This is a genomic window from Nocardioides palaemonis (assembly GCF_018275325.1).
GTDB lineage: Bacteria > Actinomycetota > Actinomycetes > Propionibacteriales > Nocardioidaceae > Nocardioides > Nocardioides palaemonis.
Genome location: NZ_JAGVQR010000001.1, coordinates 1,459,878 through 1,573,249 on the forward strand (window position 1 = coordinate 1,459,878; position 113,372 = coordinate 1,573,249).

A 113,372-nucleotide genomic window follows, 5' to 3' on the forward strand; every position below is an offset into this window, starting at 1 on the left:
CGTTCCGCGCCGGCTTCATGGCGGCGCTCAGCTGGGGCCTGGGCCACGAGCGTGCCGCCCAGCTCGGCTGCCTGCTCGCCGTCTACGTCGTCGAGCAGGTCGGCACCCAGGAGTACGAGATCTCCCGCGAGGCCTTCCTCGCCCGCTGCGCGGCGACGTACGGCGAGGACGCGGTCGCCGACTTCGCGCCGCACCTGCAGACGATCAGGCCCTGACCGGGCCCCGGCCCGCCCCGACCCACCTCTGGGTATCTGGGGACGAAATGGTGGGTCTGGGACCCCGTCTGACCCACCAGAACGTCCCCAGGTACCCACGTCAGGAGCGGCGGCGGACGACGTAGCGCGGCACCCCGTCGTCGGTGACGTCCGCGCCGACGTAGTCCTGCCCCTTCATCCGGCACCAGGCCGGGACGTCGACCGCGGCGGCGGCGTCCATCGCCACCACGGCGATCAGCTCCCCGACCTCGACGTCGGCGAGGTGCCGGGCCAGCTCGATGACCGGCATCGGGCAGGGGAGGGCTGTGCAGTCCAGCTCCAGGGCGACGGCCTGCCCGTCGTACGGGAGGCTCACAGGCCGACCCGGGCCCGGATCGCGGCCACGACCCCGGGCAGGGTGTCGCAGAACGCGTCGACGTCGGCGCGGGTGGTGTCGCGCTGCAGCGACAGGCGCACGTTGCCGTGGGTGAGCACCCCCATCGCCTCGAGCACGTGGCTGGGGGTGAGGGTCGAGGCGGTGCAGGCCGAGCCGCTCGCGATCCCGAGGCCGCGGCGGTCGAGCTCGGTGACCAGGGCCTCGCCGTCGACGTAGAGGCAGGAGAACGTCACGAGGTGGGGGAGCCGACGCACCGGGTCGCCCACCACCTCGATGTCGGGAACCTCCGCGGCCACCCGGCGGCGTACGACGTCGACGAGCGCGTGCTGCCGTGCGTTGACCTCGTCCCGCTCGGCCACGACCGCCTGCAGCGCCGCTGCGGCGGCGAGGACGGCGGGGACGTTCTCGAACCCGGTGGACCGCTCGTCCACCCGGTCGTCGCCGGGGAAGGGGTTGCGCCAGCGGGCGCGCTTGCGGACCAGCAGCACGCCGACCCCGGCCGGCCCACCCCACTTGTGCGCCGAGCCCGCGGCGCTCGCCCAGCCGTCGGGGAGCGGGAGGCGCCCCATCGAGGCGCAGGCGTCGGTGAAGAGCGGCACGTCGTCGGGCAGGTCGAGCCGGTCGACGTCCTGGACCGTGCCCACCTCGTGGTTGGCGGTCTGGAGCGCGACGACACCGACGCCCGGGTCGGCCGCTCCCCGCACGAGCTCGTCGACGGGGACCCGTCCGTCGCCCGAGACCCCGACCTCCACGCCCCGCGCGCCCCAGGCCACGGCGTGCCGGACCGCGGAGTGCTCGACGGCCGGGTGCACGACGCCGTCCCCGCGCCGCGAGCCCCTCACCAGCCCCAGCAGTCCCAGGTGCACCGCGTGGGTGCCGCTCGGCGTGAAGGTCACCTCGTCGGGCCGCACCGCTAGCGCGTCGGCGGTCGCCTCGCGGGCGTTGTCGAGCAGCAGCCGCGCCTCGCGCCCGGGCCGGTGCAGCCGACGGGGGTCGGCCCAGCCGCGGTCGAGGGCGGCGAGGAACGCGTCGCGGGCGGCCGGGTGGAGCGGGGTCGACGACGCGCTGTCGAGGTCGGCGGGACCGGTCACCGACCGAACTCTGCCACGCGGCGCCCCGTGCAGAGGTACCGCTGGAGGAGGGCGGCCCGCCGGACGGCCGACACCCGACCCTGCCCGGCACGACCCGGCCCGTTGGGGCTACTCTTTGCCTGTCGAGAAGGACCGAGAGAGAGGCTCGTCAGTGGGTCTGCAAGTCCCCAAGCTCACAGCCGTGCCCCGGCGCGCGCTGAGGGTCGCGCTGCTGGGCGTGACGATGCTGGTCCTGGCCGGTTGCTCCGAGGCCGACCAGCACCAGATCCGCAACCTCGCGATGCCCGACCGCGCGAGCGCCCAGGGTCCCTACACCTACGAGCTCTGGAAGTGGGCATGGGTGGCCGCGATGGTCACCGGTGTCATCGTCTGGGGCCTCATCTTCTACGCCGTGGTGCGCTTCCGCCGCCGCAGCGACGACGAGGTGCCGCGCCAGACCCGCTACAACCTGCCGCTCGAGGTCTTCTACACGATCGCCCCGGTCCTGATGTGCGTGGTGTTCTTCTTCCACACCGTGCGCGTCCAGGACGAGGTCATCAAGATCGTCCCCGACCCCGACATGACCGTGGAGGTCACGGGCCAGCAGTGGTCCTGGACCTTCAACTACGGCGTCGGCGAGCAGGACACCAGCGCCACCGGCGAGCCGGAGAAGAACGGTGAGCCGGGCGACTTCGCCTACGACCAGTACGTCTACACCTCGGGCACCGGCCGGGACATCCCGACGCTGGTCCTGCCGGTCGACCAGACCATCCAGTTCAACCTCCACTCGCCCGACGTGATCCACGACTTCGGCGTCCCGGCCTTCCTCGTGAAGATGGACGTCATCCCGGGTCGCGTCAACAAGCTCCAGGTCACCCCGACCGTCGAGGGCACCTACAAGGGCAAGTGCTACGAGCTCTGCGGCGTCTCGCACTCGCGGATGCTCTTCAACGTCGAGGTGGTCAGCCAGGAGGAGTACGACTCCTACCTGAGCGACCTGGCCGCGGCCGGCAACAGCGCCGCGACGCCCGTCCTCGGCGGTACCTACGTCAACGACCAGGTCGGTCTCGAGACCGCATCGGAAGGAGCCCAGGAGTGAGCGCCGCCACCGCAGCCACCCACCAGGGCACGGTCAAGGAGAAGACCCTCGGCCAGCAGGTGGTGCGTCTCCTGACCACCACCGACCACAAGCTGATCGGCAAGATGTACCTGGTCACCTCGTTCGGCTGGTTCCTCGCCGCCGGTCTGATGGCCATGCTGATCCGGGCCGAGCTGGCCTACCCGGGCATGCAGGTCGTCAACGACCAGCTCTACAACCAGTTGTTCACGATGCACGGCACGATCATGCTGCTGCTGTTCGCGACGCCGCTGTTCTTCGGCTTCAGCAACGTGATCATGCCGCTGCAGATCGGTGCGCCCGACGTGGCGTTCCCGCGACTCAACATGTTCAGCTACTGGCTGTTCCTGTTCGGTGGCCTGATCGCCGGGTCCGGCTTCCTCACCCCGCAGGGCGCCGCCGACTTCGGCTGGTTCGCCTACACGCCGCTCTCCGACGCTGTCCGCAGCCCGGGCGTCGGCGGTGACCTCTGGATCATGGGCCTGTGGATGGCCGGTCTCGGCTCGATCCTGGGTGGCGTCAACTTCATCACCACCATCATCTGCATGCGTGCGCCCGGCATGACGATGTTCCGGATGCCGATCTTCGTCTGGAACACCCTCATCACCAGCATGCTCGTGATCATGGTCTTCCCGATCCTCGCGGGCGCCCTGCTCTCGCTGGAGGCCGACCGGATCCTCGGGGCGCACGTGTTCGACCCGTCGCACGGCGGACCGATCCTGTGGCAGCACCTGTTCTGGTTCTTCGGCCACCCGGAGGTCTACATCATCGCGCTGCCGTTCTTCGGCATCATCTCCGAGATCCTCCCGGTCTTCAGCCGCAAGCCGATCTTCGGCTACGTCGGCCTGGTGGCCGCGACGCTGGGCATCGCGATGCTGTCGGTCGCGGTGTGGGCCCACCACATGTTCGTCACCGGCGCGGTCGACCTGCCGTTCTTCTCCGGCATGACGTTCCTGATCGCGGTGCCGACCGGCGTGAAGTTCTTCAACTGGATCGGGACGATGTGGGGCGGCTCGCTGTCGTTCGACACCCCGATGCTGTGGTCGATCGGCTTCCTCACGACGTTCCTCTTCGGTGGTCTGACGGGTGTCATCCTGGCCAGCCCTCCGCTGGACTTCCACGTGTCCGACTCCTACTTCGTGGTGGCCCACTTCCACTACGTCGTGTTCGGCACGGTCGTGTTCGCGATGTTCGCCGGGTTCTACTTCTGGTGGCCGAAGATGACCGGCAAGATGCTCGACGAGCGTCTCGGCAAGGTCCACTTCTGGATCCTGTTCATCGGCTTCCACACCACGTTCCTCGTGCAGCACTGGCTCGGTGTCGAGGGCATGCCCCGTCGCTACGCCGACTACCTGCCCGGTGACGGGTTCACCACGCTCAACCAGATCTCCACGGTCGGGTCGTTCCTGCTCGGCGCCTCGATGCTGCCGTTCCTCTACAACGTCTACGTCTCCGCCAAGGGGCCGAAGGTCGAGGTGGACGACCCGTGGGGCTGGGGCCGCTCGCTGGAGTGGGCGACCAGCTCGCCGCCGCCGCGCCACAACTTCCACACGCTGCCGCGCATCCGCTCGGAGTCGCCGGCCTTCGACCTGCACCACCCCGAGGTCGCGCTGCGCGAGCTCGAGGAGCACGAGGCCGAGCGCAACGGCGACGTCGCCGACGCGCCCGACGTGGACGGTCGCGAGGAGATGCTGCGCGAGCGCGTCGAGGGCACCGACAACGAGGGAGACGAGCGATGAAGGCGGAAGCCTGGATCTTCGGGATCACCACGGTCTTCGTGGCCGTGGTCGCCCCGGTCTACTGGATGCTGGCGGAGGACCCCACCGGTACCTCGGCGCTGGTGATGACCGCCCTGCTGACGGCGATGATCACCCTCTACCTCGGCTTCCACGCCTCGAAGATGGACCCCCGTCCCGAGGACCGCAAGGAGGGCGAGATCGCCGACGGCGCCGGCGAGCTGGGCTTCTTCCCGCCCTACTCCTGGTGGCCGCTGTGGTGCGCGCTCGCCCTGAGCATCGTCGTCTACGGCACGGCGCTGGCCGCGTGGTGGCTCGTGATCATCGGCTTCGTCGTCGGTGCGATCGTGCTCTGCGGCTTCGTCTTCGAGTACTACCGCGGGGAGCACGCGCACTGAGTGTCGCGCCTCCTCGACTTCGGCAGAGCCCGTCCAGCACGTACGCTGGACGGGTTCTTCCGTATCACCTGTCTGTCTGTGCCTGTCCTGGGGGGTCCTGTCGCATGCGTCCTGCTGCGTCCTCGTCCGTGTCCGCGCCGCGGCTCTCGCGCCGACGCCGTACGGCTGCCGCCGCAGCCGCGGTGCTGTGCCTCGCCGCGCTCGCGGGCTGCACCGACCGGTCGGCCGGCAGCGCCGGTGACCCGCCGGGCGACCGGTCCGGCGCGGACACCGCAGCGGACACCGTGAAGGCGGAGCCGGTCCGGATCACCACCAGCTTCACCGACGCCGCGTCGGTGCCGATCGACGCCCCCGTCACGATCACCGCCAGCGGTGCGACCCTGGAGGGCGTCGAGGTCACCTCTGCGGAGGGCGACCTCGCCGGCAGCGTCGCCGGCGACACCTGGACCTCGTCGGCCGCCCTCGAGCCCGGCACGGACTACACGATCGCGGCGAAGGCCGCGCGACCGGACGGCTCCACCGTCCAGCGCTCGCGGACCTTCCACACCGTCGACCTGACCCTCGACCAGCAGACGTACCCGTCGATCGCGCCGCTGCAGGGCGAGACGGTCGGCGTCGGGATGCCCGTCATCGTCACCTTCGACCTCCCCGTGACCGACCACGCGACCTTCGAGAAGCACATGTCGGTCACCAGCACGCCCGCCCAGCAGGGCTCGTGGTACTGGCTGAACGACAAGGAGGTCCACTGGCGACCGCACACCTACTGGAAGGCGGGGACGGACGTCACGGTCGACGTCGACGTCAACAGCCTGCCGGCGGGCAACGGCATCTACGGCCAGGAGGACCGCGAGGTCAGCTTCACGGTGGGCGACGCGCACGTCTACAAGGTCAACGCGCAGACCCACCAGATGCAGGTCTTCAACAACGGCACCCTCCTGCGCACGCTCCCGATCACCACGGGCAAGCCCGGGTTCACCACCCGCTCCGGCACGAAGGTGATCATCGAGAAGTTCGAGCAGAAGCGGATGAACTCCGAGACGGTCGGGATCAACCGCAACAGCCCGGAGGCCTACGACATCGACGACGTGAAGTGGGCGATGCGGGTGACCTACTCCGGTGAGTTCATCCACGCCGCGCCCTGGTCGGTGGGCTCCCAGGGCCACGCCAACGTCTCCCACGGCTGCACCGGCATGTCGACCGCCGACGCCGGCTGGCTCTACGCGATGACCCGCCGCGGCGACGTCGTGGAGTACACCGGCACCGACCGCCAGATGACCCTCGAGAACGGCTACGGCGACTGGAACCTCTCCCGCGCCGACTGGAAGGCCGGCTCCGCCCTCTCCTGAGCCGGGGTCGCCGCCCCACGGTGGCGGCACCCGACATCTCGCGTACGCCAAGGTGGCGGCACCCGACACCCGCGTACGCCAGGGTGGCGGCACCCGACATCTCATCGGCTCCTTGTGATGTCGTCTGCCGCCATGGTGCGGTCGGTTGTGCCGGCTGCCGCCATGGTGGGGGACGGTCGCCGCGTGCCGTGAAGCGTCCACAGGGACGATACGACGTGGGTCGTCCACACGCTGCCGCGCAAGCGGTGGCAGTCTGTCCGGACGGCGGGCGACGCTCGCCGCATGCCACGACGCCCGCCCGGGGACCTGCCCACCGTTGCTGCGCTCCGCGGTCATCCGCGACTGCGGTCCTACGTCAGGGAGTCCTACGCCGTGCACCGCCGGACGGACCTCGGGACCGACCTGGCCGCGCAGCTGCACGCGTGGCAGCTGCTCATGACCGACGGTGGGTGCTTCACTGCCCTGACCAGCGCCGAGCTGCGCGGCTGGTGGTTGCCGCCGCTGCCTCAGGGCACCCCTGTCTTCATGGCCCTCGAGATCGATGATCCGCGGCCGATGCGAGCAGGGGTCCGCACCAGTCGTCACACGCGCGCGGTCGGCCGGGAGGAGATCGGTGGACTCCGGTGTGCGACGGCCGTGGAGACCCTCCTGGGGTGCGCGCGATGGCTCTGCCTGATCGACCTCGTGATCCTGGTCGACTGCGCGCTCCACCGAGGTGACTGCACGGTCGACGAGATCCGTGATGTCATCGCGCCGCGACGGCCGGGCGCTCGTGCGTTGGCGCACGCGCTCGCCCACGCGGATCGGCGGTCCGAGTCCGCGTACGAGACACTGCTGCGCCTCTTGCACGTCCTGTGCGGGATCGAGGTGGAGCCCCAGTTCATCGTCCTCGGCGCGCATGGCCACGAGATCGCTCGCGCAGACCTCAGGATCACCGGGACGACCGGTCTGCCGGAGTTCGACGGAGACGAGCACGAGAAGGGCCCCAGGAGGGTCAAGGACCGGAGGCGCGACCGTGCGCTGGAGAAGGCCGGATACGTCCGACGTGGCTACACCGCCGGCGACGTCCTCCGTCGCGGCGTCACCATCCTCGAGGACGCCGATCGATCGCTCGGCAGGCCACACGACCCGAGCAGGATCCGACCGTGGCACGAGCAGCTGCGGCGGTCGCTGTTCACCCCGTCCGGGACCGCCGACTACCTCGCACGCGCCGTGCCGACGCTGCCGGTGCGCCGCCGTCGGCCCAGCGACGACGACGCCACCTGACCCGGTCCGCGGTCCGGTGCCTCGTACGGCGGATGTCCCCGATCGTGTCCGGCTGCCCGTGACGGTGGCGGCACACAGCATTGGGTGATGGAAGGTGGCGGCAGACCGCATCGGATCGACGACGGCGGATGTCGTGTGCCGCCACCCTCGGGAGCGGAGTGACGTGTGCCGCCACCCTCGGGAGCGGGATGTCGGGTGCCGCCACCGTGGGGGAGGGGCGGACGCTCGGCGGGCGCAGGAACGACGAGGGCCCGCCGGGATGATCCCGGCGGGCCCTGCGGCGTGGTGCTACGCCGTGCTGGCTGCGATCAGTGGTCGCCGCCGCGCAGCGGCACGTCTCCCGTGTCGCGCAGGCGGTGGTCGTCGAACTGGTGACCGTCGACCGGGTGGTCGAGGCCGGCCTGCAGCTCGGCCTCGTGCTCGGCGTGGTGGTGCGCCTCCTCGAGCTCGGCGGCCGTGGGCTTCTGCACGTTGTGGACGTACATCCACCGCGACAGGCGGGCCCGCAGGCGCTCCGAGCGGGAGTTGGGCGCGGCCACGCCGGCCGCGTCGGTGTCGCCGTCGACCGTGTAGATCTCGTCGCGGTCGCGCGCGGTGAGCGTGTAGGCGGCCGTCTCGCTGATCGGCAGGTGACGCTCGGAGTACTGGCCCTCGGGCGAGCGGGTGATGATGCCCGTCTCGTAGCCGTGGAGCAGCTTCTCGTTGTCGTGGCGCTGCAGGGAGATGCACCAGCGTCGCGTGATCCAGAACGCCAGGAGCGGGCCGAGGAAGATCGCGACGCGCATGAAGTAGGTGATCTGGTTGATGCTGGCGTGCAGCTTGATGGCGATGATGTCGTTGCCGCCGGCCGCCCAAGCGAGACCGTAGAAGGTCATCAGGGCGACCATGACCGCGGTGCGCGTCGGCGCGTTGCGCGGGCGCTGCAGCAGGTGGTGGTCGCGCTTGTCACCGGTGATCCAGCCCTCGAGGAAGGGCAGGAGGATCAGGATGACGAGCATCAGCGGCGGCACGAGCAGGATCGGGATCAGCACGTTCCAGGAGATCGTGTAGCCGAAGACGACCGTCTCCATGTGGCTCGGCATGATCCGCAGCAGGCCGTCGGGCCAGCCCATGTACCAGTCGGGCTGCGAGCCCGCGGTCACCTTGGTCGGGTCGTACGGGCCGAACTTCCACACCGGGTTGATCGACATCAGGCCACCCATCAGGGCGATGATGCCGAAGACCATGAAGAAGAACCCGCCGGCCTTGGCGGCGTAGACCGGCAGCATCGGGAAGCCGACGACGTTCTGCTCGGTGCGACCGGGGCCGGGCCACTGCGTGTGCTTGTGGTAGACGAGCAGCAGCATGTGGGCGGCGATCAGCGCGAGCAGGATGCCCGGGATCAGCAGCACGTGGACGATGTAGAGGCGCGGGATGATCGACTCGCCGGGGAACTCGCCGCCGAAGAGCAGGAACGACATGTAGGTGCCGACGACGGGGGAGGCCTTCAGGAAGCCGTCCGCGGCGCGGACGCCGGTGCCGGAGAGCAGGTCGTCGGGCAGCGAGTAGCCGGTGAAGCCCTCGAGCGTGCCCAGGAGCAGCAGCACGCAGCCGATGACCCAGTTGAGCTCGCGGGGCTTGCGGTAGGCGCCGGTGAAGGCCACGCGCAGCAGGTGGACCATCATCGAGGCGATGAAGATCATCGCGGCCCAGTGGTGCATCTGGCGCATCAGCAGGCCGCCACGCACGTCGAAGGAGATGTGCAGCGTCGAGGCCATCGACTCCGACATCCCGATGCCGCGCAGCTGGTCGTAGGAGCCCTCGTAGGTGATGTGGCCCATCGACGGGTTGAACCACAGGGTCAGGAAGACGCCCGTGAGGAGGAGGACCACGAAGCTCCACAGGGCGATCTCGCCCAGCATGAAGGACCAGTGGTCGGGGAAGACCTTGCGCAGGTTCTTCTTCATCGCCGAGGCCAGGCCGAGGCGGTCGTCGGCCCAGGTGGCCAACGAGCCGGCCTTGCCGGGCTTGGACGTGGTCGCGGCGTCGGTGCGGTTGCTCGTCGCGACCTTGCTGGTGTCCAGCCTCGCGTCGGTGCTCACTGCTTCTCACGCTCCCAGTAGCTGGCCCCGATGGGCTCGTTGAAGTCGCTCTGTGCGACGAGGTAGCCCTCTTCGTCGACCGCCAGGGGCAGCTGCGGAAGGGGCCGGGCAGCCGGACCGAAGACGACCTTGGCGGAGTCCGCGAGGTCGAAGGTCGACTGGTGGCACGGGCACAGCACGTGGTGGGTGGTGCGCTCGTAGAGGGAGATCGGGCACCCGACGTGGGTGCAGATCTTGGAGTAGCAGATGATCCCGTCGACGGTCCACTTGTCACGGCCCTCGCCGTGGGTGATGTCCTCGGGGTTCATCCGGACGACGATGATCGCGCCCTTGGCCTTCTGGACCTGCTCCTCGGCTCCGTGGAGCTCGGGGTAGCCGTTCTCCTCGGTCGGGAACATCGCCTCGGGCGCGGCGTTGATCAGGTCGCCCATCTCGACCTCGCTGGCGAGGATCGGGGTGCCGACGACGTCGCGCACCAGGCGCATGCCCGGCTCCCAGATCGTGTGGGCCAACTTGTCGATGTCGAGGGTGTCGCCCGGCGCGAGGTCGCGCAGCAGGACGACGGCGGGCAGGCCGAGCACGCCGACGGCGCCCAGCATCGTGTTGCGGACCAGCGGGCGGCGGCCGATGCCGGCCTCGTCCAGGCCGGCGTTGAGGGCCTCGACGGTGGCGTCGCGGTCCTCCTGCGGGGAGGCGGCGGGGTGGCGCATCTCCACCATCTCCACGTCGGCCATCAGCTTGCGGGCGAGGTGGATGATGCCGACGCCGATCAGCAGCAGCGAGACGCCGAGCGTCACGCCGAGGGCCATCGTGGAGGCACCCATGCCGAGGAAGGTGTCCCAGTTGTCGCCGACCTCCAGGGAGAAGTACGCGACGACGAACAGGACGGCGCTGACCATCGCGAGGATGAACATCGCGGCGATCTGGCGCTCGGCGCGCTTCTCGGCCTTGGGGTCGACGTCGGTCGGACGCCAGGTGTGCTCCGGGAGGCCCGGGTCCGGGATCGGCTCGGCCTCGCGGTGGGCCGGCACGTGCGAGTCGTACGGCTCGGGGGTGTGGTCGTTGCTCACGCGTTCACCTTGCTCTTCTTGCTGCGCGTCGTGTGCGAGGCGATCCAGACGGCGCCGCCGATGAGGCCGCCGATGCCGACGACCCAGGCGAACAGGCCCTCGGAGACGGGGCCGAGGCCACCGAGCGTGAAGCCGGCGTACTCGGGCGTGTCCTGGATGCTGCCGAGGTAGGCGATGACGTCACGCTTCTCCTCGGGCGACAGGTTGCCGTTGCTGAAGTTCGGCATGTTCTGCGGGCCGGTCAGCAGCGCCTCGTAGATGTACTTGCCCTCGACCCCGTGGAGGGTGGGGGCGTAGCCGCCGCGCGGCATCGCGCCGCCGGCGCCGTTGAAGTTGTGGCACGCGGTGCAGTTGGTGAGGAAGATCTGGCCACCGCGGGTGATGGCCTCCTCGCGCTCCTCGTCCGACAGGCCCTCGATCGAGTAGTCCGACTCGTCCGGGATGTCCGGGCCGGGGCCGAGCGAGGCGACGTAGGCGGCCAGCGCGGCGACCTCGTCGTCGCTGAACGCGACCGGCTTGCGCGGCGCCTGGGCACCGGGGCTGGCCATCGGCATCCGGCCGGTGCCGACCTGGAAGTCGACGGCAGCGGCGCCCACGCCGACGAGCGACGGGCCGAGCTGGTAGCCGTCACGCACCGTGGGCACGCCCTCGCCGTTCTTGCCGTGGCAGAACGCGCAGCTGGTGAGGAACAGCTCCTTGCCCTGCGCGACCTGCTCGGTCTCGCTGGCCTGGTTCTGGGCCTGCGCGGGAGCAAGGGCGGTGTAGAGGGAGCCGCTGATCACCAGACCCAGCAGCAGCACGACGAGTCCCGCGAGCGGTCCCCGGCGGTGCCGGGAGAGGCGGCCTGCGGTTCGGTTCAGCAAACGCACTTTTGAGTCCTTGCCGGTTGCGACGGTGTTGGCTGTCGGGGGTGCTTACTTGATGACGTAGATCGTGAAGAACAGACCGATCCACACCACGTCGACGAAGTGCCAGTAGTAGGACACGACGATGGCGGTCACGGCCTGCTCGTGGGTGAAGCGGCGGGCCAGGTAGGTGCGGCCCAGCACGAACAGGAAGGCGATCAGGCCGCCGGTCACGTGCAGGCCGTGGAAGCCGGTCGTGAGGTAGAACATCGACCCGTAGGCCGAGCTCGGGATGGTGACGCCCTCGTGGATCAGCTCGGCGTACTCCAGGGCCTGGCCGCCGATGAAGATCGCACCCATGACGTAGGTCAGGATGAACCACTCGCGCAGGCCCCACTTGGTGAAGTTGAGCAGCCCGCCGGTGCGCCCGACCTGGCCGCGCTCGGCGGCGAAGACGCCCCACTGGCACGCGAAGGACGACGCGACGAGGATCGCGGTGTTGGCCGTCGAGAACGGCACGTTGAGCTTGTCGGTCTCCTGCGCCCACAGGTCGGGGCTGACCGCGCGGATCGTGAAGTACGCCGCGAACAGCGCGGCGAAGAACATCAGCTCGCTCGAGAGCCAGATGATCGTCCCGACGCTGACCATGCTGGGTCGGTCGTGGTGCCCGTGCAGGCGGGAGGCCGGAATCGTCGCAGTTGCTGTCGCCACGGAGACATTATGGCCGCTGGGCCGCAAGGAGGGCACCCCGACCCCCTGTGTATCTCCGTCATAAAGTTCACAGCGTGCTGCTCCCCCTCTCCGCCGACCTCGAGGTCCTCCCCAGATTCACGCTCGGGAGGGTGTTGACCGACTGGGGGATCGACCCGATCCCGTTCATCGTCGTCGTCTGGGGGACGGGCCTGTACGCGCTCGGCGTGGTCGTGCTGCACCGCCGCGGCGACCGCTGGCCGGTGGGACGCACCCTCGCCTTCGTCGGGCTGGGGATGGGGTCGTTCGCGCTCGCCACGCTGTCCGGGCTGGGCCGCTACGACACCACCCTCCTGAGCGTCCACATGGTCCAGCACATGGTGCTGTCGATGGTGGTGCCGCTCGCGCTGGCGCTCGGCGCCCCGATCACCCTCGCGCTGCGCACCCTGCCCGCCACCCCGCGCGGGTGGCTGCTGGCGGTGCTGCACTCCCGCGTCGCGAAGGTGCTGGCGTTCCCGCCGCTGGCGTTCGTGCTCTACGTCGCCTCGCCGTGGGCGCTCTACTTCAGCCCGTGGTACGACGCCAGCCTGGCCTCGTCCTACGTCCACCAGATGATGCACGTGCACCTCGTCCTGGTCGGGACGCTCTTCTTCTGGCCGCTGATGGGCATCGACCCGCTGCCCGGCCGGGTGGGCTACCCGTTCCGGGTGCTGCTCACCATCATGACGCTGCCCTTCCACGCCTTCCTGGGCGTCACGATCATGGGCCAGTCGACCCTGATCGGCGAGGAGCACTACCTCGCGCTGCGCGAGGGCCCGATGGCGTCCTGGCTGCCACCGGCGCTGGAGGACCAGCACCTGGCCGGCGGGATCCTGTGGGCCAGCGGTGACCTCGTCGGCGTGCTGTTCTTCGCGGTGCTGTTCACCCAGTGGGTGCGGTCGTCGATGAAGGAGGCGTCACGCGAGGACCGGCGCCTCGACCTCGCCGAGCGTCGCGGGGCGCGTACGCCCTGAGGCGGGGGATCGCGGCGAGCAGCGTGAGCGACCCGTTCCAGATGAACGGGGTGGCCACCACCATCGCGACCGGCAGCACCCAGACCCGGTCGGTGCGCGCGGCCCAGACGACCAGCAGGAGCGCGACCGGGAGGCGGTAGAGCGGACCCGGGATGAAGGCCCAGCCGGCGGCGCCGTCGGAGATCCGCGCCTGGTCGACGAGGAACCCGAGCCAGTCGCCCCAGAGGCCCGGCGCGAGGAGAGCGGAGACGGCCACCACCGCAGCCGTGGCGCCGAGCGCGCGTGCGAGCGCGCCCCACTCGCCGCGGGCGGCGAACCAGACCGGCCCCAGGCACGGCGTGATCTTGGTGAGCGCGACGAACGCCCACAGCTGGGGCAGGCGCATGCCGAGGGCCGCGACGATCGCCATCGGGACGAACACGTTGCCCGAGAGCACCTCCTGCGACCCGGCCACCCAGAGGGGCACCGCCAGCACCAAGGGCAACGGGCGCAGCAGCCAGGCAAGGCCCATCGCGTTGACCAGGACGAAGAAGCCCGCGAAGAACGGCCAGGTGGTGTGCGCGAGCGGCCAGACCGCCTGGGCGAAGGCCGGGCTGTAGAGGTAGTGGCCGGGGTCGCCGACGGAGCCGTCGTACATCTCGCCGCGCCAGGCGCCCCAGTAGGCCGCGGCGTCCCAGCCGGGTCCGGTGAGGTGGAGGTGGGCCGTCGTCTCGAACACGCCGACCACGGCCAGGAGGGTGCAGAGCGCCACCAGCGCCAGCCTCCTGAGCACGGTGATCTCCACCGTCCGGAGCCTAGGCGACCACGACGGCGCCGGCGGTGGATACGATGCATCCCGTGAGCGACTCCACGAAGACGTTGAAGGTCCTGGTCTACAGCGACGACGTCAACACCCGGCAGCAGGTGATCCTCGCGCTGGGGCGTCGTCCCCACCCCGACCTGCCCGAGGTCGAGTACGTCGAGGTCGCCACCGAGCCGGTGGTGCTGCAGAACATGGACCGCGGCGACATCGCCCTGGCGATCCTCGACGGCGAGGCCGTGCCCGCCGGCGGCATGGGCATCGCCAAGCAGCTCAAGGACGAGATCTACCAGTGCCCGCCGGTCGTGGTGCTCACCGGCCGCCCGCAGGACGCCTGGCTGGCCACCTGGTCGCGCGCCGAGGCCGCGGTCCCGCACCCGATCGACCCGATCCAGCTCGCCGAGCAGGTCGTCGGCCTGCTCCGCTCCTCGGTCCCGGCCACCACCTGAGCCGCCCGCCGCGGGTGCGCCCGCGGCCACTAGCCTGACGCCATGTCCCACACCTGGCCCGACGTCCTCTCCACGCTGGTCGCCGGGAGCGACCTGACGCAGGAGCAGGCCCGCTGGGCGATGGACGAGGTCTTCGCCGGCGCCGCCACACCCGTGCAGGTCGCCGGCCTGGTCGTCGCGCTGCGTGCCAAGGGCGAGACCGTCGAGGAGGTCTCCGGCATCGCGGCGGCGATGCTCGCCGCGGCGAACCCGATCTCGGTGCCCGGCCGGCTGCTCGACGTCGTCGGTACCGGTGGCGACCGGTCGATGTCGGTGAACATCTCCACCATGGCCGCGATCGTCGCTGCGGGCGCGGGCGCCCGGGTGGTCAAGCACGGCAACCGGTCCGCGTCGTCGAAGTCCGGCTCGGCCGACGTGCTCGAGGCCCTCGGCATCCGCCTCGACCTGGCACCCTCCCGGGTCGCGCAGGTGGCGGAGGAGGCGGGCATCACCTTCTGCTTCTCCGCCGCCTTCCACCCGGCGATGAGGCACGCCGCCGTCCCCCGTCGCGAGCTCGGCATCGCCACGACGTTCAACATCCTCGGTCCGCTCACCAACCCGGCGCGCCCCCAGGCGCAGGCGATCGGGTGCGCCGACGCCCGGATGGCTCCGGTGATGGCCGGCGTCCTCGCCGAGCGGGGTGTCGACGCGTGGGTGTTCCGCGGCGACGACGGGCTCGACGAGCTCACCACGACCACGACGTCGACCGTCTGGCAGGTCCACGGCGGACGCGTCGTCGAGACGACCCTCGACCCGGCCGACCTCGGGATCGCCCGGGCGACGACGGAGGACCTGCGCGGCGGCGACGCCGAGCACAACGCAGCCGTGGTGCGCCGCGTCCTCGACGGGGAGGTCGGTCCGGTGCGCGACGCCGTGGTCCTCAACGCGGGCGCCGCGCTCGCCGTCCACGAGCAGCCGGGCGTGGCAGTCGCGGACGCCCTGCCGGCCGGGCTCGCGCGAGCGGCCGAGGCGGTCGACTCGGGCGCGGCGCGCGACGCACTGGCCCGCTGGGTGGCGGCGAGCTCCGCCGGCGCCTGAGCGGGACCGAGCCGGTCAGTCCGCGTCGGGCGGGGTGAGCAGGACGTAGTCGTCGTCGCCCTCGACCTCGGTCCAGCCGAGCTGGTGGACGAGGGCGTAGCCGAGGGGGGTGTCCGGGTCGACGAAGCCGTAGTCGGCGTCGAGGTCGGCCACCGAGGTGTCCCACTCCGGCTCCAGCTTGGCGATGCGCAGGTTCCGCTCGAGCTCGTCCTCGGTGAACATGTCGACGTAGCCGTGCATCACCAGCTGCACCTGCGGGTGGCGCGACATCGTGTAGTGCCCGAGCTCCCAGTCGTTGAGGACCTTGGTGCCGGCGGGCATCGCGTCGAGCCGCTCGTCCACCCAGGCGGCGACCACGGGCTCGTCGTCGCGCTGGGCGGCGACGAGGGCCATCACGGCGCTGCCGAGCACGGCCGTCGCCGCGATGACGGCGACCTCGCGCCGCCCCGGGCGGCCGACGGACGGCACGAGGTTCTGCAGGGCCATCGCGAGCAGCGGGGCGAGCATGACGGCGGCGACGATCGTGGTGCGAAGCGTGTAGACACCCCAGGCCATCGCGAGGCCGAGCAGCATCAGGGTCGGCCAGTCCAGGGCGCCGCCGCGCAGGCGCACGACGAGCACGACGACGATCATCAGGCCGAGGATCAGCGAGTTGGGACTGGTGAGGTCCGGCGGGTCCCACTCGGTCAGCGCGCCGTTGCGCGAGCTCACGCCGGTGACGGAGTCGACCACGTGCAGCCCGATCGGCGTGGCGACCGTGACGAGGGTGGACAGCACCGGCACGGCGGCCAGGCGGAGGAGCACCCCGCGCTCGTGCTCGCGGGTCAGCGCCATGCCGACCACGGTGGCGACGCCGATCGTGATGCCGACGATCCACATGCCGTGGATCGGCACCCACACCCACGTCAGCGCGATCAGCCACCAGCGCGGGCGCGCGTCGCGGGCGGTCTCCAGCCAGGCGCCCATGACGACCGCGATGAGGACGTAGCTGACGACCTGGGGGCGCGCGGAGAAGCCCGGTGCGGCGGCGCCGACGGCCAGCGCGACGGCCAGCACCGTGGGCAGGGGAGCGGCGTGGCGGCGGCAGACCAGGTAGAGCACGACCGGGACGAGCAGGATGACGGTGCCGGTCAGCCACATCACCCCACCGATGCCGAGCCGGTCGTCGACCCAGGCCATCGCGACCTGGGAGGCCCACTGCGTGGGGTACCAGGTGGCGGTGTCGTAGACCCCGAGGTGGCCGGGGTGGGCCAGCGACCAGCCGTCGAGGAACTCCTGGCCGAGCCGCAGATGCAGCCAGGCGTCGGCGCCGACCGCCGGCACCTCCTGGAGGTTGACCAGCACGGCGAGAATCGCGGCGAGGCCGACCAGCGGCGCGACGCGCCGCACGACGTAGGTGATCACCGCGCGACGTCCAGGACCCAGGACTCGCCCTCGCGGCGGAAGCCGAGGCGGTCGTAGTACGCGCCGACCATCGTCGGCGGCGTGACCACCCGGCGCACGCCCCGGTCGGCGAGCAGGCCGCTGCGGCGCCACACGAACTCACCGGGGGAGAAGTCGCGGTAGCGCGGCGTGACGTAGTCGAGCAGCACGTGGGCGGTGTCGCCGTCCTCGCGGAGCAGGACGACGCCGACCGTCTCGTCGCCCTTCTGGACGAGGAACGCGTCCTGCGCGCCGCCGGGGTCGTGCACGAAGTCCGGGTTGAAGCGCAGGATGTCCTCCCCGTGGACCCGCAGCACGTGCCGGAGGTACTCGTCGGCCGGGCCGACCTCGAGCACCTCGAACGCCGTCTCGTCGTGCCGGTCGCGCAGCATGCCGACGATGAACCACAGGTTGATCGCCACCAGCACCACGTTCATCGCGACCATCGGCCACACCGCCAGCAGGGCGTTGAAGACGATGAGGATCACGCACGCGACCGCGTTGAGGACGCGCAGGCGCAGGACGCTCGCCTGGAGGAGCGAGTAGACCAGCAGGGCGCTCCCTCCCCAGCCGAGGAGGTCGAGCCAGTGGTCAGCGAGCCAGGTCACGGCGGGAGCCTACTTCCGCCGTGACCGGCTCGTCGGGCAGTGACGCGCGCGTCACTTGGTGATGTAGAGGGTGATCTTCTTCGACTTCGAGCCGAAGACCTGGGCGTTGCCGAGGTAGACGACCTGGAGCTTGTGCTTGCCCTTCTTGAGCTTCTTCAGCGTGATCGTCGCGGCGCCGTTCTTGTTGGGCGACAGCGTGATCTGGGCGATCTTCTTGCCCTTGTCGAGCACCTGCACGGCGCCGGTCGGCCCGGAGAGGTTGGGCACGCTCACGGTGATCCCGAGCTTGGCCTTCTTCTTGCGCGAGACGCGGTCGGCCTGGAGCGCGCCGGTCACCGTCGACTTCATCCGCGCGACCGACACCGCAGCGGTGGTGGTGGCACCCTCGCCGAAGCCCTGGGCGGAGGCGAAGACGGTCACCGACAGGTCCTTGCCGGCGTCCTCGGTCCGCAGGGTGTAGCCCGAGCCGGTCGCGTCCGGGATCGGTGCGCCCTGGCGCAGCCACTGGTAGCGGACCCGCGTGGCCCCGGGGGACCAGGCGCCGTTGGTGACCTGGAGCGAGCTGCCCACCTCGGCCGTGCCCGAGATCACCGGCTGCCCGACGTTCTGCAGCGCACCGCCGGCAGTCACCGAGACGGCGTTGCTGGTGGTCGTGCCGTCGGTGTAGGACGGCTTGCGGCCGGTGACCCGGAGCGAGACCACCCGCGTGTAGTCCTCGGTGGTGAGGGTGTACGTCGGGCCGTTGGCGTTGCCGATGGCGTTGCCGTCGCGCAGCCACTGGTAGCTCATCTGCACGTCCGGCCGGCTCCACGTCGGCGGGGTGCTGGTGAGCGTCTGGCCGACGGCCGATCCCAGCGGCGCCTGGATCTGGACCGGGGTCACGACCCTGACCGCGCCGTCCACCTCGAACCGACGCGCAGCGCTAGAGCCGATGCGGTTGCCGCGGGCGTCGTAGGCCGTGACGGTCCACGTGTAGGAGCCGGTCGGCATCGACTGGGTCGGCGTCCACGCCGTGGCGACCGTGCTCACGCCGCCGGGGTTGTACCCGACGCCGCCCACGGGGTCGACGTCGAAGACGTAGCGGGAGGCCTGCGCCGAGGAGCCGGCGGCGTACGGCGACCAGCTGAACGCCGTGCCCGTCGGGTCGACGACCGCGTTGTCGGCCGGGGACGCCAGCGTGATCGGGAGCGGGTCGACCCAGAACCGGCCCATGTCCGACCAGCGTCCGGGCTTGCCGCGGACGTCGGTGCGGCGCACGCGCCAGCGGTAGGCCTCCGACGAGGGGTTGAGTGGCTCGGTCCAGGCGAAGGCCGCCTGGCGCACCGTCTCGCCGAACACCCGGTTGGCGCCCGAGAGCGTGGTGTCGTCGTTCTTGTAGAGCTCGATGTCCCACGACGCGTCGAAGGTCTCGGCCGACCACTGGAACGTGACCGGGCCGGCGCTCAGGTGGCTGCCGAACGTGGGTCGGGCCAGGGCGTCGACCGTCTGTCGCTCGACCGGCGCCGCGACGGTGGGGTCGAGGTTCGGCGCGGGCGTGGCCTTGACGATCTTGCGGGTCTCGGACCACGACAGGCGGTTGTCGCGCGCGTCGATCGCCTGCACCCGCCACCAGAGGTCGCCCTCGGGGTAGGTGTTCTCGTAGGCCGTGTAGGTCGCCTGGTCGACCAGGCGGTCGTCGATGGCGTTCTGGTCGGTGATGGTCGCCGACTGGGCGACCTGGATCCGGTACCGCTTGCCCGACTGGTGGCTGGGCGTCGCGCCGCCGTACGGGGACAGCGTGGCCTGGTTGGTGTCGTAGTAGTCCTGCCACGCGAAGGTGACCTCGTCGGCGAACGACGCGCCGGCGGCGGGCTGGGTCAGCACGACCTCGGGGGAGACCTTCCGGAACGCGTTGGTCCCGACGTCCTCGGTACCGGCCGGGTCGGGCCCGCAGTTGACGAAGCGACTGATCCGCACGCAGGGGCGGATGAACCAGTAGTACGCAGGGCCGGACTCGTTGTCGTCGAACGCCGGGAGGTTGTCGGCGAAGGACGGCGTCCACCGGGAGTTCTGCGTCGACGTGTTCTGCGGGTCGAGCAGGAGGTTCGTGAAGTCGGGGTCCTCCGACAGGTAGATCATGTAGCCACCGGCGCCCGGGATCGAGTCCCAGTCGAGCACAGGGGTCGAGGGGAGGCCCTGGCAGACGGTCTGCTCGTCGGGCACCTTGTCGATGACCACCAGGCGGCGGTTGCACGTGTTGCCGGCATCGACGGCCTTGCCGTCGAGGGCGAGGCGCTGTCCGGTGACCTCGCCCTGGTCGGCGATCGTGAAGGTGCTCGTCGAACCCACGCCGAGGATCAGGCCGGTGCTGGCGCTGCGGGCCTCGACCCACCAGTCGTAGCTCCCGGGCGACAGGAAGAAGTCGTTCCAGTCCGTGACGGACGGGTACGTGATGTTGGTCGAGAGGACCTCGGTCTCGCTGGTGCCGAACACGTAGCCGGCCTGCCGCACCTTCAGCCGGTAGAAGACCGCGTTCTGGTCCGTCGACTGCCACGGCTGCCAGGACAGGGCCGGGAACCGCGACGTGATCTCGTCGTGGGAGTTCGCCAGGGGTTGCAGCGGCTGGGCGCCGGCGTCCGGAAGCGCCTCCGGGAGCGTGAACGTCCGGGTGGCGTAGACAGGGGCGGGAGAGAGCTTGCCGTCGGCGTCCTTCGCGGACACCTTCCAGACGAAGGTGTCGGGGAGCTTGTTGGGGTCAGCCTCGTCGGAGTCGGTGGGCAGCCGGTCCGTCGGGGTCCAGGACAGCGCCGTGGTCTCGATCGAGCGCTCGGCGCCGGTCGCGACGTTCGTGACGGTGACGCGATAGCGCTCGGCATCAACGCTCGGCTCCCACGCCATGGTGGGCACCGTGACGGTCGCACCGTCGGCCGGAGCGGTCAGCACGACGGCGCCGGAGTCGTAGACGAAGCGACCAGTGGCGGACACGTTGCTCTCGATGCCCGGCTCTCCGGTGTCGGGGGTGCCGTTGGGGCCGGGCTGGTCGTAGGCGAAGACCCGCCAGTAGACGAGGGATCCCTGGGCGGGCATGCACCCGTCGCCGCGGTAGCCCGGCGTGTAGGTCGTGCTCGCGGTGTAGCACTTGCTGAACGAACCGGGCGTGAAGTTGACGTCGGTCCCGACGTCGAGCCGGTAGCGGGTGGCGTGCTTGACCGGGCTCCACTGGAAGTAGAGGTCGTCGTCGACGGCAGGGGACGTGGCCACCGGCGGGTAGACGAGCGAGGGCGACATGGGCCACCGGCGCTGGAAGACGTTCGGGTCCGCCGGCCAGGGGGTGGGCTGTTCGGCCGCGTTGTAGGCGCGGACCTTCCAGAAGTAGTTGTTGTTGTCGTAGCTCGTCTGCGGGGAGTAGCGCGTGGAACTGACGATCCGCTTCTCGACCTGGTTGTTGAAGTCACGGTCGAGGGCGACCCAGATCTCGTACTGCTTCGCGCCCTTCACCGGGTCCCAGTCGAAGACGACGTCCTGGACGGTGCGGCTGGCCCGCACGCCGGTCGACGGGTCGGGGGCGCACACGAGCCCGGTGGCGCAGGCCGCCGACGTGACGGGCGGCAGCTGCGCGACGTCGTAGCGCACCCAGGACGACCAGTCGCTCTGCAGGTCGAAGTCGAAGCGCGCACGCACCCGGACGAAGAAGTCCTCGGTCCCGGCCCGCTCGCCGACGCCTTGGGGGTCGGGCCAGACGTAGGTCGTCGTGCGGATGTTGTCGCGCAGCGTGCCACCGACACCGTCACCCTCGGCGTCCATCTCCACCTGGTAGCTGGTGGCGCCGGCGACCGGCGACCACGAGATGACCGGCGGGGCGACGGGAGGGAGCACGGTGTTGCCGGGAGCCGTCACGGCCAGGTTCTGGGGGACGGCCGGGGGAGCGATGGTCACCTGGGAGGTGGCGAACGAGCTGCTTCCGGTCTGGTCGCTCGCCTGCACGCGCCAGTAGAGGGTGCCTGCCCGGAACGGACGCGTCGGGGTGTAGCTGGTGCCCGACGTCTCGTCGTTGAAGAGGATGTTCGCGAAGCTCGCGTCCTCCGAGCCCTGGACGCGGTAGCGGTCCGCGGTCGGGACCACGCCCCACGACAGCGTGGGGACGGGTGACCCGCTGGCGTTCAGGCCGCCGGGCGTCGCGGCGGCGGCCGTCGCCTGCGGAGTCGCGACGACCAGCGATCCTCCGAGCGCCAGGGCCACGGTGAGGACGAGTCTCCCGATGAGCGAACGTCGAGCAGGCACGGGCAAGGTCATGCGGATCCCCCAGAGTCGAAACGTGACACGGGCACGCTAGGGGCGGACCATCAGCCATGGCTCACGAATGACCCCGCATAGTCCGAAGTGACTACCAACCCTGGCCGATCGGTCCGGCGGCGGCGCGGAGCGGGACCGCGCTACGGTGACGCCATGATCACCGCCATCGTGTTCGTGAAGGCCGACGTCGCGCGCATCCCGGAGGTCGCGGAGGCGATCGCGGCGCTCGACGGGGTGAGCGAGGTCTACTCGGTCACCGGGCAGATCGACCTGATCGCGCTGGTGCGGGTGCGCGAGCACGAGGACGTGGCGTCCGTGGTCGCCGACCGGCTCAACAAGGTGCCGGGCGTGACGGAGACCGAGACCCACATCGCGTTCCGGACCTACTCGCGCCACGACCTGGAGTCGGCGTTCAGCATCGGGCTCGACTGAGGGGTCTCGAGACGGGCGCAGGGCGCCCTCCTCGACCAACGGGGGCCGCGCGGGGCGCCCTCCTCGACCAGCGGGGTGGGGCGCGGGGCGCCCTCCTCGACGAACGGGGGCCGCGCGGGGCGCCCTCCTCGACCATCGGGGTACGGCGCGGGTCAGCGCGCGGGTCGGTGGACCGGCGAGGGCAGCCGCTGCTCGTCGAACGGCGTGAGGGACAGGCGTGACTGGTTGACCGCGTCGTAGAGCGCGAGGTGCCGGGCCGCGCCCGCGACCGGGCACACCCAGTCGCCGTCGACGTCGACGAGGCGGATGCCGGGGGACTCGAGCCAGCGCAGGACCTTCTCGGTCTCCTCGGCGCTGGCGGCCGGGATGGGGCCTGGCGCGGTCGCGACGGTCTCCGCGCTCGCCCGCAGCTCGCGGACGAACTGGTGGGCATCGGCTCCGCGCGGGATCACCCCGGCGGCCGCCAGGCGCCCGAACCGGACGACGTGGACCGCCCAGTGCCCCGAGTCCTCCCGGCGCGCGGCCACCACCTCCGGGCACCGGGTGAGGGCGGAGAGCCGCTGCGTGCGGGCGGCGGCGCGGACGAAGGTGGCGAGCCGGTCGCGGTGGACGCCGGCCTCCTCGAAGCGCTCGTGGTCGGCGAGGGTCTGCATCCGCTCGTTGATCACCTCGACGACCCGGTCGGGTCGGCGCAGCAGCGTGTCGCGCAGCTGGCGGACCAGGACGGCGTAGGTCGCGGAGTCGACGGTGCCGTCACACGGGGAGAGGCAGCGGCCCATCTCCGCGAGCACGCACGGCGAGCCCGAGGGCACCGCCGGCATCCGGCCGCTGCACTGGCGCACCGGGAACGTGTCGTGCAGCGCCGCGAGGCACTTCTCGGCCGTCTTGCGCGAGGAGAACGGGCCGAGGTAGTCGGCATCGTCGTCGAGGACCCGGCGCACCAGCGAGAGCCGGGGCCAGGCCTCGCGGGTGAGCTTGACGAAGTGGACCTTCTCCGGGAAGCGGGAGCGTCGGTTGTAGCGCGGCTTGTGCTCGGCGATCAGCCGGAGCTCACGCACCTCGGCCTCGAGCGGGGTGGCGCACTCGATGCCGGTGACCGAGGTCGCGAGGCCGACCATCTCGCCCATCCGGGTCCGGGTCTCGGAGGCGGTGAAGTAGGTGCGCACGCGCGTGCGGAGGTCGCGCGAGGTGCCGATGTAGAGCACCCGGGACCGCTCGTCGCGGAAGAGGTAGACCCCCGGCGCGTGCGGCAGGCCCTCGGCGAGGTGGCGCTTGCGGCGCTGGGCCGTGGAGACGCGCGAGGAGAACGTCTGCAGCTCCTCGAGGGTGTGGACGCCGAGCCCGCCCAGGCGCTCCATCAGCCCGTGGAGGACGTCGACGGTCGCGCGCGCGTCGGAGAGCGCGCGGTGGTTGGGCGTGGTGCTCGCGTTGAACACCTTGGCCAGCGAGGAGAGCTTGCAGTTGGGGGCGTCGTCGCGGGTGATCACCCGACGCGCCAGCTTGGCCGTGTCGAGGACCTCGAAGCGCGGCCACGGGTGCCCCTGCTCGCGCGCGAAGTGCTGGAGGAACCCGACGTCGAAGGGCGCGTTGTGGGCGACCAGCACGCAGCCGGCGGCGAACTCGAGGAACGCGGGCAGGGCCGACTCGATGGGCGGCGCGTCGAGGACCATCGAGTTGGTGATCCCGGTCAGCACCGCGATGAACGCCGGGATCTCGGTGCCGGGGTCGACCAGGGTCTGGAACTCGCCGAGCACCTCGCCGCCGCGGACCTTGACCGCGCCGATCTCGGTGATCATCGACCCGGCCGCGGCCGAGCCGCCGGTCGTCTCGAGGTCGACGACGCAGAACGTGACGTCGCGCAGCGGACGGCCGAGCTCGTCGAACGTGCGCTGCGTCTCCCAGCGCGAACGCGGTCGTGCGGCGGTCTCGGTCGTGCCCATGGCGCCGACGGTAGACGTGGGATCCGACAGTGCCGTGGGGGACGCGCCCACTAGGCTTGCGGCGCCCGATCGAGACGACGACCAGGAGACACCGTGACCGACCAGACCGCCGACCTGCGCGTCCCCGCCGAGGGTGAGCGGTGGCGCTGTGCCGGTTGCGGCAACCTGACCCGCTTCGACGTCACCCGCACCCGACGCACCACCGAGTACTGGCACTTCGACCTCGCCGGTGACCACCGCGTCGAGGAGGAGGCCGTCCGCTCGGAGGTCGTCGAGTCGGTCGCGTGCCGCTGGTGCGGCCGCAGCGACGCCATCGAGGTCGTCGACCGCGCCTCCGCCGACACCGCGCACGACCCGGCCGCGGACTGACGGTGCCCACGTGACGGAGGTGGACCAGCTGCCCGAGCGGCTCCGGGTCCGGGTCGTGGCGCTGGTGGCGGCCGTGCTGCCCTCGGTCACGCCGCTCCCGCCGCAGCTGCGCAAGGTGGCCGGCTTCGCTCCCGCGCGACGGGCGCGCCTGGGCGGCCAGCCGATCCGGGACGCGCTCGCCGACGACGACTTCCGGCGCCACGCGGGCGTCCAGGTCGCGGCGGTGCCGGCGCGCGACGACGACCGGATCGACCTCGCCGCGCGCGCCTGGCTCGTCCGCGAGGACGGTTGGGAGGACGTCGTGGCGGCGGTCGCGGACGAGCTCGGGCACAGCGAGGACGCGGCCGAGGCGGGGTCCGCGGAGCTCGAGCGCCTCGAGGCCCGCGCCGCGGCGCTGCAGGCCGAGCTGGCCTCCGTGCGCGAGGACCACGCCAAGGCGCTGGAGGAGGCTCGGTCCGAGCACAAGGTGCTGCGGCAGCGCCTGGGCCGGGCCCGGGCCGACCTGCGGGCCGTCGAGGAGGAGCGCGACCACGCGGTCGCCGAGCGCGACCGGGCGGTCGCCGAGGCCGCCGCCGCGACCGCGCAGGCGGAGGCCGACGTCCGCCGCGCGCGCCAGCAGGCCGAGGACGCCGAGCGCGCGCTGACCACGGCGCGGCGTGAGGGACGTACGTCGCGCGACCAGGCCACCGTCCGCGCGCGCTACCTGCTCGACACGGTCCTCGAGGCGGCCGCGGGACTGCGGCGCGAGCTGGGCCTGCCGGCGGTGGAGGGTGCTCCCGGCGACGTCGTCGAGGCCGAGCTGTCCGGGGGAGCGGCGCCCACCTCGAGCGCGCCCGCGACGGCCGACACCCTCGAGCAGACGCTCTCGATGCCGCGCGCCCGGCTGCTGGTCGACGGCTACAACGTCAGCAAGCAGACGTGGGGCAGCGCCACCCTCGAGGCCCAGCGCAGCCGGCTGGTGACCGCCCTCGGGCCCCTGGTGGCACGGACCGGTGCCGAGACCACCGTCGTCTTCGACGCCGCGGCGTCGAGCGCCCGCACCGTCATGCCGGCGCCGCGGGGCGTGAAGGTCGCCTTCAGTCCCGAGGGGGTCATCGCCGACGACGTGATCCGCCAGCTGGTGGCCGCCGAGCCACGCGGTCGCGTCGTGGTCGTCGTCACCAGCGACCGGGCGCTCGCCGCCGACGTCACCCGTGAGGGCGCCCGGGTGGTCCCCTCGCCGGTCCTCGTGGGACTGCTGGGGTGAGCGGCCCCCGGACCCGGACGATCGCGGCGCTGGTGTCCTGGCGCTGGACCGCAATCGTCCTCGCCGGTGCCCTCGGGCTGCTGGCATCGCTCGTCCGGGTCGGCGGTGACTGGGACTGGCTGGTGGCGGTGGGGGACCACGTGCGCCGCACCGGAGAGGTCCCAGGCGCCGTGCCGTTCGCCGCCGCCGACACCGCCGGGTGGCACGACGTCCCTGTGCTCGCGCAGCTCGTCGCGTCGTGGTGGCACGGGCTCGGCGCGACCACCGCGGTGCTCGCCCACCTCGTCCTCGTCACGGTCGCACTGGTGGTGGCAGCGGGCGCCGCGCGGGCTCGAGGAGCCTCGGACGCGGCCGTCGCGTGGGCGCTGGTCGCGCTCGTCGCGGGCAGCCTCACCTCGCTGGGCCTGGTGCGCGCGCAGACGTTGTCCTTCGTCCCGTTCGCGCTCGTCCTCGCGATCCTCGCCCGCCAGCACGCGAGTCCGGACCGCCGGATCTGGTGGGTGGTCCCGGTCGTCGCGGTCTGGGGCAACCTGCACGGCGCCGCGCTGCTCGGGACGTGCGTCGTCGGCGCCTACCTCCTGGTCGACCGGCTCCGCCTCCGCCCCCTCGAGACGGTGGGCGTCGGGGTCTCGACCCTGCTGGCGCTGTGCGTGACCCCGCAGGGGTGGCACACCCCGACCTACTACCTCGAGGTGTTCGACAACGTCTCGGCGCAGCGCGGCGAGGGCCTGTGGGCCCGCCCCTCGCTGACCAGCCCGGTCGACCTGGTGATGCTGCTGGCGGCCCTCGCGCTCCTCGTCGCCGTCCTGCGCACCCGCCGTCCCGCGTGGGAGTACGTCGCGGTCGCCGGGCTGTGCCTCGCGACCGCCGACGCCGCCCGGCACGGCGTGTGGCTGCTGCTCCTGCTGACCGTCCTGGTCGCGCCCGACCGCTCCCGGACCGAGGACGCGCTCCCCGGAGTCGGTTCCCGTGCGGTCCTCGCGGGAGCACTGGCGGCGGTCGTGGCGCTGGTCGTGGCGCTGCCGGTGGCCGTAGTCCGCGGCGACGCCGTCCTCGGGGCCGACCCCGACGACGTCGCGGCGCTGGCCGCGGTCGCCGGGGACCGCGTCGTGCTCGCGCCGGCGCCCCTCTCCGAGGCGCTCGCCGTCGCGGGCGTCCGCCTGTGGGTCTCCAACCCGATCGACGCGTTCGCCCGCGACGACCAGGCGGCCTACCTCGACTTCCTCGAGGGACGCGACGGGGGCCGTCGCGCGATCCGGTCGTCGGACCTGGTCGTGACCCGTGGGGGCACCTCGCCCGACGACCTCGCCGCGTCGACCGACGGGCTCACGCCGGTGGACTGCCCGTCGGGGTGGTCCTGCTGGGTCGTCGACGACCCCGCGCCCGAGGCCTGAGCGGCCCGGTCGCGCAGGCGGGGCACCGCGGCGAGCACGGTGAGGGCGGCGGGTCCGGCGACGGGCGCGGCGAGCGCCATCGCCGCCGGCAGCGCCCAGCGCCGATCGGTGAGCGCACCCCAGACGAGCAGCGCGAGGGCGACGGGCAGCCGGAGTGCCAGCGGCCCGAAGGCCGCGGCGCCGACGACCTCGGTGCTCCGCTCGTGGCGGGTCAGGAAGTCGATCCAGTCGCCCCACGCGCCGGGAGCCACCGCGGCCGACACCGCGACCACCACGACGGTCCCCACGACGGACCAGGCGAGGCTGCGCCACTCCCGGCGCACCGCGTACCAGAGGGGTCCGAGGGCCGGCGTCAGCTTGGTCAGTGCCACGAAGGCCCACGCGGCCGCGGCACCGGGACGGGCGCCGGGACGGGCGGCGGCCACCACGACGAGCGCCATCAGCCAGAAGACGTTGCCGCTCAGGAGCTCGGGCGTGCAGCAGAGCACCAGCGGCACGGCGTAGCGCGGACCGAGCGGCCACAGCAGCCACACGAACGCCGCGAGCGCCGCGAGCGACCAGAGAGTCGCGAACACCGGCCACGGCAGCTGGGCGAGCGGCCACAGCGCCTGGACGAAGGCGGGGGAGTAGTTGTAGGCGTCGAGCTGGCCGGGCGCGAGGCGGTAGACCGCGTCGAGGGGTCCTTGCGCGGCCCGCCAGTAGGCGTGCGAGTCGATGCCGAACCTCATGTCGGTCATGACGTCGACGGCGAACGAGGTGAGCAGCAGCGCGTAGGCCCACACGACGACGAGGGGCAGCAGCCTGCGGGCCGTCGTCGAGGTGCTCACCTGCGGCACCCTATGCACGCCGCGTCACGGGCTGGCCGGTCGGGCGCGTCACGTGCGCGACACGCCGCGGCGCGACACGCCGGGACCCGCTGTCGGTGGGCCCTGCCACCTTTGCGGGCATGACGACACGGATCGATTGCGACACCTGCGTGGTGCGCGGACTGCACTGCCACGACTGCGTGGTGAGCGTCCTGCTCGGGCCGCCGCCCGAGCTGACGGTCGACGACGACGAGATGGCGGCGCTCGACGCGCTCGCCTCGGGCGGGCTGGTGCCGCCGCTGCGCCTGGTCGACCCCCGGAACGGGCCGGTCATCGAGTCGGCGTGAGGCCGGACGAGGGACGGAGGTCCCGAAGTGCGGAGAAGATTGGCGAGGCGCGGCACCGCCGTCTAGGCTGTCGCCCGACGTCCGTGACAGTGGGTCACCCGGCTCGCGCGGGCGTCGCGCCGAGTCGTCGCACCACGCCCCCGCACCACTGTGGTCGACGAGCCGGGGAACCACACTTCCCCCTGGGGTGAATCCCCTGCGAGGCGTGTCGCGCGAGCGGCACGAGGAGCAGGGGTAGGACAGTCGTGCCGAACCCGTCAGCTCACCCGGTAGGCGTACGACACCCGAGGAGTTCACCCGCTCGTGGCTCACCCCCGCAAGCGAGCTGGCGCGACCGCACTTGGTCTCACCGCGATCGCTGCCATCGCCTTCGTGCCTGCAACGCCCGCCCAGGCAGACCCCGACATCAAGACCGTCAAGGCTCGCGTCGACCGCCTCTACCACGAGGCCGAGGCCGCGCAGGAGCGGCTGCACGACGCCCGGCTCGACCTCGCCGACCTGCGCCAGGACCTCGCCGGCCTCAAGGCCGACCAGGCCCGGCAGGACGAGCGGCTCGACGCCGTGCGCGACCAGGTCTCCGACGCCGTCGTGCGCCAGCTCGAGGGTGAGGGCATCTCCACCGTCGGCCAGGTCGTCGTCTCCGAGGACCCGGGCTCGTTCCTCGACACCCTCTCCACGATGTCGTCGTTCAACGACCTGCAGTCCTCGCTGCTGTCCGACTACGACACCGAGCTGCAGGCCCTGGCGATCCGCCAGGAGGCCACCGACGACCGTGCCGACGAGATCGCCGACCTCACCGAGCAGCTGAGCTCGGAGAAGAGGACGGTCGACGACAAGCTGGCCGAGGCCAAGGACCTGCTCGCCGACCTCGAGGCGAAGGAGCGCGAGCGGCTGCTCGCCTCCCGCAGCGGGGTCTCCCGGATGCCGAGCTCGGTGCCCGCGTCGGGCCGCGCGGCCGCGGCCATCCAGTACGCGATGGCCCAGGTCGGGGACGCCTACGTCTACGGCGCGGCAGGCGAGAGCGCCTTCGACTGCAGCGGCCTGACCATGCGCGCCTGGGCCCAGGCCGGCGTGTCGCTGCCGCACTCGTCGTCGGCCCAGTACGGCTCCGGCCCGCACGTCGCCGCGAGCGACCTGCAGCCCGGCGACCTCGTCTTCTACTACAGCCCGATCAGCCACGTCGGCATGTACATCGGCAACGGCATGATCGTGCACGCCGCCAACCCCGGCGCGGGCGTCACGGTCTCGGGTCTCTACTCGATGCCGTACGTCGGCGCGGTCCGCCCTGGCTGACCTGCAGACCTCGAAGGCCGGCCGCCCACGCCTGTGGGTGGCCGGCCTTTCGTCGTGCGTGCTCCTGGCCGGTCTCGGGGCCGGTGCGGTGGTGCTCGGCCGAGACGGGCGCCACGACGTCCGCCCGGGGACGGTGGAGGCTCCCCGCGCCAGCCCGGCGGCGGCAGCGGCTGCGCTCGCCGACGTCGCGGCGGCCCTGCGCGACCGGGACACCGGTGCGCTCGTCGCGCTCGCGCCACCGGACGACGAGGCAGCACGCACCGCGCTCGAGGGTGTGGGACGCAACGTCCGCTCGCTCGCGGTCCGCGACGTCGCTGTGCGCTACGTCGACCAGGCCGGCACGGTGGCCGCCGACGGCTCCTGGACCGCGGTCGCCGAGGTGGACTGGCGCCTCGGCGACCAGGACGCCGCGACGTCGACGGCGGAGGTGCTGGTCGGCCTCGTGCCCGACGGGGCAGGCCTCGCCGTCTCCGGGTTCCTGGCGCCCGCGGGGGACCGGACGGCGCGGCTCCCGCTGTGGCTGCGCGGCCGGCTCTCCGTGGCCCGGTCCGGACGCGTCCTCGTGCTGGCCGACGGACCGCAGCGGGTGGCCGACACCGTCGCCCGTCGGGCCACCGTCGGCATCGGCGTGGTGCGGCGGGTGCTGCCGGACTGGACGGGCCCCGTCGTGGTCGAGGTGCCGGCGACGGCCGCCGACCTCGACGAGGCGCTCGGCGCCGCCCCCGGCACCTATGCCGGCATCGCGGCCGTGACCACCGCCGCCGGCAGCGGGACGGACGCGACAGCCCCGGTGCACGTCTTCGTCAACCCCGAGGTCACCTCGGGCCTGCGACGCGCCGGCGCCCAGGTCGTGATGAGCCACGAGCTGGTGCACGTGGCCACCGACGCGACCCGCACCCCGATGGAGACCTGGCTGCTGGAGGGCTTTGCCGACTGGGTCGCGCTGCGCGACGTGGACCTGCCGGACTCGACGACCCTGGGGCGTGCGATCCGCTCGGCGCGCGCCGACGGGGTGCCGGACCGGCTGCCGGCGGCGGCGGACTTCGACCCGCGGGCGAACGACCTCCAGGCACGCTACGAGCAGGCCTGGCTCGCGTGCCGCGTCGTGGCCGACGCGCTGGGGGAGCAGGGGCTCGTGCGGCTCTACGACGCCGCAGCAGGGGGCGAGCCGGTCGACCGGGCCCTGGCGCGCGCCGGGCTGCCGCTGCCGCGCCTCACCGCGCTCTGGCGCTCGGCGCTCGCCGACCTGGCCGGCTGATCCGGGCGGGTCTGCCGGCAGGCGGGTCGGCGGCGGGTCCGGGCAGCACGAAGGCCGGCACCGCGGGGCGGTGCCGGCCTGCGAGGGCGATCAGGTGGCTGGTGCTCAGACCTTGCTGCCAGCGCTGTTGAACAGGCTCTTGAGGTTGCCTCCGAGCAGGGTGACGGCGCCGATGATGACGATGGCGATCAGCGCGACCATCAGGCCGTACTCGACCGCGGTGGCGCCGCGCTCGTCGCGCCTGGCGCGGACGTCGTGGGCGAGCGCGATGAGCTGGACGTACAGGGTGTCGAGCATGCGGGGTCCTTCCGAGGACGGGTGGACGGGCGGACGGTGCGCGTGGACCGTCAGCGGCTGAAGACGCTGGCGGGGACCGAGAAGAGCGAGCTGGCCGAGCGGCCGAAGAGGGAGACGGCGCCGACGATCACCACGGCGATCAGGGCGACCATCAGGCCGTACTCGACGGCGGTGGCGCCGCGCTCGTCGTCGGTGCGCTCCGGCCGGGTGAGAGCCGCGGTCAGGTGGGCCGCGAGGTGGTGCAGGAACATGGGTTCACCTCTGGGGGGTGCCGGGTGGAATGCGAAGGGGCCGGCGCCGTGGAGACACGGCACCGGCCCCAGAGTCCGCAGGGATGCGGATCGGTCAGACGCTGCTGGCGGCGCTGTTGAAGAGGCTCTTCAGGTTGCCGCCCAGGAGGGTGACGGCGCCGATGATCACGATGGCGATCAGGGCGACCATCAGGCCGTACTCGACGGCGGTGGCGCCGCGCTCGTCGCGCTTGGCCTTGATGTCGTTGACGAGCATGATCGTCATGAACTGCAGCTTCTCAATCATGGTGTTCCCCTTGGAAGTAAGTCGTGTGCGATGAGTCCCGAGCCCACGAGGACCCGTCGGGGATTACTCTCCTCCGATCCGCGTCCCGTCGAATCGGGTGAACGGCCGCACCTGCGTAGTCCGTTGGGACTATCTGCGGACCACCCGCGGTGGCGCGGTGCCTGGGCCGTCCGGGGTCACCGGGTCAGGTGGCCCGACGCCACCCCGTCGAGCAGGCCCATCCGCATGGCTGTGACGAGTGCCTGGGCGCGGTTCGCGGCGCCCAGCTTCTGGTAGATGTGGGTGATGTGGGTCTTCGCGGTCGACTCGCTGAGGTAGAGCCGGCCGGCGATGTCGCTGGTGCCCAGGCCCTCGGCGAGGAGCCCGAGGACCTCCTCCTCGCGGCTGGAGAGACGGGGTGCCGCGGGCGCGGTCGCGCGCCGCATCATCGCCGCGCTGAGGCCGGCGCACAGGAACGTCCGGGGCGCGACGGCGGCGTGCTTGGCGGCGCTCACCACCTCGGACGACTTGCTGTCCTTGCCGACGAACGCCGACGCGCCGGCCTCCATCGCGGCGAAGATCTGGTCGTCGCCGGCGTGCATCGTGAGCACCACGACGCCCACCGTGTCGCTCTCGGCCCGCACCGCGCGGACGATCTCGAGCCCCTGGCCGTCCGGCAGCTGGAGGTCGGTCACCACGACGTCGGGGCGCAGGTCGCGGAACACCGCGAGCCCCTCGTGGACGCTGCCCGCCTGGCCGACGACGTGCATGGCGTCGTCGCGCTCGAACGCGCGCGCCAGTCCCTGTCGGATCAGCTCGTGGTCGTCGACCAGCATGACGGACGTGTTCATGGGCGGAGGCTCCCCTCTCGGGACGTGACTGCGTGGTGCTGGGTGGTCAGGTGGACGCGGGTGCCCCCGCCGTCGCGGTCGCCGACCTCGAGGGTGGCCCCGATGCCGGCCGCGCGCTCGGCCATGGTCTGCAGGCCCCAGTGGAGGTCGCGCGGCGCGGCGTTGCCGACGCCGTCGTCCTCGATGCACAGGTCGAGGGCCACACCGTCGGTGCGGAACGACACCCAGAGGTTCCGGGCGTCCGCGTGCCGCCGCACGTTGCTGATCGCCTCCTGCGCGATGCGCAGCAGCTCGCTCTCGGCGCGCGCGGACAGGGGCTTGCCGGCCTCGTCGAAGCTCAGGTGGACCTGCAGGTCCGTCCCGCTGCTCAGGTCACGCACGTGGTCGGCCAGGGCGCCGGACAGCCGGTGGTCGCTGAGCTGGTGGCGCAGGTCGAAGATCGAGTAGCGCAGCTCGCTGACGACGCGGGTGATCTCCTGGCGCAGCGAGGCCGCGAGCTCGCGGGTGAGCGGGTCGTCGGAGATCGACTCGATCTCGTCGACGACGTAGCCGAGGGCGACGATCTCCTGGGCGACCCCGTCGTGCATCTCGCGGGCGAGCCTGTTGCGCTCCTCCGACGTCGCCATCCGGCGGACCTCGTCGAAGAGCACCGCGGTGTCGATGCGCAGCGCGAAGTTGTCGGTCACCTCGGCGGCCTGCTCGGCGATCTCGTCGTTCCAGCGCAGCACGCCGGACAGGGCCACGAACCCGAGACCGCCGTCGGTGCCCTGGATGCCCAGCACCCGCACGCCCGGCGACCTCGCCTCCGCGCGCCTGCCGACCTGCTCGGCGAGGGAGCCGGCGTCACCGTAGGAGGAGACCTGCACCAGGCCCTCCGCAACGGATCCCGTGTAGACCGCGGACGCCGTGGCGCCCGTCCTGCGGCGCAGGTCCGTCTCGAGGTCGGCGGCGAGCTGGGCGGTGTCGAGGCCGACCTGGTGGCGCCGGGCGAGCCCGTGGAGCTGGGTGACGAGCTGGTGGGCGGCCCGGTACGGCGCCCGGCGCGCGTCCTCGTCACGGATCGAGCGCGACTGCCAGCTCGCCAGCAGGCCGGCGCCGAGCCCGGTCAGCACCCACGGGGCGGCGGCGATGAGCTCGGGCCGGGGGTCGGGGGTGGACGACCCGGCCACCGAGGCGAGCAGGCCGAGACCGCCCACGAACGCGGTGTTGACGACCGTCACGACGCCGTGCCGCACGCCGGCCACCACCGGCGGGACGGCGAGGTAGGCGTACAGCCCGGGCGAGGCACCGGCGCTCGCGAGCATGATCGCGGCCAGCAGCATCTCGGCCAGCGGCACCCACGCGGCGCGTGTCGTCGCACGCGACCAGTCGAGCACGGCGCTGCCGACGGCGACCACCGCCAGCGCCGCCAGCAGCGGCGCGGTGACGCCGGAGCGCCCGTCCGCCAGCACGATGCCCGAGGCGAGGGACAGGCCGAAGACGCGGATCGCCGTGGTCACCCGCCACGTGTAGAGCGACCCCCCGTAGGAGGGGGTCACGTCGGTGGCGCTGGAGCTGAACATCAGTCCCTATTTGAACGTGTCGGCGATCTGGATGGCGGCCGGACCCATGATCACGAGGAAGAGGCACGGGAGGATGAACAGCACGAGCGGGATCATCATCCGCACCGGCACCTGCTGGGCCTTCTCCTCGGCCCGCTGGCGGCGCTTCGTGCGCATCTCGCCGCTCTGGATCCGCAGGACCCGTCCGATCGGGATGCCGAGGCTGTCGGCCTGCACCATCGCCAGGCAGAAGGACTTCAGGTCGTCGAGCGACGTGCGCTCGGCCATCGCGCGCATCGCGTCGGTCCGGCCGACGCCGATGTTCATCTCCTGCAGCAGGCGGGCGAACTCCGCGGCCAGCGGGCCCTCGGTGTTGCGGGCCACGCGGTCGACCGCGGCGTCGAAGCCGAGGCCGGCCTCGACCGAGACCGTCAGGAGGTCGAGGGCGTCGGGCAGCGCGTTGCGCATCAGCTTCTCGCGCTTCTGCCCGGCGTTGTAGAGCAGCACGTTGGGCAGGACGTAGCCGAACGCGGCCACCAGCACCGTGGCGATCACGACCCGGGGGAACGGCCAGCCCATGCCGGCGATGTAGAGGAAGCCGAGGCCACCGAACGCGGCCAGGCCGAGGACCTTAAGGCCGATCAGCCGGTTCGCGTCCCAGCCGGGCGGGTTGCCGGCGACGTTGAGGCGGTACTCCAGCTTGTGGGCGGTGTCGGCGCGCACCAGCTTGCGGCCGGTCCCGACGAGCTGGTCGCCCAGCGGCCCGAGCACGCGCTCGGCGAAGGGCCGCTCGAGCTCGGTGCGCAGCATGTCGGGGGTGGTCTGGCTCATCGCCTGGATGGCGGCGATCGACCGGGCGACGCCGCGACGTTCCTTGCTGACCACGCCGATCATGGCCATGGACAGGACGAGTGCCGAGAAGATCAGCCCGGCTCCGATCCAGAGGATCACGTCACACCTCCACCGTGGCGAGCTTCGCCATCGCGAATGAACCAAGTCCCAGGAGGAACAGTGCCATGCCCAGGATGATGTAGCCCGGAACCGTCGTGTAGAGCAGGCGCACGTAGTCGGGGTTGGCGAACGTCATGTAGAAGAAGATCAGCGGCGGCAGGCCGGTCAGGATGTAGCCGGAGAGCCGTCCCTCGGCGCTGAGCGCCTTGACCTGGCGGCGCAGGTACTCGCGCTCGCGGAGCGTGTCGGCGACCGTGTGCAGGATCTCGGCCAGGTTGCCACCGACCTCGCGCTGGATGCGGATGGCCATGACGACCCAGCTGAAGTCGTCGCTCTCCATCCGCTCGCCGACGCCCTCGAGCGCCTCGGTGATGTCGACGCCGAGGCGCTGCTCGACGAGGGCGCGGCGCAGCTCGCCGGCCATCGGCTCGTGGCCCTCCTTGACGACGGTGTCGACCGCCTGGGGGAGCGACAGGCCGGCCTGGAGGCCGCCGGCCATCAGGCCGAGGGTCTGCGCGAGCTGGGCGTTGAACGCACTGAGGCGGCGACCGTGCTTGAACTTCAGGTAGAGCCACGGCAGCACCGCACCGAGGAGCAGGAACAGCAGGCTCATCCCCAGGCCGCCCATGAAGAAGCCGACCACCCCGGCCCCGAACGCGAAGCCGACGTGGACCAGCACCCACTCGGACGCGGTCAGCGGGGAGCCGGCGCCGGAGAGCCGCTGGGAGATGCGGGTCTCCATGTCCTGGGAGACGACGCGGTTGGCGATCGACACCGCCGAGCCCTTGAGGTCGCTCGAGGCCGACTTGCGCTGCTTCTTCGCGGCGGCGCCGGTGGTGCCGTTGAAGTACGCCTCGAGCTGCCGCACGGACTGCGACCGGTTGTCGCCGGCGCCGAGCAGCCCGATCGCGAGCAGCCCGAACATGCCGATCGCGAGCGCGCCGGCGCCGAGCAGCATGCCGGAGTCGCCGATCAGCGCCTTGCCGGAGGTGACGACGTCGGGGGCCTCGAAGCCGGGGCCGAGGGTGGCGAACGCGGTGTCGTGGTACTGGGTGCCGCCGGCGTCGACCACGACGTCGATGTTGGCGTCCTCGCCGCTGCCGTAGGGCGCCGTGAAGGTCACCAGCAGCTGCTGGTCGAGGGCCGCGGCCCGCTCGTTGAACACCGTCGTGAGGGCGGCGGGGTCGGCCGGGATGACCGAGCCGCCGGTCTCCGTGGCGACCGAGGCGAGCGCGTCGGCCGCCTCGCCCTGGACCAGCGAGACCACGTCGACGACCACGTCGGCGTTCGTGGCGTCGTTGGTGGCCACCTCGAGGGTCGTGGCGCTGCCGGTGTCGGCGCCGTCGGACAGCACGAGGAGGTTGCGCGAGCCCTCGCCGGTGAGGAGCTTCACGCCCTCCTCGATGCCGTCGTAGACACTGGTGCCGGGGGCGAGCGACAGCTTGCCGAGCGCCTCGCGGACGTCGCCGTGGTCGATGGTCGGCGCGACGGTCGTGGTGACCTTGCCGGCGAAGGCGACGAGACCGATGGCCACGTCGTCGGGTGCGCTGTCGAGGAAGGCGTTGATCGCGGTGGTCGCGGCATCGAACTTGCCCTGGCCGCGCATGCTCTTGCTCGCGTCGAGGACGATCACCGTGGACCGGTCGATGTCGCCGGCGTCGACGAGCTTGGCGGTGGACTCCACCGCGCCGCCGTTGAGCTCGACGTAGACCTGGTCCGGGTCCACCGTGGTGCCGTCGGGCACGCCGTCGGTCGACACCAGCAGGTTGACGGTGCCCCGGTCGGTCTCGACGTGGTCGATGGTGACCTCGTCGTCGGCCAGCGCGGGGGCGCCGGTCGCCAGCGCGAGCAGCGCCGCGGCGAGTGCGCCGGCCACGCCGCGGGTCGTTGGCCTCATCGGGTCCCGCCGACGGTGAACACGGCCGGGTTGAGGTGCACGCCGTGGTCGGCCAGCCGCTCGAGGAAGCGCGGTCGCAGGCCGGTCGACTCGAGGCCGCCCTTGAACTTGCCCTGCTCGTTCATGCCGGCGGCGTAGTCGAACAGGAACACGTCCTGGGTGGTGACGATGTCGCCCTCCATGCCGACGATCTCGGTGATCGCGGTGATCCGGCGGGTGCCGTCCTTGAGACGGGTCTGCTGGATGATCAGGTCGACCGCGCTGGCCACCTGCTCGCGGATCGCCCGCACCGGCAGGTCCATGCCCGCCATCAGCACCATGGTCTCCAGACGGGAGAGGGCGTCGCGGGGCGTGTTGGCGTGGAGCGTCGAGATCGAGCCGTCGTGGCCGGTGTTCATCGCCTGCAGCATGTCGAGGGCCGCGGCGTCACGGATCTCACCGACGACGACGCGGTCGGGGCGCATGCGGAGGGAGTTCTTCACCAGGTCGCGGATCGTGACCGCGCCCTTGCCCTCGATGTTCGGCGGGCGCGACTCCAGGCGCAGGACGTGGTCCTGGACGAGCCGGAGCTCGGCGGCGTCCTCGATGGTGACGATGCGCTCGTCGGAGGGGATGAAGGACGACAGCACGTTGAGGGTGGTCGTCTTTCCGGCGCCGGTGCCGCCGGACACGAGGATGTTCAGGCGACCGCGCACGCACGCCTCGAGCAGGTCGGCGGACGCACGGCTGAGCGTGCCGAAGCCGATCAGGTCCTCGACCGTGTAGGGGTCCTCGGAGAACTTGCGGATGGTGAGCTTCGACCCGTCGAGCGCCAGCGGCGGGATGATCGCGTTGACACGGCTGCCGTCGGGCAGGCGGGCGTCGACCATCGGGCTGGTCTCGTCGACGCGGCGACCGATCTTGCTGACGATCTTGTCGATGGTGCGCCGCAGGTGGGCCTCGTCGGCGAAGGTCGCGTCGACCTTGACCAGCTTGCCGCCGCGCTCGACGTAGATGTCCTCGAAGGTGTTGACCATGACCTCGGACAGGTCGGGGTCGCGCAGGAGCGGCTCCAGCGGTCCGTAGCCGAGGATGTCGTCGGCGATCTCCTGGGAGATCCGGGACTTGTCCGCGGACGACATCGGCATGTCGACCTCGGCCAGCGTGGTCTGCAGGGCGAGCCGCACCTGCTGCTCGAGGTCGGACTGGGTGAGGTGCGCGTCGTACAGCGTCGGGCCCAGGGTGCTGACCAGTCGTCCGTGGACGATCCGCTTGAGGTCCTTGTAGGGGTCGTGGCCGGCCCCCGTCCGGGCGGCGGCGCGTCGCCGGCCCGCCTCGGTGGAGGCCATGGCCTTGACCGGTGCGGTCCCGGGCGTCGGGGCGGCGGTGGGCGCGGCGCCGGCAGCGGGCGCACCGGCGGCGCCGTCAGAGGTGGGGGACTCGGCGGCGCGGTGGCGCGACGCCGCCGCGAGGCGATCGGTGAGACTCATGTCAGCCCTTCCTCATGCGGAGCCGGCCGCCCTTGCGGCCGGTGTCGGCGGCGGCCACGTCGGCCGACGCGTGCGCGGTCGCCAGCGTGCCGGCGAAAGCGACGAGCGCCTTGCTGTTCGGGTTGCCGGGGAAGGCGGTGACGAGGGCCTCCCCGCGGTTGACGGCCGCGAGCACCTCACGGCTCGAGACCATCGTGGCGTCTGCCTTGACCCCGAGCGTCGACTCGTACTCGGCCTGCGTGAGGCCCACCTTGGCGTCGGCCCGGTTCAGCACGAAGCGCCACGAGCTGCGCGAGAAGTTCAGCAGGTCGAGCGTGCTGGCGGCGAGCTTGAGGCCCTTGAGGGCCGGGATGTCCAGCGTGCCGACCAGGATGATCGAGTCCGAGCGGTCCAGCGCGGCGAGCGCCTGGTCGTCGAACACGCCCGAGGTGTCGACCACGACGTACTCGAACAGCGCCTTGAGGCCGTCGAGCATCTGGCCGATCTCCTCACCGGACGCCTGGTCCGGCGAGTCGAGCGTCACGGGCGCGGCGACCACGGACAGCCGGTCCGAGTGCGAGGTGAGCAGGGACTCGACGGCCCCCTGGTCGATCCCGCCGCGGAAGGCAACGAGGTCGTTGACGTTCCGGCTGGGCGACAGCTGGAGCATGATGGCGACGTCGCCGCTGTTGACGTCGAGGTCGACCAGGCAGACCCGGTGGCCCTTCTGCGACAGCGCGACGGCGGTGTTGACGGCGACCAGGCTCTTGCCGACCCCGCCCTTGGTGGAGAAGACGGTGAACAGCTGACCGGTCGGCGCCGCGGCGGCGGCCCGCTCGGCCTCGGCCTCGGCCACGAGGCGCGCCTTCGCCTCCTCGGCGGCCGCCTGCACCTCGCCGAGCATGGTCTGGCCGATGGCGCTGGCCACGGACCGGGCGCGCTGGACGGCGGTGGTGATGCCGGCGAGGTCCTTGCTCTGGACGACCTCGCGCATGCCGCTGCGCAGCGCCATGGCCAGCGCGTTCGCGTCGACGGTGTCACGCAGCAGGATCACGCCGAGGTCGGGGCGGTTGACGCGCGCCCACTCGGCGAACTCGGTGGCCTCGCCCGTGGTGATGCCGGGGCCGATGACGACCGCGAACTCGTGCGTCGCGCCCTGGACGTGGGAGTGCAGGTCGGCCACGCTGGCGACCGCGGTGGACCCGTGCAGCATCGCCTGCAGGATGGACCGCTGGCCGGCGTCGGTCTCCAGGATGGTGGTCATCGCGATCAGCCCGCGATCGCCGGGAGGCCGGGGACGACGATGGGAGCGTCCACGCCCTTCTCGTCGTTCACCGTGGTCTTCTCGCTCAGCAGCGCGAAGTTGAGGTCGCCGAAGCGGTCGGCCCAGATGAGCTTCTCGGTCTCCTTCTGGCTGAGCGCGAGGGTGAGGATCGTCTTGGGCACCTCCTCGATGGTCTGCGCGCCGGTCTGGTCGGTCACGGTCCGCGACGTGGTCGTCGTCTGGCCGACACCGATCACCGTCACGCGGGTGAGCAGCACCCGGGTGTAGGACTTCGGGTCGCTCACCGTGACGAACACCGCCACCTCGGAGCCGGGGTTGACGAAGCCGGCGACGCGCTCGGGGTCGGTCAGCTCGACCGACATCGCGAGCTTGTCGTCGGGGATGACCAGGCTCTGGGTGTCGCCGACGCTGCCGAACTTGTCGGCGATCAGCTGCTCGCCCGGGTAGATGTTCCCGGTCGCGACGAGCCCGGTGATGCTGGTGGAGGAGGAGAGGAAGCCCGGGACGAGGTCCTCGCGGCGCACCTGCTTCTTCTCGAACTTGCCGGACTCCTCGGCGGCGGCGACGGTCTCGCCGGCGCTGACGACGTCCTTGGCGACCAGGACCTCGACGAGCTCCTGGCCCTGGGTGGCCCGGTTGTCGATGCCCTGGACGTAGAGCACGATGAGCATCGTGCCGACGAGGGCCGTGACGATGGCCAGGGCGAGGATTACGGAACGACGCGCCATCAGGCATTCCTTCGAGGTCAGTTCCACGGGGGGTGGAAACGCTCAACAACGTGCCGGGTGGTGTGCCGACCGTCGAAGGTGGGGAGGTGCCGTCACCGTTCGGGGGTCCCGGAGGGCCCCGACGTCCCTCCGTGCACGGATGACCATAGGACCGGGTCAGAGGCGCGGAGGGCTAAGCCGCACAAACCACCCGAAGGTGGTCCGGGCATGGCCCGAAAGGACTAGTCCCGACTAGTCATGGTCTAGCCCGAGACCGGGGCCGGTGGGTCGGGATCAGGAGAGGTAGAGCGCCTCGATGTCGGCGCGCGCCTCGCGGACCACGACGTTGCGCTTGAGCTTGAGGCTCGGGGTGAGCTGCCCGCCCTCCTCGGTCCACTCGCCCTCGAGGATCGTGAACTTGCGGATCGACTCGGCCTTCGAGACCGCCTTGTTCGCCTCGTCGACCGCGTCCTGCACGGCGGCCACCACGTCGGGGTCGTCGACCAGGTCGGCGATCGTGCCGGTCTTGCCGTGCTGCTCCGCCCACGCGGGGAACGTCTCGCGGTCGAGGGTGACGAGGGCTCCGATGAACGGCTGCCCGTCGCCGACGACCAGGCACTGGTCGACGAGCGCGTGGGCGCGCAGCCGGTCCTCGAGCACGGCCGGCGCGACGTTCTTGCCGCCTGCGGTCACGAGGATCTCCTTCTTGCGGCCGGTGATCCGGACGAAGCCCTCGTCGTCGACCTCGCCGACGTCGCCGGTGTGGAACCAGCCGTCGGCGTCGATCGCCTCGTGGGTGGCGGCGTCGTTGCCCCAGTAGCCGGTGAAGACCTGGCCGCCGCGGAAGAGCAGCTCGCCGTCGTCGCCGACGCGGACGGCCGTGCCGGGGATCGGGCGGCCGACGGTGCCGATCTTCTGCGCGCCGGGGAGGTTGACCGCGAGCGCGGCGGTCGTCTCGGTGAGGCCGTAGCCCTCGAGCACGCTGAGGCCGATGCCGCGGTAGAAGTGACCCAGCCGGTCACCCAGCGGGGCGCCGCCCGACACCGCGTGGGCGCAGCGGCCACCGAGCGCCTGGCGCAGCTTGCCGTAGACGAGGCGGTCGAAGAGTGCGTGCTGCGCGCGCAGCCGCAGTGGGACCCGCGGGCCGTCCAGCGCGCGGGACCACGCGATCGCGACGTCGGCGGCGCGGTCGAAGATCGCTCCGCGACCGTCGGCGGTCGCCCGTTGCGAGGCGCTGTTGAAGACCTTCTCGAACACGCGGGGCACGGCGAGGATGAAGGTCGGACGGAACTCGCCGAGGTCGGTGACGAGGTTCTTGATGTCGGCGCTGTGGCCCAGCCGGGTGCGGCTCTTGACCGCGCCGATCTGGATGATCCGGGCGAAGACGTGCGCCAGGGGGAGGAACAGGAGGGTGGAGGAGTCCTCGGTGTCGAACAGGTCGGACAGCTCGTCGACGGCGACGCCCAGCTCGAACATGAAGTTGCCGTGGGTGAGCATGCAGCCCTTGGGTCGGCCGGTCGTCCCGCTGGTGTAGATCAGCGTCGCGAGGTCGTCGGGGGTGGCGGCGGTGCGCCGCTCCTCCAGGGCCTCGTCGGTGATGTCCGAGCCGAGGCGCCGGAGCACGTCGACGGCGTTGTCCTGGATCGACCACACGTGCTGCAGCTCCGGCATGTCGCCGGCCTCGCGGGCCTCGCGCACCCGGGCGAGGTGGTCGGGACCCTCGGCGACGACGGCACGCGCGCCGGAGTCGGAGAGGATCCAGCCGATCTGCTCCGCCGACGAGGTCTCGTAGATCGGCACGCCCACGGCACCCGCGAACCAGGTCGCGTAGTCGAGCAGGGTCCACTCGTAGCGGGTCTTGGACAGCAGTGCGACCCGGTCGCCGACCTCGACGCCGGCGGCGACGAGGCCCTTGGCGACCGCGCGCACCTCGTCGTGGAACTCGGCGGCGGTCACGTCGGTCCACTCCGCGCCCGAGCGCCGGCTGAACACGACGGCGTCGGGTGCCTGCGTGGCGTTGGCGACGACGTCGTCGGTGAGGTTCCCGGTGGTCGGGACGGAGATGGAGAGCGCCGCTGCGAACTCACGCACGGGGGAACCTCCCGGATCGGTGACGATGTGCGTAGCGCAGGCTATCGCCGCCTGTCGGGGCGACTGTGCGCCGGGAGGGGCCGCGCCCGTGGGCTAGGCTCCGGCCATGGCCGAACAGACCTCCTCGTCGATCACCATCGACGCCCCTCCGGCCGACGTCATGGCCGTCATCGCCGACTTCGAGTCCTACCCGGAGTGGGCCAAGGGCGTGCAGGTCGCGGAGGTCGTCGCCCCCGGCACGGCGGGTCGCGCCGACCAGGTCCACTTCGCCCTCGACGTCTCGCCGATCAAGGACGAGTACACCCTCGCCTACGACTGGCACGGCGACCGCGAGGTCACCTGGTCGCTGGTCGAGGGCAACATGCTGAAGATGCTCGACGGTGCCTACACCCTCGCGGACCGCGGCGACGGGTCGACCGAGGTGACCTACCGCCTCGCGCTCGACGTGAGCATCCCGCTGATCGGGATGCTCAAGCGCAAGGGCGAGAAGATCCTCATCGACACCGCGCTGAAGGGGCTCAAGAAGCGCGTCGAGTCGCTCTGACGGTCACGGTCCCGGTGCGGATCCTCCTCTTCACCGGCAAGGGCGGCGTCGGCAAGTCCACCCTGGCCGCGGCCGTCGCGTGCGCCAGCGCGGAGGCCGGCCGCCGGACCCTGGTGATGTCCACCGACGCGGCGCACTCGCTGGCCGACGCCCTCGACGCGCCCTCCGGCAGCGACCCGGTCGAGGTGGCGCCGCTGCTGTGGCTCCAGCACGTCGACGCGCAGCGGCGCTTCGAGCAGTCGTGGGGCGACGTCCAGCGCTACCTCCTGGACGTGATGGACGTCGCCGGCGTGGACCCGGTGGCCGCGGAGGAGCTCACGGTCCTCCCGGGCGCCGAGGAGGTGCTCGCGCTGCTGGAGGTGCGCGCGCAGGCCCGGTCGGGGGAGTGGGACGTGATCGTGGTCGACTGCGCGCCGACCGCCGAGACGCTGCGCCTGCTCGCCCTGCCGGAGGCCCTCGGGTGGTACGTCGACCGGGTGCTGCCCGTGGAGCGGCGCGTGGTGCGGGCCCTCAAGCCGGTCCTCAGCCGGGCCGCCGGGGTGCCGATGCCGGGCGACCCCGTCTTCGACGCCGTCCAGCGGCTGCACGCCGAGCTCGACGACGCCCGCGCCGTGCTGACCGGGCCCGGCGCCTCCGTCCGCCTGGTCCTCACCCCGGAGTCGGTCGTGCTCGCCGAGGCCCGGCGCGCCTACACCCACCTGTCCCTCTTCGGCTACGCCGTCGACGCCGCGGTGGTCAACCGCGTCTTCCCCGTCGACGGTGCGGACGAGTGGCGTACGACGTGGGTGGCGGCCCAGCGCCGCGTCCTCGCCGACGCCGCGGACTCCTTCGCCGGGCTCGACCTGCGCACGTCGGTCTACCGGGCGGTGGAGCCGGTCGGGCGGGCCGAGCTGCTCGCGCTGGCGCGCGACGTCTACGGCGACGCGGACCCGCTCGCCGGAGCCGGCGGTGCCCCGGTGATGTCCGTGCGCGAGGGCGCCGGGGGCCGGGTCCTGGCCCTCCCGGTGCCGCTGGCCGCCCAGGACGACGTCCGGCTCGCGCGCCGGGGGGACGAGCTGGTCGTCTCGGTCGCGTCGTATCGTCGCCTCCTGACGTTGCCCCCCGGGCTGGCGCGGCACCGGGTGGCGGGGGCGCGGGTGCGCGACGGGGAGCTCCAGGTCAGGTTCCTCGCTCCCGATCCCCGACCCGACAGACCCGACCGGCAGGAGACGACGTGAGCGAGGCGGGCGACGCCCACGAGGTGGGCTCCCTCGGCGAGGAGGCGGCCAAGCTGCTCGGGGCGCTGTCCGGGTGGGCGCGCGAGCACGCCGACGAGGCAGGCGAGGGCCTGGCCGGTCTGGCCGCGCAGGCGGTCGCGTCGGCTCGCGACCTCGACGAGCACCTGGCGACCGGGGCCGCGGAGTGCACCGTGTGCCCGGTCTGCCGCACCGTCCACGCGGTCCGCCAGCTCGGCCCCGAGGTCACCGGTCACCTGGCGGCGGCCGTCACCTCCCTGGCCCACGCCGCGAGCGCCCTGGTGGCCGCCCACGACACCGCGGGCGCCGCCGGCCGGAGCCGCGCCGGGCGCGACGACGTCGAGCACATCGACCTCGACGACCCCGACGGCACCGACGCCTGGCCGGCGGACGAGTGAGCCTGCCTGCCGCCGGCGTCGTGGTCGGTGTCGACATCGGGGGCACCAAGGTCCTGGCCGGCGTGGTCGAGCCCGATGGCCGGGTCGGCGCGACGGCGCGGCGTACCACCCCGGGCCGCCGGGTACGGACCGGCGAGGTCGAGGACGCGCTCGTGGCGGCCGTCCTCGACGCGACGGCCGACCGGCCGCTGGCCGCGGTCGGCGTGGCGGCCGCGGGCTTCGTCGACTCGGCGGGGGAGCGGGTCATGTTCGCCCCGCACCTGCCGTGGCAGGGCGAGCCCCTGCGCGACCTGCTGGAGCAGCGGCTGGGCTGCCCGGTCGCGCTCGACAATGACGCCAACTGCGCGGCCCGCGCGGAGGCGCACCACGGCGTGGCACGGGGGGCGTCGTCGGCCCTGATGATCACCATGGGCACCGGCATCGGTGGCGCGCTGCTGCTCGACGGCCGGGTGCTGCGCGGCGCGAACGGCATGGCGGGCGAGTTCGGCCACATGCAGGTCGTGCCGGAGGGTCGCTCCTGCGAGTGCGGCCGGCAGGGCTGCTGGGAGCAGTACTCCTCGGGCAACGCACTCGTGCGCGACGCCCGGGCGCTGATGGCCGAGCAGCCGTCGGTCCTCGCCGAGATGGCCGGCGTCCCCGAGGCGGTCACCGGCCCGATGGTGACCGCCGCGGCCGAGCAGGGCGACCTGGTCGCGCGTCGCGCGTTCGCGTCGGTCGGCGACTGGCTGGGCGTCGGCACCGCCAACCTGGTCGCCGCCCTCGACCCGGAGCTGGTGGTGGTCGGCGGCGGGGTGTCCGCGGCGGGGGACAGGCTGCTCGAGCCCGCCCGCGCGGCGCTGCGGCGCTCGCTGGTCGGGGGGAGCCACCGCACGGTCCCCGAGCTGGTGGCCGGGAGCCTCGGACCTCGGTCCGGGATGGTCGGTGCGGCGCTGCTCGCCGCTCAGGCCCTGCGGTAGTCCGGCACCAGCTCGAGCGCGAGCTGCTCGAGGAACAGCCCGACGTCGGTCACGATGCCGCGCCCGTGGCTCGACCCGCGGTCGGTCAGCTTGGTGACCGTGGCGGGGTTGATGTCGACGCACACCAGCGGGACGCTCGCCGGCAGGATGTTGCCGGTCGCGACCGAGTGGAGCTGGGTGGCCATCATCAGGCAGTAGCCGACGTCCTGGATCCGCGCACGCATCGCGCGCTGGCCCTCGAGCACGTCGGTGTGGACGTCCGGCAGGGGGCCGTCGTCGCGGACCGAGCCCACGAGGACGAAGTCCTTCCCGTGGGTGACCAGGGCGTGCATGATCCCGCTCGTCACGGTCCCGTCGGCGACCGCCCGGGCGATCGATCCCGCCTTGCGGACGGTGTTGAGCGCGCGGACGTGGTGCTCGTGGCCGTGCTCCACACCCTGCGACATGGTCAGGTCGACCCCCAGGCTGGTGCCGTAGATGGCCGACTCGATGTCGTGGGTGGCCAGCGCGTTGCCGGCGAACAGGGTGTCGACGAACCCGGCGCCGATGAGGGCCACGAGCGCCGGCACGGCACCCGTGTGCACCACGCCGGGCCCGGCGACCCAGAGCAGCCGCTTGCCGTCGGCACGGGTGCGGCGCATGCCGTCGGCCACCTGGCGCACGAGCACGGCCTGGGGCTTGTCGAGGACGTCGTCGTCGGCGCCGGCCGTGGGATCCAGCGCGCCGCCGGCCTCGGGCGTGGCGACCTGGATGCCCGAGGCACCCACCACCACCTCCATGCCGGCGCGGACGTCGGCCATCGGCAGGGTGCGTATGCGCACGGTGCCGTCGGCGGCGCGGAGCACCACGAGCCCGCAGTCCATCTCGGGGTTCTCCACCATGCGCCAGGCGCCGTCGAGGTGCACGCGGGTGTCGAGGTTGGTGGTGGAGTAGAAGCCGTCGGGCAGCACGCCGTCGCGCTCCGCGGGCGCGGTGGCGGCCTCGCCGGGGGAGAGCGGGTTCACGCCGCGCGTCTGCAGCCGCATCAGCAGTCGCTGGAGGGACGCGTCGTCCTCGGCCTGGACGGTGATCCGCGCGCGGCTGGGGTCGTCGGCCTCGTGGCCCACGTCGAACCGGTCGATGACGTAGTCGCCGCCGTAGTCACGGATGTCGTCGAGGATCCGCGACAGGATCCCGCTGTCCATCAGGTGTCCGGTGACCTCAACGGTCTCGCTCGTCCCCACCGGCGAGACCCTAGTTGGTCGATCGAACTCGCGTACGCGGGACACGAAGGATGGTTGACTCCTCGCCATGCCCGACCACGCCGCACCGCGCGACGACCTGTCCCCGGCGACGTCGCGGGTCGCGCTGCCGCGGGCCGCGGCAGCCGTCCTGGCCGCGACGTGCACCCTCCAGTACTCGTCGGTGCGGCCGACGGTCGTGATGCCCCTCGTCCTGCTGGTGCTGGTCGTGACCTGCCTGGGCTCCCTCGTCGGACGGCGCGGCGCCGAGCCGGTCCGCGAGGGCCTGGTCGTCGCGGTGGTGGCCGTCATCAGCGCCCTGGGCATCGGCGGGAACGCCTACCTGGCGGCGGACTCGGGAGTGCCGCCGTGGGCCGGCGCGGTCCTCGCCGCCCTCATGCTCGGTGCTGCGGCGCTGGCGGTGTGGGGCGGCCCGGCGTGGCGACGACGCGGCCTGTGGGTGCTGCTGGCGTCCTTCGCGGTGCTCGCCGGCGCCCGCATCCTGCTGGCCGAGGTGGAGATCGACGTCGCCGGGTTCCTGCGCGGTGGCCTCGACGCGTTCCTGCACGGCACGTCCCCCTACGCGATCACCATCGACAACCCCTACGGCCCGGTCGAGACCAACCTGTTCTACGGCCCGGGCGTGGTGCGCGACGGCGTCGTCCAGTACGGCTTCCCGTACCTGCCGGCGCCGCTGCTGCTCGACGTCCCGGCCCACCTCCTCCTCGGCGACCCGCGGTGGATGCACCTCGCGTGCCTGCTCCTCGCGGCGGCGGTCGCCTGGCACCTGGCCACCGACGTGCTCGGCCGGGTCACGGCCCTGGTGCTGGTGTGCGGCAGCACGTCGTCGACCGTGGTGATCGGCTACTGGGTCGAGCCGGTGATGATCGGGCTGCTCGCGCTGAGCGTGGTCGGCATCCGGTCCGGCCGGTCGTGGACGGCCGTGCCGCTCGGCCTGCTCTTCGCCTCGAAGCAGTACGCCGTGTCGTACCTGCCCGCGCTGCTCAGCGTGGCTCGGTCGGCCGGGTGGCGGACGGTGTTCCTGGCCGCCGCGATCGGGTCCGCGGTGCTCGTGCCGTTCGTGGTCTGGGACCTCCACGCCTTCGTCCGCTCGGCGGTCGAGCTCCAGTTCCGCCAGCCCTTCCGCGACGACGCGGTCTCGCTGCTGCCCGCACTCAAGCAGGCCCTCGGCGGGCTGCCCGAATGGGTGCTGTCGCTGTCACCAGTGCTCGGCCTGCTCACGTCCGCGGTCGTCGCGTGGCGCACCCGGCCCGGCGCCACGGCGGTGTCGGTCGGCATCGCGCTGAGCCTGCTGGTGACGGTGCTGACGTCGAAGTTCGGGTTCATGAACTACTACGCGTTCATCAGCGCCGCGTTCGTCCTCGCGGCGGTCTCGTGGTCCACCGACGACCCGGTGCTCGCCGCGACCGGCCCGGCGCACGACGGCGCTCAGACCCGGGAGCCGTCGTCCCAGGGGTCGCGCGGCGAGCGAGGCATCTCCCGCACGAGGTAGCCGAAGCCGCCCACGAACCAGGCCAGCAGCGCCCACCCGACGAGCGGGTTGACGTAGATCGAGAACAGGCCGATCACGAGGGCCAGCAGCGGTGCCACGAACACGCCGGACCAGGCCACCCCGCGCTGCCAGGTGCGGGGGCGGGGGAGCGGGGGCGCGGGAGGCGGGCGGAACCGGTCCACCTCGGCGACCTCGTGGAGGTCGTCGTGGGTGTCGTCCAGGTCGTCCGCCGGCGCCTCGGCGTGGTGGTCATCCGCGTCGTCCACGGGCTCCACGGCACGCTCCGGCGCAGGTCGCCGCGCGTCCTCGTCGGGCAGCACCGCCCGCTCGCCGTAGTTCTCGACGATCTCGCGCCACGCCTGCTCGGTGCGGCTGTCGTCGCCCGGGGTCGTCACGTGCGCCACGGTACCCGTGGACCCCTCGGATGCGGCAGACTCCCCGTCGTGAGGATCCCGTTCCGAGGCGCCCCGGAGGCGCCGCTCGACCCTGCCCTCGTCGCGCCGATGTCGGTGCCGGCCCGACCCGAGCTCACCGGCGGGCGCCGGGTCGGCGTGCTGGTCCAGCACGGCTTCACCGGCAACCCGTTCTCGGTGCGGCCGTGGGCCGAGGACCTGGCAGCTCGCGGCTACGCGGTCGAGATGCCGCTGCTGCCCGGCCACGGCACCCGCTGGCAGGACCTCAACCGGGTGGGGTGGGCCGACTGGGTCGCCACGGTGGAGGGGGCCTACGACAGGCTCGCGGCCGAGAACGACGCGGTGGTGGCCGTCGGGCTGTCGATGGGCGGCGCGCTGTGCCTGCGCCTCGCGGCCGACAAGGGCGACGGCCTGGCCGGCATCTGCCTGGTCAACCCCGCTGTCGACACCCTCCGCAAGGACGTCAAGGCGCTGCCGGTCCTCAAGCACGTCGTCCCGGCGTTCCCCGGCATCGCCAACGACATCAAGAAGCCCGGCGCCGACGAGCACGGCTACCCGATGACCCCGCTCAAGGCGGCCGCGTCGATGTTCGCCGGCTACGCCGAGCTGCGCCGCGACCTGCCGCGCATCACCGTCCCGGTGCTGTTCTTCCGCTCCGCGGAGGACCACGTCGTCGACATCTCCTCGTCGCGGGCGCTCAACGCCGGCCTGTCCTCGAAGGACTTCGAGGAGCGCGTCCTCGAGGACAGCTATCACGTCGCGACCCTCGACAACGACGCCCCGCGGATCTTCGCGGAGTCGGCGGACTTCATCGCGCGCGTTACGGCCGAGCGGAGCTAGAGTCGACCCGTGCTCTATTGGTTCCTGAAGTGGATCGCCCTCGGGCCCGTGCTGCGACTCGTCTTCCGGCCCAAGGCCTACGGGGTCGAGCACGTGCCGGCCGACGGACCGGCGATCCTGGCGAGCAACCACCTGTCCTACGCCGACTGGCTGTTCATGCCGCTCACCCTCAACCGGCGCGTCACCTTCGTCGCCAAGGCGGAGTACTTCACCACCCCCGGCGTCAAGGGCTGGTTCCAGAAGAAGTTCTTCACCGGCGCCGGGCAGGTGCCGATCGACCGCTCCGGGGCCAACGCGGCCGAGGGCGCGATGAAGTCGGCCATGAAGATCCTGGCCGAGGGCGACCTGTTCGGCATCTACCCCGAGGGGACCCGCTCGCACGACGGCCGGCTCTACCGCGGGAAGACCGGCGTCGCCCGCCTCGCGCTCGAGTCCGGCGCGCCGGTCATCCCGTGCGCCGTGGTCGGGACCGACGTGGTCGCTCCGACCGGCAAGGTCTACGGCACGTGGACGCGGCCGGTCGTGCGGTTCGGCAAGCCGCTCGACTTCTCCCGGTACGCCGGGATGGAGAACGACCGCTACATCCTGCGCTCGATCACCGACGAGATCATGTACGAGATCATGCGGCTCTCGGAGCAGGAGTACGTCGACCTCTACGCCACCAAGGCCAAGGAGCTCGCCAAGGAGCAGGCCAGGGAGCAGGCCAAGGAGCAGGCCAAGGAGCCGGAGCAGCCGAAGCAGAAGGCGTCCTGAGCACCCCGACGTCGTCGGCCGCGGCGCCGCGCGCCGACTCGGCCCTGGCGGTCGAGGACCGGCTCCACTCCGCCCTCGCAATCGTGCGGGTGGTGGTGACGGTCAACATGGTGGGCCTCAACGCCTACCGTCGCGACAACTTCGACCACCCGACCGTCGGGCTCCTGGTGGTGGTCGCCCTCGTCGCGTGGACCGGCGCCGCGATCTGGCTCTACCGCGACCGCACGCGGCGCCGGCCCGTCCTGCTGGTGGCCGACCTCACCGTCGTGCTGGCCGCGCTCGCGGTCACCCCGTGGGTGAAGTCCCCGGAGTTCAACGCGACGATCCCCGGCTTCTACGTGATGGGCGCCCTGTTCGCGTGGGCGATCCACTGGCACTGGCGCGGCGGGCTCGTGGCGGCGGCCCTCATCGCCGCGTTCGACCTGCTGCCCCGCTCGGACGTCGACCAGGGCAACTACGGCAACACCTTCCTCATCCTGATCGGTGGCCCGATCGTCGGGTTCATGTGCGAGTCGCTGCAGCGGATGGCGCGCGAGCGGGACGCCGCGGAGCGGGCGGCCGCCGCCGCCGAGGAGCGGACCCGGCTGGCGCGCGCGGTGCACGACGGCGTGCTCCAGGTCCTCGCGATGACCCAGCGGCGCGGCACCGCCGCAGGCGGCGAGTGGGCCGAGCTCGCCCGGCTGGCCGGCGAGCAGGAGCGCGGGCTGCGCTCCCTCATCCGCCAGCAGGACACCGTGCCGGACGCACCCGGCGGCCGCGTCGACCTCGCCGGCGCCCTCGAGGCGATGGCCACCGCGCACCCGGTCCGGGTCGACGTCGCCACGCCGGGGTCGGCGGTGCTCGTCGACGCCCGGGTGGCCGAGGAGACCGTGGCCGCGGTCCGCGCGTGCCTCGACAACGTCCTGGCCCACGCCGGGGCGGACGCGTCGGCGTGGGTGCTCGCGCAGGCCGGCCCCCACGAGGTCACCGTCTCGGTGCGCGACGACGGACCCGGGATCGCTGCCGGTCGCCTCGAGCAGGCCGCCGCGGACGGCCGCCTCGGCGTCGCCTCGTCGATCCGCGGCCGGATCGAGGACCTGGGTGGTGCCGCGCGGGTCGACAGCGGGTCGTGGGGGACCGAGTGGGAGCTGACCGTCCCGGTCGAGCCTCCCGCGTGACCGCTCAGCGCAGGACGGAGAGCACCGACGAGTAGTCGTCGGTCCACGTCACGGTCGGGGACGACGGCAGCGGCTCCCAGCGGTCGCGCGCCAGCAGGTCGTCGGCCACCGCGTCGGAGCGGGTCAGCACGACCCACTCGCTGCGCACCGCGCCCGGCCCCTCGCCGCCGGTGCCCATGACCGCGCGGAGGCCGAGGTCGCGCGCGTGTGCGGCCAAGACGGGGCGCAGGTCGAAGACGCGGTTGCTGATGTGGACCGCGAGCACGCCGTCGGGACGGACCCGGTCGAGGAAGACCTGCACGCCCTCGCGGGTCAGCACGTGCACCGGGATCGAGTCGGAGCTGAAGGCGTCGAGGGCCAGCAGGTCGTAGGAGGCCTCCGGCACCGCCGCGGCAGCCAGGCGGCCGTCGCCGACGACCACGTCGACCTGGGCCGTGGAGTCCGCGAGGTAGCCGAACCAGCGCGGGTCCCGCGCGATGTCGGCGACCACCGGGTCGATCTCGAAGAAGGTGACCCGGTCGACGTCGTAGGCGGCGATCGCCCCGGCGCCGAGCCCGACGACGCCGAGGTCCCGGGCGCCGCTCGCGGCCACGGCGTCGCCGAGGGGCCCGTCGGTCGCGTAGTAGGTCGTGGGCGTGCCGGCCCGACCGGCGTCGAGGAACTGGCTGCCGTGGACGGTCGTGCCGTGCAGCAACCGGTGGGTGCCGTCGACCTCCTGCACCCGGTAGCTGCCGTAGAAGGTGCGCTCGGTGAGCAGCGACGCGCGCTCCTCCACCACGACGACCGCGAGGGAGGCGAGCAGCAGGGTCACGGTCAGCGCCGCCGGTGCGCGCAGCGTCAGCCAGCCGGTGACGACCGCGAGCACCACCGAGCCGAGCAGGATCGCGGTCGTCGCGGCGTCGAACGTGTCCGGGAGCAGCAGGCCGAGCGTCGCGACGACGGCCACGCCGCCCACTGCGGCCGCGACCACGGCCAGGACGCGGCGGCGGGTCCAGGCGGGCGGCAGCACGCCCACGGCCAGCACCGGCAGGAGGGCGACGGTGAGGAGGTGCTCCCACGTGCCGTCGAACAGCAGGGGGGCGACCACGCCGTTGAGCAGCCCGCCGAGCGCGCCACCCACCGAGACGACGAGGTAGAACAGCGTGAGGTGCTCCGGCTCCGGGCGGCTCGCCGCGAGCCGCGCGTGGGCGGCGAAGCCCGCGAGCGCGACCGAGGCCACGTTGGCGACCACGACCAGCACGACGACCGGCGCGAGCCGTGAGCTGCCGAGGGCCGACGTGAGGCCGGTCGTCACCGCGACGCTCACGCAGGGCACGACCAGCCGCGCCGGCACGCTGCGCGCGGTGCGGGCGAAGGCCGCGACGAACGAGGCGAGGTAGGCGGCGAGCGGCAGCACCCAGAGCAGCGGGACCGCCGCGATGTCGGTCGACAGGTGGGCGGTCACCGAGAGCATCAGGCTGGAGGGCAGGAAGGCCCACAGGCACCAGCGCGCGAGCTGCCGGCGCGAGGGAGGAGCGGGGCGCGCCGCCGCGGGGGTGGTGCGCGTCCCGGGCGCGGGGCGGCGCACGGTCAGCGCGCAGCCCGCCATCAGGACGAGGAACCCGACGAACGCGACCGACCACCCCACCCGCTGCTGGGTCAGGGTCAGGTGGGGCTCGACGAGGAACGGGTAGGCGAGCAGCCCCGCGAAGCTGCCGAGGTTGCTGCCCGCGAAGAGGAAGTACGGGTCGTCCGACCGCGGGCCGCCCGACCAGGCGTACCACCGCTGCACGAGCGGGCCGGTGGCCGAGAGCACCGCGAACGGCAGGCCCACCAGCAGCAGGAGGGTGCGCAGCAGCCACAGCACGGGACTGCCGTCGGCCGCGGGCGCCGACTGGGCGGGCAGCGCGATCGGCAGCGCCAGCAGCGGCAGCGCGAGCAGGAGGAGGTGGGCGCGGGGCTGCCAGCGCGCACCGAGGCGCCGCGTCGAGACGTGGGCGTAGACGTAGCCGAGCAGCAGCAGCACCTGGAACAGCAGCGAGCTGGTGCTCCACACGGTCGCGGAGCCGCCGAAGGACGGCAGGACCAGCTTGGCGGCCAGCGGCTGCACCATGAACAGCAGGCCGGCACCCAGGAACGAGGTGGCGGCGAACAGCACGGCCACCGCAGGTCCCCGGCCGGGGACGGCACCGGCGACCGTCGTCGCGTCCCCGGTCCGTCGGTGGGCGGCCCGGTCCGTCGTCGTCTCAGTCACGCTCGTCCCCTCGTCGCGAGGAGCCTAGGGGCCGACGAGGCCCGGTGACCGCGCAACGGCACAACTCGTCCGGGTCGGCGGCGCTCGCTAGCGTGGCCGGGTGACGATCCACACCACCCATCCCTTCCTCGAGCCCGAGGGCGAGCGCGACCCCGTACGCCGGCTGCGCGGGCGGCTGGCCGGCACGGTGTCGCTCTGGACCGCCGGCACCGGCAGCGGCCGCGAGGGGCTCACCGTGTCGTCCTGGATGGTGGCGGGCGGCGAGCCCGGTCGCGTGCTGGGGCTGCTCGACCCCGACGCCGACCTCACCGAGGAGCTGGTGGACGGCGGCCGCGGGGTGCTGCAGGTGCTCGCCTGGGCGGACCGCGGCCTGGCCGAGGCGTTCGCGGGCACGGCGCCCGCGCCCGGCGGCCCCTGGCGGCTCGCCGCGTGGGTCGACACCGACCACGGACCGCGACTCGCGCACGCGCAGACCTGGGCGCTGCTCTCGGTGGAGTCCGTGGCCGAGGTGGGCTGGTCGCGCCTGGTGACCTGCCGGATCGACGAGGTGGTCGTCGGTGACGACGGCGACCCGCTCCTGCACCGGCGCGGCAGGTTCGTCCCGCCGGCCGCCGACGCGGACTAGGATCGTCGCGACGTCGAGGGACGGGGGTCCGCATGGTCAGCGTGATGGTGGTGGACGACCACCCGATGTGGCGCGACGCCGTGGAGCGCGACCTGCAGGCGGCGGGTCACGACGTGGTCGCGGTGGCCTCGAACGGCCGCGAGGCGATGGCGCGGTTCCCGGCCGCCGCCCCCCGCGTGGTCGTCCTCGACCTCCAGCTCCCCGACCACAGCGGGGTGCAGGTGACCAGCATGATGCTCGAGCACGACCCGAGCGCCCGGGTGCTCATCCTGTCCGCGAGCGGCGAGCAGGCCGACGTCCTCGACGCGATCAAGGCCGGCGCCACCGGCTACCTCGTGAAGTCGGCCTCGAGCGCCGAGCTGATCGACGCCGTCGTCCGGGTGTCCGAGGGCGACACCGTCTTCACCCCCGGCCTGGCCGGCCTGGTGCTGGGGGAGTTCCGCCGGATCGCAGACGGGCCGGCCGACGACCCGCGCGACCAGCTCACCGAGCGGGAGACCGAGATCCTCCGGATGGTCGCGACCGGCATGAGCTACAAGCAGATCGCGGCCCGACTCGTCCTCTCCCACCGCACGGTGCAGAACCACGTCCAGAACACCCTGCGCAAGCTCCAGATGAACAACCGCGTCCAGCTCACGCGCTGGGCGATCGAGCACGGCCTCGACGAGACCCCGGAGGACTGACCGTCCGCCCCGGCCGGTCGGTCACCCGGCCGCGCCGTCTCCGATCCCCGGCACGGTGAGCTGGGCCAGCACCCGGTCGCCCACGCCCTCGCCCTCGAGGTCGACGCGCCACATGTCGTCGCCGCGCGAGGACCCGCACGGCACGGGGTCCTGGTCGGGCGACGGGGTGCACGCGAGGGAGAGGACGCCCGGGGCGCGGACCACGCGGGTCTCGCGCTCGGGTCCCGGCGTCCAGCTCACGTCGAGCGCGGTCGCCAGGGCCAGGGCCCGGCCGGGCGCGGAGTCGCTGCCCTCCACCGCCCCGACGAGGCGGTAGCGGATGACGAGGGAGGTCGCGTCGTCCAGGGTGACCCGGGCGGGCCGGGCGGCCAGCCGCCCGGGTGCCGGCACCGTCTCGCCGTCGGCCTCGACGGTGAGGTCCGTCGCCGTCACGGTGCTCGCGTCCCCGACGTCGGGGACGGCGAGCGACACCGCGCGCAGCGGGGTGCGTGACGTGACCTCCTGGGTGACCACGATGTCGCCGCCCGGGCGCACCGTCGCCTCGACCCGCGAGCTGCCCGGGGGCACCGGCGTCGCGGTGGGGGCCGACCGGTCGTCCACGCGGGGAGCGGCCGCCTCGCGCCCGTCGTTCCCGTCGAGCAGGCGCACCGCGAGCAGCCCGCCTCCCACGACGACGGCGAGCAGGACCAGCAGGACGGCCGCGGTGCGGGTGCGCGACGGCGACGTCGGGTCCTCCTCCCACATGAGGGTGGCGCGGGTGCCTGCGGCCGACGCCGGGGCCGGCGCGGGGCCGGCCTCGGGCTCCGGTTCGGGGGCGGGCTCCGGCTCGGGCGCGGGTGCCGGCTCGGGGGCGGGTGCCGGCTCGGGTGCGGGCTCCGGCTCGGGTGGGACCGACTCCACGGCCGGCGCCGTCCGCGGGGCAGGCGGCAGCACGGTGGGCAGTCGGTTCTTGTACTGCTTCTTGCGGCTCACGGTGCCTCCGGCGGGCCGAGCGGTGCAGCGGTCAGGACGGCGAGGTTCTGGTAGCCGCCCCGCGAGGCGTCGTAGGGCGGCGCGCACGTGACCAGCACCAGCCGCCGCCTGCCCGAGGCGTCGAACAGCTCGGGGTGGTCCGTCAGCGGGCCCTGCGGGACGAGCGTGCGGGAGCGGACCTCGAAGACCTGGCGCAGCTCACCGGCGCGCAGCTCGACCCGCGCGCCACGGCCGACGGTGAGCAGCTCGGCGAAGGGGCCGAGGCCCTGGGTGGTGGAGTCCACGTGCGCGGCCAGCAGGGTGGCCCCGAACGGGTCGCCCACGCGGGAGCCACCGCGCCACCAGCCCGCGACCTCGATGTCGCGGGGGACCGCGAGCAGGCCGTCGGGCGTCGTGCCGACGACCCGGACGTCGACCGACCGCCCGCTCGGCAGCACGGCACGGTCGGGTGGCTGCGGGACCACCACGGACGGTGCGCGACGTGCGCGCCGCACCGGAGCCGGTTCGGTGGTCGGCCCGGGGGCGGGCGCCGTCGAGGTGCGTGCGGTCGGTGCTCCGGTGCGCTCGGGCGTGGGCAAGTCTCCCGCGCACCCCACGACCGTGGCGACCATGGTCCCGGCGAGCACCGGCAGCAGCGCGCGGGTCACCCGACCCGCGATCGGGACCACCGGGCCCGGCCCGCCGCGGCGGCGGCCGCGACCACGAGCAGCAACGCCACCGGCAGGAGCGGTCCCCGCCCGCCGTGCGCGGCCGGGGCCGCGAACGTGGTGACCGCGTCGCGCACCAGCCCGGCCGACCCGGTGTCGATCCGCGTCGGGACCACGCTGCCGTCGGGGGAGAGCTCCTCGGTGTGCGCGATGACGGCCATCGACCCGTCGCTCGGGTTGCCGTAGGCGTAGACCATCGACAGCGTCCCGGCGGCGACCGAGAGGTCGAGCGGACCCAGGATCGGGTCGCCACCGCTGCCGGACGGCAGCAGGGCCACCTCGATCGAGCCCTCCGGGACGTCGGCGTCGGCGAACTCGCCGTTGGCGATGTTGGTGAAGACCGTCTGCCCGTCGACCTGCACGTCGGCGGGCGGCACGGTCGCCGTGTGCGCGAGCAGCACGCGGGCCTTGCCCGGCCCGATCGCGCCGGTCGGTGCGTCGTAGGAGTGGACGACCGGGTCGCCGTCGACCTCGGCGGGCAGGTGCAGGACCACGTCGCTCGCCTCGCCGGCACCGACCTCGAGCGTCGAGTCGACCGTGAAGTCGGCACCCGTGAACGAGATGTCGTGGCGGCCCGGGGTCAGGCCCAGCGGCCCGACGATGTCGCCGACCGCGGCGTTGCGGGTGATCGGTCGACCGTCGACCGCGATCGCGACGCCGGCCCCCGGCACGGCCTGCACGACGGTGACCAGGGCGGGCGTGGGGGCCGCCGTGGCCGGCGCTGCCAGCGGCAGCAGGACGAGTGTGGCGGCCAGGGCTGCCGGGACCAGTCTGCGCATGTGGTGGATCCCCCCGTGAGCGACCCCCGGGCGGGGGCCACGTTCACCTGAACACCGGCCGGGGGCCGGCTCAACCCCGATATCGGGTACGTCGGAGGAGCCTGCACCCCTGGGGGTAGGTTGCGTGCGACGCGGACGGGTGGAGCAGACGGGCGGATCGGGGAGGAGGACGGCGTGGTCGACGCAGGACGCGTGGCGGACTACCTCGCCCGCATCGGGCTCACCGACGTGCCGGACCCCGACCTCGCCGGACTGCGGCAGGTCCATCGGGCGCACGTCGCCCGCATCCCCTACGACAACCTCTCCACGGTGCTGCGCCGGCCGGACCCCGCCGACGGGCCCGCCGCGGCTGCTCGCGCCGCCTCCGGTGGCCGCGTGGGCTACTGCTTCCAGCAGAACGGCGCGCTCGAGTGGCTCCTCACCCGGCTCGGGTTCTCCGTCAGCCGGCGCCACGGCCACGTGTGGTTCCGCGCCGAGGAACAGCTCGGCACGAGCCTGAACCACCTGGTCCTCGTGGTCTCCGGCCTGCCGGACGACGACAACCCGGGCGGCCACTGGTGGGCCGACGCCGGTCTGGGCGAGGGCTTCGCCGAGCCGCTCCCGCTGGTGCGCGGCGACCACCTCGTCGACGGCTGGTCCTTCGGCATCGGCGCCGGCTACGGCGCCCAGGCCGCCGGACGGCCCACCGGCCCCGCCGCGTGGACCTACCGCCACCTGCCCGGCGGCGTGCTGGGCGGCGTCGTCGTCACCTCGCGCGACCACGGCGCGGCGGCCGTCGAGGAGGCGCACCGGACCCTCTCCGGCTCCGAGGACTCGCCCTTCCGGCGCGTGCTCGCCACCCAGCGCATCGACGGCCCCCGGCTGCTGACGGTACGCGGACGCGTGCACCAGGTCCTCACGCCGGACGGGCGTGAGCAGCACGACCTCGAGTCCTACGGCGCGTGGCGCGCTGCGCTGGTCGACGACCTCCTGCTGCCCGTCGACGACGTGACCACCGAGGAGTGGCGCTGGCTGTGGGACCGGACGGTCGTCGCCCACCGGGCCTGGGACGAGGCGGGCCGACCGTGACCGGCTGGCGCTCCGCGACCCGCGACGAGGCGGTCGCGCTGCGCGACCTCGAGCGCGCCGCGAGCCGCGCCGGTCTCGCCCACGTGTTCGGCGACCTGCCCTACCCCGACGACGACGTGCTGGCCCGCTGGGTGCTGCTGCTCGACGACCCGGGGGTGCGGGTCGAGGTCGTGGAGGACGCGTCCGGACTGGTCGCACTGAGCGCCCACGACGGCGAGTCCCTGCGCCACCTCGCGGTGCGCCCCGACGCCTGGGGCGCGGGCTGGGGGCGTGCGGGCTTCGAGCGCGCCCGCGCCGCGGGTGCCCGCCGGCTGTGGGTCCTCGAGGACAACGACCGCGCCCGCGCGCGCTACGCCGCCTGGGGGTGGCGGCCGAGCGGGACGACGCAGGAGTGCCCCTGGCCGCCGTACCCCACCGAGCTGGAGTACGTCGCTCCCTAGGATCGGTGCATGTCCGACGAGACGTCCGCCCTCCTGCTGCAGCTCGCCGACGACCTCTACGCGCTCCCGCTCGCCGACTTCACGCCCGCGCGGGACGCGCTGGTCAAGGAGCACCGCGCCGACAAGGGCGTGGCCGCGGCGGTCAAGGGGCTGCGCAAGGCGTCGGTGGCGGCGTGGGTGGTCAACCTGCTGGTGCGCCGCGACCCCGACCAGGTCGACCAGGTCCTGGCCGTCGGCGCCGCACTGCGCGAGGCGCAGGCCGACCTCGACGCCGCCCAGCTCCGCGAGCTGACCCGGCAGCGACGCCAGCTCACCGCGTCGGTCACCACGGCCGCCCGTCGGCTGGCCCGCCTCGAGGGCGTCAAGGTCACCCAGTCCGTCGCCGACCAGGTGGAGGCGACCCTGACCGCGGCGATGCTCGAGCCGGAGGCCGCCCGGGCGGTCCGCAGCGGGCTGCTCGTCACGGCGCTCGCCGCGACCGGCCTCGGCGACCTCGACGTCAGCGGCTCCGTCGCCCTGCCCGAGGCGCTGGGGTTCAGCGCGACCGCCCGACCCGCGCCGGGCTCGGCGCCCGGTGCGGCCCCCGGCACGACAGAGGGTCGACCGCAGCTGCACGTCGTGCCCGACCCCGACGCCGAGGCCAAGGCGCGCGCGGCCGCCGACGAACGGCTGGCCGACGCGCGGGCCACGCTCGCCGCCGCCGAGAAGGAGCACCGCGGCACCCGTCGCGGCGTGGAGAAGCTGCAGGCGCGCACGCTCCAGCTGCAGTCGGAGATCGATGAGCTGCGCAGCCGGGTCGCCACCCTCGACGCGACCCTGGAGGAGGTCGACGACGAGCTGTCGGAGGCCGAGGCGCTGCACGAGGAGACCGGCGAGGCGGTCGAGGAGGCGCGGGCGGAGGTCGACGCCGCCCGCGACGCGCGCGACCGGCTCTAGGCGACTACGAAGCGGCGAGCGCGGCCATCGCGCGCCACCGGTCGGCCGCGGTGGCGGCCGGGTCCCGCGCGACCAGCCCGGTGACCGGCAGCGCGAGGCCGGCGAACGCGCGGCCCTCGGTGGTGGCGACCAGCCCGCTCGTGGGCACCAGCTCGGGCAGGGCGGCGACCGGGATGCCGGCCGAGCGGCAGGCGACCACGGACCAGGCGCCCGCCTCCTCGTCGAGGAGGCCGGACGCGGCCGCGTGGGTCGCGTCCGTGACGTGCCAGGTGCCGAGCGTCATCCGCGCGACGAGGTAGGAGTCGAGGCCGCCGACGGCGTACCGACCCTCCACCACGAGCGCCCAGGTGTGCGGCTCCCGGGCGGCGACGTGCGCCAGTGTGTCGAGCGTCCCGGCGAGGACCGCCGGGCGCGGGGACCCCAGCGTCTCCCGGTCCCAGAGCACCGTCGCGAGGGGATCGGTGGTCACCGCCATCCGTGCCGGCCGGTCCGTCCCGCCCCCGTCGACGACCTCGCGCACCGCGGCGAGCGCGGCGCGCCACAGGTCGTCGGTGGCGAGCTCGAGCCGGCCGTCGCGCTCGACCAGCGCGAGGTCGTGGTGCGCCGACCCCCCGACGGTCCCGTCGTCGCGCACGACCGCTGCCCTCACCCCGTCCGGGCCGGCGTCGAGGACGAGGGTGCTCATGCGCCGTCGCCGGGACGGCCCTCCCGGATGATCGCGAGCACCCGGCGGTCGATCCAGCCCGGGCGGGGTCCGCGGTCGACCCGCATCTCGTGGTTCTCCGCGCCCACCCACGCCATGAAGTCGTCGCGGCCGGCGGCGCGTGCGAGACCGTCGAGCTCGGCCATCAGGTCGTCGTCGACCGGCACCTGCTCCTCGGGGGTGGACGCGGTCAGGTAGAGGTCGTTGAGGTCGAGCAGCCGGGCCAGCTCGGTCACCGGCGCCGTGTGGTCGTCGACGCGCAGGTCGACCGCGACGTCGTCGAGGCCGCCGTAGCCGGCACCGTCGCGGACCACGAGCAGGGCGGCGGACTGCCGACCCCGGCTGTCACCGCCGGCCTCGTCACCCGCGGCGAGCGCGGCCAGCAGCCGTCGCGCGACGGGCTGTCCGGCCGATCCCAGCCACGCCGCCTCCATGGCGTCGACGACCTCGGGCCCGGTGAGGATGTTGCCCTGGATCGCGTAGCCGCCCTGCTCGCCGCTGCGTCCGGCCGTGCCGCCGGCCCAGGCGTAGCACTCACGTCCGGTGTGGGTGGCGGCGTTGCCGTCGGAGTCCACGACCCCGACCTGGCGGTGCTCGCGCCCCTCGTCGTCCTCGACGAGCCGGTCGAGCGCGACCTGGGCGGTCGCCCCGTCGTCGAGGTGGGCGAGGGCGAGGTACTTGAACGACACGTTGGCGTCGGCCTGCGTCGCGACCGCTCCGACGCCGGCCGCCGCGGCCGGGACCGCTGACCCGACTGCGAGGAACTTGGAGGCGACGGCCACGCCCCACGACTCGCCGTCGTCGGAGCGGGCCACGATCGAGAAGGTCATGCGAGGAATCTAGCGGGCACGCGGGTGCTGCGGATTCCGTGGCGGACCTCCCCGAGAGGCCCGTCATGGGTCAGGATGTCCCCGTGCTGGCACGTCTCGGGTTCCCTCACGTCGGTGAGCACCGACGCTTCGTGAGCGCCATCGTGTGCGACACCGTCGGCAGCGGCCTGTTCATGCCGATCACGCTGCTCTACTTCCTCGCGATGACCGACCTGTCGCTGGTGCAGATCGGGTCCGCGCTGTCGCTCTCCGCGCTGCTGACGATGCCGGGCGCGTTCGTCATCGGCAGCCTGGTCGACCGGTTCGGTCCACGCCGGATGATGCTGGCCGGCAACCTCATTCAGGCCGTCGGGATGATCGCCTACCTGTGGGCCGACTCCCTGCTGACCGTCGCGCTCTGGACCACCCTGCTGAACATCGGGCGGCAGTCCTTCTGGGGGTCCTTCGGCAACGTGGTCACCGCGATCTCGGCGCCGGGGGAGCGTGAGCTGTGGTTCGGGTTCCTGCAGGCGGTGCGCAACCTGGGCTACTCGGTGGGCGGCGTGCTCGCCGGCATCGCGCTGCAGATCGGCACCGACCTCGCCTACGAGAGCGTCGTGGTGATCAACGCGGTGACGTTCGTGCTCGCCTACGCCCTGCTCCTCGACGTCCCCGACCACCGCGGGACGCGGCCCGACGACGTTCCGCTCGAGGGGTGGGGGACGGTGCTGCGCGACGGCGCCTACCTGCGCCTGGTGGTCGGCCAGCTCGGCTTCGTGGCCGGGATGATGGTGCTCAACTTCGCGCTGCCGGTCTACGTCGCGGAGACCATCGACCTGCCCGGCTGGGTCGTCGGCGCGATCTTCACGCTCAACACCGTGATGGTGGGCCTGGGCCAGGGCCTGGTGGTGCGCCGGATGACCGGACAGGTGCGGGCGCGGATGATGGCGCTCGCCCAGCTCGTCTTCGTCCTCAGCTACGCCCTGTTCGTCGCGGCCGGGTGGTTGCCGGTCTGGCTGGCGGTCGTCGTCATGCTGGTGGGCGCGGGCATCTACACCTTCGGCGAGCTCACCGGCGGACCGGTCTTCAGCGCCACGGCGGCCGAGGCGGCGCCCGACCACCTCCGCGGGCGCTACCTCGGGCTGTTCCAGCTGAGCTGGGGCATCGGTGGCGCGGTCACCCCCGTCGCCTTCACGTACCTGCTCGACCGCGGTGCCACCACGCTGTGGTGGGTGCTGGGCGGGCTCGCGGTGGCCAGTGCCGCCTACCTCCAGCGACTGCCGCGCACGCTCCCGGCGGCCGGCCTGCGGGTGACCGACCGCACCGAGGAGCCCGAGACGGCGTGAGGCCGTCCGGTCGGGGCTGGCGGCTCAGGGCTGACCGATGTCGGCGAGCAGGTCGGTGAACCAGGCCTGCGAGGCGTCGAACGGCTTGTGGCCGGCGACCCGCTCGAACTCGATCGCCCGCAGCTCGTCGCCGCGCTCCTCGTCGTGGCCGACCAGTCCGGGCTCGCCGGCCAGGGCGCACGCCACGGCCTTCTCGGCCACCTCGCGGATGAGGACGAGGTCGGTCTCGCCGGCCGGCGCCGAGCGGGAGAAGTAGCCCGACTTCTGAACCATCTGCTTCTCCGCGCCGATCTCGTGGGAGAAGCGGTCGGCGAAGTAGCGACCCGGGTTGATGGTGTCGATCTTGATGTGGCCGAACGGGTCGCGCCCGACGGTCTCGCCGCGGGACTCGAGCTCGGCGACGATGTCGGCCACGCCCGCGCCCTCGGCGAGGAAGATGTTGACGCAGCCGATCTCGTCCATGACCGCGCGCAGCCGCGCCGCCTCGGCCGCGAGGTCGATCGGGCGCTCGGGGACGTAGACCGCGTGCAGCGCCCACCGTCGCGGGTCGAGACCGATCCCCGGGAGCCACTCCTGCTCGGCGTGCCAGGCCATGTAGTCGCGCGCCGCGGCGGCGGTCAGCCAGCCGCTGGCGCGGCCCATCACCTCGTGGACGATCAGCATCCGCGGGTTCGATCCGTGCTCGGCCAGCACGTGCTGGGCGAACCGGGACGCCTCGTGGGCCGCGGTCAGCGCGCCGAGGCTCTGGCGCACCGGCACGATGTCGTTGTCGATCGTCTTGGGCAGGCCGACCACCGTCAGCTCCGAGCCGAGCGTCCGCAGGTGGGCCGCGAGGTCGGCCGCCGCGGTGTTGGTGTCGTCGCCGCCGATGGTGTGCAGCACGTCGACGCCGTCGGCCTGCAGCCGGGCGGCGGCGACCTCGAGCGCGGTCTCGTCGGGACCGATCAGCCCACGTCGGCGGCAGTCCTCGTCGTTGGTCAGCTTGACCCGGCTGTTGCCGATCGGGCTGCCGCCGTAGCGGTGCAGCACGGCGGCACCCGCCCGCTCCTCGGGCCCGATCACGACGCTGTTGCCGGTGAGCAGCCCGTGGTAGCCGTGCCGGTAGGCGATCAGCTCGATGTCGGGGTCGGTCGCGTCATAGGTCTCGATGAGGGCTCCGACGGCGGAGGACAGGCACGGGGCGTAGCCACCCGCCGTCAGGAGCGCGACACGCTTCGGCATGGGCAGCAGGGTAGGTGGAACGATCCAAGTCGGGGAAGCCCGGTCCAGCGCGCGGGCTCCGCCGACCCGGCCCCACGGCGTACGACACCCACCCCCGTGGGCGCGTGGTGGTTGCCCTGCGCGGCCCGGACACGACAGGGTGAGCAGATCCCGTGGGCGCCGCGATGCCCGCGGGCCCACGAGGGGAGCCCCGATGAGCGCGACCGAAGCCACCCAGCCGGACGTCAACGGCGCCGAGCCCGACCTCAAGCGGGTGATGGGGCCGAAGCTGCTGCTGCTCTTCATCGTCGGCGACATCCTCGGTGCCGGCGTCTACGCGGTGACCGGCAAGCTCGCCGGCCAGGTCGGTGGCATCGCCTGGCTGCCGTTCCTCGTCGCCTTCGCGGTCGCCACCGTCACCGCGTTCTCCTACCTCGAGCTGGTCACCAAGTACCCGCAGGCCGCCGGTGCCGCGCTCTACACGCACAAGGCCTTCGGGATCCACTTCGTGACGTTCCTGGTCGCCTTCACCGTGGTCTGCTCCGGCATCACCAGCGCGTCCACCTCGTCCAACCTGCTCGCCGCGAACCTGCTCATCGGCCTGGGCGACGACACCCCCTCCACCGGCGCCACGCTGGGCGTGGCGCTCGCGTTCATGCTCGTGCTCGCCGCGATCAACCTGCGCGGCGTGGGGGAGAGCGTCAAGTTCAACGTCGTGCTCACCCTGGTCGAGATGCTGGCGCTGGCGATCGTGATCGTGATCGGCTTCGTGGTCATCGCCCGCGGCGACGCCGACCTCGGCCGGATCACGGTCTTCGAGAACCCCGACGACAAGGGCCTGTTCATGGCCGTGACGGTCGCGACCGCGATCGCGTTCTTCTCGATGGTCGGCTTCGAGGACTCGGTCAACATGGTCGAGGAGACCAAGGACCCGATGCGGATCTTCCCCCGCACCATGCTCACCGGGCTCGGCATCGCGGTCGTGATCTACATGCTGGTGGCGGTCTCCGTGGTCGCGGTCATCCCGGCCGGCCAGATCGCCGAGCCGACCAACGCCGAGGCGGGCATCCTGCTCGACGTGGTCAAGGTCGGCGCGCCCGACCTGCCGATCGACAAGCTGTTCCCGTTCCTCACCGTCTTCGCGGTCGCCAACACCGCGCTGATCAACATGCTGATGGCGAGCCGGCTGATCTACGGCATGGCGCAGCAGGACGTCCTGCCCCGCAGCCTCGGCCGGGTGCTGCCGGGCCGCCGCTCGCCGTGGACCGCGATCGCCTTCACCACGCTGCTGGCCCTCGCGCTGATCACCGTCGTGTCCACCCAGTCGGACAACTCGGTGGTGAGTGCCCTCTCGGGCACCACCGCGACGCTCCTGCTCGCCGTGTTCGCGATCGTCAACGTCGCCTGCATGATCCTGCGCCGCGACCCCACCCCGGACGAGGCGTTCCGCGCGCCGTCGTTCCTCCCGGTGGTCGGCGCGATCTGCTGCCTCTACCTGCTCGGGCCGTGGGCGCGCACCGAGGCCGACATGATCCAGTACAAGATCGCCGGCGGGCTGCTGCTCGTCGGGGTGGTGCTCTGGGCGGTCACCTGGGCCACCAACCGTGGCGTGCGGGCCAAGAAGACCGGCTTCCGCGACATCGACCACCTCGAGGAGTGACGGGGGCGACGCCGACACACGGTCCGGTTCGCCGGACCGGCGCGGGGTCGCCGTCTACGGTTGCCCGGTGACTCGTCGACCTCTCGGGCTGTGCGCGGCCGTGCTCGTGGCCTCCGCCCTCGGCTGCTCGTCGGTCACCCCCGCCAGCCCGTCGGCGAGCGCCACCCCGGGCGACTACCCGCCCGCGACCACCTCGCCCGACGCGCGCGAGCCCGGCACCGTCGTGGCGCGCGGACCCCGCGAGCGGCCGCCGGTCCCGCCCGCGCCCGTGCTGGCGGATGCCTACCGCTTCGTGTCGGCCCCCGACTTCCTCAACCAGGACGTCGCCGACCTCACCGCCGACGGGCGCACGCCACACGTCGTGAAGGCCACCGGCGAGGTCGCCAACTCCACCAACGAGGAGTACGACCGGGCGCTCGACCACGTGATCACCGAGATGGCGTCCCACGGCACCGACGACGTCCTCGTCGCAGGCGACCTCGTCGAGGGCCGCTGGGGTCGTGACGACGCCCGGACCGGCGTCTTCGGCCCGACCCGCACGGAGCGGCAGCGGGTGCGCGCGTGGCGCCGGGCCGCCGCCGTCTACTACCCGGCCTACCGCGACCGGTTCACCGCCCATGGGCTCACCACCTACCCCGCGGTCGGCGACCACGAGATCGGCGACGACCCGTGGCGCAAGCGCCGGCCCGACCCGTGGATCGACTTCAAGCGCCGCCACGTCCCGCTCTTCAAGCAGGTCTTCGCCGAGCAGATGCTCACCGGCGCGGACGGCGTCGCGCGGTTCACCGACCGTCCCCGGCGCGGACCCGCGCAGGACACCGCGTACGCCGTGCGCCTCGACGCCGACGTGCTGCTGGTGACCCTCGACGTGTTCGAGCGGCGCGGGCGCGACGTCCACCTCTCGGTCGACCCCGACCAGCTGGCCTGGCTGCGTGGCGTGCTGCGGCAGGCGCGGCGCGACGACGTGCCGTGGGTGATGGTCCAGGGCCACGTCCCGATGACCGGCAAGGTCCGCACCCGCAACTCCAGCCACCTCGTCTACGAGCGCGGCACCCGCTCGGACCTCTGGCGCACGATGGTGCGCGGTGGCGTGGACGTCTACCTCAGCGGTGAGGTCCACGACCAGACGGTCCACCAGCGCGACGGCATCCTCGAGGTGTCGCACGGCTCGCTGTTCTACCGCGGCGAGGCGTCCTACGTCCTGGGGCAGGCCACCGCCGACCAGCTGGTCCTGGAGAACCACCAGTTCCGCGGCACGATCGGCTTCGAGGACCGGCTCTGGACGACCTCGCGCCAGGGGGCTCCGGGTCACATCAGCTATCCGGGCAGCTCGGTGGTGACCGGCACCCTCGTGGCGCACCGCACCCGCGGCGGCGGCCTCCGGGTCGACGACGCAGCCGGGGTCCTCGCGCCGGAGGAGTGACCCGCGTCTCGCCGTGCGGCCCACGCTCCGGTCACGGTTCGGGCGCGCGGGCGCTGCCGCCGTACCCTTGAGCGGTGACTCCTCCCGACGCCCCGTCCCCCCGCACCACCGGGCTCGGCGCGATCCCCACGCTCGAGCAGCTGCACGCGATGGGCCCGCGCCAGCAGCCGCGCTATCCCGACGCCGCGGCCGTGACCGCGGCCGTCGACCGGCTGCGCACCGCGCCGCCGCTCGTGTTCGCCGGCGAGTGCGACGACCTGACCGACAAGATCGCGGCCGTCACCCGCGGCGAGGCGTTCCTCCTGCAGGGCGGTGACTGCGCCGAGACCTTCGCGGGCGTCACGGCCGACAACGTCCGCAACAAGCTGCGCGTGCTGCTGCAGATGGCGGTCGTGCTGACCTACGCCGCGTCGGTGCCGGTGGTGAAGCTCGGCCGGCTGGCCGGGCAGTACGCCAAGCCGCGCAGCTCCGACGACGAGACCCGCGACGGCGTGACCCTGCCGGCCTACCGCGGCGACGCCGTCAACGGCTACGACTTCACGCCCGAGGCCCGGGTCCCGGACCCGCAGCGGCTCGTCGAGGTCTACAACAACTCCGCGGCGACCCTCAACCTGGTCCGCGCGTTCGTCACCGGCGGCTACGCCGACCTGCGCCAGGTCCACACCTGGAACACCGACTTCGTCCAGACCTCGCCGTTCGGCCAGCGCTACGAGGCGATGGCCGACGAGATCGAGCGCGCGCTCACCTTCATGAAGGCGATCGGCGCCGACCCCGACGAGTTCCACCGCGTCGACTTCCACTCCAGCCACGAGGCGCTGCTGCTGGAGTACGAGCAGTCGCTGACGCGCATCGACTCGCGCACCGACCTGCCCTACAACGTCTCGGCCCACTTCGTGTGGATCGGCGAGCGGACCCGCCAGCTCGACGGCCCGCACGTCGAGCTGCTGTCGAAGATCCAGAACCCGATCGGGATCAAGCTCGGACCCACCACGACGCCCGACGACGCGCTGGCCTACGCCGCCCGCCTCAACCCGGACAACACGCCGGGCCGACTGACGTTCGTCACCCGCTTCGGCGCCGACAAGATCCGCGACGGCCTGCCGCCGCTGGTGGAGAAGGTCACCGCCGAGGGCGTGCAGGTCGCGTGGGTCTGCGACCCGATGCACGGCAACACGTTCGAGGCGTCGTCGGGCTACAAGACCCGCCGCTTCGACGACGTGATCGACGAGGTCCAGGGCTTCTTCGACGTGCACCGCGGTCTCGGCACCTGGCCCGGCGGCATCCACGTCGAGCTCACCGGCGACGACGTCACCGAGTGCGTCGGCGGCGGCGAGGAGATCGACGAGGTGGGCCTGGCCCACCGCTACGAGTCGGTGTGCGACCCCCGCCTCAACCGCGTCCAGTCGCTCGAGCTGGCCTTCCTCGTCGCCGAGATGCTGCGCAAGGCCTGACCGCCACCCGAGACGCGCCACCTCCCCGAGCGGCACGCGCGCCGGCGAGCGGTGTGTGAGCCACATTTTCGTTGCCAGGACGGTGGGTGACACACCGCCCGTCGGGGTGTCCGGCGCGACGCGCGGTCGAGCGGTGGCCCACCCACCTTCCGGGCTCGCCGAAGGTGGCTCACGCACCGCCCGTCGGCGTGTCCGGAGCGCGACGCGCGGTCGAGCGGTGCCCCACCCACCTTCCGGGCTCGCCGAAGGTGGCTCACGCACCGCCCGAGGGCGTACGCGGGCGCGGCTGGTTGGATGGACGCCGTGATCGACCTGCGCTCCGACACCCTGACCCGGCCGACCGACGCGATGCGCGAGGCGATGGCCCGCGCGGAGGTCGGTGACGACGTCTACGGCGAGGACCCGACGGTGCTCGCGCTCGAGGAGCGGGTGGCGGGGATGTTCGGCCACGAGGCCGCGCTGTTCACCCCCACCGGCTCGATGGCCAACGTGCTGGCGGTGGCGAGCGTCGTCGCCCCGGGCCAGGAGGTGCTCTGCGAGTCGTCGGCGCACATCGCGCGCGCCGAGCTCGGCGCCCACGGCGCGATCACCGGCCTGACCATGCGCACCTGGACCCACCCGCGCGGCCAGGTCGACCTCGCCGCGATCGAGCACCTGTATGCGCCGGACATGGGTCCGTTCTTCGTGCGCACCGCGGCGGTCTCCGTGGAGAACACCCACAACTTCGCCGGCGGTGCCGTGCTGCCGCTCGACGACCTGCGAGCCCTCCGGTCGTGGGCCGACACGACCGGGACGAGGATCCACCTCGACGGTGCGCGCCTGTGGAACGCCCATGTCGCCACCGGGACCCCGCTCGCGGACTACGGCCGGGTCGCCGACGTGATGGCGGTGTGCCTGTCCAAGGGACTCGGCGCACCCGTCGGGTCGCTGATGGTGGGGTCGGCCGACGCCGTCGCCGAGGCCCGGGTGCGCCGCAAGCGGATGGGTGGCGGGATGCGCCAGGTCGGGGTGCTCGCGGCCGCCGGCCTCCACGCCCTCGACCACCACGTCGAGCGGCTGGCCGACGACCACGCGCACGCCCGGCTCATCGGCGAGGCGCTCGGGCTCGACCCGGCGCAGGTCGACACCAACATCGTCGTCGTCGAGCGCCCGGACGCGGCCGCGTTCGTCGCGAGCGTGGCCGAGCAGGGCGTACGCATCGCCGCCGTCGGGCCGCGGGCGGTCCGACTGGTCACCCACCTCGACGTCAGCCGTGCCGACGCCGAGCGGGCGGCCGCGGTGCTGTCGTCGATCGGCTGACCGCTCAGCCGCCGGCGCGCCACTCGAGGCGGCGGATGACCTCGCCCTCGTGCAGGGTGGTGGTCTCGCCGGTGTCGGCGAAGCCGCGGGCGCGGTAGAGCCGGAGCGCCCGCCGGTTCGCGTCGCGGGTCCAGACCGACAGGCGTGTCCAGCCAGGGCCGTGGTCGCCGCGCTGGACCGACCGCACCAGTGCTCCGGCCACGCCGCACCCCCACAGGGCGGGGTCGACGAAGACCATCGACAGGTGGCCCGCGGCGGGGTCGTGCCCGTCGTCCCCGCGGTAGGGCTCGGCGACCAGCATCCCGGCCGGGCGCTCGCCGTAGTGGGCGAGCAGGGCGAGGTGCCCGGCGTCGACGCGGTCGGCGACCTTGGCCGCCACCCGCTCGACGCGCTGCGGCGTGGGCGGACGGTCGGTCGCGGTCCGTGCGGCCCGCCACACCTCGACCGCCAGCCGCCGGGACTCCTCGTCGAGGATCGCCGAGATGAGGGTCCGGGGCATCGGCCGTCAGCCGGCCTGACGGCCGAGGACGGAGATCTCGCTGATCGCGGTGTAGTCGCGCCCGAGCGGGCCCGCGCCGGGCGCGGTGACCTCACCGAGGGTGAGGGTCACCGTGGAGGTGGTCACCGGCGGCACCTTCAGGCGCTGCATCCCGGGGCGCTCGGCCAGCGTCTGCTCGACGGTGCTGCCGTCGTCGAAGGTCCAGGTCACCGACAGGACGCGGCGGTTGTTCGGGTACCAGTCGACGCCCTCGACCTGCTTGGCGTAGCCGTTGACGAGCCCGACCCGGTCGACCACGGTCGGCCCGGCCAAGGTGACCGTGATGGCCTGGCCCGCGGCGGACCCGGCGGTGCGCCAGGCGGTGGCCGGGATCCCGTCGCCCATCTGGGCGGCGTCGTAGGCGACCAGGTCGCCGTCGAGGTCCGTCGTCGGGGGAGCGGTCGCCGGCACGCCGAACGTGGCCCCGGCCGCGGCGTCGAACCGCTCGCCCACTCCCTGCGGGACGGCGGGCTGCTCCTCGCCGGCCTCCTCACCACCGTCCGCGCCCGCGGTCGGCTCGGACGCGACCGCCGTCGACGTGTCGGTCGCCGCGTCGACGGTGTCGTCGTCGCTCGTGTCGAGGACCCGGAGCAGGAGCAGCGCCACCGCCAGGAGCGCGACCGCGCCCGCGACCCAGAGGATCCACCCGCGAGGGGGAAGCGGGTCGTCGGGCCCGAGCTCGTCGGCGTCGTGGTAGGGCAGCAGCTCCTCGTCGGGGTCCCATGCGGACGGGGCCGGGGCGGGCGTCGGAGCCGGGCGCCGGAGCCCGCGGCGGGCACGCGCCGGCTCGGGGACGCGGGTCGGCGGGACCGGCGTCGGGTCGGCGGCCTGCACCGGCACCTCGACCGGTGGCGCCTCGGCGACCTCGGCGGCCCGGACCGGCGGGGGTGGCGGAGGAGGCGGGGACGCGGCCGCGGGAGCGGCCGGGCGGGGCGCCGGCGGGTGGGCGGAGGCGGGCGCCGGGTCGCCGATCCGGTGCCCGCAGTTGAGGCAGAACCGGCCCACGCCGAGCTCGGCACCGCACCTCACGCACGTGTCCACGGGCCCCACGATAGGGGGAGGGACCCACGGGAGGGGGCCGGTCGCGGGCTCAGACGGCGATGTGCGGGACCTCGCCCTCGACCGCCCGGCGTGGGGCGAGCTCGACGGTCAGCATCGCCACCAGCACCATCGTGCCGCCCACCAGCAGCCGTGCGGTGACGTCCTCGCCACCCAGCCAGACCGCGGACAGGGAGGCGAAGACCGGCTCCATGCTCATGATGATCGCGCTGCGGGTCGGCGGCAGGTGGGCCTGTGCCCACGTCTGCCCGAGCAGGCCGAGGGCGCCCACGACGACCGCCATGTAGAGCACCGACACCCAGTCCGAGGTGCGGTCGGGCAGCACGATGCCGTCTGGCGCCGTGGCGATCGTGCAGACCACCGCGATCACCATGATCTGCAGGATCGTCATGCCGATCGCGTCGCGCGCGGAGGACCACGCCCCGAGACCGACGATGTGGAGCGCGTAGAGCACCGCGGAGGCGAGCGTGATCGCCTCGCCGTAGCCGACGCTGAGCCCGTCGAGCGCGAGGACGGCCAGGCCGACGGTCGCGAGCGCGACCGCCGCCCACGTGACGCGGGGGATCCGGGTGCGGAGGATGGCCGCCGCGAGCAGCGGCGTGCAGACGACGTAGAGCCCGGTCACGAACCCGCTGATGCTCGCCGGGGTGTGTGCCAGGCCGGCGGTCTGGAGGATCTGCGCCACGCCGTAGAGCAGCCCGAGGACGGCGGCGTGCCGGCGCACGACGGGGGAGAGCCGCGCGATCGCCCGCGGCGCCACGAGGAGCAGGGCCAGCGACGCGACGGTGAACCGCAGCGCGAGGAAGTCGAGCGTCGGGACCCGGTCGAGGAGGTCCTTGATCATGAAGAACGTGCTGCCCCAGCACGCGGCGAGGGCGAGCAGCGCGAGGGACGCGAGCAGGGTCGTGCGTCGGGTCTGCTCGGGTGTCACGGACGAAGGCTAGGACCTCAGATGAGGAAGAGCGTGATCGTGGAGCCCTTCGGGACCGCGTCGCCCGCGCCGGGGTCGGAGCTGAAGACGTAGCCCAGCCCGAGGTAGTTGTCCGACTGCTCGGTGGCGACCTGGAACCCGAGGCCCTCGAGGAGCTCCGTCGCGGCGTCGACGCCCATCGCGCGCACCCGCGGGACCTCGACGAGCTCGGGGCCCTTCGAGACCACGAAGGTGACGGTGTCGCCGCGGAAGAGGGTGCCGGTGGTGGGGTCCTGGGAGATGACCACGCCGTCGGGCACGGTGTCGCTGTACTCCTCCGACGCCACGTCCACCTGCAGCCCGCGCTTCTCCAGCGCCGCGGTCGCGTCGTCGAGGTCCTTGCCGGTCCAGTCCTTGACCTCGATCGGCTTGCGGCCCCGGCTCAGCACGAGGTCGACGGTGGCGCCCGGCTTGAGGGTCGTGCCGGCCTTGGGGGAGGTGCGGATGACCTGGCCCTCGGGGACGGTCTCGCTCCACCGGCCCTTGCTCGACCCGAAGGCGAGGTTGGTGGCGGCCAGCGCGTCCTGCGCCTGGTCCTCGGTCTGGCCGGCGAGCTGGGGGACGTCGTAGCGCTCCGGACCGAGGGACAGCACCAGCGTCACGGTGCCGCCGTCGAGGACCTTGCCGCCGGGCTCCGGGTCGGTGGCGATCACCAGCCCGGCGGCGACGTTCTCGGAGTACGCCGGATCGCCCGCCTCGGCGTCCAGACCGGCCGACTCGAGCTTGGCCGACGCCGCCGCCTCGTCCAGGCCGAGCACCCCGGGGGCGGTGGTGTAGCGCGCCCACCCGAACCACCAGGCGCCGACGCCGATCCCGGCGACGAGGAGGAGGGAGAGGACCAGCAGCAGCGGTCCCTTGAGGGAGCGGCGGCGCGCCGTGGTCGTGACCGGCGTGACGCGGCTGGGCGGGCGCGGTCCTCCCGGGCGCTCCGGCGCGGTCGCACGCACCGGCATCGCGGTCGTGACGGGGTCGGGCTCCGGCTCGGCGACCGCGGTCCGCGGGCGGTCGGCTGGCGTCGCGACCGGGTGCCGCTCCAGCGCGGTGGTCCGGTCCGGGCTGCCGTCGTCGACGAGGCCGGACTCGCGCGGGTCGACCTCGGTGAGCAGCGCGAGTGCGCCGGCGTCGAACGGCTCGGGCCGGGTGTCGTCCGCGCCCGGCGCCTCGTCGGTGACCGCCGGGCGCCGCGGCATCAGGTCGGCCGCGAGCTCGGGGTCGGACGCGAGGCCCTCGCGCAGCGCCTGCTCGACCCGGTGGAGGTGGTGGAGGAGGACCGTGGCGTCGGCCGGCCGCTGGCCGCGGTCGCGCGAGGTGGCGCGGGCGACGAGCGCGTCGACGTAGTCCGGGGTGCCGGGCTGGAGCAGCGACGGCATCGGCACGTCGTGGTGCACGTGGCGGTAGGCGACCTGGATGGGCGACTCACCCTCGTGCGGCTTGGCCCCGGTGAGCAGCTCGTAGAGCACCACGCCGGCGGCGTAGACGTCGGCGCGCGCGTCCGAGCGACCGTCGACGACCAGCTCGGGGGCGAGGTAGGACACGGTGCCGATCAGCACCCCGCCGGTCGCGGTGTGCTGGGTGTCGGCGCTGACCGCCTTCGCCAGCCCGAAGTCGGCCACCTTCACCCGTCCGCCGTGCGCCTCGTCGGCGATCAGCACGTTCTCCGGCTTCACGTCGCGGTGCACGAGGCCGGCGCGGTGCGCGGCGGCGAGCGCCGAGACGACCGGCTCGAGGAGCGCGAGGGCGCGGGTGGGAGGCATCGGCGCCTCCTTGCGGACCACGTCGCGCAGCGTGTGGCCGGGGACGTACTCCATGACCAGGAAGACCGTGTCGGTGCCGTCGGACGTGTCGTCGCCCTGGTCGTAGACGCCCACGACGTGGGGGTGGTTGAGCCGTGCGGCGGCGCGCGCCTCGCGCACGAACCGCTCGGCGAACTCCTGGTCGTCACCGAGGCCCGGGTGCATCACCTTGACCGCGACGGTGCGGTCGAGGCGGGTGTCGGTGGCCTCGTAGACACTGGCCATGCCGCCGCGGGCGACCCGGGCGGTGATGCGGTAGCGGCGGTCCAGCAGCCGACCGACCATGGGGTCGCCAGCAGCGCCGGGCGCGGTTGCGCGCGCGTGCTCGGGTGGCTCCACGGTCGACCTCCATCACCGGACGGGGAAGGATCCGGCCCCCACATCGTACGGAAGCGGCGCCCAGGGCCCGGCCCAGGCGCGGACCCCCGGCGTGGCGCGGCGCCCCCGTGACAGACTTCGCGCCATGAGTGACGCCCCCCTCGCCGACCGTGACCTCGCCGCCCTCGTCCCCGAGTGGCTGGACTGGGCCGAGGTCGCGCAGCTGCTCGGCGTGACGCCCTCGAAGGTGCGCACGATGATCCGCGACCACGAGCTCGCCGCTGCCTTCCCCGTGCCGGGGGCCGGGCCGAAGGTGCCCGCCGACTTCATCCAGGACGGGCTCGTGGTCAAGGGGCTGCCCGGCCTGCTCACCCTGTTGCACGACCACCGCTTCGACGACCGCGAGTGCATCGCCTGGCTGTTCACCGACGACGACCTCCCGGGCCGGCCGATCGACGCGCTGCGGGAGAACCGCGGCAGCGAGGTCAAGCGGCGCGCGCAGGTGCTGGAGTACTGATGGCCGCCGGGGCCGGCCGCCAGCGGTTCCGGTGGCTGCTGCTGCTCGTCGCCGCCGTCCTGCTCCTCGTCTGGGCGGTCGGCGGCGGCCTCTCCGGCGGCGACGGGGACGCGGGTGCCGACGGCCCGACCGTGGCCCGCGACACCACGTCGACGGCCCCCACGTCCGACCCGACGTCCGACCCCACCACCGAGCCCGGCACCGACGCCTCGACCGACCCCGACAGCGGGCTGCCGCTCGTCCGCCTCGCCGACCTGCCGCGCGAGGCGGCCCGCACGGTCGAGCTGATCGACCGCGGCGGCCCGTTCCCGGAGGACGAGGACGACGGTGTCTTCGGCAACCGCGAGGACCTGCTGCCCGACCAGCCGTACGGCTACTACCGGGAGTACACCGTGCCGACGCCCGGAGCCGACACGCGCGGCGCGCGGCGCATCGTCGCCGGAGACGGCGGCGAGCTCTACTGGACCGCCGACCACTACCAGTCGTTCTCGCGCATCGTGAGGACGTCGTGAGCGGCCTGGCCGCGGTGCTGTCCGGGCGTCGCGCGCCGGGCATCGACCACTGGCACTCGGCGCTCGCCGTCGACGACGTGCGGCACGCGGTGGAGCACGCGGGGTGGGGGTTCGGCCACGTCGACGGCTGGACCCGCGCCGACACCAAGGCCGGCTTCCTCGCGGCGGTGGGGGAGACGCTGAGCTTCCCCGACCACTACGGACAGAACTTCGACGCCCTCGCCGACTGCCTCCACGACGTCGGGTCCGGCACGGCCGGCGTGCTGCTGCTCTGGGACGGCTGGGCCACCCTCGCCCGCTCCGACGAGCGCGCGTTCAGCGTCGCGCTCAGCGTCCTCGGCTCCCGGGTCGCCGCCGACCGCGGCGTGCCCTTCGCGGTGCTGCTGCGCGGCGAGGGCCCGGTCGTGCCGGGCGTCACCAGCCTGGACTGAGCGTCGACCGCCGGTCGAGGAGGGCGCCCGCGCCCGTCACGAGCCCCCTCAGACGGTCCGCTGCGTCGCCGCGGCGGCGAGGTCGGTGAGCACGCCGCGCGCGGTCGGGTCGACGTCGGCGGCCTCGAGCGCGGTGACGGCGCGGTCGGCGAGGTGGCCGATGACCTCCTCGACCTGCGCCCGCGCGCCCGACGCGTCGATGATGTCGCGGAGCTCGTCGACGTCGGCGGGCGAGAGCGGGGTGCCGAGCGCGGCGTCGAGCCGCGCGGCCGCAGCAGGTGAGGCGGCGTCCAGTGCCAGGGCGACCAGCACGGTGCGCTTGCCCTCGACCAGGTCGTCGCCGGCCGGCTTGCCGGTCTGGGCGGGGTCGCCGAAGACCCCGAGCAGGTCGTCGCGGAGCTGGAACGCCTCGCCCAGCGGGAGCCCGAAGCGGGTGAGCTGGTCGAGCTGGGCCGGCGTCGCGCCGGCGAGGCCGGCCCCGACGTGGAGCGGCCGCTCGATCGAGTACTTCGCGGACTTGTAGCGCAGCACCGTCATCGCGGTGTCGACGTCGGCCCGGCCGCGGGCCTGCACGGACACGTCGAGGAACTGCCCGGCGATCACCTCGTTGCGGCACTGCTCGAAGAGCGTCAGGCCGGGCCCGACCTCCTCGGGCGCGAAGCCGCTGTGCCGCAGGAGGTCCTCGGCCCAGCCGAGCAGGAGGTCGCCCAGCAAGATGGCGGCCGCGGCGCCGTACTGCTCGGCGTCGCCGCGCCACCCGGCGGAGCGGTGCTCGGCCTCGAACGCGCGGTGGGTGGCCGGGCGCCCGCGGCGGGTGTCGGAGGCGTCCATGAAGTCGTCGTGCACCAGAGCGCTGGCGTGCAGCACCTCCAGGGAGGCGCACGCGCGGGCCAGGGCCTGCTCGTCGGCGACCTCCGGGCGCACCGCCCGGTGGCCCCAGTGGCAGAAGGCCGCGCGGAACCGCTTCCCGCCGGTCACGGCCGTACGCGCCTCCGCCACCAGGCGGCCGGCGTCGGGGCCGAGGGGGGCGAGCTCCGCCGCCCGCTCGTCGAGGAACGCGTCGAGGACCTGCTGGACCTGGTCGCGGAAGTCTGCGGGGTCCCACGTCGTCACGCGGGCGAGCCTAACCAGTGGACACGGGCCGGGACGCATCGCCGTTCTCCGTAGGCTGGTGCCATGTCGACCGGTCGCGGCCTGAGCATGGGCGAGCTCCTCGCGCGCGGCGAGCGCTCGTTCTCCTTCGAGTTCTTCCCGCCCAAGGACGCCGCCGGCGAGGAGCAGCTCTGGCAGGCGATCACCGAGCTCGAGCCCTACGGCCCGACGTTCGTGTCGGTGACCTACGGAGCCGGTGGCACGACCCGCGACCGGACCGTCGCGATCACCGCCCGCATCGCCCGCGAGACCAGCATGCTGCCGGTCGCCCACCTCACCTGCGTCGGCCACACCACGCAGGAGCTCTCCGCCATCCTCGACGACCTCGCCGGCGCCGGGGTGCACCACGTGATGGCGCTCCGCGGCGACCCGCCCGGCGGACCCGGCTCACCCTGGACGCCCACCGACGGCGGCCTCACCTACGCCAGCGAGCTCGTCGCGCTGGTGCACCGCCGCCCCGACATGCGCATCGGCGTGGCGGCGTTCCCGGAGGGCCACGTCGACGCGGTCGACCTCGAGCAGGACGCCCGGGTGCTGCGCGCCAAGTACGACGCCGGTGCCGAGTTCGCGGTGACCGACATGGTGCTGCGCGCGTCCGACTACGTCGGGCTGGTCGAGCGGGCCGAGCGGGTCGGGGCGGACCTCCCGATCATCCCCGGCATCATGCCGATCCTGAACCTGCGCTCGATGGAGCGGATGGTCGAGTTCTCCGGTCGCCAGCTGCCCGACGAGGTCGTCGCCCGCCTCGCGCCGTTCGCCGAGGACCCCGCCGGGCTGCGCCAGGAGGGCATCGCGATCGCGACCGAGCTGTGCGAGGCGCTGCTCGACGCCGGCGCGCCGGGTCTGCACTTCTACACGCTCAACCGCTCGCGTGCGACCCGGGAGATCTTCGCCAACCTCCGCATCACGGTCTGAGGCGTCCCGGCAGCGCCCGGACTAGGTTGGGGCCATGCGCACCGTCACCGTCACCGGGACCGGCACCGCGCGGGTCACCCCCGACACGGCCGTCGTCCGCCTGTCCGCCCTCGCCCGAGGCGCGGGCGTGTCCGAGGCCTACGAGGCGATGGCCGCAGCGGCCGCGACCGTGGTCGACGTCGCCGCGCGCCACACCGACGAGCGCCGGATCGCCTCGACCGGCATCACCGTGTGGCCCTTCCACGACCACGAGGGCAGGCGCGAGGGCTACGAGGCGCGACACGGCTACGCCATCGCCTGTGCGGACCTCGCGGAGGCCGGCGCGATGCTCGCCGAGCTGGCCCGGGAGGTCGGCGACGGGCTCGCCGTCGACGGCGTCGCCCTGGAGGTCGCCGACGACACCGTGGCCGGCGGCAAGGCCCGCGAGGCCGCGTTCCACGACGCGCGCGAGCGGGCCGCGGCGCTCGCCCGGATGTCCGGGGCCGGCCTGGGCTCGGTGCAGACGGTCGTGGAGGGCGACCCGGCGTCCGGACCGGTGCCGGTCGCCAAGGTCGCGCTCGCGTCCGCGGGCGGCCTCGAGCCCGGCGAGGCGACCGTGACGTCGACGGTCACGGTCGTGTGGGAGCTCGCCTGATCAGGCGCGTCCGACCAGCTCGGCGACCAGCGCCGCGCTGAGCCCGGCGAACGGCAGGCCGGAGCCGGTGGTGGCGTGGGCGCCGACCGCGAGCACGCCCGCGACCGGTGTGCGGGGGCCCAGCCGCTGGCGCGCGGTCCGCGGACCCGCCCACCTCACTCCGTGCGGGGACCCCCCGAAGAGCTCCACGAGGTCGCGCGGCGTGCGGTCCACGCGGGTCACCACCTGACGGCGCACGTCGAGGCCGCGGCGGGCGAGCGCCACCAGCGGGTCCTCGACGAGGCGGCCGCGTGCCAGCACCGTCCAGGCGGCGCCCCCGTCCGGCGCGCGTCCTCCGGTCCGCACCACGAGCAGCGGGTCGCCGTGGAGCACCACCTCGTGCGGCAGGTCGGGGACCTCGCCGTCGAGGCCGACGTGGCACACGACCGGCGGGAACGCCGGGACGGTGCGCCGCACGTGGGCCGCGAGGGCCGGCAGCCGGCGCGGGTCCACCCCGACGACGACCACGTCGGCGTCCACCGTGCCGCTGCCGTCCGCCGTGCGGGTGCTGACGGCGACGACTCGGCCGTCGCGGACCACGAGGTCGCCCACCTCGGTGCCGGTGCGGACGTCGACGCGGCGCAGCGCGAGCCGCTCGGCCATCGCGGTGCCGAGGGCGGCCAGCCCGCCCGGGACGGTCCACGCACCGAAGCGCTGCTCGAGGTAGACGTCGACGCCGGCGAAGGTCGGCACGTCGCGCAGCGCGTGGCCGTCCATCACCAGCCGGTGGCCCGCGACGAGCCGCAGCCGCTCGTCGTCGAAGGCACGGCGCAGGCGCCGGTGCAGGGACTCGCGCCGCCCCAGCAGGTCGGTGAGCTCGCGCGGCGCGACGTCCGGGTCGAAGGGCCGCTCGAACCACTCCTTGCGCAGCAGCTCCCACACCTCGCCGTAGGACGCGACGTGGCCGACCCACTGGTGGCCGAGCCCGGGCCCGAGGCCCTCGAACGCCGCGAGCTGGGCCGCGCGGGAGCCGCCGGGGAGCGCGAGCCGCGAGCCGTCCTCGAAGCGGTGCTCGCGCACCAGGTCGAGCGGCGCGAGGTCGACCTCGCGCTCGAGCGGTCGCCCCGACTTGCGGAACAGGTCGCGCACCACGGCGGGCAGCAGGGTGCTCGCCGGACCCGCGTCCCACGCGAACCCGTCGGCCTCGACGCTCGTCAGCGCGCCCCCGACGTGGTCGGAGCGCTCGAGCAGCGTGACGTCGTGACCGAGCTTGGCGAGGCGCGCGGCCGCGGCCATCGCGCCGAAGCCGCCTCCGACCACCACGACACGCGCCACGGGGGAACCCTAGGTCCTCGCGGCGACCGTCAGCCGACCGGCTGCGCCGGTGCGCGACGCCTCCACCGGCGCCAGCCGCGCCGGACCAGCCGCCCGAGGACCAGGAGCAGCACCAGGCCCAGCAGGAGCAGCACGCCGGCGATCGCCGCCGCCGCGCGTGGGTGCTCCAGGGAGAACCAGACCACCGCGAGCACCGCGGCGTCCTCGGCGAGGCTCGCGAACACGTTGGTGACCGGCTCCAGCGAGGAGTTGAGGGCCAGCCGGCCGCCCGCCTTGGCCAGGTGGCTCAGCAGCGCGGTGCCACCTCCCACCACGCCACCGACCGCCTGCTCGAGGGTGTCGGCCTCGCCGGCGAGCAGGACGCCGATGACGGCACCGGCGGTGGGGCGGATCGCGGTGGAGACGACGTCCCAGGTGGAGTCGACGTAGGGGATCTTGTCCGCGACGAACTCCATCGCGTAGAGGAAGGTCGCGAGGGCGAGCACGTCCCACCGGCCCAGGACGTCCGGGATCGCCTCCGACCCGCCGAACCGGTCGGCGAGGCCGAGGACCAGCACGACGAGGTACGCGTTGACGCCGCTGGCCCAGCCGCTGGAGAAGGTGAGCGCGAGGGCGTCCACGCCTCAGTCCTCCGCGGCCGGCGGCTCGACGTCGACCTCGGCCGCACCGGTCATCGCGACGAGCTCGTCGTAGGTCGTGGAGAAGACCGCGGCCGGGTGCCCGGCTGCCGCCCACACGACCGGGTGCTGCCGCAGCCACGGGTCGATCCAGGTGGGGACCGGCGCCGGGTGGTCGATCGGGGAGACCCCGCCGATGACCTGGCCGGTGTGCTCGCGCACGAACTCGGGCGACGCGCGGCGCAGCCGTTCGACGCCGATGCGCTGCGCGACCGCGGCGGTGTCGACGCGGTGCGCCCCCGAGGTGAGGATCAGCACCGGCTCGCCCCCGGCGTCGAAGAGCAGGCTGTTGGCGATGGCGCCGACCTCACACCCCAGCGCCGCCGCGGCGAGTGCCGCGGTGTGGGCGCTGTCGGGCAGGATGACCACGTCGCCCGTGCCGCCGCGTCGGGTGTGCTCGCCTCGAAATGAGGTGATGGATGCGTGCTCGCTCGACATGATGCGAGCCTAGCGACGAGCGACGACGAGTCGTACGACGATTTCAAGGGGTGTGTGGATGGCGCGCGAGGTGCCGGGTTCCGTGGTCAACAGCGTGCGGCTGCTCGGGCTGATCGTGGCCACGGCCGGGGTGATCACGCTGCTCACCTGGCTGATGCGCGACGACGTGATCCTCGGGTGGGCCGAGGGCAACCCGTCGGCCCAGGACATCCTGGCCCAGGGCGGCATCGAGCAGCTGCGCGAGAGCCCGATCGTCCCGGGCTTCGTCGCCATCTCGCTCGTCGCCTTCGTCGGCTTCGCGCTGCTGTCGCTCGTGCTCGGGTCGTTCTTCCTCGGCGGGCACGGCTGGGCCCGCTTCGTCCTGACGGCGACGGTCGGCGTGGGGGTGCTCGTGGGCGCCGTCGCGCTCGACTCGCACCTGCCGACGATCTTCGTCGTCCTGGCCGCGCTCGTCATCGTCGAGGGCCTGGCGCTGGCCGTCCTGCTCTGGCGCCGCGACACCACGGCCTACCTCCGCGGCGAGCTCACCGGCGACCTCCACGGCGACCTCCGCGGCAGCTGACGCCCGCGCGCCCGGTCCGTCCTTGACGGGCTGTCGGTGGTGGGGTCTATCGTTCTCGGTGTTCGAACATCCGTTCGATGCGATCCGGGTGGCGGTGACCTCGACCCCACCGTCACCCGGGTCGGCCCGGGGTCGACCGAGGTGTCGAGGAGGCGCGATGAGGCAGTACGACGACCCCGTCGAGGTGCGACGGGGCGAGGCGGAGGACCCCGAGCAGTTCCTGTGGCGGGGACGCCTGTGGAAGGTGCGCGCGGTGGTCGCGCACTGGGTGGAGACCGGACCGTGGCGGCAGCCCGCCCCGCCGGGCCACGCGGTCGCCGGGGTCGGCACCGCCCGGTCCGCGGCGCGCGAGCTGTGGCGGGTCGAGGCGGGTCGGGGGATGCCGTCCGGCGTCCGGCTCGTCGACGGCGCGGAGCCGGCGGGTCACGGTGTGTTCGACCTGTCCTTCGACGGCACCGACGGGCGCTGGCAGCTCGTCGGGTGCCAGGACTGAGGTGGTGACCGTGGCGACCGCACCCCTGGGGCCGACCTCGGCGGCGACCCTGCCGGCCAGCTCCCACACCTACCTCGCCCGCTCCGCGACCTCGCTGAGCGACGCGATCACGGCCCGTGACGTCCCCACCCGCTACGCCTGCGCCCACGTCGCGGCCCTGTGCGCGGCCGCGGCCCTGCTCGCGGCGCGCGCCCGGCCCGCGCCGCGCGGGCGCCGGCAGAAGAACGCCTGGGTGCTGCTGTGCGAGGTCGCCCCCGAGCTCACCGAGTGGGCGACGTTCTTCGCCGCCGGCGCGGCCAAGCGCGCGGCTGCCGAGGCGGGGTCGACGCGTGCGGTCACCGAGCGCGAGGCCGACGACCTGGTGCGCGACGCCGACCGCTTCCTCGCGGTCGTCGAGCAGTCGCTGGGCCTGGTCCCGCACGCCAGCGTCGCCTGAGCGCCGAGCCGGGGAGCGAGCCGGGATGGAGCCGGGGATGAAGCCCGCCGGGCCCGCCGCGCCGCACGCACTAGGGTTGCCCGCATGCAGCAGCCCTCCGCGAGCGAGCGTCGCCAGTCCGTCCGCACCGGCGTGGTCTGGGACGGCGTACGCACCTTGCTGGAGACCGACCCGACGCTGCGCGAGCAGCAGGCCCGCATCGTCGACGTCGGCGGCGGCACCGGCGGGTTCGCCGTCCCGCTGGCCGAGCTCGGCCACCGGGTGCAGGTCATCGACCCCAGCCCGGACGCCCTCGCCTCCCTCGACCGCCGGGCCCGCGAGCGCGGCGTCGCCGACCGGGTCACCGGCCAGCAGGGCGACCTGTCCGACCTCGCCGACCTGGTCGACGAGGCCGACCTGGTGCTGTGCCACGGCGTGCTCGAGATGGTCGAGGACCCCGCGGCGTCGCTCGCGGCGATCGGCGGGGTGCTGCGCCCCGGCGGACACCTCAGCCTCGTCGTGGCCCAGCGCCACGCGGCCGTCGTCGCGCGCGCCATGGCGGGTCACTTCCAGGCTGCCCGCGAGCTGCTCGACGGTGGTCCCGCCGCGGGCCGCGGCGGCCGGCGGTTCACCCACGACGAGGTGGACGACCTGCTCCGCGGCGCCGGGCTCGACCCGACGACGGTCCACGGCGTCCGGGTCTTCGCCGACCTGGCGCCGGGCAGCCTCCTCGACCTCGAGCCCGGCGCGACGGCGGCCCTCGTCGAGCTCGAGCGGTCGGTGGCGACCCGCCCGGAGTACCGTCCGCTCGCGGCCCAGCTCCACGTGCTCGCCCGACGCTGACCCTGCCGCCCCGTCGTCCGGGGGCGTGCGGTGACCGACACCCCGCTGCTGCACGTCGACATGGACGCCTTCTTCGCCTCCGTGGCGCTGCGGGAGCGGCCGGACCTGGTCGACGAGCCGGTGGTCGTCGGTGGCAGCGGGCGCGGGGTCGTGCTGGCCGCCAACTACGTCGCACGCCGCTACGGCATCCGCTCGGCGCTGCCGATGGGCCGGGTGCGGGCGCTGTGCCCGCACGTCACGGTCCTGCCGCCGGACTACGACAGCTTCACCAGGGTGTCGGCCTCGGTGATGGAGACCTTCCGTGAGGTGACCCCCCTCGTCGAGGCGTTCTCGCTGGACGAGGCGTTCCTCGACGTCCGGGGCTCCACGCGCCGGCTCGGACCACCGGAGGTGATCGCCGAGCGGCTGCGCGCCACGATCCACGACGAGCAGGGCATCACCTGCTCGGTCGGGGTGGCCGGGTCGGTGTCGGTCGCCAAGGTCGCGAGCCGGCGCGCGAAGCCCGACGGGGTGCTGGTGGTCCGACCCGACGAGGTCGCCTCGTTCCTCCACCCGCTCGACGTCGGCGAGCTCTACGGTGTGGGCGAGAAGACCCGCGCGATGCTCCACCGCCGCGGCCTGGTGACCGTCGCCGACCTCGCCCGACTGCCGGTGGCCGAGCTGCAGCAGGCCGTCGGCCGACACCTCGGCCAGCACCTCCACCACCTCGCGTGGGGCACCGATCGCACCGACCTGGTGCCGCGGGCGGTCCACCAGGAGCCCGACCGGTCGATGGGTGCCGACGAGACCTTCGCGAGCGACTCCGACGACCGGGAGGTGATCGTCCGCGAGCTGCTGCGGCTCTCCGCGCGGGTGGCCGCCCGGATGCGTGCGGCGGGGGTCGCCGGTCGCACCGTCACGCTCAAGGTGCGCTTCTCCGACTTCACCACGATCACCCGCTCGCGCACCCTGCCCGACGTCACCGACGTGACGGTCGAGGTGCACCGCGTGGTCGTCCGGCTCTTCGACGCGCTCGACCTGCACCGCACCCGCGTCAGGTTGGTGGGCGTCCGGGTCGAGGGGCTGGTGCCGCGCGCGAGCGTCCAGCGCCAGCTCGTCCTGGGCGAGCCCGCCCACGGCTGGGAGGACGCCGACCGGGCGGTGGACCGGGCGACCCGGCGCTTCGGGTCGTCCGCGGTGCGTCCGGCGCGGCTGGTGTGAGCCCGGCCCGGCCGAATCCGGTCCGTGATTTTTCGGGGACGCCTACCGTAGCGACAGGACCGTGCCTAGACTTGCTGGCAGAAGGTGAGGAGGAACCGTGGAGCTCTCCGAGGAAGAACTGCGACTGCTCGAGCAGATGGAGCGCGCCCTCGTCGAGGAGGACCCCAAGTTCGCCTCCACCCTGCGCGGCACGTCGTTCCAGCGCACCGCCCGCCGACGGATGATCCTCGGTGGCGTGATCCTCGCCCTCGGCATCGGCCTGCTGGTGCTGGCCGTGCTGCTCGATCTGTCCGCCGTGCTGCAGACGGTCATCGGCGTCGCCGGCTTCGTCGTGATGCTCGGGGGTGCGGTCCTCGCGCTCACGTCCGCGCGGTCGCCCGCCGCACCGGCCAAGGTGCGCTCATCCGGCCGTTCCGGCCTCGGCGTCGTCGACGGCGGTCGCATGCACCGCCCGCACCGTCCCGGTCGCCAGCGCAACGGCAGCCCCTTCATGGAGCGCGTCGAGGAGCGGTGGCGCCGCCGCCGCGAGCGCGGCCTCTGATCATCGCCCGCTGACCGCCACGCGCGGTCACCGGTCACGGTCTCCGTGGCGACCGTGAGTCGGTCGCGCAGTCCCGGTGACGCCCGGTGAGCCCCACGACAAGATCGTGCAGTCCTGGTGCCGCCGGGTGACCCCGGGTCTCCACGATCCGGCTGGAGTCCCCGGCCATCCGGGGACTCCCAGCGGCCGCGCCTCCCTCAGCCGACCAGCTCGTCGACGGTCTGCGCGGCCTGCGCGTCGGGGCCCGCGTCGCCGCTCCGCGGTCGCGAGCGCCACGTCGTACGCCGTCCGACGACCGAGGCCGGCCACCAGGCGGCCCGTCGCACCTCGCGCGGGGTGACGCCGGCGGCCAGGGACTCCTCGACCAGCTCGGCGTCGGCGCGGAAGACCTCCGCGGTGTAGGCCTCGGGGTCGCGGGCATAGCGACTGCGCTCGAGCGCCGCGACCAACCGGTCGAGGGCCTGCGCCGCCTCCGGCGCCTGGTCGCGTCCGCGACGGGGGCGGTCGGGTCGGTCCCGGCCGGCGACGGGGCGGCCCAGCAGCCGGCCGAGCCACTCGCCCGTGCGCCGGGGGCTGCGACCCGGCGGCCAGGCGTGGCCGAGGTCGCGCGTGACGTCCTGGAGCTCGCGCCACAGGTCCTCGATGTCGCCTCCGAGCCGACGGCGACGCCGCGCAGCGCGCACCAGCCGGGGGCTCGCCAGGAGGGCGCCGAGCGCGACCACGCCGAGCAGCCCGGCGAGGACCGGCACCCACGGGATGCTCGAGCCCTCCTCGTCGGCGGTGCCGGAGTCTGCGCTCGGCGACTCGCCGCGGTCGGGCAGCAGCTCGGTCGAGCGGGACGCGCTGGGGCTCGGCGACTCGGGCACCGGCGCGAACTCCGCGGTGGTGTAGCCGGGCACCTGGCCGGCGCGCGCCTGGGGCGTCGGCTCGAACCGGACCCAGCCGGAGCCCGGGAAGTAGAGCTCGGGCCAGGCGTGCAGGTCGTGGGAGGAGAACTCCCACGAGCCGTTGGTGGCCCGCTCGGGCGTCAGGAACCCGACCGCCACCCGGCTCGGGATGCCGAGCACGCGCGCCATGATCGCCATGGACGCGGCGAACTGCTCGCAGTAGCCCACCCGGTCGTCGAGGAACGCCAGCAGGTCGGCGCCGCCGCTGCCGGCCGACTCGACCTGCCCCTTGTCGTAGCGGAAGCCGCCGTCCTCGCGGAACCAGCGCTGCAGGACCTGGGCCTTCTGGAAGCGGGTGGGGGCATCCGCGGTGACGCTCGCGGCGAGGCGGCGGATCTCGTTGTTGAGGGTCGGCGGGACGTCGGTGTAGTAGCCCGGGACCGACCCGGCACCCGAGACCGCGACGTTCATCGCCTGCTCGTCGTAGTCGAGCTCCACGCCGGTGAAGTCATAGCTGGTGTCCGCCGTGGTGACGTCGCGGGCGGCGATGAAGTCGCGCGTGTTGAGGTCGTAGCGCCAGTCCGTGCCGGCGGAGATCCGCGTCACCTGCTCGGTCGTGGGCAGCCAGGTGGAGCTGAAGTCGGGGCCGACCCGGACGTCGTACTTGAACTCCTTGCGCGGCACGGACACCGCGACGCCGTCGAGCGGCGGCAGGGTCCCGGTCGCGGTCTGGGTCGGGGGGATCTCGCGGTCGCCCGACGTCCACGCCTCGCCGTTGAACCGGGTGAGCACCGACATGCGCAGGTAGCTGGGTCGGGGCCCCGGGGTGGTGACCCACAGCAGCGGGATGTCCTTGCCCTGGCTCAGGTTGCGCCGCAGGTCGACCATCGGGTCCTTGACCTGCACCTCGCGGGTCCCGGGCCCGTTGCCGTCGAAGACCGACATGCTCATCGTCGGCACCACGACCGGGACGACCACGGCGAGGGCGATGGCGGCGCTGCCGAGCCCGACGGCGGTGTTGCTGATCGCCCCGGTGCGCACCGAGAACGCGCCGCGCTCGCCGTCCGGGGCCCGGCCCCAGCTCGCGACGTGGTCGCTGTGCTGGATGAAGACCAGGGTGAGGAACAGCGCGGAGACGCCCGCGAAGAGCCACCACGACACGGCCTCGCCGGTGACGGCGACGGGCAGCGTGTACGCCGCCAGCAGCACCAGGCCAGCGACCGGCGCCCGGCGCAGCGTGCAGGCGAGCACGTCGACGGCCAGGAGGACCAGCGTGCCGCCGATCAGCAGCAGCGGGTGGACCGGCGGGACGCCCGGCTGCACCGGGGCGGCGTACTGCCGCGAGCTCTCCAGCGCGCTCTGGAGCGCGGCCACGAAGGCGTCGACGTTGCCGGGGGTCGGCAGCGGCGAGCCGGTGGTGGTGCCGAGCACCAGCAGGGCGCCGACGACGAGCTGGCCCAGCACGACGACGGCCACCGGGATGCGGCTCCACCGCGCGACGGCGCCGCCGCCGGCCAGCACGACACCGATGAACAGCAGCGGGAAGCCGACCTCGGCGAAGCCGCTGGTGAGGACCCGCCACGACAGCACCGTCGTCCAGGCCGTGAGCGCCGCCACCAGCGAGACCCGGAGCTGGTGCGGGAGCGTGCTCCACGAGGCGGGGGATCCGGTCAGCGTCCTCATCGTGCCGCTCCTGCCGCGGCGGTGGCGCGGTTGTGCATCAGGCCCAGCTCCTGCCAGGCGGTGTCGAGGCGGTCACGCGGCCCGAGGGTGACCGAGCGCCAGCCGCTGGCAGTCAGCTGCGAGGCCGCGCCCGGGCCGGGCTGCACCGGCAGGTGCGGCGCCCAGGCATCGACGTCCAGCGCGATCGCGAGGCTGGACGACGCGTGGTGCTGGAGCCGCCGCAGGAACGGGAGGTCGTGCTCGGCGAGCCCGCCGAAGACGCCGACGACGAGCCCGCCGTGCCCGGGCTCGGCGAGCCACTGGGTGTCGGGGGCGGGGGAGTGGTCGAGCTGGACGACGGCGAGGGCCTCGAGCAGCGGGATCGTGCTCGCCTCGGCCGTCTGCGAGTGCCACTGGGTCTCGCGGCTGTCGCCCGAGGCGGTGACCAGTCGCACCGTGTAGCCGTGGTGGGTGAGGTGCACCGCGATCGACGCGGCCGCCGACACGGCGCCCTCCAGCGAGCTGGCCGCACCCTGGCCGCGGTGCGAGGTGCCGCGGTTGTCGAGGAAGACCGTCGCCCGGGACTGCCAGGGCTGCTCCTCGCGGCGCACCATCAGATCGCCGACGCGCGCCGAGCTGCGCCAGTGGACGCGCCGCAGGTCGTCACCGCGGCGGTACTCGCGCACCGTCACGTCCTCGGCGCTGCCGGTCGCGAAGGCCCGCGGCCGGTTGTCGCCCGACCCGGTCCACGCGCCGCCGAGCGGGATGCTCGGCAAGGTGGTGGTCCGCGGCGTCACGGTGAGGCGGGTCGTGGCGTGGAAGGTGCGGCCGAGCTCGACGAGGCCGAACGGGTCGGTGACGCGCACGGTCATCGGGCCGATGTCGAACTGGCCGCGCAGCTCGGAACGCACCTGGTAGGTCGCGTGCCGGCGCCAGCCGTGACCGAGGCCCTCCAGCACGAACCGCGGACGGGTGCCGAGGACGTAGGGGAGGCGCTCCTCGAGCAGCAGCACCCCGGTCGGGGTGCGGGACTCGTTGGCCACGGTGAGCTCGACGGTCGCCGGCTGGCCGGCCGAGACCAGCTGCGGTGAGACCGTCCGGACCAGCGCGAGCCGGTAGCGCGAGCGGCCGATCCACCAGGCGGTGAGCAGGGGTAGCACCGCGACCAGCACGCCGATGCGCACGATCGAGGAGTGACCGACCACCACCGCGGCCACGACCGTGGTGATTCCGGCGGCGAGGAACGCCCGTCCGCGGACGGTCAGTGCGGCGAGGGCCTCACGCACGGCTGCCACGGGGGATCGAGGTGGAGCCCGAGGTGGCGTCGGGAGCCGACGGCACCGGCACCGACTCGACGATGCCGGACAGGATCGCGGCGGTCGTGCGCCCGCTCATCGTCGCCTCGACGTTGGGCAGCAGCCGGTGCGCGAGCACCGGCGAGGTGATGCCGTGGATGTCGTCGGGGAGCACGTAGTCGCGCCCCTGGGTCGCGGCGACCGCCTTCGCCGCCCGCACCAGGTGGAGCGTGGCGCGCGGGGAGGCACCGAGGTGCAGGTCGGGGCTGGTGCGGGTCGCGGTCGTGAGCGCGACGGCGTAGCGGTGGACGGCGGGCGCCACGTGCACCCGGCCGACGATCTCGATCACCTTGCGGATCTCGCCCGCGTCGGTCACCGGCTCGAGGTCGTCGAGCGGGTTGTGCGAGGTGTGGCCCTCGAGCATCGCGATCTCCGCGGACTCGACCGGGTAGCCGACCGAGACGCGCGCCATGAAGCGGTCGCGCTGGGCCTCGGGGAGGGCGTACGTGCCCTCCATCTCGATCGGGTTCTGGGTCGCGATGACCATGAACGGCTTCTCGAGCTGGTAGGTCGCGTTGTCGACGGTGACCTGGCGCTCCTCCATGCACTCGAGCAGCGCGGACTGCGTCTTGGGCGAGGCACGGTTGATCTCGTCGCCGACCACGATGTTGGCGAAGACGCCGCCCGGGCGGAACTCGAACTCGCGCGTGTTCTGGTTGAAGATCGAGACGCCGGTGACGTCCGAGGGCAGCAGGTCGGGCGTGAACTGGATGCGGCGCACCGACGAGTCGATGCTGCGCGCCAGCGCCTTGCTCAGCTGGGTCTTGCCGACCCCCGGGACGTCCTCGATCAGCAGGTGTCCCTCGGCCAGCAGCACGACCAGCGCGGCGTTGACCACGTCCGGCTTGCCGGCGATCACCTGCTCGATGTTGTGCCGGACCGCGCCGGTCACCCGGCGCACGGTGTCCAGGTCAGGTGCCGTCCCGGCGGCCTGTCCGGTTGCCCCAGTCGTCACGTCGTGCCGTCCCCTCGCTCGCAGTCCCCACCCCACGGTATGTGGTCCGCGCAACATACCTGTCCACAGCAGACGGGCGCCGCGTCCCGCCGCCCCACTTTCCCCCACCACCGGCGGCCCGTTTCCCCCACCGGCGCTCCACCTGGGCCAGGCCGAGCGTGGATCCGGGCGATTCCACGCTCAGAGCGGCCGTGGCGCGCGGTTCACCCACCGCCCCGACGGGTGCCCCACGGGCGAAATTCGTGCGCTCGACACGCTCGTTCTGGTTGACGGTGGAGCGAAGTGGAGTAATGTGGTGCGAAGTGGGGGACAGGGTCGAAACTGCCCGCCGAGCTGGGGAGGTGCCGGATGTTCTTCGGCACCTACACGCCCAAGCTCGACGAGAAGGGGCGGCTCTTCCTCCCGGCGAAGTTCAGGGACGAGCTGACGGAGGGACTCGTGGTGACCAGGGGACAGGAGCGCTGCCTCACCGTCTGGTCGCTGGAGGACTTCGGCCGGCTCACCGACCGGCTCCGCGAGGCGCCGGTCACGCAGAAGAGCACCCGTGACTACGTCCGCATGCTGTTCGCCGCCGCCAGCCAGGAGGTGCCGGACAAGCAGGGCCGGATCAACATCCCGGCCCCGCTGCGGGAGTACGCGTCGCTCCGCAAGGAGTGCGTGGTCATCGGGTCGATGAACCGGATCGAGATCTGGGACCCGACCGCGTGGGCCACCTACTCCGAGGAGCAGGAGCAGAAGTTCTCCGAGCTCAGCGACGAGGTCTTCCCCGGGATCTGATCCCGCACCGCCGGCACGACCGCCACACCACAACAGCACAGCTGACATCGAGGACCGCACCACCAGGTCTCGAGCCCGCTCCCACTGAGCGCCGTCTGGGGCACTTCCCCGGCTTCAGAAGGCACTTCCCCATCAGGGGAGCGGGCAGGGACCTGGTGCGGCGGCTCACCCCGTGCCACACGACGGGGGGTGTCAGTCGCACCGCCAGCAGCCAGCACCTTCAGCACCGTCAGCCAGCACCTTCAGCACCACCGAGTGGGGTCGAGACCATGAGCAGCACCCAGCCCTGGGAGCGCACCAGCGCGGCGCCGCCGCTGCGGGTGCGCGACCAGGCGCGCGAGGCCGCGGTGCTCGTCGCCTTCTCGGCCGCCACCGCCAGCGCCCTGGCGCTCGGGCTCCTCCTGCTGACCCGTCTGGGACTCCAGGGCTGACGTCGTGAGCACCCCCAGCCACGCCCCGGTGCTGCTCGACCGGGTCGTCGCCCTGCTGGCGCCCGCGCTCGAGCGCCCCGGCTCGGTCTACGTCGACTGCACGCTCGGCCTCGGCGGCCACAGCGAGGCGGTCCTCCAGCGTCTCCCCGAGGCCCGCGTCGTCGGCATCGACCGCGACCCCGAGGCGTTGCGGATGTCGCGCGAGCGGCTCGCGTCCTTCGGCGAGCGCTTCACCGCCGTCCACGCCGTCTACGACGAGCTGCCCGACGTCGTCGCCGGCCTCGGCCTCGAGCACGTCGACGCCGTGTTCTTCGACCTCGGCGTCTCCTCCATGCAGCTCGACGTCCGCGAGCGCGGCTTCGCCTACGCCGAGGACGCGCCCCTCGACATGCGGATGGACCCCACGACGGGCCCGACCGCCGCCGACCTGCTCAACACCGCCACCGCCCAGGAGCTCACCCGCGTCCTGCGCGAGTACGGCGAGGAGAAGTTCGCGAGCCGGATCGCCCGCGAGGTCGTGCGGCGTCGGGCGTCGACGCCCTTCACCACCAGCGCCGACCTCGTCGAGCTGCTCTACGCCACGATCCCGGCGCCGGCCCGCCGCACCGGGGGCCACCCGGCCAAGCGCACCTTCCAGGCGCTGCGGATGGCCGTCAACGACGAGCTCGGCGTCCTGCGCCGCGCGATCCCCGCCTCCCTCGACGTCATCGGCGTCGGCGGGCGCGTGGTCGTCGAGTCCTACCACTCGCTGGAGGACCGGCTGGTCAAGCGGGCCTTCGCCGACGCGACCCGCCTCGACGTGCCCCCGGACCTGCCCTTCGTGCCGGAGGGCGCCGAGCCCGCGCTGCGCCTGGTCACCCGTGGCGCCGAGCAGGCCGACGAGCACGAGATCGCCGAGAACCCCCGGGCCGCCTCGGTCCGCCTGCGCGCCGTCGAGCGCGTCCTGCCCGCACCCCGCTCCGCCTCCCGCCACCTTCCCCCTGGAGTCGCCCGATGAGCAGCCCCGCCCTGCAGCCACGCCTCACCCGGATCGCCCAGGAGGCGGTCGACCGGGCCCGCCTCACCGTCGTCCCGCGGGTGCGCACCCGCGCGCCGCGGGTGCCGTTCGTGACGCTGGTCAGCCTGGTCCTCGTGGGCGGCATCGTCGGGCTCCTCCTCTTCAACACCTCCATGCAGCAGGCGTCGTTCTCCGCCTCGAACCTCGAGGACCAGGCCGACGCCCTCGCCGCGCGCGAGCAGACGCTGCGCATGGAGCTCGACGACCTCCGCGACCCGCAGCGGGTCGCCACCCAGGCGCAGCAGATGGGCATGGTCATCCCGACCGCCCCCGTGTTCCTCGACCTGCGCACCGGCAAGACCACCGGCGTGCGCACCCCGGCCACCCGCGAGGACGCGGTGCAGCTGCTCCCGCCGGCCCCGCAGATGCCGTCCGTGCTCGCCCCGCCGGCCACCACCGTGACCGTCCCGCCGCCGGCCGCGACCCCCGAGGTGGCGACGACGACGCGCGAGCGCGCCGGGCAGGGCACAAAGCGCAACCGCTGACGGCGCGGCCGCCCGGAACGGCGTCACGCCACCCCTAGATTGACCGACAGGTCCGCCGGACGGCCGGACCACGAAGAGGAGGACCAGTGCCCAGCACCCGCGCCACTGGCAGGCGTGGCGCCTCGCGCGGCGCGCCGATGCTGCGACTGCGGATCGGCTTCGTCCTGATCGCGATGGTGCTCTCGTTCTTCGGGGCACGGCTCGTCCAGCTGCAGGGCGTCGACCCCGGTTCGTACGCCCGGATGGCGGCCGCCGAGGGAGCGGCGCGGGTCACGCTCGTGGCCGAGCGCGGCGACATCCTCGACCGCAACGGCGTCCCGCTGGCCGACTCGATCCAGGGCGAGATGGTGATCGCCGACCCGAGCCTGACCGCCGACGACGCCCCCGAGATCGCGCGGATCCTCTCCGACCGGCTGTCCATCGACTACTTCAAGGCGCTCAACGCCCTGCGCGGCCGCAAGGAGGGGAGCCAGTTCGAGTACGTCGCCCGCCGGGTGCCGAGCACGCTGGCCACCGACACGCTCGCCGAGCTGAAGGAGGCGGGCTTCGAGGGGATCTCCCTCGAGGACGACCCGATCCGCGACTACCCGGCCGGCGAGGTGGCGGCCAACCTGCTCGGCTACATGGGCACCGACGAGCCGCTCGGCGGCTTCGAGCGCACCTTCGACAAGCAGCTGGCCGGCGTCGACGGCGAGGCCACCTGGCAGTCCACCTCGGGCAAGGGCATCCGCATCCCGCTGCGCGAGAGCACCCTCACCCCCGCGCAGGACGGCGCCCCGCTGCGCACCACGATCGACCGCGACCTGCAGTGGTTCACCCAGAAGGTCCTGGCGCAGTCCGTGCAGAAGTACCGCGCGGAGAGCGGCGCCGCGATCGTCCTGGACACCCGCACGGGCGAGATCCTGGCGCTGGCCGACGTCCCCACCTTCGACGCCAACGACCCGACCGCGTCGCGGGAGGAGGACCTCGGGTCCCGGGCCCTGAACGACCCCTACGAGCCCGGCTCGGTCGAGAAGGTGCTCACCGCCGCGTCGCTCATCGACGCCCACAAGGCCTTCCCGCGGCAGAAGTTCAAGGTGCCCGGGATCCTGTCGCGCCAGGACCGGCCGATCGGCGACTGGTTCGACCACGGCACGATCCGGCTCACGCTGGCCGGGATCATCGCCAAGTCCTCCAACATCGGCACCGTCCTGGCCGCCGACGCCTTCTCCCCGGTCCAGCTCGTGTCCTACCTCCAGCGCTTCGGGCTCGGGCAGACGACCGACATCGGCGTCCGCGGCGAGACGCCCGGCATCCTGACGGCCGGCGAGGCGATGACGTCGCAGACCAAGGACCGTGTCGCCTTCGGCCAGTCGCTGTCGGTCAACGTCGCGCAGATGGCGGCGGCGGTCAACACGATCGCCAACGGTGGCGTCCGGGTCTCGCCCAGCCTGATCACCGGGTCGGCCGTCACCGACGACGGCGTCACCGTCGGCACCGACGTCGCGACCCGCACCCGCGTCGTCAGCAGTCGCGCGGCCCGCGCGACGGCGAGGATGATGGAGAAGGTCGTCGACCCCGAGGACGGCGTGGCCCTTGGTGCGCAGGTCCCGGGCTACCTCGTGGCCGGCAAGACCGGCACCGCCCAGCGCGTGGTCGACGGGGTCTACGACGGCAGCAACACGGTGTCGTTCGGCGGCTTCGCGCCGGCCGACGACGCCCGCTTCACCGTCTACGTCGTGGTCCACGCGCCGAAGGTCGACGGCGGTGGTGGCTCGATCACCGGCCCGGTGTTCGCCCGGATCATGGGCTACGTCCTCGGGCGCTACGGCGTGGAGCCGAGCGGCGGCACGCCGTCGCGTCTGCCGGTCGAGTGGTGACTCGATACGCTCCGTCGGTGGAACAGCAGGTGCACGACCCCGGCGCCCGCGGCAGCGCGACCCGGCCCCGTACGACCCCGGCGACCCCTGCCGCGGACCTGGCCGACTGGCTGTCCGCGAGCACCGACGTGACGGTCCACGGCGACCTCGACGTGGTGGTGTCGGGCATCTCGCTCAGCACCGCCCGCGTCGAGCCCGGCGACGTCTACGCGGCGCTGCCGGGTGCGCGCGCCCACGGCGCCGACTTCGCCGCGCAGGCGCTCGCGGCCGGCGCGGTGGCGGTGCTCACCGACCCCGCCGGGCTCGACCGGCTTCCGGCCGGCACGCCCGCGATCGTCGTCGCCGACCCGAGGCAGGTGCTCGGACGCCTCGCTGCCCACCTCTACGGCGACCCGGCCCGCAGCCTGCGCACCATCGGGGTCACCGGCACCCAGGGCAAGACCACGACGACCCGGGTCCTCGAGCAGGGCCTGACCGCGGCCGGCGTGGCGTCGGCAGTGATCGGCACCGTCGGCACCCGGATCGCGGGGGAGGACGTCGAGACCCAGCTCACCACGCCGGAGGCCCCCGACCTGCACGGACTGTTCGCGGTGATGCGCGAGCGCGGTGTCGACACCTGCGCGATGGAGGTGTCGAGCCACGCCCTCGTGCGCGGTCGCGTCGACGGCGTCGTCTTCGACGTCGCCACCTTCCTCAACCTCGGGCGCGACCACCTCGACTTCCACGCCGACCTCGACGACTACTTCGCCGCCAAGGCCAGCCTCTTCACCCCCGAGCGGGCGCGGGTCGGGCTGACGAACGTCGACGACGAGCACGGGCGGCGGCTCCTCGACGTCGCGACGATCCCGATGTCCACCTACTCCGTGGGCGGGGCCGACGCCGACTGGCGCGCCGTCGACGTCGTGCTCAGCGCCTCCGGCGCGACCTTCACGGTCCTCGGGCCGGACGTCGAGCTCCGGGCGGCGGTCGGCATCCCCGGCGCGTTCAACGTCTCCAACGCGCTGGCCGCGATCGCCTCGGCTGCGCTCGCCGGTCTCGACCCCCGGTCGGTCGCCGACGGCATCGCGCAGGTGGGTGGCGTGCCGGGCCGGCTGGAGCAGGTCGACGCCGGACAGGACTACACCGTCGTCGTGGACTACGCCCACAAGCCCGACGCCCTCGAGGCGGTGCTGCACACCCTGCGACCGCTGACCGGCGGCCGGGTGCTGGTGGTGGTCGGTGCCGGCGGCGACCGCGACACGCAGAAGCGGCCGGTGATGGGGGAGATCGCGGCGCGGCTCGCCGACGTCGTGGTCGTCACCGACGACAACCCCCGCACCGAGGACCCCGCGTCGATCCGCGCCGCGGTGCTGGCGGGCACCACCGGTGGCGCGGCCGAGGTGGTCGAGCAGGGCGACCGGCGCCTTGCCATCCGGGACGCCGTGCGACGCGCGCGCACCGGTGACGTGGTGCTGGTCGCGGGCAAGGGGCACGAGACCGGGCAGAAGGTCGGTGACGTGGAGCACCCCTTCGACGACCGCGTCGTCGCCGCGGAGGAGATCCGGGCCGCCGCGGACGGGGACCCCGCATGATCGAGATGACCCTCGCCGAGGTCGCCGAGGTCGTCGGGGGAGTCGCCCACGGTGACGCCGTCGTGACCGGCGGCGCCTTCCTCGACACCCGCACGCCGGAGGCCGGCGGGCTCTTCGTCGCGATCGCGGGCGAGCGGGTCGACGGCCACGACCTCGCCGCCGCGGCCGGTGCGGCCGGCGCCGTGGCGGTCCTCGGCAGCCGCGTGACGGACCTGCCGACCGTGGTCGTCGACGACGTGACCACCGCGCTCGGCGTGCTGGCGCGCCACGTGCTGGACCGGCTCCCCGACGCCGTGGTGCTCGCGATGACCGGGTCGCAGGGCAAGACCGGCACCAAGGACTACCTCGCGCACGTGCTCGGCGAGTCCGGCCCGACGGTCGCGACCCGGGGCAACTTCAACAACGAGCTCGGGGTCCCGCTGACGGTCCTGCGGGCCACGCCGGAGACCCGCTACCTCGTCGTCGAGATGGGCGCGCGCGGCGTCGGGCACATCGCCCGTCTCTGCGAGGTCGCCCCGCCCCGCGTGGCCGCCGTGCTCAACGTCGGCACGGCCCACATCGGCGAGTTCGGCAGCCGGGAGGCGATCGCGGTCGCGAAGGGCGAGATCGTCGAGGCGCTGCCCGTCGACGGCACCGCCGTCCTCAACGCCGACGACGAGCTGGTGGCGGCGATGGCCCCGCGCACCCGCGCCGCGGTCACCACCTTCGGCGCCGGCGACGCCGACGTCGCGGTCAGCGAGGTGACCACCGACGACCTCGGCCGCCAGTCGTTCGAGCTGCGCCACCGCGGCTCCTACGCCACCGTCCACCTCGCCCAGGTCGGCAGCTTCCAGTGGCGCAACGCGGCCGCGGCCGCCGCCATGGCGCTCGCCGCCGGTCTCGACCTCGACACCGTCGCGGAGTCGCTGTGCGACGCGGTGCCGGCCAGCCGCTGGCGGATGGAGGTCGGCGAGCGTGCCGACGGCCTGGTGGTGGTCAACGACTCCTACAACGCCAACCCCGAGTCGATGCGGGCCGCCCTCGACACGCTCGTCGGGATCGGCTCCCGCTCGGGGCGGCGCACGGTCGCCGTCCTCGGCGAGATGCTCGAGCTCGGGGCCGGGGCCCACGACGCGCACCGTGACCTCGGGGCCTACGCGGCCGCGGCCGGGGTCGACGTGCTGGTCACCGTCGGGTCCGCCACGGACCCCGTCGCGGCCGGCTTCGAGGCCGCCTCGACCGCCGGTGTGGTGATCCCCACGGTGGGGCGTGACGCCGCGACCGACTGGCTGCGGCACAATGTCTCGGCTGCTGATGTCGTCCTGGTGAAGGCATCACGGGGGGCGGCGCTCGAAGTCATCGCCGACGTACTCCTCCAGGAAGGGAGAAGCACCACATGAGGGCCATCCTGTTCGGAGGAGGACTCTCCCTGCTGATCTCGCTCCTCGGCACCCGCTACGCCATCCGGTTCTTCACCCGGCAGGGATTCGGCCAGCCGATCCGCGACGACGGTCCGACCACGCACCACACCAAGCGCGGCACGCCGACCATGGGCGGAGCGGTCATCGTGCTGGCCACCGTCGTCGGCTACCTCGCCGCGAAGCTGATCACCGGCCAGGCGCCCACGGCGTCGGCGCTGCTGGTCCTCTTCCTGCTCGTGGGCCTCGGCGCGGTCGGCTTCCTCGACGACTTCCTCAAGGTCAGCCGCCAGCACAACCTCGGGCTGCGCAGCCGGGCGAAGATGATCGGGCAGACGCTCGTCGCCGTCGTCTTCGGCTTCCTCGCGCTGTCGCCGGCACTGGAGGACGAGCGCGGCTGGCGACCGGCGTCCGACCACATCTCGTTCATCCGCGACCACGAGCGCTTCGCGCTGCCGACGATCCTGGCGATCCTGCTGATCTGGCTCATCGTGACCGGCACCAGCAACGCGGTGAACCTCGCCGACGGCCTCGACGGCCTCGCGGCCGGTTCCTCGATCCTCGTCTTCGCGGCCTACACGCTCGTCAACATCTGGCAGAACAGCCAGTCCTGCGCGCTCGAGGCCGGCCCGAAGTGCTACGAGGTCCGCGACCCGCTGGACCTGGCGGTCGTGGCCGCCGCGATCACCGGCGCCTGCTTCGGCTTCCTGTGGTGGAACGCCTCCCCGGCGCAGATCATCATGGGCGACACGGGCTCGCTGGCCCTGGGCGGCGCGATGGCCGGGTTCGCGATCATGACCCGCACCGAGCTCCTCCTGCTGATCATCGGCGGGCTCTTTGTGAGCATCACGCTCTCGGTGATGATCCAGGTCTCCGTCTTCAAGCTGAGCCGTGCGAGCGGGCTGGTGCGATCGGTGTTCCGGATCCAGGCCGGGCACCGCGTGTTCCGCATGACCCCGCTGCACCACCACTTCGAGATGCTCGGCTGGGAGCAGGTCACCATCGTGATCCGGTTCTGGATCATCACCGGCCTGATGGTCGCCACCGGCCTCGGGATCTTCTACGCCGAGTGGGTTGCCGGAATTGGCTGATCACGACGTCTCCGACCTGGGCCGCACCAGCGACTGGTCCGGGGTCCGCGTGGTCGTCGCCGGCTTCGGCGTCTCGGGCTTCGCGGCCGCGGACAACCTGCTCTTCCTCGGCGCGGACGTCACGGCGCTCGACGAGGCCAGCACCGAGGAGAAGGCGGAGAAGGCCCGCCTGCTCGAGACCCTCGGCGCGACCGTCCGGCTCGAGCCGGGCGCGACCGCGGTGCTGCCCGACGACGTCGATCTCGTCGTGACCTCGCCGGGCTGGAGGCCGACGGCGCCGCTGCTGGCCCAGGCCGCCGAGCGCGGGATCCCCGTGTGGGGGGAGGTCGAGCTGGCCTGGCGGCTGCGCGACCCCGAGCACCCGGCGCCCTGGCTCGCGGTCACCGGCACCAACGGCAAGACGACGACCGTCCAGATGCTCCAGTCGATCCTCCTGGCAGCGGGCCTGCGCGCCACCGCCGTCGGCAACGTCGGGCTGCCCATCGTCGAGGCCGTCATGGACCCCGAGCCGTGGGACGTGCTGGCGGTCGAGCTCTCCAGCTTCCAGCTGCACTACACGAGCTCGATGTCGGCCGAGGCCGCGGTCGTGCTCAACATCGCCGAGGACCACCTCGACTGGTACGACGACGAGCCCGACGGGCCGACGGGCACCAGGACCGGGATGGAGCGGTACGCCGCCGACAAGGCCCGGATCTACGAGCGCGTGCAGCGGGCGTGCGTCTACAACCTGGCCGAGCCCGCGACCGAGGAGATGGTGGTCGGGGCCGACGTGGTCGAGGGCGCCCGCGCGATCGGGTTCACCCTCGGCACGCCGTCGCCCGGCAACCTCGGCGTGGTCGAGGACCTCCTCGTCGACCGCGCCTTCATCGAGGAGCGGGCCACCAGCGCGGCCGAGCTGTGCACGCTCGACGACCTCGCCTCGCAGGCGCCGCACTTCGTCGCCAACGCGCTGGCGGCCGCCGCGCTCGCGCGCGCCCACGGCGTCAGCCAGCAGGCCGTGCGCGACGGGCTGCGCGCGTTCCGCCCCGACGGCCACCGGATCGCCCACGTCGCCGAGGCCGGCGGCGTCACCTGGGTCGACGACTCCAAGGCGACCAACCCCCACGCGGCGCGGTCCTCGCTGTCGGCCTTCGACCGGGTGGTGTGGGTCGCCGGCGGGCTCGCCAAGGGCGCCCGCTTCGACGACCTCGTGGCCGCGGTCCGCGACCGGCTGCGCGGCGTGGTGCTGCTCGGGCGCGACCGCCAGGTGATCGCCGACGCACTTTCGCGACACGCGCCCGATGTGCCGGTCATCGATGTGGGCGACGACGAGACTGGGGCTCCGATGGAGCGCGTCGTGGAGGCGGCCGCAGGTCTCGCCGGACCGGGCGACACCGTGCTGCTGGCGCCGGGATGCGCGTCCATGGACATGTTCACCGACTACGGCGCCCGCGGCGACGCGTTCGCCGCGGCCGTGCACCGCCTGATCGACCGCACCGACTGACCGCCACCGGACCGCCACCGGACCGCCACCGGACCGCCACCGGACCGCCACCGGACCGCCACCGGACCGCCACCGGACCGCCACCGGACCGCCACCGAGGGGAGCGCACCATGACGACCGCGAACCCCGAGGACGTCGAGGGCGGCCCGAAGGTCCGGGCGCCGTTCGGCTCCCGCGCCACGGCCGCCTGGAACGCCGTGCGCGACGCGGTGGTCCGCACGGTCCGCTCCGGGCGCGAGGCGGTCGACAAGCCGCTGGCGTCCTACTACCTGCTGCTCGGAGCCTCCGGGCTGCTGCTGACCATCGGCCTGATCATGGTCCTCAGCGCCTCGAGCGTCCGTTCCTACATCGCCTACGACGACTCCTACGCCGTGGTGAAGCGCCAGCTGATGTGGGTGGCGACGGGCCTGCCCTGCGCGTGGGTCGCCTCACGCATGCCGGTCCGGCACGTCCGCCGCCTGGCCTACCCGGGCTTCCTGCTGGCCCTCGTGCTGCTCGCCCTGGTCGCGCGCTTCGGCGTCAGCGTCAACGGCAACCAGAACTGGCTGGCGGTCGGACCGTTCACCATGCAGCCGGCCGAGGTCGCCAAGCTCGCGATCGTGCTGTGGGCCGCCAACATCTACGCCCACAAGGAGCGCCGCCTCGGCGAGCTCCACCACCTGCTGGTCCCCGTCGTGCCGGGGTTGTTCGCCGTCATCGGCCTGGTGCTCGTCGGGCGCGACCTGGGCACGGCGCTGGTCCTCGTCGCGATCCTGCTCGGGATGCTCTGGGTGGTCGGGGCGCCGCTGCGGCTGTTCGGTCTCAGCCTGTCGGTGCTCGGCGCCGGCGCGCTGGCGCTCGCGGCCACCAACGCCGAGCGCCTCAAGCGGATCACCAACTTCACCGACCCGTTCAAGGACTACACCGACGCGGGGTGGCAGCCCGCCCACGGTCTCTACGCCCTCTCCAGCGGCGGCTGGTTCGGCCACGGCATCGGCGGGTCGCAGCAGAAGTGGGGCGACCTGCCCGAGGCCCACACCGACTTCATCTTCGCGGTCCTCGGCGAGGAGCTCGGGCTGGTCGGCACGCTGCTGGTCGTCCTGCTGTTCTTCACCATCGCCTACGCCGCCATCCGGGTCGCCATGAACACCGAGGACCCGTTCGTCCGCTACGCCACCTTCGGGATCGTGGTGTGGCTCATCGGCCAGATGATGATCAACGTCGGCATGGTGCTCGCCGTCCTGCCCGTGATCGGCATCCCGCTGCCGATCGTGTCCTACGGCGGATCGGCCCTGCTGCCCTCGCTGGTGGCGCTCGGCCTGGTGATCGGGTTCGCCCGCCGCGAGCCCGCCGCGGCGGCCGCGCTCGCCGCTCGTCGACGCGACCGCTCGGCCGGGCTGGCCGCTCGGTAGATTTGGCCCGATGCGCGTCCTCCTCGCCGGCGGCGGTTCCGCCGGCCACACCTCGCCCCTGCTCGCCACCGCCGACGCCCTGCGCCGGCTCGACCCGGCGACCGAGATCACCTGCCTCGGCACCCGCGAGGGCCTCGAGGCGCGGCTGGTCCCCGAGGCCGGCCTGCCGCTCGAGGTCGTGCCCCGCGTGCCGCTGCCGCGCAAGCCCGGCGCCGACCTGCTGCGGGTCCCGGGACGCCTGCGGGCCGCCCGCGCCGCAGCGCTCGAGGTGCTCGACCGGGTCCGCCCCGACGTCGTCGTCGGGTTCGGCGGCTACGTCTCCGTGCCGGCCTACCTCGCCGCCCGCCGGCGCGGGGTGCCGATCGTGGTCCACGAGGGCAACACGCTGCCCGGGGTCGCCAACCGGCTCGGCGCCCGGATGACCCGCCACGTCGCGACCAGCTTCCCCGACACCGACCTGCGCCACGGCACGTTCACGGGGCTGCCGGTGCGGCGGATGGTCTCGACCCTGGACCGCGCCGCGCTGCGCGACGAGGCGCTCGCGACGTTCGGGCTGCGCCCCGACCTGCCGGTGCTGCTGGTGACCGGAGGCTCCCAGGGCGCCGCCCGCATCAACGCCGCCGTGTCCGGGGCCGCCGAGGCGCTCGCCGCGGCGGGCGTCCAGGTCCTCCACGTCGTGGGCCCGAAGCACGAGCTGACCGTGCCGTCGGGAGAGGTGCCCTACGTCGTGCTCGGCTACGTCGACCGGATGGACCTCGCCTACGCCGCCGCCGACGCCGTGCTCTGCCGTGCCGGCAGCAACACCGTGACCGAGGTGTCGGGCGTCGGGCTCCCGGCCGTCTACGTCCCGCTCCCGATCGGCAACGGCGAGCAGGCGCTCAACGCCCGGCCGGTCGTCGACGCCGGGGGAGGGCTGCTCGTCGCCGACGGCGCGCTCACGCCCGAGTGGGTCGCCGCCTCCGTCCCGCCGCTGGTCACCGACCGCGCGCGCCTCGACGCCATGGGCGCCGCGGCCCGCGGCGTGATCCCGCTGGACGCCGACGACAGGCTCGCCCGGCTGGTCCTGGACGCCGCGCGCACGGGGGCCGCCGCGTGAGGATCCCGGTGCCCGAGGAGATCCTGCCGGCCGCGGAGCTCGGTCGCGTCCACTGCGTCGGCATCGGTGGCGCGGGGATCTCGGCGATCGCCCGGATCATGGCCGCCCAGGGCGTGCCGGTCAGCGGCAGCGACGACCACGACACCCCGTTCCTGCCGGCGCTGCGCGAGCTCGGCGTCACCTGCCACCTCGGCTACGACGCCGCCCACGTCGCCGACGCCGACACCCTCGTGGTGACGACGGCGGCCCGCGAGGACAACCCCGAGGTGCTCGAGGCGCGCCGGCGCGGGCTGCGGGTCCTGCCGCGCTCGGCCGGTCTCGCCGCGGTGATGGCCGGCTCCCGGGTGCTCGCGGTCGCCGGCACCCACGGCAAGACCACGACCACCGGCCTGCTGACCTCCGCCCTGCTCGCCGCCGGGCTCGACCCGTCCTACGCGGTCGGTGGCGTGCTGACCGCCACCGGTCGCAACGCCGACGCCGGGGCCGACGACCTGTTCGTCGCCGAGGCCGACGAGAGCGACGGTGCGTTCCTCGTCTACCGCCCGCACGCCGCCGTCGTGACCAACGTCGAGGCCGACCACCTCGACAACTGGGGCACCGAGGAGGCCTACCACCGCGCCTTCGAGGACTTCGCGGGCACGATCGACCGCGACGGCTTCCTCGTCTGCGTCGTCGACGACCCCGGCGCGGCCGACCTCGCCCGGCACGCCCGCGAGCGGGGCCTCGAGGTCGTCACGGTCGGCGAGTCCCCCGAGGCCGACCTCCGCATCCACGACGTCGTGCTCGACGGCGCCTCGTCGACCTGCCGCGTGTCCCGCGGCGGTCACGACCTCGGCACGCTGCGCCTGGCCATCCCCGGACGCCACTACGTCCTCGACGCCGTCGCCGCGCTCGCCATGGGCCTGCGCCTCGGGTGCACCTTCGACGACCTCGCCGCCGGTCTCGGGTCGTTCACCGGCACCGGGCGCCGGATGGAGCTCAAGGGCGAGGCCGCCGGGATCCGCGTCTACGACTCCTACGCCCACCACCCCGTCGAGATCCGCGGCGACCTCGAGGCGGCCCGCGCGCTCGCGGGGGCGGGGCGGGTCGTCGCCGCGTTCCAGCCGCACCTCGTCTCCCGCACGCGGATCTTCGGACCGGCGATGGGGGTGGAGCTCGGTGCCGCCGACGAGGTCGTCGTGCTCGACGTCTACGTCGCCCGTGAGGAGCCGGACCCGTCCGTCACCGGTCGCCTCGTCGCCGACGCGGTGCCGCTGCCGCAGGAGCAGGTGGCCTTCGTCGACGACCTCGGCGACGCGGCTCGCGCCCTGGCCGACCGGGCACGTCCGGGCGACCTCGTCATCACCCTCGGCGCCGGCGACGTCACCACCGTCGGCCCGCAGGTCCTCGACCTGCTGGTCGCCCGCGGAGGTGCGTGAGTGGAGCCGGAGGACCGCTCCGCCCAGCGCACCCGCCGCCGGTTCGCCCGTCGCCAGTGGGCCCGGCGCTGGCTGTCCCTGCGCTACGTCCTCGTCGCGGTGGCGCTGGTGGCGCTGGTCTCGACCTCCGTGTGGCTGGTCTTCTTCTCCGCCCGCCTCCAGGTCACCCGGGTCGAGGTCGTCGGCAACCAGCTGCTGAGCGACGGCCGGGTGCGGGAGGTCGCCGGCGTGCCGCTCGGCGAGCAGCTCGCGCTCGTCGACCTGTCGCGCACCGACGCGCGGGTCGGCGCGCTCGCGGAGGTCCGGTCCGTCGACGTCACCCGGTCCTGGCCGCACACGGTCCGCATCGAGGTGGAGGAGCGCACCGCCGTCGCGGTCGTCGAGCTCGCCGGACGGCTGCGCGGGCTCGACCCGGACGGCATCGTCTTCCGCGACTACGACACCCCGCCGGCCGACCTGCCCCGCATCAGGCCCGGCGCCGAGGCGGGGACCGACGCGCTGAAGGAGGCCGCCACGGTCGTCGCTGCCCTGCCCGACGACCTGACGGCGCGCGTCGACCACGTCGAGGTCGCGACCGTGGACCAGATCACCCTGGTCCTGCGCGACGGGCGCGAGGTGATGTGGGGGAGCGCGGAGGAGTCGGAGCTCAAGGCCGAGGTGGTCGACCAGCTGCTCGGCGCCGCGCCGAAGGCGGGCACCTACGACGTGAGCGTGCCCGGCAACCCGACCGTGCGCTGAGTCGCGCGCGCCACGACTCGCGAGAAAAGTTCGTCGGGTCGTCGCCACCGGGCGTGTCTGCCGACGAATCGGGACGCGCGCTGCCTACTGTCTTCCGCATGACGAGGTTGACATAACTATAACCCTCAGGCTCACGGTTAGGGTTCCGTGACACGCCCGAGGTCGACCTCGCCCGACGAACTCCCAGCACCAGCACCTCTCAAGGAAGGCCCCGGACCCGTGGCAGCAGCGCAGAACTACCTGGCGATCATCAAGGTCGTGGGCATCGGCGGCGGCGGCGTCAACGCCGTCAACCGGATGATCGAGGTCGGCCTCAAGGGCGTCGAGTTCATCGCGATCAACACCGACGCCCAGGCACTCCTCATGAGCGACGCCGACGTCAAGCTCGACATCGGCCGCGAGCTCACCCGCGGCCTCGGCGCCGGCGCCAACCCCGAGGTGGGTGCCAAGGCGGCGGAGGACCACGCCGACGAGATCGAGGAGGTGCTCAAGGGCGCCGACATGGTCTTCGTCACCGCCGGCGAGGGCGGCGGCACCGGCACCGGCGGCGCGCCCGTCGTGGCCCGCATCGCCCGCTCGCTGGGCGCGCTGACCATCGGCGTCGTGACCCGGCCGTTCGCCTTCGAGGGCCGGCGCCGCGCCAACTCCGCCGAGGAGGGGATCAGCCAGCTCCGCGAGGAGGTCGACACCCTCATCGTCATCCCGAACGACCGGCTGCTCTCGATCACCGACCGCAACGTGTCGATCCTCGACGCGTTCAAGCAGGCCGACCAGGTGCTGCTGCAGGGTGTCTCCGGCATCACCGACCTGATCACCACCCCGGGCCTGATCAACCTCGACTTCGCGGACGTGAAGTCGGTCATGGCCAACGCCGGCTCCGCGCTCATGGGCATCGGCTCCGCGCGCGGTGAGGACCGCGCCGTCGCGGCGGCCGAGATGGCGGTCTCCAGCCCGCTGCTCGAGGCCAGCATCGAGGGCGCGCACGGCGTGCTCCTGTCCATCGCCGGCGGCTCCGACCTCGGTCTCTTCGAGATCAACGAGGCGGCCGCGCTGGTGTCGCAGGCCGCGCACGCCGAGGCCAACATCATCTTCGGCGCCACCATCGACGACGCCCTCGGCGACGAGGTCCGCGTGACCGTCATCGCGGCCGGCTTCGACGGCGGCATGCCCAAGCGGCGCCAGGACGGCAACGTGCTGCGCCAGAACGCACCGGCGCAGACGCAGGAGGAGACCCGGGCGGCCGCCCAGCAGCTCGCCAGGCCCGCGACGACCCGCACCGAGTCCGGCGAGCGCCCGGCCCCGACGTTCGCGCCGTCCGGCCAGGCTGCTCCGCAGGCGCCCGCCCGTCCGGCCCAGCCGAGCCAGCCCGCCCCGCAGCCGGCGCAGCAGGCACCCTCGCGCCCGGCGCGCCAGGTGCAGTTCGACGACGACGACCTCGACGTGCCCGACTTCCTGAAGTGACGCTGCTCCACCACCGCGACCGGATCGAAGGCGACCTCGTGATCGAGGTCGCCTTCACCGACGTCTCCCTCAGCCTCGGCGACGCCGCCGAGGCCGGGGTGCGTGCCGAGGCCCTCGCGCAGGTCGCGGCCGCCACGGGCGCGGCGCCGGTGCTGATGCACCAGGTGCACGGCGCCGACGTGGACGTCGTCGACCTCCAGCGCGACGGCGGCCCGGTCGCGTGCGACGCGATGGTGACCGACCAGCAGGAGGTCGCGCTGCTGGCCCGGGCGGCCGACTGCGTACCGGTGCTGCTCGCCGACCCCGCGACCGGCTGGATCGCCGCAGTCCACTCCGGGCGGCCCGGCCTGGCGGCCGGCGTCGTGCCGGCGGCGGTCGTCCGGATGCGGGCCGAGGGCGCCGACCCGTCGGTCGCGTGGATCGGCCCCCACGTGTGCGGCGCCTGCTACGAGGTGCCCGCCGACCTCCAGGAGGAGGTGGCGGCCCTCGTGCCTGACGCCCGGGCCACCACGTCGTGGGGCACGCCGTCCCTCGACCTGGGGGCCGGCGTGCGCGCCCAGCTCGCCGCGGCGAGCATCACCGACGTGCGCGAGGTCGACGTGTGCACCCGCGAGGACGCCGACTGGCCGTCCCACCGCCGCGACGGCGCCGCCGCGACCCGCTTCGCCGGCGTCATCTGGAGCCACCGATGAGCGCCCGCGCCGACGAGCTCGCCGCCAACCTCGACACGGTGCGCCGTCGGATCGCCACCGCGTGTGCCGACGCCGGACGCGACGAGGGCGAGGTCTCCCTCGTCGTGGTCACCAAGTTCTTCCCCGCCACCGATGTGCGCATCCTGGCCGACCTCGGCGTGACCGACGTGGGGGAGAACCGCCACCAGGAGGCGGAGGCCAAGGCGGCGGAGTGTGCCGACCTCGGCCTGCGCTGGCACTTCATCGGGGGCCTGCAGTCCAACAAGGCCGCGGCCGTGGCGGCGTACGCCGACGTCGTGGAGTCCGTCGACCGGGCCAAGCTGGTCGGCCCGCTCTCGCGCGGCGCCCACGGCCGGGGACACGACGTCGACGTGCTGCTCCAGGTCAGCCTCGACCCGCCGGGCGCGGACCACCGCTCCGGCGCCGACCCCGCCGACCTCGCCGCCCTGGCGGCGCGGGTGGAGGAGGCCGGCATGCTCCGCCTGCGCGGCCTGATGGCCGTCGCGCCTCTCGGCGAGGACCCTGCGACGGCGTTCGCCCGCCTCGCCGAGGTGCGCGCCGGGTTCGTCGACGACCACCCTGACGCCACCGTGCTGTCCGCCGGCATGAGCGGCGACCTCGAGGCGGCGATCGGGTGCGGTGCGACACACGTGCGTGTCGGCTCCGCGGTCCTCGGTGCGAGGCCCGCGGTCCAGTAATGTCCACAAATGTCAACAGGTGCCCCGGATCGGGCACCTCGTCTAGCGGAGGATCAGTCTCATGAGCGGCGCGATGCGCAAGATCGGCGAGTACCTCGGCCTGCTCGAGGACACCGGCCACTACGACGACTACGACGGTGAGTCCGAGACGTCGACCCACGAGCCCGTTGACGAGCGACCGGTCGCCCGCGACCGTCGCCCTGCCCCCGTGTCCGACCTCGCCGAGCGCCGTCGTCCGGCGTCGGTCCAGACAGGAGTCGTGGCCGAGTTGAGCCGCATCACCACCCTGCACCCCCGCAACTACAACGAGGCGCGACTGGTCGGGGAGAACTACCGCGACGGCACCCCGGTGATCATGAACCTCAGCGAGATGGACGACAACGACGCCAAGCGCCTCGTCGACTTCGCCGCCGGGCTGATCTTCGCGACCCGCGGCTCCATCGAGCGCGTCACCAACAAGGTCTTCCTGCTCTCGCCGCCCAACGTGGCGATCTCGGCGGAGGACAAGCAGCGGATGGCCGAGGACGGGTTCTTCAACCAGAGCTGAGGCATCCTTATCCCGTGCAGATCATCGGCCAGCTCCTCGCGACCATCCTGCTCGTCTTCATCGGCCTGCTCTGGATCAGGTTCATCGTCGACTGGGTGCAGGTGTTCGCGCGTCGCTGGGAGCCGCGCGGTCCGCTGCTGGTGGCGCTCGAGGGCGTCTACTCGGCCACGGACCCGCCGATCGTCGCGCTGCGCCGGGTCGTCCCGCCCCTGCGGATCGGGCAGGTGGCCCTCGACCTCAGCTTCCTGCTGGTGATGGTCGCGGCCTGGTTGCTGCTCTCCGTGGTCCGCACGGTCTTCCAGCTGAACTGACGGTGGGGTCGACGGCCGCGTCGGAACCACCAGTCACAAGGGTCACTGTGCCCCGCACGAGTCCGGGCGCTATTGTCTCCTGACAGCAGAGCCACCATGAATTCGAAGAGTGAAAGTTTGGGTGAGGTCATGCCGCTGACGCCTGAGGACGTGAGCAACAAGCGCTTTACGCCTGTCCGTCTCCGCGAGGGCTACGACATGGGCGAGGTGGACCAGTTCCTCGACGAGGTCGAGGCCGAGCTCGCCCGGCTCACCAAGGAGAACGACGACCTCCGGTCCAAGCTCTCGGCGGCCCAGTCCGGCGCCCCGGCGCCCGCCGCCCCCGCCTCGTTCGCGCCCGCCGCGGCCCCGGAGCCCGAGCCGGAGCCCGAGCCCGAGCCGGAGCCCGTTGCCGCGCCGGCCCCCGTGGCCGCCCCGGTGCAGACGATGCGGGTCGAGACCGTCGCCGACGCGTCCAACGCCGCGGCCCGCCTGCTCGAGATCGCCACGCGCAACGCCGACGAGCTCGTCGAGGACGCGAAGAACGAGGCCGACCGCATCGTCGGTGCCGCCCGCACCAAGGCCGAGCGTCTCGAGGCCGAGTCGAAGACCAAGGCCGACCGCATGGAGGCCGACGCGCGCCAGCGTTCGCAGATGCTCGACTCCGAGACCGCCGAGCGCCGCCAGCAGATGTTCGGCGACCTGGAGAAGGAGCGCGACAAGCTCAACAGCGACGTCGAGACGCTGCGGGCCTTCGAGCGCGAGTACCGCTCGCGCCTGAAGACCTACTTCACCCAGCAGCTCGAGTCGCTGTCCAACGGCTCCGAGAGCCAGGCGCCCGTCGACACGGGCAGCGCGCCCAAGCGGCTCCGCTCGGTCCTCGGCGACGACGAGGGCTGACCCTCCTCCCGCACGACGCTCCGGCTCGGCCCACCCCCGCGGGGGTGGGCCGAGCTGCATTTCCGGCGAGCCGGTCTTGGGCGACCCCGGGGGAGCGGCTAACCTCCGTGCCACGTGTGGTGCCCACCACACCCGACGCACCGCGGGAGGCCCTCGGATGGCTGGCACGACGCGCAAGTCCCTGGCCGGGAGCGCCGCGGCCGCCGCGAAGCGCGTGATTGGGCGCCGCGGCTCCTCGAGCGCGACGGACACGAAGGCCGCAGCGAAGAAGGCGCCCGCGAAGAAGGCGCCCGCGAAGAAGGCGCCCGCGAAGAAGGCCCCGGCGAAGAAGGCCCCGGCGAAGAAGGCGCCTGCCACGAAGGCCGCGCCCGCGAAGAAGGCTCCCGCCACCACGGCTCCCGCCACGAAGGCGCCCGCCAAGAAGGCCGCAGCCACGAAGGCGCCCACCAAGAAGGCCCCGGCGAAGAAGGCCGCAGCCACCAAGGCGCCCACCAAGAAGGCACCGGCGAAGAAGCCCGCAGCCGAGAAGGCGCCCGCGAAGAAGACGGCGCCGGCGACGAAGGCGCCCGCGAAGAAGACCGCTGCTCGGAAAACCCCTGCGAAGAAGACCGCGGCGCAGAAGACTGCTCCCACGAAGGCCGCCGCCCGGAAGGCGGCCCCGACTCCTGTGAAGAAGGCCCCGGTGAAGAAGACCGCGACCAGCAAGGCCACCCCGTCCTCCCTCGTCGTGCTCGAGCAGGAGTCGGCCTGGACCCGTGCCGAGCTCGACGAGGTGGTGACCGAGCTGCGTGAGCACCACGAGCGGCTCACGACGTCGGTGGAGCAGGCGGAGGCCGAGCTCGCCGGGCTGATGCGTGACGCCGGCGACGGCGCCGGTCACGACCAGGCGGACGTCGGCGCGTCCAGCTTCGAGCGCGACCACGAGCTCACCGTCCTCGCCAAGGAGCGCGAGATGCTGGTCCAGCTCGAGCGCGCGCTGACCCGCATCGACGACGGCACCTACGGGGTGTGCGAGTCGTGCGGCAACCCGATCGGCAAGAATCGGTTGATGGCGGTGCCGCATGCCACACTGTGCATGTCATGCAAGCAGCGCGAGGAGCGTCGCTGAACCCCAGCGACCAGACCGACCAGGGGCCGTCCGGTCGCCGCTCCGGCGCCCGGCTCGTGTTCGTCGCCGTTGCCGTCCTGGCCTACGCGCTGGACCTCGGCACCAAGCAGTGGGCGCTCGCGGCGCTCGCCGACGGCGACGTGCCGCTCCTCGGCGACTGGTTCACCCTGCACCTGACCTTCAACCCCGGTGCGGCGTTCAGCACCGGCACCGACTTCACCATCGTCTTCACCTGCCTGGCCATCGTGGCCGTCGTCGTGGTGCTGTGGCTGAGCCGCCGGCTCGCCAGCACCGGGTGGGCGTTGGCCCTGGGTCTGCTGCTCGGTGGTGTCGGCGGCAACCTGACCGACCGCCTGGTGCGCGACCCCGAGCCCCTGCACGGACACGTCGTCGACTTCCTGATGCTGCCGAACTGGCCGGTCTTCAACATCGCCGACGTGTGCATCAACGTCGCCGCCGGCCTGATCATCCTGCAGACCTTCCGCGGGATCGCGCTGGACGGCACCCGCGATGCCGAGCGCTCGCACCCCGACGAGCAGGACGGGTGACTGCGGCGATGGGGGGCCACGCCGACCAGCGCACGGTGTTCGTGCCCGACGGTCTCGCCGGCGAGCGGGTGGACGCCGCCATGGCGCGGATGTTCGGCTTCTCCCGGACCCGCGCGGCGGACCTGATCACCGCCGGCCTCGTGCAGGTCGACGGCGCCGCGGTGGGCAAGAGCGACCGCGTCGACGCCGGTGCGATGCTGGACGTGACCATCCCGGTCGAGGCCGACCCCCTCGAGGTGGTGCCCGAGATCGTCGAGGGCATCCGGATCATCCACGACGACGACGCGATCGTGGTCATCGACAAGCCCGTCGGCGTCGCGGTGCACCCCTCGCCCGGCTGGACCGGCCCGACCGTGGTGGGGCACCTCGCGGGCGCCGGGTTCCGCATCTCCACCAGCGGCGCCAGTGAGCGGCAGGGCATCGTGCAGCGCCTCGACGTCGGCACCAGCGGCGTGATGGTGATCTGCAAGTCGGAGCACGCGTACTCCGTGCTGAAGAACGCCTTCCGCCACCGCACGGTCGACAAGACCTACCACGCCCTCGTGCAGGGCCACCCGGACCCGCTGGCCGGCACCGTCGACGCGCCGATCGGCCGTCACCCGCACCACGACTACAAGTTCGCGGTGATGGCCGACGGCCGGCACAGCGTCACCCACTACGAGACGCTCGAGGCCCACCGGTTCGCCAGCCTGCTCGAGATCCACCTCGAGACCGGTCGCACCCACCAGATCCGCGTCCACATGAGCGCGCTCAAGCATCCCTGCGTGGGCGACCTCACCTACGGCGCCGACCCGGTGCTCGCCAAGCGGGTCGGGCTGGAGCGCCAGTGGCTGCACGCGATGCGCCTCGGGTTCGAGCACCCGGAGTCGGGGGAGTACGTCACCTACGAGTCCACCTACCCCGACGACCTCGCCCACGCCCTCGAGGTCGTCCGTGACGGCGCCTGACCTGACCCTGCGCCCAGCGGGCGTCGGTGACCTCGAGCAGGTGGCGACCGTCCACCTCGCGGCCCGCGCCGCCGCGGTCCCCGCGATGCCCCCGGGCGTGCACACCGACGAGGAGGTGCGCGCCTGGGTCGCCGGGTGGGACCTGTCGGACCACGACGTCTGGGTCGCCCTGGCCGGCGGCAGCGTCGTGGGCTACGCCCGCTTCACCTCGACGTGGCTCGACGACCTCTACGTCTCCCCGGCGTGGCAGGGCAGCGGCGTGGGCTCCGCGCTGTTCGACGTGGTCACCGGCCAGCGCCCTGACGGCTTCTGCCTCTGGGTCTTCGAGTCCAACCGGCCGGCCCGCGCCTTCTACCTCCGCCGCGGCTGCATCGAGCTCGAGCGCACCGACGGCAGCGGCAACGAGGAGCGGTCACCCGACGTGCGGGTGGCCTGGCCCGGAGCCGACGCGGTGACGTTCCTGCGCGGCCTGATCGACGAGGCCGACCTGGTCCTAGGCGACGTGCTCGCGCGGCGTACGGCGCTGACCCGCGCCGTGCAGTCGGTGAAGCCGACGGCCGAGCGTGACCCGGCCCGGGAGGCCGAGATCGCCCGCCGGGTCGCCGCGGTGGTCCCCGAGCTCGGGGAGGAGCGGGTCGCCCGGATCGTCGACGTGATCATCGGCGCCTCGCTCGAGGTCGCCCGTGGCGACGGTGGAGCCGTGGACCGCTAGGTCCGGCCAGGCGCTCCACCGTCCGCCGTTCGCCCTGGGGCACGATGGTGCGATGCTGCCGAGCCCGGGGGAGGTCCTCCACTTCAGCGAGGACCCGTCGATCGCGGTGTTCGAGCCGCACGTCGCCGCGACCGCGCAGCAGCCGGAGTCGTACGTCTGGGCCGTCGACGCGCTCAACAGCCCCTGCTACTGGTTCCCCCGCCAGTGCCCGCGGGTGTGCTCGTGGGTCCAGGTCGACGGACGCGCCGAGGACCGGGTGCACGCGGTCGAGGAGGCGTGGCTGGCGACCGTGCGCGTGACCCGCCTGTGGGCCTATCGCTTCGACGCCTCGACCTTCCGGCCGTTCGGCGAGCGGCCGCACGCGTGGGTCGCCACCGTCCCGGTCGAGCCGCTCGGACCACCGGTCGAGGTCGGCGACCTCGTGGCGCTGCACGAGGCGCACGGCATCGACCTGCGCGTGCTGCCCGAGCTCGAGCCCTACTTCGCGCAGGTCCGCGCGGCAGGCCGGGAGTTCTCCGGGATCCGGATGGGCAACGCGCGCATCGGCCCGGCCGGACCGTTCGCGACCCGCCGCTGACCTCGAGGTGCCGCGAGTTGTCAGGCTCTCGCTGA

General features: G+C 73.3%; 110 protein-coding genes, 2 pseudogenes and 1 riboswitch (1 of these 113 only partly in view). Of the genes and pseudogenes, 68 read left to right on the forward strand and 44 right to left on the reverse strand.

Features of this window, described 5'->3' with window-relative positions; translation table 11 throughout:
- Positions 1–215, forward strand: partial view of a carbohydrate kinase family protein gene (locus KDN32_RS07140; RefSeq protein WP_211731344.1) — the end only. Its footprint begins 772 nt before the window's first position; only the last 215 of its 987 coding nucleotides appear in the window; its start codon lies beyond the left edge, outside the window; its stop codon occupies positions 213–215.
- Positions 216–315: 100 nt separating this feature from the next.
- On the opposite strand, the gene KDN32_RS07145 is transcribed toward KDN32_RS07140, so the two are convergent.
- Together KDN32_RS07145 and KDN32_RS07150 are read right to left on the reverse strand one after the other, a co-directional pair.
- Positions 316–570, reverse strand: a complete 255-nt coding sequence (locus KDN32_RS07145) for a sulfurtransferase TusA family protein (RefSeq protein WP_307853803.1) — start codon at positions 568–570, stop codon at positions 316–318.
- Entirely contained in the window at positions 567–1,682 is a 1,116-nt protein-coding gene (locus tag KDN32_RS07150; RefSeq protein WP_211731345.1) for a cysteine desulfurase family protein, read from the reverse strand. Before KDN32_RS07150 ends, KDN32_RS07145 begins: the two co-directional genes overlap by 4 nt.
- A gap of 181 nt (positions 1,683–1,863) precedes the next feature.
- Here KDN32_RS07150 and ctaC point away from each other — a divergent pair, with 181 nt between their 5' ends.
- The 5 genes from ctaC to KDN32_RS07175 all read left to right on the forward strand — a co-directional run bounded on the left by ctaC (position 1,864) and on the right by KDN32_RS07175 (position 7,524).
- Positions 1,864–2,760 carry an aa3-type cytochrome oxidase subunit II gene (ctaC, locus tag KDN32_RS07155; protein ID WP_307853804.1) on the forward strand — a complete coding sequence of 299 codons (897 nt, stop codon included), beginning with the start codon at positions 1,864–1,866 and terminating at the stop codon, positions 2,758–2,760.
- Positions 2,757–4,517, forward strand: a complete 1,761-nt coding sequence (ctaD, locus tag KDN32_RS07160; RefSeq protein ID WP_307853805.1) for an aa3-type cytochrome oxidase subunit I — start codon at positions 2,757–2,759, stop codon at positions 4,515–4,517. Before ctaC ends, ctaD begins: the two co-directional genes overlap by 4 nt.
- Positions 4,514–4,912, forward strand: coding sequence for a cytochrome c oxidase subunit 4 (locus KDN32_RS07165; RefSeq protein ID WP_211731346.1), 399 nt, complete (start codon positions 4,514–4,516; stop codon positions 4,910–4,912). Before ctaD ends, KDN32_RS07165 begins: the two co-directional genes overlap by 4 nt.
- Positions 4,913–5,016: 104 nt before the next feature.
- On the forward strand, positions 5,017–6,258 hold the full coding sequence (locus tag KDN32_RS07170; protein ID WP_211731347.1) for a L,D-transpeptidase: 1,242 nt from the start codon (positions 5,017–5,019) through the stop codon (positions 6,256–6,258).
- A gap of 282 nt (positions 6,259–6,540) precedes the next feature.
- Positions 6,541–7,524, forward strand: coding sequence for a hypothetical protein (locus KDN32_RS07175; RefSeq protein ID WP_211731348.1), 984 nt, complete (start codon positions 6,541–6,543; stop codon positions 7,522–7,524).
- A 308-nt stretch (positions 7,525–7,832) separates the two neighbouring features.
- Here KDN32_RS07175 and qcrB read toward each other — a convergent pair whose 3' ends face one another.
- The 4 genes from qcrB to ctaE are packed head-to-tail and all read right to left on the reverse strand — an operon-like array spanning position 7,833 to position 12,231.
- Positions 7,833–9,605: a cytochrome bc1 complex cytochrome b subunit gene (gene qcrB / locus KDN32_RS07180; protein ID WP_307853806.1), complete on the reverse strand. Its 1,773-nt coding sequence runs from the start codon at positions 9,603–9,605 to the stop codon at positions 7,833–7,835.
- Positions 9,602–10,675 (reverse strand): cytochrome bc1 complex Rieske iron-sulfur subunit, encoded by a 1,074-nt coding sequence (gene qcrA / locus KDN32_RS07185; RefSeq protein WP_211731349.1) that lies wholly within the window; start codon positions 10,673–10,675, stop codon positions 9,602–9,604. The genes qcrB and qcrA overlap by 4 nt, the downstream gene beginning before the upstream one ends.
- Positions 10,672–11,544 (reverse strand): cytochrome bc1 complex diheme cytochrome c subunit, encoded by an 873-nt coding sequence (qcrC, locus tag KDN32_RS07190; protein WP_211731350.1) that lies wholly within the window; start codon positions 11,542–11,544, stop codon positions 10,672–10,674. Before qcrC ends, qcrA begins: the two co-directional genes overlap by 4 nt.
- A gap of 45 nt (positions 11,545–11,589) precedes the next feature.
- A complete protein-coding gene (gene ctaE / locus KDN32_RS07195) occupies positions 11,590–12,231 on the reverse strand; it encodes an aa3-type cytochrome oxidase subunit III (RefSeq protein ID WP_211731351.1) in 642 nt (213 codons plus the stop codon).
- A 74-nt stretch (positions 12,232–12,305) separates the two neighbouring features.
- Between ctaE and KDN32_RS07200 the strand changes: the two genes are divergently transcribed.
- Positions 12,306–13,223: a cytochrome c oxidase assembly protein gene (locus KDN32_RS07200; RefSeq protein WP_307853807.1), complete on the forward strand. Its 918-nt coding sequence runs from the start codon at positions 12,306–12,308 to the stop codon at positions 13,221–13,223.
- On the opposite strand, the gene KDN32_RS07205 is transcribed toward KDN32_RS07200, so the two are convergent.
- A complete protein-coding gene (locus KDN32_RS07205; RefSeq protein WP_211731352.1) occupies positions 13,132–14,007 on the reverse strand; it encodes a glycosyltransferase 87 family protein in 876 nt (291 codons plus the stop codon). The two genes, KDN32_RS07200 and KDN32_RS07205, sit on opposite strands and share 92 nt — an antisense overlap.
- A 53-nt stretch (positions 14,008–14,060) precedes the next feature.
- Here KDN32_RS07205 and KDN32_RS07210 point away from each other — a divergent pair, with 53 nt between their 5' ends.
- Complete coding sequence (locus KDN32_RS07210) at positions 14,061–14,471, forward strand: Rv3143 family two-component system response regulator (RefSeq protein WP_230443639.1); 411 nt, start codon at positions 14,061–14,063, stop codon at positions 14,469–14,471.
- Positions 14,472–14,513: 42 nt separating this feature from the next.
- On the forward strand, positions 14,514–15,548 hold the full coding sequence (gene trpD / locus KDN32_RS07215) for an anthranilate phosphoribosyltransferase (protein WP_211731354.1): 1,035 nt from the start codon (positions 14,514–14,516) through the stop codon (positions 15,546–15,548).
- Positions 15,549–15,563: 15 nt separating this feature from the next.
- Here the strand turns inward: trpD and KDN32_RS07220 are convergent, their stop codons facing one another.
- The 3 genes from KDN32_RS07220 to KDN32_RS23250 are packed head-to-tail and all read right to left on the reverse strand — an operon-like array spanning position 15,564 to position 21,838.
- Positions 15,564–16,952 (reverse strand): hypothetical protein, encoded by a 1,389-nt coding sequence (locus KDN32_RS07220; protein WP_211731355.1) that lies wholly within the window; start codon positions 16,950–16,952, stop codon positions 15,564–15,566.
- A complete protein-coding gene (locus KDN32_RS07225; RefSeq protein WP_211731356.1) occupies positions 16,949–17,578 on the reverse strand; it encodes a GNAT family N-acetyltransferase in 630 nt (209 codons plus the stop codon). Before KDN32_RS07225 ends, KDN32_RS07220 begins: the two co-directional genes overlap by 4 nt.
- Positions 17,579–17,629: 51 nt before the next feature.
- On the reverse strand, positions 17,630–21,838 hold the full coding sequence (locus KDN32_RS23250; RefSeq protein WP_211731357.1) for an Ig-like domain repeat protein: 4,209 nt from the start codon (positions 21,836–21,838) through the stop codon (positions 17,630–17,632).
- 165 nt (positions 21,839–22,003) lie between these two features.
- On the opposite strand from KDN32_RS23250, the gene KDN32_RS07235 reads away from it, so the two are divergent.
- Positions 22,004–22,282, forward strand: coding sequence for an Lrp/AsnC family transcriptional regulator (locus tag KDN32_RS07235; protein ID WP_211731358.1), 279 nt, complete (start codon positions 22,004–22,006; stop codon positions 22,280–22,282).
- A gap of 152 nt (positions 22,283–22,434) precedes the next feature.
- On the opposite strand, the gene KDN32_RS07240 is transcribed toward KDN32_RS07235, so the two are convergent.
- Entirely contained in the window at positions 22,435–24,222 is a 1,788-nt protein-coding gene (locus tag KDN32_RS07240) for a DEDD exonuclease domain-containing protein (protein WP_211731359.1), read from the reverse strand.
- Positions 24,223–24,315: 93 nt separating this feature from the next.
- Here KDN32_RS07240 and KDN32_RS07245 point away from each other — a divergent pair, with 93 nt between their 5' ends.
- Positions 24,316–24,591, forward strand: coding sequence for a hypothetical protein (locus KDN32_RS07245; protein ID WP_307853810.1), 276 nt, complete (start codon positions 24,316–24,318; stop codon positions 24,589–24,591).
- Between the two features lie 10 nt (positions 24,592–24,601).
- Positions 24,602–25,837: an NYN domain-containing protein gene (locus KDN32_RS23255; RefSeq protein WP_211731360.1), complete on the forward strand. Its 1,236-nt coding sequence runs from the start codon at positions 24,602–24,604 to the stop codon at positions 25,835–25,837.
- A gap of 1,210 nt (positions 25,838–27,047) precedes the next feature.
- On the opposite strand, the gene KDN32_RS07255 is transcribed toward KDN32_RS23255, so the two are convergent.
- The gene (locus KDN32_RS07255; RefSeq protein WP_211731361.1) at positions 27,048–28,058 is read right to left on the reverse strand and encodes a glycosyltransferase 87 family protein; all 1,011 of its coding nucleotides are present in this window, start codon (positions 28,056–28,058) and stop codon (positions 27,048–27,050) included.
- Between the two features lie 119 nt (positions 28,059–28,177).
- Here KDN32_RS07255 and KDN32_RS07260 point away from each other — a divergent pair, with 119 nt between their 5' ends.
- From KDN32_RS07260 to KDN32_RS07270, 3 genes are all read left to right on the forward strand, one after another.
- Positions 28,178–28,384: a hypothetical protein gene (locus tag KDN32_RS07260; protein ID WP_211731362.1), complete on the forward strand. Its 207-nt coding sequence runs from the start codon at positions 28,178–28,180 to the stop codon at positions 28,382–28,384.
- Positions 28,385–28,509: 125 nt separating this feature from the next.
- Positions 28,510–28,675, forward strand: a riboswitch (cyclic di-AMP (ydaO/yuaA leader).
- A gap of 81 nt (positions 28,676–28,756) precedes the next feature.
- Positions 28,757–29,677 carry a C40 family peptidase gene (locus tag KDN32_RS23260; RefSeq protein WP_307853811.1) on the forward strand — a complete coding sequence of 307 codons (921 nt, stop codon included), beginning with the start codon at positions 28,757–28,759 and terminating at the stop codon, positions 29,675–29,677.
- Positions 29,678–29,735: 58 nt separating this feature from the next.
- Positions 29,736–30,935 carry a hypothetical protein gene (locus KDN32_RS07270; protein WP_211731364.1) on the forward strand — a complete coding sequence of 400 codons (1,200 nt, stop codon included), beginning with the start codon at positions 29,736–29,738 and terminating at the stop codon, positions 30,933–30,935.
- Positions 30,936–31,040: 105 nt separating this feature from the next.
- Here KDN32_RS07270 and KDN32_RS07275 read toward each other — a convergent pair whose 3' ends face one another.
- The 11 genes from KDN32_RS07275 to KDN32_RS07325 form a co-directional block, all read right to left on the reverse strand.
- Complete coding sequence (locus KDN32_RS07275; RefSeq protein ID WP_211731365.1) at positions 31,041–31,232, reverse strand: Flp family type IVb pilin; 192 nt, start codon at positions 31,230–31,232, stop codon at positions 31,041–31,043.
- 50 nt (positions 31,233–31,282) lie between these two features.
- Complete coding sequence (locus KDN32_RS07280; protein WP_211731366.1) at positions 31,283–31,483, reverse strand: Flp family type IVb pilin; 201 nt, start codon at positions 31,481–31,483, stop codon at positions 31,283–31,285.
- Positions 31,484–31,577: 94 nt separating this feature from the next.
- Positions 31,578–31,769 carry a Flp family type IVb pilin gene (locus KDN32_RS07285; protein WP_211731367.1) on the reverse strand — a complete coding sequence of 64 codons (192 nt, stop codon included), beginning with the start codon at positions 31,767–31,769 and terminating at the stop codon, positions 31,578–31,580.
- Positions 31,770–31,945: 176 nt separating this feature from the next.
- Positions 31,946–32,599 (reverse strand): response regulator transcription factor, encoded by a 654-nt coding sequence (locus KDN32_RS07290; RefSeq protein ID WP_211731368.1) that lies wholly within the window; start codon positions 32,597–32,599, stop codon positions 31,946–31,948.
- Complete coding sequence (locus KDN32_RS07295) at positions 32,596–34,161, reverse strand: sensor histidine kinase (protein ID WP_211731369.1); 1,566 nt, start codon at positions 34,159–34,161, stop codon at positions 32,596–32,598. The genes KDN32_RS07290 and KDN32_RS07295 overlap by 4 nt, the downstream gene beginning before the upstream one ends.
- Positions 34,162–34,167: 6 nt before the next feature.
- Complete coding sequence (locus tag KDN32_RS23265) at positions 34,168–35,091, reverse strand: type II secretion system F family protein (RefSeq protein WP_211731370.1); 924 nt, start codon at positions 35,089–35,091, stop codon at positions 34,168–34,170.
- A 1-nt stretch (position 35,092) separates the two neighbouring features.
- Complete coding sequence (locus KDN32_RS07305; RefSeq protein WP_211731371.1) at positions 35,093–36,988, reverse strand: type II secretion system F family protein; 1,896 nt, start codon at positions 36,986–36,988, stop codon at positions 35,093–35,095.
- Positions 36,985–38,457 carry a TadA family conjugal transfer-associated ATPase gene (locus tag KDN32_RS07310; protein ID WP_211731372.1) on the reverse strand — a complete coding sequence of 491 codons (1,473 nt, stop codon included), beginning with the start codon at positions 38,455–38,457 and terminating at the stop codon, positions 36,985–36,987. The genes KDN32_RS07305 and KDN32_RS07310 overlap by 4 nt, the downstream gene beginning before the upstream one ends.
- 1 nt (position 38,458) lies before the next feature.
- A complete protein-coding gene (locus KDN32_RS07315; RefSeq protein ID WP_211731373.1) occupies positions 38,459–39,700 on the reverse strand; it encodes a CpaE/TadZ family protein in 1,242 nt (413 codons plus the stop codon).
- Between the two features lie 5 nt (positions 39,701–39,705).
- Positions 39,706–40,449, reverse strand: a complete 744-nt coding sequence (gene cpaB, locus KDN32_RS07320) for a Flp pilus assembly protein CpaB (protein WP_211731374.1) — start codon at positions 40,447–40,449, stop codon at positions 39,706–39,708.
- A gap of 273 nt (positions 40,450–40,722) precedes the next feature.
- Entirely contained in the window at positions 40,723–42,519 is a 1,797-nt protein-coding gene (locus tag KDN32_RS07325) for an AMP-dependent synthetase/ligase (RefSeq protein ID WP_211731375.1), read from the reverse strand.
- 106 nt (positions 42,520–42,625) lie between these two features.
- On the opposite strand from KDN32_RS07325, the gene KDN32_RS07330 reads away from it, so the two are divergent.
- The 4 genes from KDN32_RS07330 to KDN32_RS07345 are packed head-to-tail and all read left to right on the forward strand — an operon-like array spanning position 42,626 to position 45,652.
- The gene (locus tag KDN32_RS07330) at positions 42,626–43,063 is read left to right on the forward strand and encodes an SRPBCC family protein (RefSeq protein WP_211731376.1); all 438 of its coding nucleotides are present in this window, start codon (positions 42,626–42,628) and stop codon (positions 43,061–43,063) included.
- Between the two features lie 14 nt (positions 43,064–43,077).
- Complete coding sequence (locus KDN32_RS07335; protein ID WP_211731377.1) at positions 43,078–44,280, forward strand: ArsA family ATPase; 1,203 nt, start codon at positions 43,078–43,080, stop codon at positions 44,278–44,280.
- A complete protein-coding gene (locus KDN32_RS07340) occupies positions 44,277–44,696 on the forward strand; it encodes a hypothetical protein (RefSeq protein ID WP_211731378.1) in 420 nt (139 codons plus the stop codon). Before KDN32_RS07335 ends, KDN32_RS07340 begins: the two co-directional genes overlap by 4 nt.
- Complete coding sequence (locus KDN32_RS07345; protein WP_211731379.1) at positions 44,693–45,652, forward strand: ROK family protein; 960 nt, start codon at positions 44,693–44,695, stop codon at positions 45,650–45,652. The genes KDN32_RS07340 and KDN32_RS07345 overlap by 4 nt, the downstream gene beginning before the upstream one ends.
- Here KDN32_RS07345 and KDN32_RS07350 read toward each other — a convergent pair.
- Complete coding sequence (locus KDN32_RS07350; RefSeq protein ID WP_211731380.1) at positions 45,637–46,875, reverse strand: ornithine cyclodeaminase, nickel-pincer nucleotide-dependent; 1,239 nt, start codon at positions 46,873–46,875, stop codon at positions 45,637–45,639. The two genes, KDN32_RS07345 and KDN32_RS07350, sit on opposite strands and share 16 nt — an antisense overlap.
- Positions 46,876–46,942: 67 nt before the next feature.
- Here KDN32_RS07350 and KDN32_RS07355 point away from each other — a divergent pair, with 67 nt between their 5' ends.
- Positions 46,943–48,385 carry a hypothetical protein gene (locus KDN32_RS07355; RefSeq protein WP_211731381.1) on the forward strand — a complete coding sequence of 481 codons (1,443 nt, stop codon included), beginning with the start codon at positions 46,943–46,945 and terminating at the stop codon, positions 48,383–48,385.
- Here KDN32_RS07355 and KDN32_RS07360 read toward each other — a convergent pair.
- Positions 48,322–48,780, reverse strand: coding sequence for a hypothetical protein (locus KDN32_RS07360; protein WP_211731382.1), 459 nt, complete (start codon positions 48,778–48,780; stop codon positions 48,322–48,324). The two genes, KDN32_RS07355 and KDN32_RS07360, sit on opposite strands and share 64 nt — an antisense overlap.
- Before the next feature lie 48 nt (positions 48,781–48,828).
- Here KDN32_RS07360 and KDN32_RS07365 point away from each other — a divergent pair, with 48 nt between their 5' ends.
- The 3 genes from KDN32_RS07365 to macS are packed head-to-tail and all read left to right on the forward strand — an operon-like array spanning position 48,829 to position 51,548.
- Complete coding sequence (locus KDN32_RS07365; protein WP_307853813.1) at positions 48,829–49,638, forward strand: alpha/beta hydrolase; 810 nt, start codon at positions 48,829–48,831, stop codon at positions 49,636–49,638.
- Between the two features lie 9 nt (positions 49,639–49,647).
- The gene (locus KDN32_RS07370; protein ID WP_211731383.1) at positions 49,648–50,391 is read left to right on the forward strand and encodes a lysophospholipid acyltransferase family protein; all 744 of its coding nucleotides are present in this window, start codon (positions 49,648–49,650) and stop codon (positions 50,389–50,391) included.
- A gap of 44 nt (positions 50,392–50,435) precedes the next feature.
- A complete protein-coding gene (macS, locus tag KDN32_RS07375; protein WP_249216781.1) occupies positions 50,436–51,548 on the forward strand; it encodes a MacS family sensor histidine kinase in 1,113 nt (370 codons plus the stop codon).
- A gap of 4 nt (positions 51,549–51,552) precedes the next feature.
- On the opposite strand, the gene KDN32_RS07380 is transcribed toward macS, so the two are convergent.
- Positions 51,553–53,781, reverse strand: coding sequence for a fused MFS/spermidine synthase (locus KDN32_RS07380; RefSeq protein WP_211731384.1), 2,229 nt, complete (start codon positions 53,779–53,781; stop codon positions 51,553–51,555).
- Between the two features lie 100 nt (positions 53,782–53,881).
- Here KDN32_RS07380 and KDN32_RS07385 point away from each other — a divergent pair, with 100 nt between their 5' ends.
- Both KDN32_RS07385 and KDN32_RS07390 read left to right on the forward strand, forming a co-directional pair.
- The gene (locus KDN32_RS07385; protein WP_211731385.1) at positions 53,882–54,406 is read left to right on the forward strand and encodes a flavin reductase family protein; all 525 of its coding nucleotides are present in this window, start codon (positions 53,882–53,884) and stop codon (positions 54,404–54,406) included.
- A gap of 32 nt (positions 54,407–54,438) precedes the next feature.
- The gene (locus KDN32_RS07390) at positions 54,439–55,089 is read left to right on the forward strand and encodes a response regulator (RefSeq protein ID WP_211731386.1); all 651 of its coding nucleotides are present in this window, start codon (positions 54,439–54,441) and stop codon (positions 55,087–55,089) included.
- A 21-nt stretch (positions 55,090–55,110) separates the two neighbouring features.
- On the opposite strand, the gene KDN32_RS07395 is transcribed toward KDN32_RS07390, so the two are convergent.
- The 3 genes from KDN32_RS07395 to KDN32_RS07405 are packed head-to-tail and all read right to left on the reverse strand — an operon-like array spanning position 55,111 to position 57,547.
- Positions 55,111–56,061, reverse strand: coding sequence for a hypothetical protein (locus KDN32_RS07395; protein WP_211731387.1), 951 nt, complete (start codon positions 56,059–56,061; stop codon positions 55,111–55,113).
- Positions 56,058–56,708: a class F sortase gene (locus KDN32_RS07400; protein WP_211731388.1), complete on the reverse strand. Its 651-nt coding sequence runs from the start codon at positions 56,706–56,708 to the stop codon at positions 56,058–56,060. Before KDN32_RS07400 ends, KDN32_RS07395 begins: the two co-directional genes overlap by 4 nt.
- Positions 56,705–57,547: a DUF4397 domain-containing protein gene (locus KDN32_RS07405; RefSeq protein ID WP_211731389.1), complete on the reverse strand. Its 843-nt coding sequence runs from the start codon at positions 57,545–57,547 to the stop codon at positions 56,705–56,707. The genes KDN32_RS07400 and KDN32_RS07405 overlap by 4 nt, the downstream gene beginning before the upstream one ends.
- Positions 57,548–57,721: 174 nt before the next feature.
- On the opposite strand from KDN32_RS07405, the gene KDN32_RS07410 reads away from it, so the two are divergent.
- From KDN32_RS07410 to KDN32_RS07420, 3 genes are read left to right on the forward strand one after another with little or no spacing between them, the layout of a single operon-like run.
- Complete coding sequence (locus tag KDN32_RS07410) at positions 57,722–58,615, forward strand: arylamine N-acetyltransferase family protein (RefSeq protein WP_211731390.1); 894 nt, start codon at positions 57,722–57,724, stop codon at positions 58,613–58,615.
- A complete protein-coding gene (locus KDN32_RS07415; RefSeq protein WP_211731391.1) occupies positions 58,612–59,055 on the forward strand; it encodes a GNAT family N-acetyltransferase in 444 nt (147 codons plus the stop codon). Before KDN32_RS07410 ends, KDN32_RS07415 begins: the two co-directional genes overlap by 4 nt.
- Before the next feature lie 9 nt (positions 59,056–59,064).
- Positions 59,065–59,991, forward strand: coding sequence for a hypothetical protein (locus KDN32_RS07420; RefSeq protein WP_211731392.1), 927 nt, complete (start codon positions 59,065–59,067; stop codon positions 59,989–59,991).
- A gap of 4 nt (positions 59,992–59,995) precedes the next feature.
- Here KDN32_RS07420 and KDN32_RS07425 read toward each other — a convergent pair whose 3' ends face one another.
- Both KDN32_RS07425 and KDN32_RS07430 read right to left on the reverse strand, forming a co-directional pair.
- Complete coding sequence (locus KDN32_RS07425) at positions 59,996–60,676, reverse strand: FGGY family carbohydrate kinase (protein WP_211731393.1); 681 nt, start codon at positions 60,674–60,676, stop codon at positions 59,996–59,998.
- On the reverse strand, positions 60,673–61,524 hold the full coding sequence (locus tag KDN32_RS07430) for a DUF1028 domain-containing protein (protein WP_211731394.1): 852 nt from the start codon (positions 61,522–61,524) through the stop codon (positions 60,673–60,675). Before KDN32_RS07430 ends, KDN32_RS07425 begins: the two co-directional genes overlap by 4 nt.
- A gap of 131 nt (positions 61,525–61,655) precedes the next feature.
- On the opposite strand from KDN32_RS07430, the gene KDN32_RS07435 reads away from it, so the two are divergent.
- Positions 61,656–62,849 carry an MFS transporter gene (locus KDN32_RS07435; protein ID WP_211731395.1) on the forward strand — a complete coding sequence of 398 codons (1,194 nt, stop codon included), beginning with the start codon at positions 61,656–61,658 and terminating at the stop codon, positions 62,847–62,849.
- A 24-nt stretch (positions 62,850–62,873) separates the two neighbouring features.
- Here KDN32_RS07435 and KDN32_RS07440 read toward each other — a convergent pair whose 3' ends face one another.
- Complete coding sequence (locus tag KDN32_RS07440) at positions 62,874–64,070, reverse strand: pyrophosphate--fructose-6-phosphate 1-phosphotransferase (RefSeq protein ID WP_211731396.1); 1,197 nt, start codon at positions 64,068–64,070, stop codon at positions 62,874–62,876.
- Positions 64,071–64,263: 193 nt separating this feature from the next.
- On the opposite strand from KDN32_RS07440, the gene KDN32_RS07445 reads away from it, so the two are divergent.
- The 4 genes from KDN32_RS07445 to KDN32_RS07460 all read left to right on the forward strand — a co-directional run bounded on the left by KDN32_RS07445 (position 64,264) and on the right by KDN32_RS07460 (position 69,882).
- Positions 64,264–65,709 carry an APC family permease gene (locus tag KDN32_RS07445; protein ID WP_211731397.1) on the forward strand — a complete coding sequence of 482 codons (1,446 nt, stop codon included), beginning with the start codon at positions 64,264–64,266 and terminating at the stop codon, positions 65,707–65,709.
- Between the two features lie 67 nt (positions 65,710–65,776).
- A complete protein-coding gene (locus tag KDN32_RS07450; protein WP_211731398.1) occupies positions 65,777–67,132 on the forward strand; it encodes a metallophosphoesterase family protein in 1,356 nt (451 codons plus the stop codon).
- Positions 67,133–67,281: 149 nt separating this feature from the next.
- Positions 67,282–68,583, forward strand: coding sequence for a class II 3-deoxy-7-phosphoheptulonate synthase (locus KDN32_RS07455; RefSeq protein WP_211732418.1), 1,302 nt, complete (start codon positions 67,282–67,284; stop codon positions 68,581–68,583).
- Positions 68,584–68,877: 294 nt separating this feature from the next.
- Entirely contained in the window at positions 68,878–69,882 is a 1,005-nt protein-coding gene (locus KDN32_RS07460) for a threonine aldolase family protein (protein WP_249216380.1), read from the forward strand.
- A 4-nt stretch (positions 69,883–69,886) separates the two neighbouring features.
- Here KDN32_RS07460 and KDN32_RS07465 read toward each other — a convergent pair whose 3' ends face one another.
- The 5 genes and pseudogenes from KDN32_RS07465 to KDN32_RS23600 form a co-directional block, all read right to left on the reverse strand.
- Positions 69,887–70,381, reverse strand: coding sequence for a GNAT family N-acetyltransferase (locus KDN32_RS07465; protein ID WP_211731399.1), 495 nt, complete (start codon positions 70,379–70,381; stop codon positions 69,887–69,889).
- Positions 70,382–70,387: 6 nt separating this feature from the next.
- Entirely contained in the window at positions 70,388–71,461 is a 1,074-nt protein-coding gene (locus tag KDN32_RS07470; protein ID WP_211731400.1) for a discoidin domain-containing protein, read from the reverse strand.
- 49 nt (positions 71,462–71,510) lie between these two features.
- Positions 71,511–72,410, reverse strand: coding sequence for a DMT family transporter (locus KDN32_RS07475; RefSeq protein WP_307853816.1), 900 nt, complete (start codon positions 72,408–72,410; stop codon positions 71,511–71,513).
- Between the two features lie 17 nt (positions 72,411–72,427).
- Complete coding sequence (locus KDN32_RS23595; RefSeq protein ID WP_443678613.1) at positions 72,428–73,639, reverse strand: Stk1 family PASTA domain-containing Ser/Thr kinase; 1,212 nt, start codon at positions 73,637–73,639, stop codon at positions 72,428–72,430.
- A 6-nt stretch (positions 73,640–73,645) separates the two neighbouring features.
- Positions 73,646–74,527: pseudogene (locus KDN32_RS23600) on the reverse strand (protein kinase domain-containing protein); the annotation flags it as partial.
- 178 nt (positions 74,528–74,705) lie between these two features.
- On the opposite strand from KDN32_RS23600, the gene KDN32_RS07485 reads away from it, so the two are divergent.
- Genes KDN32_RS07485 through KDN32_RS22840 form a run of 3 tightly spaced genes read left to right on the forward strand, consistent with a single transcriptional unit; the run spans position 74,706 to position 76,020 of the window.
- The gene (locus KDN32_RS07485) at positions 74,706–75,077 is read left to right on the forward strand and encodes an Rv2175c family DNA-binding protein (RefSeq protein WP_211731401.1); all 372 of its coding nucleotides are present in this window, start codon (positions 74,706–74,708) and stop codon (positions 75,075–75,077) included.
- Entirely contained in the window at positions 75,077–75,589 is a 513-nt protein-coding gene (locus KDN32_RS07490; protein ID WP_211731402.1) for a guanyl-specific ribonuclease, read from the forward strand. The genes KDN32_RS07485 and KDN32_RS07490 overlap by 1 nt, the downstream gene beginning before the upstream one ends.
- On the forward strand, positions 75,586–76,020 hold the full coding sequence (locus KDN32_RS22840) for a barstar family protein (RefSeq protein WP_211731403.1): 435 nt from the start codon (positions 75,586–75,588) through the stop codon (positions 76,018–76,020). Before KDN32_RS07490 ends, KDN32_RS22840 begins: the two co-directional genes overlap by 4 nt.
- A 48-nt stretch (positions 76,021–76,068) precedes the next feature.
- Here the strand turns inward: KDN32_RS22840 and KDN32_RS07500 are convergent, their stop codons facing one another.
- Positions 76,069–77,133, reverse strand: a complete 1,065-nt coding sequence (locus KDN32_RS07500) for a polyprenyl synthetase family protein (RefSeq protein WP_307853821.1) — start codon at positions 77,131–77,133, stop codon at positions 76,069–76,071.
- Between the two features lie 63 nt (positions 77,134–77,196).
- Here KDN32_RS07500 and metF point away from each other — a divergent pair, with 63 nt between their 5' ends.
- Together metF and KDN32_RS07510 are read left to right on the forward strand one after the other, a co-directional pair.
- On the forward strand, positions 77,197–78,087 hold the full coding sequence (metF, locus tag KDN32_RS07505; RefSeq protein WP_211731405.1) for a methylenetetrahydrofolate reductase [NAD(P)H]: 891 nt from the start codon (positions 77,197–77,199) through the stop codon (positions 78,085–78,087).
- A 34-nt stretch (positions 78,088–78,121) separates the two neighbouring features.
- On the forward strand, positions 78,122–78,721 hold the full coding sequence (locus KDN32_RS07510) for an SIMPL domain-containing protein (RefSeq protein ID WP_211731406.1): 600 nt from the start codon (positions 78,122–78,124) through the stop codon (positions 78,719–78,721).
- Here KDN32_RS07510 and KDN32_RS07515 read toward each other — a convergent pair whose 3' ends face one another.
- The 3 genes from KDN32_RS07515 to KDN32_RS07525 are packed head-to-tail and all read right to left on the reverse strand — an operon-like array spanning position 78,722 to position 81,150.
- Complete coding sequence (locus tag KDN32_RS07515) at positions 78,722–80,035, reverse strand: phytoene desaturase family protein (protein WP_211731407.1); 1,314 nt, start codon at positions 80,033–80,035, stop codon at positions 78,722–78,724. It abuts the gene before it with no gap.
- A 29-nt stretch (positions 80,036–80,064) separates the two neighbouring features.
- Entirely contained in the window at positions 80,065–80,655 is a 591-nt protein-coding gene (locus KDN32_RS07520) for a DUF4126 domain-containing protein (protein ID WP_211731408.1), read from the reverse strand.
- A 3-nt stretch (positions 80,656–80,658) separates the two neighbouring features.
- Entirely contained in the window at positions 80,659–81,150 is a 492-nt protein-coding gene (locus KDN32_RS07525; RefSeq protein WP_211731409.1) for a YbaK/EbsC family protein, read from the reverse strand.
- 58 nt (positions 81,151–81,208) lie between these two features.
- On the opposite strand from KDN32_RS07525, the gene KDN32_RS07530 reads away from it, so the two are divergent.
- The 6 genes from KDN32_RS07530 to KDN32_RS07555 all read left to right on the forward strand — a co-directional run bounded on the left by KDN32_RS07530 (position 81,209) and on the right by KDN32_RS07555 (position 85,204).
- On the forward strand, positions 81,209–81,712 hold the full coding sequence (locus tag KDN32_RS07530; RefSeq protein WP_211731410.1) for a hypothetical protein: 504 nt from the start codon (positions 81,209–81,211) through the stop codon (positions 81,710–81,712).
- A gap of 157 nt (positions 81,713–81,869) precedes the next feature.
- The gene (locus tag KDN32_RS07535; protein WP_211731411.1) at positions 81,870–82,205 is read left to right on the forward strand and encodes a DUF6504 family protein; all 336 of its coding nucleotides are present in this window, start codon (positions 81,870–81,872) and stop codon (positions 82,203–82,205) included.
- A 10-nt stretch (positions 82,206–82,215) separates the two neighbouring features.
- Positions 82,216–82,641 (forward strand): SAV_6107 family HEPN domain-containing protein, encoded by a 426-nt coding sequence (locus tag KDN32_RS07540; RefSeq protein WP_307853822.1) that lies wholly within the window; start codon positions 82,216–82,218, stop codon positions 82,639–82,641.
- Between the two features lie 84 nt (positions 82,642–82,725).
- Complete coding sequence (locus KDN32_RS07545) at positions 82,726–83,463, forward strand: class I SAM-dependent methyltransferase (RefSeq protein WP_211731412.1); 738 nt, start codon at positions 82,726–82,728, stop codon at positions 83,461–83,463.
- A gap of 30 nt (positions 83,464–83,493) precedes the next feature.
- Positions 83,494–84,663, forward strand: coding sequence for a DNA polymerase IV (dinB, locus tag KDN32_RS07550; RefSeq protein ID WP_307853823.1), 1,170 nt, complete (start codon positions 83,494–83,496; stop codon positions 84,661–84,663).
- Between the two features lie 97 nt (positions 84,664–84,760).
- Entirely contained in the window at positions 84,761–85,204 is a 444-nt protein-coding gene (locus tag KDN32_RS07555) for an SCO2097 family morphological protein (protein WP_211731413.1), read from the forward strand.
- A gap of 197 nt (positions 85,205–85,401) precedes the next feature.
- Here the strand turns inward: KDN32_RS07555 and KDN32_RS07560 are convergent, their stop codons facing one another.
- The 3 genes from KDN32_RS07560 to KDN32_RS07570 are packed head-to-tail and all read right to left on the reverse strand — an operon-like array spanning position 85,402 to position 90,063.
- Positions 85,402–87,774 carry a transglutaminase TgpA family protein gene (locus KDN32_RS07560; protein WP_211731414.1) on the reverse strand — a complete coding sequence of 791 codons (2,373 nt, stop codon included), beginning with the start codon at positions 87,772–87,774 and terminating at the stop codon, positions 85,402–85,404.
- Positions 87,771–89,048, reverse strand: a complete 1,278-nt coding sequence (locus KDN32_RS07565; RefSeq protein WP_307853824.1) for a DUF58 domain-containing protein — start codon at positions 89,046–89,048, stop codon at positions 87,771–87,773. Before KDN32_RS07565 ends, KDN32_RS07560 begins: the two co-directional genes overlap by 4 nt.
- Positions 89,032–90,063, reverse strand: coding sequence for an AAA family ATPase (locus KDN32_RS07570; RefSeq protein ID WP_307853825.1), 1,032 nt, complete (start codon positions 90,061–90,063; stop codon positions 89,032–89,034). Before KDN32_RS07570 ends, KDN32_RS07565 begins: the two co-directional genes overlap by 17 nt.
- A gap of 348 nt (positions 90,064–90,411) precedes the next feature.
- Between KDN32_RS07570 and mraZ the strand changes: the two genes are divergently transcribed.
- The 24 genes and pseudogenes from mraZ (at position 90,412) to KDN32_RS07690 (ending at position 113,337) form a co-directional block, all read left to right on the forward strand.
- Complete coding sequence (gene mraZ, locus KDN32_RS07575; RefSeq protein WP_129428430.1) at positions 90,412–90,840, forward strand: division/cell wall cluster transcriptional repressor MraZ; 429 nt, start codon at positions 90,412–90,414, stop codon at positions 90,838–90,840.
- Positions 90,841–91,109: 269 nt separating this feature from the next.
- Positions 91,110–91,271, forward strand: a complete 162-nt coding sequence (locus tag KDN32_RS07580) for a hypothetical protein (RefSeq protein WP_211731416.1) — start codon at positions 91,110–91,112, stop codon at positions 91,269–91,271.
- A 4-nt stretch (positions 91,272–91,275) separates the two neighbouring features.
- Entirely contained in the window at positions 91,276–92,268 is a 993-nt protein-coding gene (rsmH, locus tag KDN32_RS07585; RefSeq protein WP_211731417.1) for a 16S rRNA (cytosine(1402)-N(4))-methyltransferase RsmH, read from the forward strand.
- Positions 92,265–92,813: a cell division protein FtsL gene (gene ftsL / locus KDN32_RS07590; RefSeq protein WP_211731418.1), complete on the forward strand. Its 549-nt coding sequence runs from the start codon at positions 92,265–92,267 to the stop codon at positions 92,811–92,813. The genes rsmH and ftsL overlap by 4 nt, the downstream gene beginning before the upstream one ends.
- Before the next feature lie 86 nt (positions 92,814–92,899).
- Positions 92,900–94,672, forward strand: coding sequence for a peptidoglycan D,D-transpeptidase FtsI family protein (locus KDN32_RS07595; protein WP_307853826.1), 1,773 nt, complete (start codon positions 92,900–92,902; stop codon positions 94,670–94,672).
- A 17-nt stretch (positions 94,673–94,689) separates the two neighbouring features.
- Positions 94,690–96,243: a UDP-N-acetylmuramoyl-L-alanyl-D-glutamate--2,6-diaminopimelate ligase gene (locus KDN32_RS07600; RefSeq protein WP_307853827.1), complete on the forward strand. Its 1,554-nt coding sequence runs from the start codon at positions 94,690–94,692 to the stop codon at positions 96,241–96,243.
- A complete protein-coding gene (locus KDN32_RS07605; protein ID WP_211731419.1) occupies positions 96,240–97,622 on the forward strand; it encodes a UDP-N-acetylmuramoyl-tripeptide--D-alanyl-D-alanine ligase in 1,383 nt (460 codons plus the stop codon). Before KDN32_RS07600 ends, KDN32_RS07605 begins: the two co-directional genes overlap by 4 nt.
- Positions 97,619–98,731, forward strand: a complete 1,113-nt coding sequence (mraY, locus tag KDN32_RS07610; protein ID WP_211731420.1) for a phospho-N-acetylmuramoyl-pentapeptide-transferase — start codon at positions 97,619–97,621, stop codon at positions 98,729–98,731. Before KDN32_RS07605 ends, mraY begins: the two co-directional genes overlap by 4 nt.
- Positions 98,724–100,214: a UDP-N-acetylmuramoyl-L-alanine--D-glutamate ligase gene (murD, locus tag KDN32_RS07615; protein ID WP_211731421.1), complete on the forward strand. Its 1,491-nt coding sequence runs from the start codon at positions 98,724–98,726 to the stop codon at positions 100,212–100,214. Before mraY ends, murD begins: the two co-directional genes overlap by 8 nt.
- A gap of 110 nt (positions 100,215–100,324) precedes the next feature.
- Positions 100,325–101,605 (forward strand): putative lipid II flippase FtsW, encoded by a 1,281-nt coding sequence (gene ftsW / locus KDN32_RS07620; protein ID WP_211731422.1) that lies wholly within the window; start codon positions 100,325–100,327, stop codon positions 101,603–101,605.
- 10 nt (positions 101,606–101,615) lie between these two features.
- Positions 101,616–102,701: an undecaprenyldiphospho-muramoylpentapeptide beta-N-acetylglucosaminyltransferase gene (gene murG, locus KDN32_RS07625; RefSeq protein WP_211731423.1), complete on the forward strand. Its 1,086-nt coding sequence runs from the start codon at positions 101,616–101,618 to the stop codon at positions 102,699–102,701.
- Complete coding sequence (murC, locus tag KDN32_RS07630; protein WP_211731424.1) at positions 102,698–104,119, forward strand: UDP-N-acetylmuramate--L-alanine ligase; 1,422 nt, start codon at positions 102,698–102,700, stop codon at positions 104,117–104,119. Before murG ends, murC begins: the two co-directional genes overlap by 4 nt.
- Positions 104,120–104,857 (forward strand): cell division protein FtsQ/DivIB, encoded by a 738-nt coding sequence (locus KDN32_RS07635; RefSeq protein ID WP_211731425.1) that lies wholly within the window; start codon positions 104,120–104,122, stop codon positions 104,855–104,857.
- A gap of 219 nt (positions 104,858–105,076) precedes the next feature.
- Positions 105,077–106,021: pseudogene (gene ftsZ / locus KDN32_RS07640) on the forward strand (cell division protein FtsZ); the annotation flags it as partial.
- Between the two features lie 293 nt (positions 106,022–106,314).
- Positions 106,315–107,010, forward strand: a complete 696-nt coding sequence (locus KDN32_RS07645) for a purine nucleoside phosphorylase YfiH/LACC1 family protein (protein WP_307853829.1) — start codon at positions 106,315–106,317, stop codon at positions 107,008–107,010.
- On the forward strand, positions 107,007–107,708 hold the full coding sequence (locus KDN32_RS07650) for a YggS family pyridoxal phosphate-dependent enzyme (RefSeq protein ID WP_211731427.1): 702 nt from the start codon (positions 107,007–107,009) through the stop codon (positions 107,706–107,708). Before KDN32_RS07645 ends, KDN32_RS07650 begins: the two co-directional genes overlap by 4 nt.
- A 61-nt stretch (positions 107,709–107,769) precedes the next feature.
- Complete coding sequence (locus tag KDN32_RS07655) at positions 107,770–108,255, forward strand: cell division protein SepF (RefSeq protein ID WP_211731428.1); 486 nt, start codon at positions 107,770–107,772, stop codon at positions 108,253–108,255.
- 14 nt (positions 108,256–108,269) lie between these two features.
- On the forward strand, positions 108,270–108,566 hold the full coding sequence (locus KDN32_RS07660) for a YggT family protein (protein WP_211731429.1): 297 nt from the start codon (positions 108,270–108,272) through the stop codon (positions 108,564–108,566).
- A 129-nt stretch (positions 108,567–108,695) separates the two neighbouring features.
- Complete coding sequence (locus KDN32_RS07665) at positions 108,696–109,445, forward strand: DivIVA domain-containing protein (protein ID WP_211731430.1); 750 nt, start codon at positions 108,696–108,698, stop codon at positions 109,443–109,445.
- Between the two features lie 157 nt (positions 109,446–109,602).
- Positions 109,603–110,553, forward strand: a complete 951-nt coding sequence (locus KDN32_RS07670; RefSeq protein WP_211731431.1) for a TraR/DksA family transcriptional regulator — start codon at positions 109,603–109,605, stop codon at positions 110,551–110,553.
- On the forward strand, positions 110,526–111,101 hold the full coding sequence (gene lspA / locus KDN32_RS07675; RefSeq protein WP_211731432.1) for a signal peptidase II: 576 nt from the start codon (positions 110,526–110,528) through the stop codon (positions 111,099–111,101). Before KDN32_RS07670 ends, lspA begins: the two co-directional genes overlap by 28 nt.
- Before the next feature lie 8 nt (positions 111,102–111,109).
- The gene (locus KDN32_RS07680) at positions 111,110–112,048 is read left to right on the forward strand and encodes an RluA family pseudouridine synthase (protein ID WP_211732427.1); all 939 of its coding nucleotides are present in this window, start codon (positions 111,110–111,112) and stop codon (positions 112,046–112,048) included.
- On the forward strand, positions 112,035–112,760 hold the full coding sequence (locus KDN32_RS07685) for a GNAT family N-acetyltransferase (RefSeq protein WP_211731433.1): 726 nt from the start codon (positions 112,035–112,037) through the stop codon (positions 112,758–112,760). The genes KDN32_RS07680 and KDN32_RS07685 overlap by 14 nt, the downstream gene beginning before the upstream one ends.
- Positions 112,761–112,812: 52 nt before the next feature.
- On the forward strand, positions 112,813–113,337 hold the full coding sequence (locus KDN32_RS07690; protein WP_211731434.1) for a DUF6886 family protein: 525 nt from the start codon (positions 112,813–112,815) through the stop codon (positions 113,335–113,337).
- The last annotated feature ends 35 nt before the right edge of the window (positions 113,338–113,372 follow it).

What these genes read in the sequence shown, in the direction of transcription:
- KDN32_RS07455 (WP_211732418.1), top strand. Translation starts at nt 67,282, where the DNA reads ATGGGCCCGCGCCAGCAGCCGCGCTATCCCGACGCCGCGGCCGTGACC.
- KDN32_RS07690 (WP_211731434.1), top strand. Translation starts at nt 112,813, where the DNA reads ATGCTGCCGAGCCCGGGGGAGGTCCTCCACTTCAGCGAGGACCCGTCG.
- KDN32_RS07665 (WP_211731430.1), top strand. Translation starts at nt 108,696, where the DNA reads ATGCCGCTGACGCCTGAGGACGTGAGCAACAAGCGCTTTACGCCTGTC.
- KDN32_RS07670 (WP_211731431.1), top strand. Translation starts at nt 109,603, where the DNA reads ATGGCTGGCACGACGCGCAAGTCCCTGGCCGGGAGCGCCGCGGCCGCC.
- KDN32_RS07650 (WP_211731427.1), top strand. Translation starts at nt 107,007, where the DNA reads ATGAGCGCCCGCGCCGACGAGCTCGCCGCCAACCTCGACACGGTGCGC.
- KDN32_RS07460 (WP_249216380.1), top strand. Translation starts at nt 68,878, where the DNA reads ATGGACGCCGTGATCGACCTGCGCTCCGACACCCTGACCCGGCCGACC.
- KDN32_RS07275 (WP_211731365.1), bottom strand. Translation starts at nt 31,232, where the DNA reads ATGCTCGACACCCTGTACGTCCAGCTCATCGCGCTCGCCCACGACGTC.
- KDN32_RS07465 (WP_211731399.1), bottom strand. Translation starts at nt 70,381, where the DNA reads ATGCCCCGGACCCTCATCTCGGCGATCCTCGACGAGGAGTCCCGGCGG.
- KDN32_RS07175 (WP_211731348.1), top strand. Translation starts at nt 6,541, where the DNA reads ATGCCACGACGCCCGCCCGGGGACCTGCCCACCGTTGCTGCGCTCCGC.
- KDN32_RS07310 (WP_211731372.1), bottom strand. Translation starts at nt 38,457, where the DNA reads ATGAGTCTCACCGATCGCCTCGCGGCGGCGTCGCGCCACCGCGCCGCC.
- KDN32_RS07330 (WP_211731376.1), top strand. Translation starts at nt 42,626, where the DNA reads ATGGCCGAACAGACCTCCTCGTCGATCACCATCGACGCCCCTCCGGCC.
- KDN32_RS07605 (WP_211731419.1), top strand. Translation starts at nt 96,240, where the DNA reads ATGATCGAGATGACCCTCGCCGAGGTCGCCGAGGTCGTCGGGGGAGTC.
- KDN32_RS07280 (WP_211731366.1), bottom strand. Translation starts at nt 31,483, where the DNA reads ATGTTCCTGCACCACCTCGCGGCCCACCTGACCGCGGCTCTCACCCGG.
- ftsL (WP_211731418.1), top strand. Translation starts at nt 92,265, where the DNA reads ATGAGCAGCCCCGCCCTGCAGCCACGCCTCACCCGGATCGCCCAGGAG.
- KDN32_RS07445 (WP_211731397.1), top strand. Translation starts at nt 64,264, where the DNA reads ATGAGCGCGACCGAAGCCACCCAGCCGGACGTCAACGGCGCCGAGCCC.
- lspA (WP_211731432.1), top strand. Translation starts at nt 110,526, where the DNA reads ATGCAAGCAGCGCGAGGAGCGTCGCTGAACCCCAGCGACCAGACCGAC.
- KDN32_RS07485 (WP_211731401.1), top strand. Translation starts at nt 74,706, where the DNA reads ATGAGTGACGCCCCCCTCGCCGACCGTGACCTCGCCGCCCTCGTCCCC.
- KDN32_RS07560 (WP_211731414.1), bottom strand. Translation starts at nt 87,774, where the DNA reads ATGAGGACGCTGACCGGATCCCCCGCCTCGTGGAGCACGCTCCCGCAC.
- KDN32_RS07680 (WP_211732427.1), top strand. Translation starts at nt 111,110, where the DNA reads ATGGGGGGCCACGCCGACCAGCGCACGGTGTTCGTGCCCGACGGTCTC.
- KDN32_RS07530 (WP_211731410.1), top strand. Translation starts at nt 81,209, where the DNA reads ATGGCGCGCGAGGTGCCGGGTTCCGTGGTCAACAGCGTGCGGCTGCTC.
- KDN32_RS07355 (WP_211731381.1), top strand. Translation starts at nt 46,943, where the DNA reads ATGCCCGACCACGCCGCACCGCGCGACGACCTGTCCCCGGCGACGTCG.
- KDN32_RS07260 (WP_211731362.1), top strand. Translation starts at nt 28,178, where the DNA reads ATGACGACACGGATCGATTGCGACACCTGCGTGGTGCGCGGACTGCAC.
- KDN32_RS07315 (WP_211731373.1), bottom strand. Translation starts at nt 39,700, where the DNA reads ATGACCACCATCCTGGAGACCGACGCCGGCCAGCGGTCCATCCTGCAG.
- KDN32_RS07525 (WP_211731409.1), bottom strand. Translation starts at nt 81,150, where the DNA reads ATGTCGAGCGAGCACGCATCCATCACCTCATTTCGAGGCGAGCACACC.
- KDN32_RS07535 (WP_211731411.1), top strand. Translation starts at nt 81,870, where the DNA reads ATGAGGCAGTACGACGACCCCGTCGAGGTGCGACGGGGCGAGGCGGAG.
- KDN32_RS07425 (WP_211731393.1), bottom strand. Translation starts at nt 60,676, where the DNA reads ATGAGCACCCTCGTCCTCGACGCCGGCCCGGACGGGGTGAGGGCAGCG.
- KDN32_RS07295 (WP_211731369.1), bottom strand. Translation starts at nt 34,161, where the DNA reads ATGTTCAGCTCCAGCGCCACCGACGTGACCCCCTCCTACGGGGGGTCG.
- KDN32_RS07510 (WP_211731406.1), top strand. Translation starts at nt 78,122, where the DNA reads ATGCGCACCGTCACCGTCACCGGGACCGGCACCGCGCGGGTCACCCCC.
- metF (WP_211731405.1), top strand. Translation starts at nt 77,197, where the DNA reads ATGTCGACCGGTCGCGGCCTGAGCATGGGCGAGCTCCTCGCGCGCGGC.
- mraY (WP_211731420.1), top strand. Translation starts at nt 97,619, where the DNA reads ATGAGGGCCATCCTGTTCGGAGGAGGACTCTCCCTGCTGATCTCGCTC.
- KDN32_RS07165 (WP_211731346.1), top strand. Translation starts at nt 4,514, where the DNA reads ATGAAGGCGGAAGCCTGGATCTTCGGGATCACCACGGTCTTCGTGGCC.
- KDN32_RS07440 (WP_211731396.1), bottom strand. Translation starts at nt 64,070, where the DNA reads ATGCCGAAGCGTGTCGCGCTCCTGACGGCGGGTGGCTACGCCCCGTGC.
- murG (WP_211731423.1), top strand. Translation starts at nt 101,616, where the DNA reads ATGCGCGTCCTCCTCGCCGGCGGCGGTTCCGCCGGCCACACCTCGCCC.
- KDN32_RS07170 (WP_211731347.1), top strand. Translation starts at nt 5,017, where the DNA reads ATGCGTCCTGCTGCGTCCTCGTCCGTGTCCGCGCCGCGGCTCTCGCGC.
- KDN32_RS07390 (WP_211731386.1), top strand. Translation starts at nt 54,439, where the DNA reads ATGGTCAGCGTGATGGTGGTGGACGACCACCCGATGTGGCGCGACGCC.
- KDN32_RS07290 (WP_211731368.1), bottom strand. Translation starts at nt 32,599, where the DNA reads ATGAACACGTCCGTCATGCTGGTCGACGACCACGAGCTGATCCGACAG.
- KDN32_RS07240 (WP_211731359.1), bottom strand. Translation starts at nt 24,222, where the DNA reads ATGGGCACGACCGAGACCGCCGCACGACCGCGTTCGCGCTGGGAGACG.
- cpaB (WP_211731374.1), bottom strand. Translation starts at nt 40,449, where the DNA reads ATGGCGCGTCGTTCCGTAATCCTCGCCCTGGCCATCGTCACGGCCCTC.
- KDN32_RS07420 (WP_211731392.1), top strand. Translation starts at nt 59,065, where the DNA reads ATGTCCGACGAGACGTCCGCCCTCCTGCTGCAGCTCGCCGACGACCTC.
- KDN32_RS23595 (WP_443678613.1), bottom strand. Translation starts at nt 73,639, where the DNA reads ATGCCGCGGCGCCCGGCGGTCACCGACGAGGCGCCGGGCGCGGACGAC.
- KDN32_RS07305 (WP_211731371.1), bottom strand. Translation starts at nt 36,988, where the DNA reads ATGAGGCCAACGACCCGCGGCGTGGCCGGCGCACTCGCCGCGGCGCTG.
- KDN32_RS07655 (WP_211731428.1), top strand. Translation starts at nt 107,770, where the DNA reads ATGAGCGGCGCGATGCGCAAGATCGGCGAGTACCTCGGCCTGCTCGAG.
- KDN32_RS07490 (WP_211731402.1), top strand. Translation starts at nt 75,077, where the DNA reads ATGGCCGCCGGGGCCGGCCGCCAGCGGTTCCGGTGGCTGCTGCTGCTC.
- ftsW (WP_211731422.1), top strand. Translation starts at nt 100,325, where the DNA reads ATGACGACCGCGAACCCCGAGGACGTCGAGGGCGGCCCGAAGGTCCGG.
- KDN32_RS07545 (WP_211731412.1), top strand. Translation starts at nt 82,726, where the DNA reads ATGCAGCAGCCCTCCGCGAGCGAGCGTCGCCAGTCCGTCCGCACCGGC.
- KDN32_RS07430 (WP_211731394.1), bottom strand. Translation starts at nt 61,524, where the DNA reads ATGACCTTCTCGATCGTGGCCCGCTCCGACGACGGCGAGTCGTGGGGC.
- mraZ (WP_129428430.1), top strand. Translation starts at nt 90,412, where the DNA reads ATGTTCTTCGGCACCTACACGCCCAAGCTCGACGAGAAGGGGCGGCTC.
- KDN32_RS07580 (WP_211731416.1), top strand. Translation starts at nt 91,110, where the DNA reads ATGAGCAGCACCCAGCCCTGGGAGCGCACCAGCGCGGCGCCGCCGCTG.
- KDN32_RS07235 (WP_211731358.1), top strand. Translation starts at nt 22,004, where the DNA reads ATGATCACCGCCATCGTGTTCGTGAAGGCCGACGTCGCGCGCATCCCG.
- KDN32_RS07285 (WP_211731367.1), bottom strand. Translation starts at nt 31,769, where the DNA reads ATGATTGAGAAGCTGCAGTTCATGACGATCATGCTCGTCAACGACATC.
- trpD (WP_211731354.1), top strand. Translation starts at nt 14,514, where the DNA reads ATGTCCCACACCTGGCCCGACGTCCTCTCCACGCTGGTCGCCGGGAGC.
- KDN32_RS07405 (WP_211731389.1), bottom strand. Translation starts at nt 57,547, where the DNA reads ATGCGCAGACTGGTCCCGGCAGCCCTGGCCGCCACACTCGTCCTGCTG.